An 88,251-nucleotide genomic window follows, 5' to 3' on the forward strand; every position below is an offset into this window, starting at 1 on the left:
CGGTAACGCCCTTGACAGTCAGGACGTGGCCAGAGTGATTGATGACGCAGACACGCAGGCGCGCGGGCTGGTGCTCAGCCTCGGGCTCTGCTTCTGGGTCAGGGTCGGACAGGGGAAGGCCCTCGGGTTGCTCCGTGCCTGCTTCGGTCGTGCCAGTGGAAAGCAGCTCTTGCGTGCCGCCCTCTGCACCGTCAGCGGGTGCGGCGCCGGTTGCGCCAGTAGCAGGCAGCTCCTGAGTGCCGGTTGTGGGTTCTTTCGCTGTATTGGCTTGGGGCCGCCCGGAGGCAGCCCCTGTAGCCACAGCATTTGCGCGTTTACCGCCCATTGCTGTGACTCCCCTTTAGGCCTTCTTCAAGCCCTTGATGCGAACCTTGGCGCAACCCATTGCGGAGGGCTTGTGCGGGTTCACGGAGGTGAAGTCGCGGGCGTACAGGGCCGCGCTGCGCTTCAAGTCGCTATTCATGTTCAGGTCGAGGAACATGGGCGCCACGGCATCACCCAGGATGATGACGTTACGGGCCACGTTGGAGCTGCGGCCCACGCACAGCAGGTCAGCTTCGGTGCCATCGGCAGCTTGGTAGACATGCTTGGGCGTGTAGTACAGCTCGTACTTGTCGAACACGCGGCCCACGCGGTACACGCCAGCGCGAGCGGCAACGCCGGACGGCTGGAAATGCTCTTCACCCATGGATGCGAACTGGGCGCACAGCGCTTCGCCTGCATACCAGTGGGTCGTGCCGTGATCCATCGTCACATTGGCCATCTGCTGATCGACCACGCCCATAGCCGCGCGGAAGTCGGGCCACATTTGGGCGCGAGTCATTTGCATGCTACGGTTGGAGTAGTCCAGGTCGAAAGCGTGCGGCTGGTTGTCGGCCAGCGCATTCATCATGCGAATGGCTTGGTAGTGGCGCTCTTGGGCGTTCTGCACGCGAATGGCCATCAGGGCCTGCTGATGCACGTCGATGCCCAGTTCGTTGCGCATCTGTGTCGAGCTGTCGATGGTCGCGGAGGTCATCACGCGCCAGGAATTGGCGTACAGCTTGTAGGTCTGGGCGGAAACCAGCACAGACGGAATCAGCGCGGGGGCCTTTTCGTAGTTGATGAAGCCTTGGGCATACACCATCACGTCAGCGGGCAGGGCCGGATTGATCGTGGAAATGGTGACAACGCCGTTATCGGGGTTCACAGAGCCCGCGATGGTGTGCTCAACGCCCTTGATCGTCACGCTACCGGCCAGAGCGGTAGAAGAGGCGCCGGGGTTTTCGTTATCCATGCCTGCGGGGATACCGCCCACATAGATGATGGTGCGGCCACGCAGCACGGGGACAGCAGGCCCAGCGGGGTTGCAGAAACCAACGTCACCGCCGCCCAGGTTGGTGCCGGTGAACTTGCCGACAAATGGGCCTGCGCCGCTTGTGTCGATTTTTGCGAAGCGGCTGGAAGAGGCGTACACGTCGCCGCCATTCACGCCGTCCAGCAGCTCGCCTTCGGTGTAGTCGCCGTAGCTAGAGCCTGCGATGTGATTGACGATGGCCAGGGTGCCTTGGTTGGACTTGATATCCACTGGCAGGTAGCCAGCGACAGGGATGCCCTCGGTCAGCGCGGAAACCACGGCCACCACGGCGCGGTCAGGCTGCAGAGAGGTCGAGGCAGAGGCCGAAGAATTGGAGCCGGTACCAGCTGCACTGTCCAGAATGTTGCCCTTATCGTCGTCGCCAAACAGGGCGGAGCGGCCTTGCTGCAGAGCGGCATCCACCAAGTCGGCGGTAGGTGCGGTGCCGTGCTGGGCGGTGAAGTAGGCTACGCCGCGTTCAACGGCATCCAGCAGGCGGGCGCCGTCCTTGGCAGGCACGGCGTCCAGAATCTTGCCCAGGTCTTCGGGAGCGTCAAACTCCTTATTCACCATGTTCGTCGCCAGTGTGGTGCTGCTTGCGCCATCAGCGCGGGCGCCTGCCACGTTGTCGAGGAACTTCGCTGTTTGGGCAGTCGAAGAGCGGGTATAGATATGGGTTGTCTTTTCGGGCAAGGTTTTCTCCAAAGTGCAGGTTGAGCAAGGCAACGCGCCTCTGCTTGGCCGGGACTTTGGAGCCCCCCATTTCATGCAATGGGGGCGTTTTTCCCAAAACGACTACAGCTGCTCTACCGGGGTTCCGGTCAGCTGGGAAAGCTCAGTTTTTGCCTCTTGAATTTGAGTCTTGAGGGTGTCGCGCTGGGATTGCTTGGCCGCGAGTTTCTGGGTTCGGGTCTGGCGCACGCCTGCGGGTGTGGGGGTCTTCACGCGGGCCAGGGACTTTTGGAATGCCGCGCGGCGGCGGCCCATCTGCGCGGCCAGCTCCTTGATGGTGCCCGCGTGGTCGTCTTGCTCTTTGAGCGGTACCACGCTGCCGTTTACCTTTGCTTCAAACACGTCGCCGGTGTCCTTGACGTTGAGCGTCACGGTCTGGCTGTCTGCAAAGGTGAAGTTGACCGCGCGAAAGTCGATGCCCGCGCGCTTACTGGTGGTGGCTGCCACCTCATGGCTGATGACCTGCACGCCATGCTTTGCAAACAGGCGGGTAATGTCATTGATGGCCTTTTTGTTGGCCGCGCCGTTGCTATCAAATTTGAAAATGATTTGTTTGTTGGACATGGTGATTCCTTAATGTGGTGTGGAGACTTCGTTGCCGTCGCCTCGTTCGGTGTGGGTGTGCTCTTTGTCAATTCGCACGCCGTCATGGGTGACAGAGCCGCCCGTCATTTCAACCTTGCCGCTCAACTTGACGCCAGAGCCTGTAGCGCCGCCAGCTGCCGACAGTGAGCCGACAACCGAGGTATTGGCCGTGATACCGTGGCTGGCTGCCTTTACCGTGCTGGTACCGGCTTCTAGCGAGCTGGCCCCGCCCACCTTGCGGGTTTCGGAGCCCGAGATATTCCAGACCACATCAGAAGCGTTGAATATCAGCTTGTTGTCTGCAGTTATCTCGATGTTTTCGTGCGCCCAGCGTCGCCAGCCCGTAGGGTTGCCCTCGCGTGGCGTGCGGTACCCGATGACGATGGGATAGCGCGGGTCGCCGCACTCAAACATCAGCCAAACTGGGTCGCCGGGTTTGATGCGGATTTCAGTCGTTTCCGCGTTGTCGCCCAGAGGGTTGTTGAAAACGGCCTCGGGCAAGACCTGAGAGCCGTCAGTGACGCCCGGAATCTTGACCCGCGCCGTCCGCTTGTCGCCGTCATAGCTCACAACTTCACCGGGCCATAACCCGCTTGGGCCGCTCATGAGGAAAGCTCCCCCAGCCAAAGTTGGGTGAACTCTCCACCGCCGCCGCTGGATTCGCCGCGCTGCTCAAAGACATGGGCCGCAGTGATGACGATGTGAGGCTTACCGGCCACGTCGATGCGCGCGCCTGCATTGAGCTGGGGCGACAGGCTCTCTCGGGCTTTGCGCCGCTGCACCAGCCCGCGCGAGATATTGGCCAGGACTCGGCGGTCAGCACGCGGCACATAGACCACGGCTCGGCCATCCTCCCGGCCCACCTGGACAATGGCGCCGGTCGCGTCTGTGCTGATCGCAGAGGGGAAGGCGTGGCGCTCCAGCAGCGCGCTTGCTTGCAGCTCGGTACGGTCGGCCTCCCATTTAAGGGGGGCTTTCTCGGCCATCAGCTCATAGATGCGCCGGAAATTGAGCTTGTTGTCCTTGCCCATGAACACGATGCCGCCCTCTTCCTGCAGCACCTGGGCGATCGCCCGAGTCGGGTAGTAGCCAGCATAGGCGCCAAAGCGCGGCACGGCGAAGTCAGATGCAACCACGACTTGCGCGCCAATGGAGCGATAGACCTCTGTAAAGGTCGTGCTCTCCCGGATGATGGAGCGCTGCAGGGGCAGAGCCAGGGGCGCGCAGCTGGCCAGGATGCCGGTAGCTTTCAGCGTGGCCAGATCGCGCCCGTTCTGTTGCCCCTCGGCCTCTCCCTGTCGCTCGGGCTTGATGATCTGGAACGGTATTTTGTCGGCGCCGATCATGACAATGCCGCCGTCCTTGACCAACTCACGGGTTTCGACCGCCGATTTCAGCTCCAGCTCCACCGTGGCCGGGATGGGGGTTAGGTCGGTGCGCAGCACTACGCGGTTCACCAAGTCGCCGCGTAGTGCCCTGCCGGACTCATTCAGAACATCCATTTGTACCCCCCGAACATGCCGCCAAGGCTTGAGGCGCCGCCCAGCCCGTCATCGCCTACCGTCATCACGTCTTCGCGGAAGCATTTGCGGGGAATCTCTTCGGACTCCATGCGGGTAATGTCCGCTGTGATTTCACTGGTCGCGCGCCCGTAAACGTCCGTGCCAAGGGAGCGCGAGGCCTCCAGGCGCATAGAGTTCTGCAGCTCCACGTACAGCACGAACAGGGGTTTGATCGTTGCCCACTCGCCATTGGTAATGGCGGTCGAGGGCAATATGTCTTCGGGCTTAGGAAGCGTGCCGTCGCCCTTGTCCAAGGACTCCAGCACGCTCCAGCCGCTCACGAATCGAGCCGCCTGCACAGCAAGCGGCACCACCTCGGTAGCATCCATCACCAGCCAAACGACTGTGCCAGCTGCTACCCATTCACCAGACAGCTTTTCGAGAGTCATTACATGGCCGTGGTGTTGCCCACCAGCTTGTCACCGAAGTAGTGGAAGTGCAGCGTGCCGCTGATCTGGGTGATCTGCGCGCGGTTTTCCCAGTCGCGGTCTGGGTTGTCCGGCACAAAGAAGCAGTCAACCAAGCGATAGCCGCGTGTGAAGGCCTGGGGTGTGCCTTCATAGGCCTTGGCCTGGAACTGGCCACCACCAGCAATCACTTCTTCCATGAAACGCATGACGCGGCCCGACTGGGTTTCGCTCAGGGTAACGGGGCCTTGCTGGTAGGTCTTCACCTGGGCCGGGATGGCCGACAGCGAGCCCATGGGGCCGGGCTGCTCAATTTCACCACTGGGGCCGAGCACGGGCCAGGGGAACTGCTTGCAGAGCACGGCCAGATCGGCGTGTCCCTCGATTTCAAAGTAGGCATCAGAGTTGATGGACTTCTTGCCCATCGCGCTGATCGTGTTGTGGAAGGCCTTGAGGGCTTCCGGTTTAGAGATGGCCATGGCATCACCTGCTGAGTTGAGACGCCGTGAGTCTCGGTAACAGGAATCCACTTTGTTAGGGCATCTTTCCAAAAATAGAAAACAATTGTTGCCTTGCAATTATTTCTGGATAGAATAGCGATAACGCAAAACCGTGCAAAACCACAGATATGCAGCCCTCTCAACACCTCCAAGGCAGTCTTAGGCAGCTGGCCGCGATTGAGCCGGAAACTATCATTTGGATAGCTGAGAACCACGCCAGCAATGAGTTTGCGGCGTCCTTGGCGGGCTACATGGAGCGCACTGGCGGCCTCACACCGCGCCAAATTGAGGCCGTCAAGGCCAAGCTGACGCCCTCCAACGGCGCCGCTGCGCTGGATGTGTCAGAGATTGTTACGCGCTTCATGGCTGCGATGGATAAGGGCATCAAGACCCCTCGCATGCGCCTGGATACCTTTGTCTTCAAACAGAGCAAGGGTGAGGCCATTTATGTGACAGAGGAAAGCGAATACCTGGGCAAAGTGATCGGCGGTAAGTTCCTGCCCACATTCGCATGCACCAACGATCAAAAGGAGCGAATCATTGCCGCCGCCAGCAATCCGGCTGAATCTGCAAAGGCTTACGGCCAGCGCACAGGCTGCTGCTCTATATGTGGGCGCGAGCTAACCGCAATCGAAAGTATTGAGCGGTTCATAGGCCCTATTTGCGCCGATAAGTACGGCATATGACAGGAGGGGGGTTCGCATTATTCGCGCGGAAAATGACACTTTTGTGACGTTACAAAAATGTAATGATTTTCAGTGCAAGAGGGAAACCGATGCATTTGTTTGTGGCTAAATAACGATAGTTATCAATCGCAAGCGTTTGTAACTGCGAATAATTGCCAATTGAAAACAAGAAATTCAGGTATCTGGGAACCCTTCAAATCCAGCAACAAGCGTAGTAACAAGTGGGTGGCGAGAGCCATGTAGAGAATGCAATTTGTGATTAAGTCAAAGGAAGATGAAAGCGCCGATGAAATCGGGACGCTGCTTTTTGATACTCCTGCTCCATCGAAGCTGCCCTGCGATGGCCAGCTTGTAGAAATTGACAAGGAAGAGCCTCTGTTTCAAGCAGTCGGCCACAAGTATTCGCCTGCACATAGCGCAGTGAAAATGGTTGATGGCATGCCGCAGGTTATTACCTCGGTTATCGCCCCGCCTGTCGGCTTCTTCTATTTGCCCCACATTCGGGAAATCTGAGCCGCCCAAGCGCCGCAAAGGACGCGGCGCTTTTTTTCGCCCATATAGGTAACAAGTGTTATCTAGTAACTCTCTAGGTTGGTAACAAATGACGAAACGCAAAGACAATATCTCTCTGACGCACACGGTTTCAGAGGACAAATGGACGGTCAAACAGATGAAGGAGCGCATTACCGCTTCTGAATCTGCTGAGCAGGAGCGCTTCACCTATGCGCATGCCCGTGGCAACTACTCCGGCGCCGAACTCAACCACCGCTCACGCCCCGCCCGATAAGCCATGACCACCACCACCACCACGACAGACAGCGAAGCCACGCTGGATATGTCCAGCTTGTGCATCAAGCTCATGAACGGATTTTTGAGCGGCAAGTACACCCTGCGCATCGGACAGTACGCGCCTAGATACTGCCTCTCTGGCGAGTGTCCGGTAACGGATGAATACCGCGATGACACAAACGAATGGATGGAGCAGTTTTTCGGCGTCACTGAGCTGGTAGACATGGGCATTGCCATCGTCAATGAAACGCTGGTCTGCATGAACCGCCAGACTGCGGCCATGATGCGCCCCCTGCTTGGTGATGCCTGCGGAGCCATATTCAATGCTGCAAACGTCCACTAAGTTGCATGCTGATTGCCTTATTGCTTCCTCCATCCAGCCTGTATTTCCTGCGGGGCACTGGGACATTGGCGGAACCCTCTTGGAAGTCAGAATCAAGGTCACGCCCGAGCAAATTGCGAACACAGAAGCCCTTTTGGGCTGGAAGTGGATTCCTTACAAGAAACCAGGGAGCGCCGCGCTATGAACCTGCTGCTTGAAACCCTGCGCCGGTCGGGCGTCGTGTCTGGCGAAGTCATCGCCTTGACCAGCGAAGACCAGTGCGCCAAGGTGATCGGCGTCATGAAAAAGGCCGCGCTCTTCCACATGGGGAATGAAGCGCGGCCAGGGCCCTACTGGGCAGTGTTTCAAAGCGCTGATGCCCAAGCGCTTGAGGGCAAGGGATACAAGCGTATCCCTACCCACTAGGCCCCAAGGCCGCCCGTCACGATATGGGCAATATTCCGGTCGCCCACGTTCTGCCCGATTCGTTCGGGCAGAGTCACATTTACGGGTACCGGCTCGCTCTTGGCCGTGTTGAGCTGGGTCACGGTCTGAGGCACCTCTGCAGGCGGTGGCAGTTTCGCCGGTACCGCAGGCGGCATGGCAGGTTGGGCCCGGAATGGCGCTGCTGCGCTGACGCCAGCTGAGATAGCCGGGGCAGTCGATATCGACCCCTGCGCCGCGCGGGCTTCCTTGGCGAAGACTTCGCCGCCCTTCATGGCATCACCCATGCGGCCATACGCTTGCTGTGCAGAGATAGAGCCGTCGCCATAAAGCGATTTGTTGCCCTTGATGACGGAATCAACGCGCGCTATTTCCTTGGCGTCTTGGGTACCGGCAAGCAGGGCGTCTCGCACGCTCATGCCGGGGGTGTCGCGCATTGCCTTGAGCAGCTTGGACGCATCGCCGCCGCCGAGGTTGTGAAATGCGTACACGTTCGCTGCGTCGTCCTTGCCGCCCAGTGCGCGGCCCTTCTCTATGTTTTCCTTGGTCAGCTCGCCCAGCATGAGGGCCTGCAGGCGCTTGTCGCCGCGCATGGCGTTGGCCTGATCTTTGGTCAGCTTGCCCGCCCCCTGCACACCGTACTTAGAGCCCCATTTGTTCAATGCGCCTTGCCAGGAACCATCAATGAACTGGCCATAGCCGTGCGCAGAGCTGATGGCCATGCGTCCGTCATGCTGGCGCACACGGTTCTTTGTTGCGTCCTTGGCGATCGGGGCAGCATCCGCGTTGAATCCGCTCTCAAAGTGCGCAATGCTGGCCAGCAGGCCCGCATCAACGCCGGTAGTGTTGGCCGCGTTCACAATGTCGTTTTTGGCGCCGCCGTTCCAGCGCTCGATCGCACTCTTGGCCACAGACTTGACCGCGCCCACGGCACCGCCGACAACCCGACCCGCCGCCTGGGGCAGACTGGCAGCCGGGGCCTGGGTCTGGCCAGACTTGCCCTGCTGGTAGCCCAAGCCCGCTTCGCTGGCGGTCGTGGCTGCTGCCTGCTTGACCTCTTTCACTGTCTCGACAGTGGCATCCTTGGCCCCCTTGAGGGCGTCGGCGGCCTTGGCGTACACATCGCCCACCACCGGCAGGCCGCGCATTGCGTCGTCCAGGCCGGTAAAGAAGCTCCCCAGCTTGTCGGGAATGCTCTTGATGCCGTCCACCACATCCCCGAGGCCCTTATTGAGCTTGTCCCAGCCGTTCTGGGCCGACTCAATGAAGCCATCCACCGCCCTGAATATCGGGTCAAAGATAGCGGGGCCTATGCCGGTTTTCTCAAGCCATTCGTAAATCTTGGTACCGAGCCATTGCCCCACATTCCATGCCGCGATGATGCCCGCGATAGGGGCAAAGATGCGGGTCAGGATGAAGCCCAGCGCAGCAGGAATCTTGGCCAGGAATGCGGCAATGGTCGCGCCGAAGCCACCGCCAGCCGCTCCCATGCCAAAAAGACGCATCAGCCCCATGGCGCCGAGGCCACCACCACCGCCACCGCCGCGCGGTGCGTTCGCCTGGGCCTTGTTGCCGTCTTTCAGCTCCTTCCAGATTCGTTTGTACCAGCGCTCCTTTTTGCGGTCGCTCTCGCCGCCGAAGAGAGTGGATAGGCCGCGCCCGATAGGTGCAACCGCCTCGCGCACCTCATTGGCGGCAGTCAGAGCCGGGTCAAGCTGGTTTGCATTGCTGCCAATGCTGGCCAGACCTTCCAGGCGTTTAAACAGGCCGCTGCTTTCGCGCAGGCCTGCGCCGCCGTCTTCTGAGTCATCCTTGCCGCCGCCCTTTGTAAAGCGGCCCTTGCCGTCTCGCTTGGCCTGCGCCGCCTGGGCCTTGGCCTGCTGCTGGGCCTGCAGGCGCGCGGTGCGCTCGATGGTGGCCGGGGCCTCTTTCTTGGCCGGGGGGGGTTCTGCCTTGGCGCGCGGTGCGGATTTTGAGCTGCGCTCGATGGCTTCCATCGCCTTGCGCGTGCCCTTCTCTACCGCCTGAGCCGTAGATTTTTCGGCCTCGCGCTGGGTCGCCGTGCTGCTCTTGTTTTTGAGGATGGAGCCGCTGCCACCATTGGCGCGGAGCCCGCCGCCGCCTGCGAGCTTGCGAATGTCGGCCCGGATGGCCCGCAGGTCTGCAGCCTGGGCGCGCTGTATGCGGCCCTGCTCGCTGCCGCTCTTGACCAGTTCGCCAAGCAGGAAACCGGCCTCGTCGTGTTTGAAGCTGGCCATTGTCAGACCCCCATGAAGTTGTCGAATTGGGTGAAGTTCAGCTGCACCTCTGCAAGCCCCTGGTCACGGCGCGAGAGGTCGATGCTGCGGGAGTTCGCCCGGTACCGCTTTGTGTAGCTGTAGGCCCGCAGGCTGTTGGCCACTTGCTCAGAAGCCACGGCATGCACCACCTCAATCGTCACAAGGTACTCGGCGGGCAGGCCCATCGTCCCGTCGATGTGGGCTACCTGGGCCTGCTTGCCGTCGAACCACCGTTTGATCGTCCCGGCTTGGTCGTCCATAGTGGTGATGGATAGCTCGGCGGGGCTGATGCCCGTGGGCTTGTCGATGAAGCCCGAGCCGATCTGCTGATGGTCGCCCTGCAGCGAAACGGAGTAGTTCACGTCCATGGCCAGCAGGTCAAACGCGCTCACGGCGATCTGAGAGATTGACTCGCCGGTGCTGCCAGTGCTCAGGCCAAGGCCGCCCACCACGCCGCCCAGCAGCCCTTTTGCGGCCATGCTGGCCTGCTTGCCCGCAATGTCGTTGACCGCCCCTGCAATGCCGTTGACCGCCGAGCCTGCGGCTGCGCCAATGCGTGAAATGCCGTTTTTGACCAGGCCCCCGAGGCTGTCATCAACGATGGAGCTTTTCGGCTGGTATTCCCCGATAGGCGGGTTTTCGTCAGTGATTCGGATGAAAAACAGGCTTTTGCGGGCCACGCGCATTTCCATCATCTGCGAGTGAATGGCCTTGGCCTGCTGCAGCGACAGGCCGCCCAGCAGCTCCAGGGGAATGCCATTGATAGGCATGTTGGTGCCCAGCAAGTCGCCAATGAGGCGGCTTGTGTCCAAGACGCGCTGCACGTCGCGCACAAACTTGGGGGATGCCGCCTGGGCGATGCTGGCCGCGATCTTGGCCCCGGCGGTGCGCCCGAGCATGTCGCCAATGGCCGTAGGATTGATTTTCAGGAGCGCCATTACTGCTGCTCCCCGTAGGCGTCACCCTTTTGGCCGCCGTCACTGCCGCCGCCGAAGCCTCCACCGCCGCCACCGCCGAAGCCGCCACCATCGCCACCATCGCCACCATCGCCACCGAAGCCGCCCTGCTGCTCTTGCTGGGCCTTCTTGGCGGCCTCTGCAATGTCCTTGGCGTAAATCTTGGCGTCTTCAACGTCCATGCGCAGCACCTTCTCCATGAAGTGCTGCATGGCCTCTTCCTGCAGGCCTGCGTCCTTGAGCATGGCGAAGAGCTGGGCGAGCACCATCCCGGTATTGGCCGCGTCCAGCTGGGTCTTTGTGCGCTCCGACTCCATGGCGCTGATCGTGCCGTAGAAGGAGATTTGCCAGGGACGCTCTGCCGGTAGGAACGTGCGGCCATACTTGACCATCAGATGCACGTCGATGATGTGATTGAAGAAGTCGGTCAGCGCTGCCCGAATCACGCGCGAGCGCTCGGCAGACTGCACCGAGTTGCGGAAAAAGCCGCCCTCACCCAGACCACCAGAGAGCACGTCAGCGAAGCCCAACTGGGAAATGTCGATGCCCAGCCCACCGCACAGCATCTTGGCGTGAAACATCACGTCTTCAATGGTGTAGTTGCCCGAGCGGCCCGCGCCGGTACCGCCGCCCGAGTTGAGGGCCTGAATCTGCATCGCCTGCTTGCCGTTGCTGAATGTGGGCAGGAAGTGGCGAATACGGCGCAGCAGCGGCGTTTGCTCGCGCGCCACCTTGTCCGCAATTTCCTTGCTGCGCTCCAGCATCTTTTTGATGTTGTCTTTGAAGCTCTTGCGCTGCTCGACCGTCATATCCCCCATGTCGGCGGTAAAGACGGTTTCATCAATCGAGTCCAGGGCGCGCTGGCCCACCAGCCCCACCAGGGCCAGCATGAATTTGTTGTACTGGTCTTCGGCGTCAGCCAGGAAGGAACCCCCCGCCAGGGAGGGCATGATCGGCATTTTGTCCGGGTCGTCTTCTTCCAGGGCGGTGCGCATGGCCTTCTCATTGGCCAAGGGCTGCGGCGTGTAGAGCAGGCGCTGCATCTTGAGGCGCGCGATCTGCAGCATGTTGAGCTGGGAGTGCTGATTCGGGCCGGTGGCCACCACGCATGCCACGGTCTTTTCCCCCTGCTCATAGGGAATGACCAAGGGAGGCAGCAGCATTTCGTCGCTCACGATGCTGATAACGCCTACGCCCTTCTTTGTGTATAGGCGGGCGTAGCCATCGCCATAGCCGACCGCGTGATAGGCCGTGCGCATGGCAATCCGGTTGAACATGGGCAGAAGATCGGCTGCAAGCTCCGTTACCAGCTTCTCCATACGGGCGTCTTTTTTCGCATCGGCCTTGGTTTCCAGGAAAACAAGGTCGCCCGTGGTTTCGTGGCCACCAAGGGCCGCCGTTACGTGCTGTCGCAGAGCGCCGGCCACGAGGGGCGTGGCCATCATCTGCTGATACTTGAGGTAGATCAGGGTACGGTTGCGAGCGCCGTCTATGCCGTTGCCACTGAGGGCCACGGTCGTAAGCGTTTCACCGTATTCAAAGGTCGATGTGGCAACCGACACGGCTTTGTCTTCTCCAAAGCCAAGCGCGTGCGCCATAGTTGCCAGCAGTTTTTTCTTGGGAGGTTCGATATTCGCCATGTCAGCTGCAGTTGGGGGGATGGTCAATCACCAAACTGTTAGCCGTGCGGCTCCCCTCACCTGGGGCGAATTTCCCAATACGCTTGTTTGACTACAATTGCGCCCCATGGGAAGACTCAAGACAGGCGAACTGCCACAAGACCCGAGCGCATTGCGCAAGAAGTACCGCGAAGACCTTCTGGCACGCGGCGGGTCACGCTTGAGCACCGATATTGAGGCAGACGCCACTCGGGCGCTGGCGAAAATAATGGCCCACAGCGAAGCGTTGGCCAATAAAAAAGAGGCGGTCAGCGCGGCCCTGATAGCCTTTGCTGCCCACCTCGACAAAGAAAAAGAGGCTAAGCCCCCAGCGGCTTAAACGGCCTGCGCGATCGTGCGCGATTGAAAGTCCACATAGAAGTCTGTGCCGGTGCCGGTCGAATCCAGCACCATAGCCCCTGCCTGCTTGCCGTTCTCCAGCATGTGCGCCAGTCGCCCTGTGCGCTCCAGCTGCTGCAGCGTCTGCCGTGCGGCCTCTTCATGGCCAGCGTAGATATGGGCGCTCCACAGCTGGGCCTCATGCTCAAACGACACGACAAAGGGCTCTACGGAGTCCAGTAGCGCGGTGGCTTCATCCTCCGTCAGCTCCAGGGGGTTCATGTCTGCAAGCACGCGCTCGATGTTGCTGGTGCTCAGGGCGCGAGCCTCCATGTCGTCGTCAAACAGCACATAAACGTCCTTGCCCTCGGCGTCCAGCACGAAAGAGCTGGTACCGACAAACCATTGCTGGTGATAGAGGTCACGGAATTGCTCGGCCACCACCAGGGCGGCATATTGCGGCAGGTCGCCGCCGTATTCCTTGGCCATGGCCTCGTCGGTGTTGCCGCCCAGGTCAACCCCGTGAGCTTTCAGCACAGCTTTGACCGTCCACCAATAAGGCCCGTAGGCCAGATAGGTGCGCGGATTGCTGCGCAGGCGGCCCGCAATGGTGCGGGCTGCGTACTCAACGGGATTGACCCCAGGCACGTTTTTGGCAAGCGCTGTAGCCGTCTCTTGAGCCATTTGGCTGGCGGCCATGGGCGATACCTTGTATTGCGTAAACATGGGGTCTGGTTCCTCTTAGATTTGGGCTGGGCGCATGTGTTTGGCGGCGTCCGGGTACGCGGTGCAGCAGCGCTCCCACACTGCCGCCGTTGTAACCCAGACTTGGTTTTCCTTGTCCCATTTGCATTCCTGGCCAATGTCCGAAGCGGCTTGTTTCAGGAAGTCTTTTGCCTGCAGCTGGTAGCCGCGAGCATTCTTACCGGGCATTTTGGTCAAGGTGTCGCCATTCACTCCGATTTTGCCCTGAGCATTGGGCAGCACGCCGCCCATATTCCCAATCACGGGGTTTGCGGCAGCTGGTGCCGTCTCCGTAGCGGGTTCGGGGGTTGGCTCTGGCTCTGGCTTGGGATTCTTGGCGGCCTCTTCTGCGGCCAGGGCAGCAGCGGCGGCGGCCTCTTCGGCAGCCTTGGCAGCCAGAATCTTGCTCTTGGCATTGTTGGCCAAGTTGCCCAGCGTCCAGCTCAGCCCTGCAGGCATGGCGCTACCGGCGTCAAAGTCGCCCTTGCCTTCGCCCCACTCCAGCCAGCCGGTGTAGAGCGCCTCCACGAATTCGCGCTGCTTGGCGTCGATAGCTTCGGCAGTGTCCAGGCCTGCGAACAGGTCAGTAGGCGGGTTCATGGTGCTGGCAAAGCCGGTAACGAGATACTTGGGCAGTGCTTTATCCATGCGTCCGTTTTCGGTCATCAGGTCGATAGCCCACAGTTTTGCGCCTTGGGCCTTGGCGTAGTTCACCAGGGCTTCGATACGCTTGGAGCCGCCAATATACAAGCCGGTTTGCACGTCACGGTTTGCCTCAAAGCGCACGCTATCGGATGCATCGGGCAGGAACTCCAGCCAGTCGGTGTCCTTTTGCTCCTGTAGCAGCTTGCGGTAAAGCGGGCTGCCCTTGTCGTCCATCGTGGGGTCAAGCGGATAGGGAAACAGGGGGCTTGGCAGGCCGATGCTGGTGCGGCTGGCCCGTGTCTTGGCCACCACCTTGCGCAGCGCCGCTACCTCGGGAATGAAGGCCGTCAGCATGCGGCTGCGCTCTTCTTTGCTCAAGCCGTTGGTGCTAGCCAGCTCTCGCGCGTCTTCAATTTCGGCGGCCTTGGCGGCCAGTTCGGCATAACCTGCTTGGCCAAGGACAACGCGGCGTTTGGTGTCACGGCTCATAAACGCCTGAATCGTGCCCGAATACTTGGCGCTGCCTGCTGCGCTGGCCAGCTGGGTACCTTGGGCTGTAACGCCCCAGACCATGCCTGCCGCGTCTTCAATCAGCATTCCCGTGACCAGGATTTCGCCACCGTAGGTAGAAAACTCGCCCGCTTTGATGCTGGCAGCCATGGCCACCGGCATTGCGCCCTTTTCCTCTTCGCCAATCTTGGTGAACAGGGCCAGGGCCTCATTCATGATGGCGTTAGCGGTGGCGGTTTCAACGTGCCAGTCTTCAAACAGCGCCGCGTCTTCATTGATGACCTTGAGGCCGCTTGTGGTCGATTCCCACTGCTTGCGGCGGGCCTGCTTGGTGTCCTTGAGGTAAGCCCATGGCAGCAGCTCTTCGGCCTTCATAGGGCTGCCGTAGCCGTACTTCTTGAACTCGCAGGCCTCGACCAGCGAGACGGACAGGCTCGACAGGCGCGAATCCAGCTCAGCAATGGTGGCCTGCAGGCGCAGTAGGCTATCAGGGCGCATCTTGCCGGTAGAGCGGTTGCGCAGGCTCATGACCTTTTCGGCAATTTCGTAGAACTCCATGGAGCGTGCCATAGCCCATTGCCGTGCGTTGGTGTTTTTGCGCAGGAACTCCTTTTGAGATTGCACGGTTTGCACGGCAACTGTCTGGCGTTGGCGGGCATTCTCGGCGCGCATCAAGGCTTCGCGCAGCTTGGCGCGCTCTTGAATCTGGCTCAGCATGCCCTCGTCGCCCATGGATTCGATCATCGCGTCCATTTGCTCGTCGGTAATGCCTTGCTCCACGCTCACTTCATTGGAGCCGTGCTCGCTCATGACCGCGCCAATCCAATCGGCCTTGGCGTTGGTGATGTTGCGCTTGTACTTGTCGAATGTGCCGTCTGCGTCGTACAGGTAAATGTTGACCAGGGCCGTTGTATTGCCTTGGCGAGCGCCGCGCCCGTTGCGCTGGTGCTGGCTGTCTGGCGTCCAGCCGATAGTCAAGTGGTGAATGGCTTGGGTGCCCTTCTGCAAGTTAATGCCCACCTCGGCCTTTTTGTTGGCCACGATCAGCTCATAGCGGTTGCCCTCGCCCTCTTCGTTGAAGCCGTCCTGAATGTCTTGCATCTGGGCCGGGTCGGTGATGGCCTTGGCATTGACAATGGCGATCTTGGCCAGGGGGATGCCGGTTTCTTTGGACAGGATGCGGCGCAGCTTCATGTGCGTGCCCAGCGTGTCGCAGAAGACGATTTGCTTGACCAAGCCGGACTTGCTGCGGGGCGCGGCGCGCTCTGCCTTGACGTTGGCCACCAGGGCTGCGATCTTGGCTGAGATACGGCACTCCAGGGGCACGCCCATCTTTTCGGCCAGGGCCTCAAAAGCGGCCTGAGCCTTGAAATCGGTCGTGTCCAGCACAATTCGGCCATCGGGGGCCAGCTTCGCTTTCACAGCGATGCGATACAGCACCTCGTCACCGTCTTGGCTCTTGACGGTAATGGTGCCCTTCACGTCTTCGGGTGCCGTCCAGGGGCCAGGGCGGGCGCGCTTTTCCTCGCGCTTGACCTTGTTGTAAGCGTCGATCAGCTTTTCTGCCTGCGCCTTATTGGGGGTGCTGTAGAAGCTCGCGCGCTCGTCCAGCTCTGGGTCAACGATGAGGTTGCTCATCTTGATGGACAGATTGAACGGGTGAGCGATCAGCTCGGGCGGCTCACCCAGGCGGGCTTGCACGCGGGCCAGAGCCTCCATTTCCTCTTCGGTCGGCTCTTCTGCGTTCTTGGCCGCCATGCCTGTCACAAACTTGGCCGCGCGGTAGGCCATCTTGTAGTCTTCCAGGCGGGCCAGCACATCAGCGGGCAGCTGCACTGCCGTGGGAATCTCCAGCTTGTCGGGCTGCTTGAAGCGATCGCCCTGCACGTCTTCTGCGGTCTTGATGGTGGCCACCGCAGAGATTGCCGATCGCAGCAGCGTGACGTTCTGCAGGCCGGTGAAAACGCGATAGTTCTTGTACTGGCCGTCAATGGTCACGTCTTCATATTCATCCATGACGCACATCGCATTCATGAATTCATCAGCGCCCTTGACGCCCAGGCAGATACCGTTGATGCGCTCTTCCCCTGCGGCCATGCACAGCATGGAGTAAATCTCCAGCGGGCTATTGGTCACGGGGGTGGCCGTGAGGGGCATCACACCGTCTTGGGCCTTGCTCAAGCCTCGGACGTACCAGGACTTCATTTGCATGTCCAAGCCGCGCGCCGAGGCCTCGCCAATGGACAGGAACCGGCCACCAGAGAAATCCATGGTGTTTTTGGAGTTCTTGTAGCCGTGGGCCTCGTCGGAAATGAGCGAGTCAATGCCCATGTCTTCAAAGAACGGGATGGCATTGCTCTTGGTGCTGGATGCCGTGGTCAGGTCGGCCAGACGGCCTTCGGCGCGCTCGCGGTCTTTCTTCTTGTCGCCCGCGCTGAATGCGCTATCTACCGTGGTCATGTGCCACTCATAGGCGTCAATGGTTGCGTCCTTGAGCGGGATTTGGCCAAAGGCTTCCATGGTGCAATAAATCTTGGAGTGCTTGCCCTCCAGAATGCGGGTGAAGTCGCTTGCGTACAGAGCTGGATTTACCGTGTCTTCGCCCTTGCGGTCTTGGGTCATGCCCACAAACAGGCATTGCGCCATAGTGGCTTCGTCGTAGGCGCGCATTGCTTCGCGCTTCCAGTTCGATAGCACCGTGTTGGGCAGCACGAACATGGTTTTCTTTTTCACGCCGATAGACTGGATGTGCTGGGCGACAGCCAGGGCCGTGAAGGTCTTGCCCAGGCCCACGTCAAAGCCCAGGATGCCGGACATTCGGCGGCCCATCTTGCGGGTGAAGGCGTTCTGATACCCGTGCAGCAGCAGCGGCTCGCCCGTTACCGGGTCAATGGTGCGCATGCCGGGGATATTCAGCGGCGCGTCATCGTCAACCTCGCGGAAATACAGCGATTCGGGCGCGTTGGCCTTGGCATTGAGGCGCTCCATGATGGCCGGGGAGGCCTTGGCGTAGGTGTCGAACTGGGTATTGAGGCGCGCTGCCAGCTTGCGCAGCTGCGATAGGGCTTCCTTGTCCGAGATAGGCAGCTGCTTGCCCTGCAGGGTCAGGGAGCGCACGCCTCGACCGCCAGCATCACCAGACACATAGGCCGCGATACGCGAGCACAAGGCCTCTTCAATCGTGTCCTGCTTGCCCTCATAGACGATGTACGGCTGGCCCTCGTTGTTGATGGATGCCGCAAAGCCGGGGTGCAGGAACCGGCGCAGGAACTCGGCTTTCTCTTCCATCGTCATGAACGGGGAAAAGAGGTTGTAGCGCATGGCCTTGGGGTCAACGCGCAGCACGCGGCCCATGGCGTTTTCACGGTCGCGCAGCATCTTGGCTTTGACCGCCTCGTCGGTTTCAGCCTGAATGCGCAGGTCAAGTGTCTGCAGGGCGTCGTCCAGGCGGCCTACAAAGAAGTCATCAGCGCGCATGGCCTTGTGGCCACCGGGAAGGATTACCCAGTCGTCAGACTCCAGGACGTTGAAGCCTTCGCCCATGATCTTTTGGACTTCGGCCACATCCATCTGCAGGCCTTGGCGGTACCGCAGGGCCAGAATCTGAGAGGCTTCGTCAGAGGCTGCCGCGTTAGTGGCTACTTCGCCCGTATTGCCAAGCCAGTAAGCCGCAAACCCGTTGCGCTTGTTATAGGTCAGGCGGGCTTTCTGGAATGCCGATTTCAGGTCGCCGGGGAAGTTGGACGGGGCCTTGCGGCAAGTCGTCCAGGTCTGCTCAAGCGCTTTGCTCAGGGCCGGATATTCAGCCTGATACTTGAATCCGGCAGTTTGTGCATGAGCGTTGGCTACGTCGATAGTGGCCAGACCTGCGCAGCAAGCGCTCCAGAGCAGGCCTTGAGCGCCATCCTCTTGCTTGCCGACAGCGGGCAGCACCTTGGCCAGCCAAATCGGCGTATCCAGCATGCGGCCTGTGTCCTGCAGCATCTTGGCGTAGGCCTGAGCACGATCCAGGGTGATGCCGTCATTGACGGCGGCCAGGGGCGTTGCCAGGGAGCTTGCCAGGGCTTCCAGGCCGGATGTGTCTTGGCCAGCGCCGACAGGAACCCAAACGCCGTCGCGCATTTCGAGTGTCTGGCCAGCGAGCACGATGGAGTCGCCGTTGTTGTACGCGATGGGCTCAGTCTCGGTCGCGTCCAGCAGCTTCCAATCCACGCGCGAGCCGGGGAACTTGCGCAGCAGCTTCGCAATGTTGGGGACGGACTGGTCAGAGATAACGCGGTCTACGTCGCGGTACTTGGTCGGGTCTTTCGCCTGGAACTCGCCCAGCACAAAGCGCTTGCCTTCGCCCTGGAAGTAATGGCCTTGGATGAATTCGCCCCACAGCACATTGGCCTGAATGAGCGTTTCCGGTGACTGGGCCATCAGCTCTTCAATCTTGGTCGTGGCGTCCGCGCCGTATTTGCGGAAGACCACCACGTCCGTGATGGTGTCAGCCTCGGCGTTCCCAAAAACGCTATTGGGCAGGCGGTACGCGCCCAGAAACTCGGCCATCTGGCTCAGGGCCATGCGCAGCTTTTCGGACTTGCCGCCCTTCTCGCTGACCACGCGCGGGGGCACGATGAATGCCGCGAGGCCGCCGTGCTTGAGCTTTTCCAGCGAGCGGCACATGAAATACCACTCCAGGGACTCGCCGCGATGCTTGGGGTCAAAGTTCTTGTTGCGGCCTCGGTCGGCGTTGGAGCCAAAGGGCACGTTGGTGACAACCGCGTCATAGGTGCCGTCTTCGGTGCGGCTGGCCACGGCCTCAAAGGGGCTGACGATGGCGTGATAGGCAGGGCCGCCGTTGACCAGCTGATTGATGCGGCCCGAAGTCTCATTCAGTTCAATGGACTCTACGGCGGTATTGCCGGGAGCGGTCGCGCCAAAGATGCCAGTACCGGCGCACGGGTCAAGCATCTTGCCGCCCTTGTAGCCCAGCTCGCCCAGCAGGCTCCACACGCCATCAGCGATAGGCTTGGGGGTGTAATACTCATAGGCGCTGCCCTGCAGGCCATCAGCGCCTGTCAGGTTGCCGCCAGTGCCAGAATAGGCGGCCAGCTCCGCTTTGAGTGCGGGCGTGAGGTTGGCGGCGTCCAGTTCGCCGCTGTCGATCTGGCGCAGTATTTCAAGGGCGCGAGCGTTGGCCTTCTTCCGCTGGCCGTGCGTCACCTTGTCGGCGTATTCGTAGTGCTGGCTGGTGTCGGCGCGCGGCTCTTCGGGCAGCTCCGGGGTCTGGCCAGCGTCAAACGCGGCAGCGGCCCGCTTTCCTGCGTCAATGTCGATGCCCAGTGCGCGCAAGGCCTGCATCATCTTGGCGGCCAAGCCCGCCAGCTTGACCACGTACAGCGGCACTCCCGGCTGCAAGCCGTTGAATTCCTTGACCAGTAGCGTCAACTGGGCCTGTGTTTTGAGGCGCTCCAAGAATGTGATGGGAGCGCTGGTTGGGGGGTTCTGCATTTGACCTTTCCGCAGTGGGTTTCACACGCGCGGAACTGTCGTGCGGCAGGGGTCGATGGAGAGGGGCGTTTTTCCCGATGCGGGTGTCGTTGGCGTCTTGTCGTTTGTCGTTTGTCGTTTGTCGTTTTTGTGTTGTCGCTCCTCGTTTGTCGTGGTACAATAAACGCATGCCAACAACAACGAAGGAGGTCTATGGCGATTCAGACATTCAAGTGCAAGGCGACAGCCGAACTGTTTCACACGGGCAAATCGGTAAAGTTTGCCGCGATAGCGAAGCCAGCGATGCTTCGCTTGGGGTTCCTCGATGGAGCGACAGCGCTCCATGATTTGAAGCTGCCACCCAGCAACAAATTGCACCCCATGACAAAAGAAAAAGAACGAATTGGTCAGCATGCAATTCGCATTAATGACAAATTCCGAATCTGCTTCATTTGGGGTGTCTCTGGCCCCGAAGAGGTAGAGATAGTGGACTACCACTAAGAAGAAAAAACCCCCCTCAGAAATGAGGGGGGGACAGAGATAGTTAGAAGTAATTTATATACGCTAGACCCATATCGGGAATCCGTAAGCTAAGTGCCGAATGCTCAATCGAGCTAGGCCGCGAAAAGGAGCTTATATGTCGAAAGAAAAGATGATTAAAGCAGGTCGCAATGGCATGCCGCCCATCCATCCGGGCGAAATATTGAAAGAGCTGTACCTAGAGCCATCCGGCTTGTCGGTTAACAAACTGGCTTTGCGCATGGGCGTGACAGCAACGCGCATGAATCAAGTGGTACGCGGCGAGCGCGGCATCACTGCTGATACCGCACTGCGTTTGGCAAAGGTTTTTGGCACAACTGCACAACTGTGGCTGAACCTGCAAAATACCTATGAAGTGCGTCTGATTGAAACATCGGATGATGAATCTATATCTCGCCTTCAACCGTTCACCGCGAAAGAGCTTCATATGGAGCTTGAGGAAGAATTCGCGTAATCCTTGCACTTTGAATCGCCATTTATAAGGCCCCAATTACTGGGGCCTTTTTTTATGCGCTCATTTCATTGGCCGCATATTGTTGCTGGCTGGTTGCACGAGACAGGCCCTCATAAAAGGCGCTGCGCTCAGCTTCAATGTCGCCGGTGGCGATCAGATAGTCCATGGGCAGCAGCACGGCGAACTGCTCGGCAGACTGGCAGCACTGCACCAGCTCGACCGGCTCAATGCCGCTCATGGTCAGCGGCAGGCCTCGGGCGTCGTCGGTAGCCTCGACCAGCTTGCGCAGGCAGGCAATAGCCGCATCAGCACCGCTCCACGTCGCGGCCTCGTCGTCAAAGTCCACCAGGACAACCCCGGCAGGCGTGGTCACTTCAAACACATCAGCCATTCAAGGCCTCCTTAAATTGGTTGACGCGGTTCACTTCATCAAAGTGCCATGCTCTCGCCTCAATGCCACGGCTGTGCAGATAGGCGATGGCCGACACAAGGCCCATGTCGCGGCTGGCCACGGGAGAGCACCATCCGTCCACGGCATCGACAAGGTAATGCCCAGCCTTGGAGCGGCCCGTAATAGGGTCGCGCACCTTCCCTGAAAACACCCAATGCCGAGTGCTCGGGATGTGGCCAATGAGCTTTTCCAGGCGCGAATCGCGCGCGCCGGTGAACTCGGGTACATCGGTCTTCTTGATGGCCGCGCGGGCCGCCAGGGCCTCGACCACGGCCCGAATCTGGCTCTCCAAGCTGGCTTCGCCCTCTTCGCTGGCCTGCACCAGCAGGCCTTGCAGGGCCACCATCTGCTTTTCAAGGTTAGACACGGGGCGGCTGACGTAGCCCGTCACCATGGCCAGGGTCTGGGGGTCTTTGTGCATGCGGTGGGCCAGCAGCACCGGGTTGGAGAAAGTCTCCAGGCCCATAGAAAACACTTCGGTGCAGGCGTCGTTGTAGAGCTTGCCGATGTAGGGGCTGAAAAAGCCGTTCTCCAAGGCGATTTCCTTGGAGCCATAGTTTTTGTTGCCCGTGATTCTGCGCAGCTTGCCAGGGGCCGCGGACTTGGCGCGGCGGCGAATCATCTGGCCCGCAACCATCTTTGCGGCTGGGTCGGCCTCGATGTGGTGCCCCAGCTCGTGCCAGAGGGTGCGCTTGCTGAAATTGGTATCGAGGTGAATGGTGCCAGGTTTGCCGTGCTCGCCAATGTCGGTTGCATTGGCGCGGCGGTCGCCCTTGGAGTGCAGGCGGGCGCGGGCAATGCGGCCACCCGTGAGGCGGTAGAACTCGGCCATGTCGGCGCGCACCTGGGCCACCGGGTAGCCGATCTTGGCCAAGCGGCGCACGGCGGCGTCCGTGATTTCCTGCGCGTCGGCCCATTGCTTGGCGGTCGCCGCGTCGATGGGGCTGGCGTCGATCACTTTGGCCAGGATTTTTTCGCCCACCTCGCGCACGCCGCCCGCGCCTTCATTGATGGCCACGCTGGCCGCCCGCACCTTGGCGTTGCCTCGCTCCATCAGGGGCACATAGACATTGCTGTAATGCTGCAGGTACTCGTCGTAGGCTGCCTTATAGGCATCCTGAGCCTCTGGCGTGCGCAGTCGGCGCAACGTCTGCTCCTTTGTGGACAGCAGCTGCATGTTGGCGTCGTTGGCCTGTGCGGCCTTGGCCACCTCCTGCGCCAAAGCTGGGTCAACCACTGCAAGGCTGATTGGACTTGTGGCCCCGCTCTCGCGCATGGCCCTGTCCAGCTCCGACGACAGCTCTGCCCCAATGGCCCCGGCTGCCACCAGCTCATTGACTTCGGGCTCATACAGGCCGTATTCCTTGAAGCGGGGCATGACCAGACCTATCGCCGGGTCGTTCTGAATGGCACGCAGCAGCAGATTTTGCTCGGGCGACTCCCAAATAATGTCGGGGCTGCGTCCAAAGGTCTGCTTGAGGCCGATAGACAGGGCGCTCAGGCGGCGCAAGTGGATTGCGCGCTGCGCTGGCTGCATGGCGTTGGCCTCGTTGATCTGCTCGCTGAAATAGGCCACGCGCTTTTCAAGCACCAAGAGGGCGTCCAGCTCCGCGCCTGGGGCGTCGGTACCGCGCCCCGTCAGCGTGCGGCGCAGGGCCATTGCACGGGCCCTCATGAGCGGCCCAGACTTGGCGCGGCTGATTGCTGGCAGGGTTTGGTAGCGCTGGCCGAGCTGCATCAGCTCCGAGCACAGCTTTGCTCTGTAGCGTGCATCAGGCATAGGTGTATTCCTTCTCTTCCAGGTCGGCCCAATGGTCAATGGCGTCATTGGCCGCCTTCTCAAAAATGGCGGGCAGCGGGCGGCTGCGGTCGGTCGTCACCATGGCCATAGAAATGACGGCCAGGATGGGATAGGCGCCCTCGTGGTCGTATTTGCCTGCGGCCACGTCGCGCAGCTCCTGCAGAGCCTCCCGTTGGTCGGGCGTCAGTTCGTCTGCAGCACTCAGCGGGCCGAGCTTGGCCAGGATGGCGCGAGCCTCGGCGGCAAGGCGCAGGCGATCAGGAATGCGCAGGCCTGGGGCCTTGAGTTGGGCCACCAGGGGCACAAGCTGACCGGCCAGGGTCGCGCGCATGATGGGGCTCACGCTGTCCAGCAGCTGCAGGCCGCTTTCGGCAAGGGCCGGGTCGGTCAGTGTGCGCACGAACAGCGGGAGCATCCATTCCGGCATGGGCGATGTGCTCTCACGCTGGCCACGGGCCGAGTACACCAGCCAAACACCCCCATTGGCGGGGGTGAAGCGGCCAGTAACGCGCCCATGTGCCGCGTCGTAGGTGATGGGCTGGCCAGCGGCCACGGCGGCCAGGAATGCCGCGTCCACGGGTACCACGCTGCGATGCCCAGTCCAGGGCTGCGCCGGTGGCTGGCCAGACAGTAGATCCTCCCCGTCGCGCGGCAGGGGCGCCCTGACAGGGCCTGCGGGCTGGCAGACAGCCACGCTATGCGCCCAGTCGTTGAAGCTGGCCAGGGCCATGCTGGTGACGGCGCCACGGCGTTTGGGGCCAGAGCCATCGGTAAACCCGGCGTCATAGACGCGCAAGGCCTCGGCCTCGCTGGCCGCGCCGAGCACGACTTTATGCTCGTCAAAAGCGCCGTCCAGGTCGTACTGGTCGATCACATAGGCAGGCTGGCCAGGGTCGCCACCGCCCACAAGGTACACGTCCACCGGGTCGCCGTCAGCGCCCGTGGTGCCCTCCAGCTCGCCATAGTGGGCGAGGTTCATAGGCGTTTCCCACCGCTCGCCGTTCAAGTCGTAGCCGGTGCGGGATGTGCCTATGGGGTTCTCGATGTTGAGGCGCAGGCCGCCGAAGTCCATAGGGCCAGCGGGCATGCTGGGCAGCGCGGCGTTTTGGGCCACGCTGCCCCCATCGTTTTCATGGGGGCTTGGCATGCTTACACCTTCGACAGCGCATCGACAGAGGCGGCAATAACGGCGTCTCCGTAGGCCTTGGCGGCCTGCTCGATCAGGGCCTGGGCCTCGTCGTGGCCCTCGTACTTGTGATACAGCTCTTCCAGGCGGGTGCTGTGGGTTTCGTCCATCAGCGGCACGCTGCCTTCAATCAAGGTCTGCAGGTAGTCGCGGTCTTCCTGGGCGAAAGCATTGGCGTTTTCGGTCACGGGTTCCTCGGTGGTGGTTGCGGGCTCGGGCGTGGGCTCGGGCTCCGGTGTGGGTTCTGGCGTTGGCTCGGGAGTGGGCTCGGGCTCAGGCGTGGGCTCCGGTGCGGGCTGGGGGTCGGCGGCAGGCTCGGGCTGGGCCGCGCTCATGGCTGCAAGCACCTCGTTGGCCAGTTTTTCGTCGTCAATGCCGAAGTCCACGCGGTTTCCGTACTGCTTGCGGCCAAAGTCTTCAATCAAGCCGATCAGCACCCCGAACGTGCTCATGACGCCGTGCTCAGCAGCGTACTCAACGTAGCGGGCGCGGTAGTCCGGCTCGATGCTGGCCACAAACGAGGCGACAGCGCCAGAACGGGCGTCATCTGTGTGCAGGAGCGGTATCAGCTCAAAGGCCTTCACGGCCTCGGGCGACAGGCGCTCGCCATAGGTCACGATGCCATGACGGGCCGAATCAGCGAAGCGCTCGCCGTCTGCAGGCGCTGGCATGGTCGATTTGAAGCCCTCGGGCACGGTACCAATGGAAAGGGGGCGCATGCGCATGCCGTACCAGAATGGGCCGTGGCTGGCATCCAGCGCGGCTTGTGCGGCCTCGGCATCCAGCTTTTTGCCCAGATAGCTCGCGTAGTCCATGCCGGTCTTGGTCAGCGTCTTTTCATCGTGGAAAGCGCCGCCCTCGCCCTGCTCGGCCAGGATTCGCGCGCCAGAGCCGTTTGTCTCAACGCGGCGGCCTTCATTGACCAGCAGGCGAATCATTGCCTTGCGGCTCATGACTTGGCCACGGTAGCGCACCTTGGCATCAAGGGTCACATACATGCGCTCGCGGCCCAGCGGCTTCATGTCTGCACCGAAGCCGTCAACGTCGATCAGCTCGCGGCGCTGCTCTTCCAGGCGCGCTTTTTCGGCGGCCTCCTGCTTGGCCAGCTCTTCGGCATAGGCCGCGCTGTCCTCGGCGTCCTTCAAGAGCTGGTCTGCGGTTTCCTTGGCAATGGCCAGGGTCGAAACCAGGGGATTGCCGCTGATTTCGCGCTCACCATTGGCCACGCGCTGCTTGTTCTCGGGCTTTTGCACCTCCCAGCCCTCGGCCTCTACGCCGCCGACACGCCATTTCGCGCGGCGCAGCTCCAGGCCTCGATAGAGCACCAATGTGGGCTCAGCCTTGGCCGGAATGCTGCGCAGTGCGGCTGTCACGTCATCAGCGGTCGTGGGCGTGGCCAGAACCTCGGAGCCGTGGGAGCCGGTTAGCAGCGTGATTTGGCCGGTGGCCGTGATGGAGGCTCTGGCCAGGATGACGCCGCCCTTGTGCAGCTGGGCAGTGATGCCGATCACCGTGGCCGAGCCGGACACGTCATCAAACAGGGCCGCACTGGTCGAATCGTTGAAGTCGCCATAGTGGACAGACACGCCAGCAGCTGTAGCGCCGGGCTCCAGCACCTTGATACAGGCCATGCCAAACGCCATTGCCTTACCGTCCAGGGCCGTGCCAAAGGTGCGCATGACTCGCTCGCCTTCATCGTCACGCTCAACGTGGGCCTGCTCAAAGTCAAATTGCGAGACGTAATCCGCGATTTCCTTATCCGTGCGAGAGGTCGTGTAGCGCTCGTATTCGGGCTCTTCCTCAAAGTCATCCAGGCCCACCATGAAGCCGTCTTTTGCTGCGCTGTCCAGCTCCAGGTAGACCAGCAGATCGGACAAAGGGCCGCGCAGTTCAAAGCCATCCTTGCGGTCGTTGATTTCGCCGGTGAAGCCGTGCTGCTGCAGCAGTTTTTTGATGGCCACCATGCGCTGTGCGGCGGGGCCGTTCTCAGGCGCTCCGGTGTCCATGTTCTCCAGGCCGGTAGGCTCGCCAGAGTCTTGCTGCTCAGGCTCGGGCTGGGGCTCGGGCACCGGGGGCACGTTGGCCGCGCGGCGCTCTTCGGCCCATGCCTCGGCTCGGCGGTTGAACTCCGTTGCGTATTCAACCGGGTCGGTACCGGGCGTCATGCGCATGGAAAAAACATTGTCCCAGCCCAGCTGCAGCGTCAGGCTTGCGCTATCGGCGCCCCAGCTCGCGTAGGTCACGCGGCTGCCGTCGCTCAGATCGCCGTCCGCTGCCAAGCCTTCAAAGGTGCGGCTCATAGTCACCAAGCCCTGCAGCTCAGGGCCTCGCGGATAGCTCCAGCCCATGCCAGCCAGGGCGCGATTGACCTTCTGGCCAGGGGACAACGCGGCCTCTGCAGCAGCAGCCCGCGCGGCTTCGGCTTCCTGGTCGGCCTTGCTTTGGCGAGCAACGTCCAGGCGGTCATGCAGGCTGGCCAGCTCGCTTGTCAGCTCAGAGATTTCGCCATCCAGAGCTGCTTCGATCGCGGCGCGTTCCGATGCGCGCTCGTTGGCCTTGGCGAAGGTGGCCGAGTTGCGGGCAACGAGGCGCATGATGCGGCGGGCGACTTCACGGGGCGCCAGCTCTTTACCGTTCTCGGGCGCAACAACGATTGTTACGTCCTTTTTGTTCAGGAGCCACTTCCAGGACACCAGCTCGTCCAGGGGCATGAGCTTGTTGGGTGTGGTATCCGGGTTGTGGAACCAGATCGTTACCGCTTGGCCATCATCCATGGCAAACAGCACGGGAACCTGCATGGTGCCGCGCAGCTTCACGGGGTCGCCAATGGTGAAGTCCGTTGGCTTGGGGCCGTCACCGGCTGCAGCTTCCATCACGCGCTGCAGCTTCTCCATGGTGATGCTCATGCGGTTGACCTCTACCACCATGGCATCGAGCATTGGCAAGGCTTCGGCCTCGCTGTCGATCAGGTCATACAGCATCACGCTATCCAGCATGGTGTTGTCAGGGTCGCCCAGTCGCAGGGCATACATCAGCTGCGCGAGATGCGTGTTTTCAGGCATCGCGTCATCCGACCATTTCACTTTTTCCATTGTTCGCCTTCCTTGAAAACCGAGGTGGGTTGCTTCGCGCAGGAGTGTGTTTGCTGCTGCGGCGGCCCCCTCCCCGACTTTCCAAAAGTGCTCTATGCGGTAACAAACGCATTTGCAAAATCATCTGGAAAGTGAAAATTCAAGAAATTGGCGTTATATTTCGGCCTCGTAGGTAACAATTGTTATTGCGATGCAGCTTATCAATCACTCCGTCGCCATGGCTCTTCTGAAACAAGGGCGCTGTGGGTCTTCAATTTCATTGGTTCGCCGCGTGGCGTCGGACAAGCAACGGGCAGCGATAGGCGCATGGGCGGGCAAGGTGCTACCTACTCCCTCGCTGGCCACGCTGCGCGATCTTGTGAAGCGCGCAGAGGCCAGCGCCTCTCTCACAGAGCCTTACACGGTCGTTGAGCTGTCCATCCCTTCTCATGAAACCCTCTCGGGCATGCGCGAGGTGCTGCAGCTTGAGGGCCGCGATTTTGGCTGGGGCGTTCTATGAAAACACTTCATCAAACCAATCGCGCAAAGACCTATGAGGCCTTCATGCTGGTGCATAGCGCGCCGGATACGTTGGCCACCATCTACATCGAGCGGGAAACCGAGCATTTCGTCTATTACGTGGGCGGCAAGGCTGATCGCAAGCGCAGCCCGTCAAGGACGATCAGCTCCGATCTGCAGGCGATCAAGGCCCTGCAGGCCGAGCACCAAAGCCGCATGGCCAACGTCCGCGCCTATGACCTCAAGCGCGCCCGTGGAACCCATCTTTTTGAGCTGCTGCTTGACGCGGCAGCTGACGCCATCAACCAGGACAAGCGCCCGCACTGGCTGGAAGAGTCCCTAAACCTTCTGGAAGGCGTGGCCAATCTTGAAGAGCTGCAGCGAGTGCGCGCCGTGCGCGCCGCTTCGGGTCTTGACCATCCCCCCCTCCAACCTCAACAGGAAACAGCACCATGCGACACACCTTCCGAATTTCCATCTTTGCGGCTGCGGCCATATCAGCAGCGGCAGCTTGTGCCCCAGCAGCCGCTGTCTCAGTTTCTGCGCGTGGCGCATCGGTGAGCGTGGCCCGCGCGGCCCCTGCGCCTGTGCGAGCTGCCCCCGCCCCAGTGCGCGCAGCTGCTCCTACCCCGGCGCCCAAGCCTGCGGTACCGGCGTCCAAGCCCGTGCCGGACAAGCCAGCCGCCCCGGCTTACCAGCCGCGCCCAGGCACCACCAGCCATGCAGCCAGCGACAGCAGCAGCCCCGCCACAAACATGATGGCGGGCTACATGGTGGGCTCTGCTGTGAGCCCCGGCGCCAAACCCGAATGCACGCCCGAGCGTGAGAAAGCCCGCCAATGCGAGCGCAACAAAGAAGGGAAGAAGTGATGCGATACCGTGATGCCCGAGCCCACCTTACCGAAGCCTTGGAGCTGATGCGCGGCGAGCGCGCCTATGCAGTGGCCCAGCGTGGCGCGGCAGCCCCAGGCTCTGCAGACGCCTTTGCCGAAAAGACCATTCGCGCGCTGGAAACCATTTTGGTTGATGCCAACGGCGCCCCCAGGCACTTCCCGGCCTCCGTGATGCCGTGCGCCCACCTGAGCAATGCCGACATTGCCGAGCTGTGCGAAATGCGCGGCATCGACCCGGCGCAGAGCGCCAATGAGGGCACCTACAACGTCTCGGCGGCACAGCTGCGCTCTCTGCTGACTGAGGCTCAAGTCGCCTCGGATGCCACGATGCACGCGCATATCAAGAACTTCCTGAATCGCCGCCAGCAAGGCATTGTGATGAATGCCTATCGTCGGTCTGCAGGTCTGCCGGTGCGCTTGCCACAGAGCGCGCGGAAGTCATAGGCCCCCAGGCCTCCACCCAGGCCCGCCCCAAGCGGGCTTTTTTAATGAAATATTCGTGACAGTTGCCCTATATCGTCTAAACGATATATACTCAGCCCCATACCGCAGCACGGCGGGGATTTTTCTGAGGCAAATCACCATGGCTACATCCACTACCTACACCGTTCCCGAAGTCCCCGGCAGCAAGCGCTCCAGCGCCCGCGCCTATACCCATGCCATCGTTGGCTGCGTCAATGCAGAGCAACGCCGCCTAGACGCCAAGAGCGAAGAGGCCCGCAAGAATCACGCTAAGCATTGGAGCTACCACGCCGAGGGAGCCCAGATGAAGGAAGGCGATTTGATTCACGTTCAGTCGTACAAGCCTTGGAGCTATCCAGTCACCCAAGAGCGCGTAGACCAGCATGTGGCCTTTATGAAAGAGAACCCCACGCAAGACGCCTATGTGCAGAAAAGCGTTGACGCTCAACTAAAGCGAATCAATGACGCCTACGGAGAAGGCCCTGCAGGCCCCCTGGACGTGCTGCAGTGGAGCCAGAGCGCGGCAAACGCTCAAAAGGGACTCTCCAGCTGGAAAGGCTTGTTGGGCGTTCGCGTCGTTGAGTGCGTGCCTGTCGTGAAGCCTGCACGCAAGAGCAAGCGTGTAGAGTCTTCGCCCCATGAAGCAAACAACATTTGAAAAGATCGCCAAGCGCCTGCGCATGCAGCCCGACTCCCCCAGCTACAAGGCCCTGTGCCTTGTGGTTGTCCACGGAATGAGCCAGCAGGACGCCTTCAAAGCCACGGGCTGCGCGCAGCCCAATATCTCCAGACAGTACCGCGCCTTCATGGACGCCATAGACGATTGGCGAACCATCCTGGCCGAGCTAGACAACCCGAAAGACTGAGCATGACAACCATCACCATGAGCCCCGAGGCCGTGAAAGTCACCATTCAAGGCTTTGACCTCAAGACCTTCCACGGCTGGACAAGGGCTGCAGAGGCCCTGCTGAAAGACAAGCCCGAGCGCACAGCGTTGAAACATTCCGACGACACGGGCTACATGGTGATGATTGAAGGCAGCCTGATTGCCGTGCCGGTGAACCCTGATGGCAGCCTGACCTTTGAAATGGAGGGCGATAACTTCCCTTCGGGCAGCTGTGACCCGGACATAAACGCATGGGATTCGGCGCGCGGCTGCTGGGATTGTGACGAGCCCCATGTGAGCTTGGCCACCATTGAAAGCCCCGTGTTTGTCACCCTGAACTTTGAAGACTGAGAGGGGCGGCGCCATGCAAAAAGCCTATGAAATTCACAACCCGTCATTCAATGATCTGACCTTGGAGCAGCAGATTGAACACGGCTGCAACGACTGGGCCGCAATGGGCCGAACTGGCCATGAGTACGTTGGCCGCACCAAGGCCGAAGCCGAAGCCGTCCGCGCCAACTACGAGGCCTGAACATGAGTAAGACCACTGTTACCGCCGTTCGCCCAGCTGGCGAGAATGAGCGCGGCGAGCTGCACCAAGTCTTGACGGTCGAGGGCGGTGGGGGCTCCTACCGCCGCAAGCCATGCCGTAACTGCCCCTGGCGCGTTGATGCCGTGGGCGAGTTCCCTGCAGAGGCATTCCGGCACTCTGCTCCGACTTCCTACGACATGGCCCAGAACACCTTCGCCTGCCACCAGTCCGGCAAGGACAAGCCCGCAACCTGCGCCGGGTTCCTGCTGCGCGGCGCTGACCACAATTTGGCCGTGCGCCTCAAGCGCATGAAGGGCCAGCGCTTTGATGACGTGACAGACGGCGGCCATGAGCTGCACGACAGCTACCGCGCCATGGCCATCGCCAACGGCGTGCCCGCAGATGACCCCGTTTTGGCCCCGTGCCGAGACTGAGCAGCAGCCCAGAGCGAAAAGGACAACCAGGAATGACCAACATCACGAACATGCGCGCCGCCCTGGCGCGGCTCAATCAGCTGGCCATGAGCCGCGACTGCCCCCAGCACATTGCCGAGGCCATCATTGACGGCTTGGGCGATCTTGAGCGCGGCATGGGCCATGTTTGCGAAATTTCGCAAACTGGCAATTTCGGCAAACAGCAGCCACCGGCCCCGACCACGTTTGAGAGCTATCAAGACTGGTTCTATGTCTGCCGACACCCGGCATGGCCAGACCCGCTCGGCTGCCTGAGCGCTGCAGATGCCGTGCGCTCGGCCAAGTCCCCGGCCTCGCGCGACACCTCAAACGTGATGATCGTCCACAAGCGCGAGTACCGGCAGGAATACCAAATCGCCCAGGTCGAGGCGCTGATAGCAGAAGGAAAAGCAAAGTGAGCACCGAAGCCATTGAAGAAGGCGGCCAAGAGCTGACCGGCACAGAGCGCGATCGCATCATTCGCAAAATCAAGCGCTGCCTCGCGCTCGGCGCGTCCTCAAACCCCAATGAGGCGGAAATGGCCATGCGGCAGGCCCAGGCGATGATGGCCAATTACCGGCTGTCCGAGGCTGATGTAAACGCCTCTGGCGTGGGCACCGACGAGCGCAACACCGGCATCAAGACCCTGCCGCGCTGGCATTCAGACTTGGTTTGCGCCGCTGCCGAGGCCTTCGGCTGCCGCGTGATCTTCAAGGGCCGCATGGCGAGCGAGCCCTTGTGCATACGCTTCATAGGCGTCATGCCTGCTGCCGAGCTGGCGGCCTACGCCTACGATTCTCTGCTGGCCCAGGCGAAGATCGCACGCCGGAAATTCTCTGCCGAGTTCGGCCCGGTCAGGCCGAGCACGCTCAACGATTTCAGCATGGGATGGGTTGCCGCGATCTTCCAGAAGCTGACCACGTTTGCAGAGTCCACTGGGCCCGCCAGCGCGAATGCCCTGATGGTGATTCGACAGAAGGATGATGCGGCGATCGCTGCATGGATGGAAGTAGAGCACGCGGGCATCAAGCAGAAGCGCAACAGCGCGCTTCGCCACAAGGTCAACGGCATGGCGGTGCTTGAGGGCGTCAAGTCCGGCAAGCTGGCCCAGATCAATCACGGCATTGGCCAAGCCGCCAATGGCCAGCTGGCCTTGGAGCATGCCGCATGAGCGACAAACTCAGCTGGGCCCAGCTCACCCTACTGACCGCCCTCAAGTCCGGGGGCGTGATGATCTTCATGTATGACGGCACGCGCGGCCTGTATCGACTGACCAAGGACGGCACGACACGCAGCCAGCACCCGGCCACGGTCAATTCGTTGCTGGCCCGTGGGCTGCTCGTGCAGCACGACGATGGGGCCGTAACGGTCGCGCCGCCGCCCAAGCGCCCCGAGGGCTGGGCAGACCTCCCAGGCTCCAAGCTAGAGCACTATTTCAGGGATGGCCAGTCTCTATGCGAAGACTTCACCACGCTCGATGACTTCTTGACCCCTGGCCCGCCGCGCTCGCCCTGCGCGGTCTGCCGCCGAGAGTTTGAGGCCCAGACGGCCCAATGAGAAAACCGCCCCGAGAGGCGGTTTTTTCTTGCCCTGGCCAGCCCTACAAACCGGCCCAAGGGTCGCTTGGAACATTTTGGGGCTCCGTTCCACCCGAGGATGTTCCAGAATCGCCACCATCTGGCGCGGGCTCCGGGGTTAGTGGTTCATCACCACTCGGCGGCGTGCCGTTTTCCGTTCCAGACCCTGCGCCACCGGCAGGCGGTTGGGCGGGCGCGCTGGGCAGCGGATACGGCGGGTTCTGATAGTCCAGGTCGTCGCGCAGGTTCACGATAACGATGCGGTTGTATGGCGGGATGTGGCAGCGGCTCGATAGCGTCACCACCTCATAGACCAGGGATGCGCCCATGCCCATGTCGATCACCAGCAGGTCGCCTTGCGCGGCCTCAAAGAATCCCGGCTCCGTCTGGTCAACCATGGATTCAATGCGGGCCATGCGACTACTGGCACCCAGCAGGCCCGCGTTTGCATCGTTCACGTCTGCGGGCTCGGGCACGCCGTCAACAAACAGCATGCGGCCCTCGCCCAGCTCCGAATAGGAAATGTCGGCTTCATCCTCGGCGCGCAAGACGGTCATACCGCCCAGCGTTGGGGAGCCGCCCGATTCATTGGGCTGGCCGGTGGCCGGGTCGATTTCCACCCGGTTGACCGTGCGCCGCAGGGCGTACAGCTTGAAGGCGTTGGGGTTGCGCAGCACGACTTGGCGCGCGGCGCGGTTGATGGCCATTGGCACTGAATGAAGCATGTTTCTCTCTCAGGTTTTGCGGGCGAACTGGCGCATGAGGGCAGCTGCAGCCGTGGAAGCGAGCCCACCCATGGCCTGCAGGCGCTTTACCGTCTGCTCCAGGCGGTTGAGTTCGCGCTGCATCGCTGCTGGGGTCGTGGCAATGGCTTTCTGCTGGGCCTTGAGGCGGGTCTGCACCGCGCCCACGGCCTTTCGTGCGGCCAGCCGCTCTGCGCGCTCTGTGCTGCTCTCCAGCTGGTTGCGCTGCCAGTGGGCGCGCTTATCCTGCTCTGCGGCCATAGCGCGGGCGTCGGCGGCCTTGGTGCGCACCACCTTGGCGCCCTTGCCCTTGCGGCCCAGCTCCACCATGCCCGCAACGCGCTTGAGCACCAGGGGGTCATTGAGCTTCTGCACTGTGCGCAGGATGTGCTTGCAGGCCACGCCGCTTAGGGTCGGGTTGCGAATCTTGGGGAAGCCGGTTTCTGGCAGGCCCGCGTTGAAGTTGCCCAGCGTGGCTACGTAGCGAAACCAGAAGGTTTGCCGCCCGCAGTCGCAGTCAATGGCGATCGGCTGGGCGACAAGGCTTTTCGCCGCGCTCTCGGCGGTCGTGGGCGATGACAGGGCCGCGTCGTAGCCCTTGAATTGGACGACAACGTGATGCCGGTTTACCTTGTGCTTGCCGCTCGCGCTGGTGACAAAGTGCAGCTTGTCTTGGTGCGACTGGGCCGGGATGGCCACGCGGATTTCCTCATTGCAGCGCTTGCGGTCGTCGGGCAAGGCGCGCTCAATGATCTGTTTGGCCGTGATGCCGCCCTTGAACTGCTTGCCCAGCAGCGTTGCCTTTTTGCGGAATTTCTCAAGGTCATCAGGCCGCAGCGGTCGCAGCTCGCCGCCCATGGTCGTGTAAAGCAGCCGCTCCATGTCGTAGTCGCCCGCAACCTCTGTAGGGTTGAGGATGCCGCTGGCAGTGGCGCGGCTCTGCGCCCGGTAGTTGTAGCGGTCGGACGCCTCGCGGTTCGCCCTCTGGATGTGCTTTACAACACCTTCAAATGATTTCGTAGCCATCGAATCCGGCCTCCCGTCGCAGCTCGCGCAGCTTGGCCGCCGTGGGCAGCACCAGGGTCTGCGCTTCAAGCGGGTATTCAGCAGAGTCCAGGCCTGCGGCGGCCTGAATGACAAGGTATTCCGCGCGCGTGCCATAGACGCGCTGGGAAACCAGCGTGAGGTCGAATCGCTCGTCCGGCTTCACGTAGTACCGTATTGCCTCCCCCCAGAGGGGGGTTTCCACGGCGAATTTGCGCACCGCCCGATAGAGGCGGTTGTAGGCCATGTCGTTATTGGCCATCGCTCAGCTGCTCAGCGGCTGCGGGGGTTGGCTCGGGCTCTACGTGCTCGCTGGGCGGCTCAATGCCCGGTGGCTTGGGCAAAGCAAAGATCATGTCCGACATGCTGGGCGGGTACACCGCCGCGTCGGCGCGCAGGCCTGCGGCGAGGTCAGAAACCGCGCCCAGGCACTCAACGCGCCAGTTCATGAAGCGATTTGCGCGCTCGGCCAGCTCCGAAGTGTTGCCGCTGGCGAACTGCTCGGCCAGCGCCTCCAGCTGGGCCAGATCGGTAAAGCCCGCATTCGCGCAGACGTAGTTACAGAAGCTGGTGCCCTCTGTGATGATCTTGGCGGGGCGCTTGGCAATCTCAACCATCCAGTTGCTTTGCGCGGGCAGCTGGGGGAGGATTGGCTGCTCAACCACCGGCGCGGGCGGCTCGGTCAGCTCAAACGCCTTTGTTTCCGGGTTGTAGCGGTTCACCAGCCCATCGCGCTCGGGCTGCAGGCTCTTCATGCTCGAAAACGCCGGTACCAGCCACCGATCGGGCTCCATGGGGTCTGGCTCCGCTTGGGTCGTGTGGGTGTAGAAATAGGTCGTTGGGTGATAGTGATTGACGTTGGCCATGGTGCGAACCTCAGTATTTCAAGCCCAGTTTCAGGGCCGTGTTGTAGGGGCGCGCTTCGGCGCCGCCATCGTTGCGGACGTAGATATTTGAGTTCGCGGCTGTGATGTAGGCCGCGTGGGAGTGGTCGCCCACGAATGGCAGAGGAACCACGGGCCAGTCTGGATTGCCCCGGCCTTCTTCAAACGCAACGGCCCATGAGCCGCCAAGGCGGTGCTGCGCCACGTTCGGACGCTGCCAGCCGCCGTCTGCCCAGTATTCGTGCGCGTGAGAGCCGGACATGCCGATGCTGACGCCGTGGGTATGGCCGTAGTCGTCCAGGCCGTGAAGGTGGCTCTTGTTGAGCGAGTCTTGCTCTTGGCCCCAGGCTCGCCCAGCGTCCAGGCCTCGGCCACTGTCCAGGGAGCGCAGGAACACGCCGCGCAGGTCAGGCGCTCGGAAATTGGTCGAATCGGTACCGGAAGAGAAGCGGCCCCGGAAGCTGGCCCAGGACGAGTCCGCAACAACGCCTTGGCGCTGGGCATAGGCCCACAGGCGCGCATACGCCGTGCGGCTCAGGAGCTGGCCCATCGGCTCAAACCAGCCTGCGGGCAGATTCAGGCCGATGAAGTAGGCCAGCTTGCCTGCGGGCTCTTGGGCGCCCTCTTGGCACACGTACCACATGCGCGCTTCATTGCGCACCAGCGTGACAAAGGAGCCCATCTGCATCGCCAAGGCCGTGTCATTCCCGCCAAGGGCAGACCCCAGCGTGGCCAGCAGATCGGAGCCCTGCACAACAATCTTTGCGTTGTTGGCCACGCAGCGAATCATCAGGGACGCGCCCACGGGGACAGTGCTGGTCAGTGGCAGCGTAATGACGGCGTTTTCCGTGGCCACGTTGACCACGCGGCCCACGTTGGCGACTGTCAGCTTTGTGGCCGCCTCTGTGCCCACGATGCCCGCGCGCGGAAATACCAGGCCCTGATCGCCAAAAAACTCCGTGGTGGCGAAGTTCTTGCTGTAGTCGCCGCGCTCCGGGGTGATGCCCTTGAGCGCACCCTGCATCGTGTCGCCCGAGCGCTTGATGTACTGGGGATGGGGGTCGGTGGCGGCCTCATGGTTGGCGATAAGCGCCATTGCAGAGGCTGCATTCTGGTCAATCGTGACGTTGATAACGCCAGGGGGAAGCCGCGACTGCTGAAAAATGAACGTGGACAGGTAGCGCAAGGCGTTTCGCAGCACCAGGGCTTCACTGGGGTGCGAGTACACGGCCACCAGGACGCCACCCTTGCCAGGAATGCCAGAGAAGAAGCCGATTTCACAGGCTTCATAGGGCGTGCCGGTGTAGCTGTCGAATTCCACGGTCGTGCTGAAACCGTGCTGGCCAGAGGTGCGGCCTGCAGCGATGGTCACGTATTCCTTCATGTTGGACAAGGCCGTCATGGCCGCGCCCAGCGTGTCGGAGTTGTATTTGCCCGTGCCGAGAGCTACGTGCGTGATGTAGAGCTGATAGCCGTTGCGCTCGGCCTTGTTGGCTTCGTCAAGGCCAACGTCTGTCAGCATGGGGTTGATGGTTTGAGGGGTTGCCATTGGTAGGGGGTTCCTTGCAATGGCGCCAATACTCAAAGGGGCAGCCGGTCAAGCTGCCCCCTTCTTTCCCAAAACGCCTCAGAAGAAGCTCATGAGTTCGTCGGCATCTTCCAGGATGGCTGCAACGGCGCGCTGCCGGGTCGTTGCGTAGGCAGCCAGGATGATTGCCACTTGCCCGTTTGAAATGTCCGGCGCTGTGCGGTACTTGATGCCGCTGTCGTCCATGCCGTCGCGCTCGATCTTGTTTGCCGGGTCAAAACGCACGGCCTTGGTGTCCAGGCGGATAAGGCCTTGCGTCTGCAGCATGAAAAAGGCCGTGATGGCCGCGCCAATGTCGCGCTCTTCAAAGAACGTGTCACAGACGGGCTGGCCGGGGATATTGGTGACGTGCAGAAACTTGGGCCGCGCCACCGTCTCCAGGGCGCGCGACTCCCGGATAAGCAGCATGTCGCTGCCGGGGTCATAGGCGCCCATCATTGAGACGGGTTCGCCCTTGAAACCGGCCACATTGATGCGCATGGGCACTGGTTGATGCTTCATGGACGCCCCCAGCCGGTTTCGATCGTGTAGGACGGGTCTATGAGCTTGGCGTCGGGGCGCTCCAGGCGGCGCACCTCGATACCGCCGACAGCAGGGAAGCCGCTCGGGTCATAGGTCGGGTCAAGGGGGTTGCCCTGCTGCACGCCGTTGCCCTTGCCGTCCGAGTCTTCGGGCTTGGTGGGAACGGTCAGAAACGGCAGCCACGCGCGCACGGTCATATCGACAACCAGGGCGGTCGCGTTCTTCACTTCGCCTTCCAGGGCGGTGCTGGCCGCTATAAGGTCGGGATTCTCCAGCTGGGCGCCCCAGCGCTGGGGGACGCCTGCAAGGGTGAAGTCCAGGTGCAGATTGCGGTTGGCCAGGGAAGACGTGTAGAGGTGCAGCTGCATGGCGATGGTGCGCGCCGTGGGCTCTTCGGGGGCCACCATGGCCAGCTGCGCCCGAAAGTCCATGCTCGCGCAACGCATCTTGAAAATGCGCTGTTTCGGGTCTTCGGGCATCTGCACAAACTGGGCGTCAGCAATGCCGCGCCCATACTCGGGCCCGGACGGCTGCATGTCCTTGCCCACGGCCACGATGATGATGGGCAGCTGGCTTTTCGTCTGGGCATTGCCGCTGTTGTCGTTCTTGCGGTAGGTGGCCAGCATGGCATCAACGCTGTCGATCATCCGGCCAGGGGCCAGCATGACAGCCTTGGAGAAGGGGCGCGCGGCGTATTCCGCCGTGGCCTTGGTGTCTGCAAGCAGCTGCTCATGGAAGCCCTTGAGATACCGCCCGAGGGCGGCTTTCACAATGTCGGAGTAGTTATCCATGGCTTACAGGCCCCATTGGCTCAGCAGAGGGTTAGGGTTGTGCTTGATCTTGGCGTGCTCGGGCTTGACCTCACCGGCGAAGCCTTCCAGCCGCGCCGTAGAGAAGCGCTCCAGGTCGGCTGCACTCTGGCCATTCATGGGGATGGCATCGAGCAGGGAAGCAGCCCGCACAGGAGCAGCCGCGCGCAGAGCTGCTTGCGTGGTCAACTGGTCGATTTCGCCCAAGGCGGCCTCATACGACTGCATCAGCTGGGAATACTGGCCCTGCAGAGAGTCAAACATGCGCGAGAGCATGGCCGCCGCGCCGTTGCCTTGGGATGAAACCGCGTCCAGCAGGGCCAGCATGCCGCCACCGCTGGCCAGGGCCTCTGCCATGTTCACGCCGTCCAGCATGGACGTGTAGCCGCGATTGGTGTGGTAGTTGGGCTCATAGACGTAATCGAAGCCGTACACGTCCAGGGGCTCATGCGGGAACGTGTTGGGAATGGCGTCGATGGCCGAGCTGAAACCGCCCGCCTTGCTCTCGTAGAGCTTCCAGGCCACGCCGCCATCGTCGGTTTCCAGAAACTCTTCCTGGTGGGTGATGTTGCCCTCGTCGTCGGCGTCCAGATAGATCGTGCGAATGGCTGGCTGCAAGGTGATGGCCTTGCCCTGGTGAATGCCGCCCTCCACCATGGCCATGCCGAAGACAAGGCGCGGCCAGTGGCCCAGGTAGCCCATCATGTCGCCCGAATGCACACGCTCTTGCACGTCGCCGCCGCGAATCATCTTGCCCAGCGCGGGCAGATTAAAGAGGCGGTCAACGCCGCGCGTCTGGCGGCCTCGCTCATGCACGTTGTAGGTGATCTTTTCAGTTTTCCTGGTCATTTGATGTTGCCTTCATAAACTTGGGTCACAAAGCCGCGCTCGACCACGCAGCCAACGGCGCGCTCTGTGTAAATGTCATCAGCCTTGATGGTCAGACTCAGCACCATCCGGGCCGGTACCGCTGCGCGCAGGCCGCTTTGCACAGAGGCAAGGTCGGCGCCCTTGGTCACGCGCGATGGCAGGGACACATCAACCCGGCTTGTCAGGTAGTGATTGCCGCCGTCCGTCTCGCTCAAGGCTGTCGGGTAGGGTTTGCCCTTTTCGTGCCATAGCTGGGTACACGTCCAGACGTTCGGCCACAGCATCTGCAGGTAGGTCTTGAGCAAGTGCAGGCCGCGCTTCGGGTTGTGAGAGCGCCAGGAGCGCAGCAGGTAGTTACCGGCGCCATTGGAGACGCCCGCGCCCTGGTAAATCTGCAGCCCGTCAGCAGCAAGCGACTGGTCAACCAGCTCACGATTGCCCAGGTGGGGATTGCCGAGGGAGTTGGCCTGCCGCTCGCTCTGGCGCAGATGCTTTTCAAAGGTGTGCATGAAGACGCCGCGCAGCTCGTCCTCTACGCGCGTTGCCGCGAAGCTGGCCGCCATGGGCTGCAGGGCGGGCTCTTCGGCCTCCACGATCGTGACGGGCTCGATTGGGGCGCCCGTCATCTGGCTTTGAGCCTCAAGCGGTGCCTCAATGGCGTAGGTCATGGCCACGGCCCCGGCCTTGCCGTCAACCACCGACTGCAGCGCGGCGGTAGCGTCTGCCGTGGTGATGGTCAGGCCCGCAAAGTCGAACTCCGCGCCCAGCTGGGCAGAGAAGGAGCCGTAAGCTGTAGCGAAGCCTTGCGCCTTCAAGCCGTCAGAACTGCTCAGGAGCAAGGCAAAGCTGCCGTTGCTCACCACGATAGTGCGGCAGGCCAGCTGCGCGGCCAGGGCCACTTCGGTAAGGGCCACGCCATAGAAGCCCGTGGGGGCCTTGTGCGTGGCCGAGAGCGTTGTAGCGAACTGGGCCGCAGTGATTGTCTGGCCGCCAAATCGTGAGGCGCCGTTGTCCATGCGAACATCGGCCTCCACCACGGCCCGCCAGCCTAGAAGGATGTGGCCAGAGAAAGCGGCGTCAGAGAAGGCAAGTCCAAACATTTACCGCCCTTCAATACTTGATGCAGACCATGCAGCCTTGGCGGGTGCTGGAAAACGTGGGTAGGTTGAAGGTCGTTGCGCCGTCGCCCGCGCCGTACTTGGTGCCAATTTCCACATACAGGCGCACGTCGCTGACGCGGTTGCGCTTGGAGCCGTCGCACTTGTAATAGCCCTTGGGCACAGAGTTGGAAGCCGTCTCAATGATGGTTCCAGGCCGCGTTTCAATGTCCAGGGCCTCGCGCCAGTCCGCCTGCACGGCAGGGTTGTTGGGGGCCACGCAAGCGAGCTGCACCAGCTTTCGGCCATCCGCAAAGGGAACGGCGCCGTTGTTGGCCACGCTTGAGCCCAAAACCATATCCCGGCCCAGCGTAGAGAAGCCATTGAGGCGGCGGTAGGTGCCGCGCCCCAGCTCCCAGGCGCCGGTCGGGCGGCCTGTCTGGTCAACCTCGCGCACCATGTAATGCACGGTATCGCCGTGCGCGCAGACCGCCGAGAAGGGCCGATATCCCGGCAGCGCGCCGTTGAGCTGCAAGGCAGCCCCGATAGGGGCCGACTCTTGGCTGCTCTCCAAAATCAGATCAGCAAAGACGTGCGCCATGGTGCTTAGCCCGCAGAGGTCACAAAGGTGATGGACGCGCCCTGCTTGATGGCGGGTACCACGCCCAGGCGGCATTGGATGGTGGGGCTCAGCTTGCCGCGCATCAGCAGGCGGCCAGCACCGGCGCCTGCGGTACCGATGCCTACATACATGGCCAGGGACTCGATACCGCCCGTCATTTCAGGGAACTCCACGCGGCCCACGGGGCTGACCTTGTTGGCGGCAATCACCCAGTCGTCGTCGTCGCGCTGCAGGTACACGCGCGAGTAGCCTGTGTAGTTCACTTCGCTGGTTTCTTGGGTGCCGTTCGCGCCGGGGTCGGACACATGCAGGCTCAGCCAATATTGCGTGGCCGGGGAAATACCGGCGTTGCTGGCAATGTTTGAAATGGGCAGGCCGTGAAACAAGAGTTTCAGCAGGTCATTGGCGAAGGTGTTGGTAAACATGCGGTTTCTCCGTTGGGTAAGGGGTTGGGGGTCAGTGGTTCCAGAGGTTTGAGCCGTACTCGCTTGAGCTGACGTTGACGGTCAGCGAGTCGGGGGCGATGTGCAGGAAGTGCTCGGGCTTGGGCGCGGCAGGCAGGGACACGGCCACGTCGAATTCGGCCTTTTCGTCGCGCAGGGCTGGGACGTTCTCGCGCAGCAGGCGGTTGATCTGCGCCTTGCGAATGGGGTTGCTCATGCCCTCGGAGACGTTGATGGAGCCGTCGCCGTAGAAGCCCAGGATGACGGCGCGAATCTGCGACTCAACAAGGGCTCTGTCCCAGGAAATGGCCACGGCAGCCGTCACAGTGACGGGCACGGCCTGCAGGCTGGTCGCCACAAACTTGTATTTGTAGGAGCCGTCAGCGCGATTCAGCAGCTCTGCCGCGCGCTTGTTGAACACGGATGCGCTCATGCCTTTGACAAGGCCAGAGACAAAAAGCGTGTTGATATTGCTCACGTTCGCGCCGCGCACGGCCTCTTCGACCTGCTCATTCCAGATGGACAGGAAGCGGAAGCCGCTGATGTAGCGGCGCAGCAGGAACGTGAATTCGCCCAGGTAAACCGCGTTGTGGTCGTAGACGGCGGGGTACTTGGCCATCACGCGCAGCTCTTCGATTGTGTGGGGGCTGGCCCCCTCGTCGTCAATGCCCTTGAGGGTCAGCGCCAGATTCGTTTCGGGCGCGTTGAATACGTATTCCAGGTTGAAGTTGTCGCCGGGTGCCAGGTCTGTGAGGCGGCCATTGCACTCGGTAATCTCCATCGTGAAGCCGTCGCCTTGGCTGACGCCGTAGCCGACCACGGTTGATTTGCCGAAGCGCACGTATAGCAGGCGCAGGTTATCGACCTCGACCTGATAGGCCTTTTCTCCGGGCTTCACGTTGAACCAGTCGGGGGCATAGCGAAAAACTTCCGCGCCCTTGGATACGGTCAGCGTGTTGAGGTACAGGCCGTCCGAGGCCTGCGGCACTTCCATGCTGTAGAAGTCGGCAGCCGTATCGACCTCGTGCGTCACAGTGCGGCGGCGAATCTGCTGGCCGGTGACGGTCGAAGTCATGCCCGCAGGGATGCTCACAGCCGCGTCCAGCTCGTACAAGCGGCCCTTGGCGTCCAATATGCGGCGCTGGCTGCCCAAGGTGACGGGCTCGGTGTCGTTATTCTTGATTTCCAGCGTGACGCGGCAGGCGCGGCCCAGCGGGAGAATGCCTTTCAAAGCAGCATCGGCCAATACCGTGCCGTCGCGCGACTTGTTGAAAGGCTCATATTTCGCAACTTCTACTTGCGCCGAGAGCATGGATAGCATCACGGATTGCGCGCTCAGCTGCATGAGGATGCGCGGGTCGCCTGCTTTGACCAGCTGGGCAACCGTGGGAAAGTTGCTCAGGTCGTCTTTTGCGGCGGTAAACAGTTCGGATGAAGTAAGGGCGGCCATGACCAGACTTTGGCCAGGGCCGCCCTTGGGGTTGGGGGCGTTTTTCCGTTTTAGATGTTTTGGACGTGGGCGCCGCGCCAGTCCACGTAATCCAGCAGCTTCTGGCGCAGTTTCAGAGCCATGTCGCCGCGCTGGCCGCTATCGGTGGCCACCAAGTCCGTGATACGGGCCGAAAAGGTGAATTTCCCCCACTTGGGCAGGCTGCGGAAGATCAGCGAGCCCGCCGTATGGTTGAAAAGCACATTGATGACGATGCCTACAACCCACACCGGCGCATAGAACACCCAGGCCCACCAGGACACATTGCCCAGGACGCGGCGGCGGTCAATGAACATCATGGCCGCGAAGTGCGCCCAGAGAATCACCGCGCCATAGATCAAGAGGCCTATAGCGCCCGTGGCGGCCTGCATCACGTCAGCAACGGTAGGGTTGGCCAAGTCGATCTTGGGCGGCTCGGTCAGCACCGATGGCGTGCCGAGCATCAGGGCCAAGCCCATCATCAGACCGGCTGCATAGGTCGCGCGGCCCGCTTGGGACACGTCAGCCATGCGCATGAGGGCCAGGACGACGACAAACACGGGATAAGCCACGGTTGCCGCGTTGAGGATGTGCGCGGCGGTCTGCGAGCCCACCAGCAGGGCGAGTCCATCACCCAGGCCCAGCAGCGTGAGGCCGATCAAAAAGACGCCCAAGGCCCCCAGGCCCAGCGCGAAGACGGAGAAGCCGAGGCGGCCAATCAGGGAGTTTTTCAAGTCCATTTTTCACCAACAAAAAAGCGGCCCGCGCCCACCATGGGCCCGGTACCGCTTAAAAGTTTGTGGACGCGATTGATGGCCGCAGGGGCCATCTTTCCCAACTGCCTATCGCCCGCTGTGATTGAGGTACAGCGCTTGTCGGCCCTTGGCCCCCTGCGCCGGGTTGTCTGTCCAGTAGGCGTTGAAACTGAGTTCTTCGGCTGCTGTTCGGTAGTAGTAGGTGCTTGGCCCACCGTTAGACAGCTGATACCACGTATTGGCTTGCAAGGGGGTGGTATCGCCAGACAGGTACATCCAGCCAATGTCAAACATGACCCAGATATTCGCCGGTCGCTCGCCCTCAAAGTATTTGAATGGAATGTCAAACCACGTCGCGGCGCCGTTTAGCTGCATGGTGAGCATGAAAGACATACTCGGGCCGCTAAAGAAGGCTTGAATGGGAATTGCCGAGTTGACCCAGCTGAATGACGACTTCCCGTAGAGGTCAGCAAACGATATGGAGCCAGAGGGGCGCTTGGCCAGATTGCGCACGCGGCTGTCCCCCAGGCTCAAGCCCGAAGCGCTGATGCCCAGCTCGGCGGCCACTTGGGCCATGGTGATAGGGCCACTGCTTTGCAGCATCAGGCGCTCCCTTCTGGCCACTTCACGGCGGCCACTTGGGCCAGGGACGCGGCCTGCTCGATCTGCTCGCGCATGTCGCGCCCCATCAGGTGCAGGTTGTTGGCATGCGTGGCCAGGGCTACCGGGAGCCCCAGAATGCCGTTGCGGTCAAGGGCAATCGTGCTGTTGTCAGCCGTCACCCAAGTGATTTCCATGGGCTGGTTCTGGATGACAGCCACCACGGCGGCCATGGCGGTCATGAGGATGCGCATCACGCTCAGGCTGTCGCTGTCGAAGGTCTTGCCCATGTAGGGGAAGCCGGAAACCTCCAGGCTATCGCGCTTGGCGATCATGTCGCGCAGCTTGGCGCGCTGGGCCTCTTCCAGCACAGTTTGGGTGGGCGGGTCGATCAGGCCGCGCTCATACAAACGCTGCTCGATCGCCGCGCGCATTTCTACGTTGAATTCGGTGAAGCGCTGATTGAGGCTGACGTGAGTGGTACCCATCACCGCGCAAACCTCGTTGCCGTCGATCTTGGACAGCTCCACTTGAACCCAGGTATGAGGCTCGGGCGCTTCGTCAGGGCTGTTGGAAAAATTAACTACTCGGTAGGTGTATTTCATGGGTTGCACCCCCCATCGCTGGGGGGCTTGGTCAGTGGTTATTGAAACTTCTTCGACTGGGCCTGCTTCAACTGGGCCACTTCGCGGCGCAGGGCCAGCAGCTGCTTTTCCAGTTCCTTGATGGCCTCGACATACAGACCAGAGAGCGCGCCGTAGTTGACGGCCAGCAACCGGCCATCAGGCAGCAACTCTTTCATGTGCTCTGGGGCTGGCAGCTCAGACACTGCCTCGGGGCAGGCAAGGCGCACTTGCTGGGCGCGCAGGCCCGCTTGGCGGCCCATCTGAATATCCAGGCGGTCGAACGTCATGCCCTCCAGCATTCGCACGCGGGTAAGGGGGTTGTCGATGCGCTTGAAATTGGCCTTGATACGGCTGTCCGAATAGGCGCCGTTGTTGCCGGTGGCCCAGAACTCGCCGCCCACGGTCACGCCGCCCGAGGTGGCCGTAATCAGCTGCGTTGCCGCGTTGGTGTTGGCGTTGATGTTGGCAGCCGTAGCAAAGGACAGAACCCACGATTCCCCGATCTGGCCAACTGCAAAGCCGTTGCCGCCAGCTGTGCGCTGGGCCATCCAGGCGTGGAAAGAGCCAGAGGTAGAGGCCCCGGTGAAGCCGATGCTGCAGCTGGTGCCACCAGTACCCGCAATCCACGAATTGCCGAAGGTCGGCAAATTGATGCGGCCTGTGAAGTTGCCGCCGTCCGTGGGCATGTAGTCGTGGCTATGGGTCGCCGGGGCCGCGCCGATTTCCCCGAGACTCCAAGAGACGTTGGCCGAGCCGTTGAACGTCTTGCCGGTACCGCCAATGGTCAGCGTGCGCGCTGTGGCCAGGGTCGTAGCCGTGCCCGCGTTGCCCGTGGTGCTTTGGTTGCCCGCCGTATTGACGCCAGGGAGGTTGATATTGGCAGTGCCGTCAAAGCTGACGCCGCCAATGGTGCGTGCAGTCGCGAGCTTTGCCACGCTTGGCTGAAGGTTGCCCTCGTGAAACAGGGCGTAGGAATTTGCGCCCATAGACCAGCCGCCGACCGACCACTTGTTATTCGTGTCAATGCCGAAGTAGCCCGCATACGAACCTGGGCGGTGAAAGGTCATGAATGCGGCATCACTTGCACCTCCGACTCCAATCACCTCCAAGTTGCTCACGCTGCCTGTAGCAGCGCCAATGGCGCCAGCAGATGCAGCAATGCCAAGTCTGCCGGTCATACGGACGCTTCCGTTGATAGGCAGGTAATCGCTATGCGTGTGGCCAGCATCAGCCGCGCCGATTTCCCCCAGCGTCCAGCTCAGAGCCGCCGTGCCGTCGAAGTTCTTGGCTGCTGCCGCGCCGATGGTCAGGGCGCGAGCTGTTGCCAGCTTGGTAGCCGTGCCCGCGTTGCCGGTGACGGACGTAGGCGCGTCAATGGTCGTGTAAATGCGAGCCCAGGCGCTCCAGGCGCTGCTATAGAAGGCGCGCTGATAGGTCTTGCGCGAGCCGGTGGCCAGATACTCGGTCAGCTCCTGAATGACGCCAGCGGCACGGTACACGCGCAAGCTGAAAGCGTTGGTCGTTGGGGAGTTGAGCAACGTAGCGGCAGAAGCGTTGGCCGACACGTAATAGACGCCCTCGGCCTGCACATTATTCAGGTCGGTCGCGTCGGCAATGACCTGAGCCTCCCACTGAATATCAATGTTGGCCGAGCCGTCGAAGTTCACGCCATTGATAAGGCGGGCCACTGCCAGGGCGGTAGCGGTCTGGGCGTTGCCGGTGGTGCTCACCGAAGCCGTGCCGCTCAGCTTGCTCGCGTCCAGGCTGGTGACGTTGAGCGCCACATTGCCCGAGCCGTTGAAGTTGACAGCAGCTGCCGTGGCCGCGCCAGTGAGCGAAAAGCTGCGAGCCGTGGCCAGGGCCGTAGCTGTCGAGGCATTTCCCACCAGGGCGCCGCGAAAGTTGGTCGCCCAAACGTCGCCGCTTACACCCAGGCCACCGGCAATGGTCTGGGCGCCCGTGGTCTTGCTGGTGGCTGGGGTCGTGTCCGTGATGTTCACGGAGCCGGTGATGTTGCCGCCTGCCTTGTCGAACTTGAGCGCCAGATTGTTTGTGACGGTCGCGGCAAAGTTGCCATCGCCGCCCAGCGCGGCTGCCAGCTCGGCCAGGGTATCCAGGGCCGCAGGGGTCGCGCCGCCCATCAGGCGGGAAATAGCGAGCTGGATTTCAGACTGCACAAAGGCCGCATTGGCGATTTGCGTGGTGCTGTTGCCCTCTGCAGGCGTGGGCGTCAGGGGTGTGCCGCTCAGCGAGGGGCTGGCCAAGGGCGCCTTGGTGGCGTCCACAATCGTGATGTTGGCCGAGCCGTCGAAGTTGACGCCGTTGATGGTGCGCGGCGTGGCCAGCTTGGTAGCGGTCGAGGCGTTGCCGGTCAGCGGGCCATTGAAGGAGCCCGCGTACACGGCTCCAGCCACGCCCAGGCCGCCAGACACGGTAAGCGCGCCGGTGGTGGTGCTGGTGCTCGCCGTGGTGTTGGTGACTTTGAGCGCGCCGCTGTGCGTCGTGGTGCCGGAAACCGTGTTGCTGCCGGTGTGCGTGTTGTTGCCCGAAAAGGTCTTGTTGCCGCCCACGGTCTGCGTGCCGGTCGTGTAGACGCCGTTAGTGACGGTCGCGGCATTGCCCGAGATATCAACCTGCGGATTGGAGCTGGTGTAGCTCTCGTCCCAGGCGCTCCAGACGGTACCGATCAGCACGCGGCTGTAAATGTGGCGGTTGGCCGAGCGCGACTCGATCAGCGTCTGGATGACGTTCGCGGCCACCGTTACCACGCTCAGCGAGAAAGCTACCGTTGTCGGGCTGCTTACGATCGTGGCCGCGTTGGAGTCGTTGAGCACGGCGAAAACGCCGGGGCTCTTGTAGTTGTTGAGGTCGGCATTGGACGGGATGGTGTCAACCGACCACTGCACGGAGATATCGGTAGAGCCATCAAAGGACGTGCCATTGATCTTGCGCGCGGTCTTGAGCTTGTTTGCGGTACCGGCATTGCCCACCGTGTCCAGGCTTGCCGTGCCGGTCAGCAGCGAAGCATCGACCGAGTTCACCTTAATGGTGATGTTCTTGGAGCCGTCAAAGTCGGCTGCCTCTGCCGTGATGCCGCCAGAAATGCCAATGGTGCGCGCCGTGGACAGGATATCTGCCTTGGCGGCGGTACCCAGAAAGCGGGAAGTCGTGTTGTTTTCGCTCTTCTTGGCCAGCTCTTCCGCGATCTTGCTGGAAGTCCAGGACAGCACATCGCTGGTGACGGTATTGTCAAAGACGCCATCGGTCAGCATCTTTTCGGCCACCATGGCCCAATGCTTCGCGCTGTACTTGCCCGCCTCTACGGCCACATTCCAGTCGCTGTCGGCCCATTTCTTGGCCGTGGCCTCGGAGTTGCTGGCCGCGTTGCGGCTGGCCAGGGCGCTCGATGCGTAGTTTGAGGCGTCGTTGGCCTTGGTGCTGGCCGTGTTGGCGTGCCCGCCCGCCGTGTCACGGTAGCCCATGGCGTTCGTCGCGCTGGCCGAGGCCTTGCCCGCCTCCGTGGCAGCCGTGGTGGCCGAGCCTGCGGCTGCAGTCGCGCTGGCCGCTGCTTCGCTGGCCTTGGTGGTCGCGGTCGTGCCCGAGTTCACCGCGCCCTGAGCATTGGTGTAGGCCGCAGAAGCGCTATTGGCCGCGTTTGTCTCGCTGGTCTTGGCGTTCGTCTCGCTGGTCTTGGCTTTTGTCTCGCTCGATGCCGCTGCTGTTGCGCTGGTGCCCGCTGCTGTTGCGCTGCCCGCCGCAGCCGTTGCGCTGGCAGCTGCAGCAGACGCCTTGGTGGTGGCCAAGTCGGCCTGCTGTTTGGCCGCGATCTGGCTGTTACCGGCCTCGGTCGCGCTCGTGGCCGACGACTGCACAGCGGCTGCAGCGGCCTTGGCCGAGTTGCTGGCCGCCGTCGCGCTGATTGCCGCCGCCTCTTCGGATGCCCCTGCAGCGTCGGCAGCCTCAATGGCTTGGGTCGCTTTGCCCACCGCCGTGCCCGCAGAGGTTGCCGCCTGCGTGGCCGAGGTATTGGCGCTGGTGGCGCTTGAGCCCGCGCTTGTCGCGCTGTTGGCCGCATTGGTTGCCGACTGGGCCGCCGCCGTTTTAGACGCGGCTGCATTGGTTTCAGAGGTCTTGGCGTTGGTTTCCGAGGTCTTGGCCGCCGTCTTTGCACTCTCTGCAGCAGTTTTGGCCGCCTCGGCTGCCGCTTGCGCCGCGCGCGCGTTGGCCAGGATGCCGTCTGCCAGGGTGTTGACCCGGTTATTCAGGTCGGCCAGCACCACATCGGCGCGACTGTTCACCGAAGTGGTCAGGTTGGCCAGCAGCGTATCGCCCTGCTTATTCAGGTTGGTGGTGATGGTGGCAATGATCTGGTTGGCAACCTCTTGGTTGCGGTCTTCCAGGTCACGAATCACCTTCGCCAGCGTCTTGACGCGCCCGCCGTCTGTTTGGACGGTCGCGTCAGGAGAGCCATGCACAATCAAATGCGCAATGGCCATATCGTCCGAAAACGTCTTGATCTTCGCGTTAATGGATGCAGAAGTCGCCATGGGTTCTTTCTCGGTTACAGATAACCCGGCGTTGGCAGCGTTACGTGCAGCAGGTAGTGCAAGCCGTTGGCGATATCGACATTCACAAGGTCGATAAGCTCGGGCTCGGGCGAAAGTGCAAGACCATCCTCAGAGCCTTCCGGCGCGTAGGAGTCTCCCCCGTTGTCCACTTCCACCAGCTCGCCTGAAATGTCGAACGCGATCACCTTGGTTTGGTGGTCGGCGTCGTATGCGTACACGTTGATTGCGTCTGACGATGCGCCCAAGAGGATTGGCACGTCTTGGCGGCACTTGGCCACCAGACCGTCAGCCAGACCCGCCGCCATGGGGGTTTGCAGCAGGCTCTTGGTATCTGACCCATAGCTAGAGCCAAGGTAGCCGTTAACGGGCGTACCTAGCCAGTGCTCAGTCATATTCGCTACATCGCGCGCAGTAATCCGGGTTGTCATGCGCGGGATAGTCCGAGCCCGCGTGGCCCCCTCTGGGGCCGTCTTTCCCGAATCGTTGAATTGCGGCAGTAGCTGGCGTCCCAGCGACATTACCGCCTATAGAAACCTCGTTCGCGGCCCTTCTGGTGCCCAAAGCGCGGCAGCTCCACCGGCTTTCAGTCCAGCCCCAAGGCGAAAGCACGCGCACGCACGCATGCGAGGCTGCCAGAATGTGCGATCGTCCCCTCCGTTCGCAAATCTGCCCATCTTTTCTCAAGAGTCCGGGGGTGAGAGTCCAGGGGCCCACTGCCTCTCAGCCTCTTGGCCCTCCCCGGCCTGCACGCCCTCTGCTGCTTCCAGCCATAAAAAAAGGGAGAGCATCAGCCCTCCCCTGTGTGGTGGTGGTCGCCTCTACTGCAGCAAGGCCCATTGCCCTATGGCCGCCTTCACGTCTTGGGGCTGGCCAGGGAACCTATCAAGCAGCTGGGCCCTCAGTTTGTCCAGCGTCTGCACTGGTTGGGTGTCTGCCAGATTGAGCGCCGCGTCCACGATTTCTTCCACTGTTGCCATTACTCCCCCCTGTGTCTCGCCCTCTACTGTCCCCTGTGTCATTGGATGCCTCCGTTGGAGTCAAGCGAGGCCGTCGCGGCGTTTCGTACCTGTGACTTTTGACCGCCAGGGGTTGGCCAGCCTTGCGGCGCGGCGCAGGCCTCCAGCTCATAGCGCCAAACCAGCTGCTCTTCGTCCCACTGGCCGCCAGTCATCAGCCATAGGCGCTTGAAGGCTTGCACCGGGTCAGCGTCCCAGTCTGCCCAGGCCCAGCCCAGGTTATCGGAGCCGGGCAGGCCGTCCAGGTCAGGCAGGCCGTGCTTGTAGGTTCGCCCGCCGTCCTTGGAGAGCATGGCCATGCCTTCCTTGGCAACCTCTTCGGGGGTGATGGCCGTCAGGTACTCAATGCGCACGCTCTTGACCATGAAGAAGAGGCGGCAGGCCTCCTTCGGCATATGGAGATTGGGTTTCCATTTCTCTCCCAGGCGGTTGCGGCCCTCCCAGTCGGCAGCGCGGTAGGTGAATGGGCCGTCCTTGTCGGTCGCGGCGCTCATTGCATGGGTATGGTGGGCCCATGTCTCGCGCACCCAGACAATGCCGCCGTCTGTGCCGTAGGGCGCGGGCGCGGCGAAAGACTCGTGCGATTCATCCAGGCGGTCGCGGCGCTTGTCCCACACGACAAAGGTATGGTCAGCCATCACACCTTGGCCAAGCTGCTCGATGGGGAAGCCACCGCCCAGCAGGCGATAGATGGTGTCCAAGGCCTTGCCCTGCACGGGGCGGCGCGTCACGGTCTTGTCTCCAGCGTCCAGGGCGAACACCATGGACGGATTGAAAAGAATGGGCTTTGCTTTTCTGGTCATTTCGGCGTCTCTCTCACTGTTTATCAGCGTCTAGCGCTATCAAGTTTTCATGGGTTATCAGCTGCTCGATGCAGATTCCCAGCAGCGGCGCCACCACGGCAGCCACCGCCAGGAACCCCCACAGATGGGGGTCCATGCTCACGCGCCCTTGATGTGGGCCAGGATGGCTGCGCGGGCGATATCGGCCACTCGATCACCATCCTCTGCAATGCCCCAGAAGTCTTCGCGGCCCATGGTGCCCACGTCCCAGGCGCTCCACACCCGCATGCAGTCGTAGGCGCCACTGCCCAAGGCCTCGGCCACGGCGTCAATGACCGGCTCGGGCAGTTCATCCCCAGGCGGCGCGATGATCTGGGCGCGCAGGATGCCCGCAGGCACGGGCATGCGCTCAAGGAACTCGCACCAGTCCTCGGCACTCCAGCCCTCCAGGTGCTGCAGGACGCGGCATTCAAAGTCCGCCTCATACCGTTCGGCGTTTTCTGCCTGCACCTTGGCGGCCTCCTTCGCGGCGTCGTCGTACAGCGCGTCGATTTCGTCGGTGATGCAGTCCAGGTGCGGCCTCACGACACGGCGCTCATGGTCGGCCTGCTCGGCGTAGCCACCGGCGCCGATGCTGTCTATCTGCTGCTGCACCGCTGCATGCAGGGCATCACGGCCTACCACGGGCTGCAGCACCACGCCGCCGCAGGTAATGGCGTTCGCCAGCGCATAGGCGTCTGCGGCCTTGTCACCGGCCACGAAAACCACGATGCGGCTTTGGCTCTCGTCATTACCACGGGTCAGGGTGAAACGGGATTCGCAGCCGTCAAGGTAGGTTGCGCTGATGCCGTCATTCATGCGCCAGGGCGTCTTGTCCTCCATCGCGGCCTTCACGGACTCCAGCTCAGCTTCGGCACGCATGGCGCGCAGCAGCGTTTCACTCAGCACATCGGCAGTGTCGCCAGGACATTCCCGAGATACGCCGATCTGCACGCCAGGAAAGACATTGACCATTCCGCTGTTTTGGCCTTGAAGATGGGCGATATGCGCCCGGACTTGCTCATTGCTGTAACTCATCGCCTCACCTCACACACACTCAAAATCAATACTCGGTCGGGGCTGACGCGGGTGGCATTGGCAACCCACTTTCCCAGGCCCATGAAACCGTCATAGCTCAGCCAGGGCGTGGCCCCAACAAGGTGACGGCTCAGCTGGTAATCGCCCTCGTCGTCCAGCAGCAAGGCAATCACGGCGTATTCACGCTTGACGCCCAGCGCGCGGGCCAGAGCCTTAATCAGCCGCTTCATGGGTCTGGCCCTCCTGCTGATTGGCCTTGGCCATGAAGTGATCGTGCAAATCCTTGCGGAAATGGAATACCCGGCGCACGCGGTTATGGCCACTGCCGTGCTCTGTGAGATAGCCATGGGTCGCGGCGCGGCGAAGCGTGGTCATGGCCGAGGTGTAGGGCATGCCCTTGAACATGGTGGCCGTCAGCTCCAAGCGGTTCTTGCTGGCCTGAATGGCGGCCTGCTGCTTGATGGCCAGGGGCAGCATCAGCAAGCCCCAGCCGGTACGGTCGCCCTTGGGCGGCAGGGGAATGAGGCTCATATCGTCCCGGCCTCAATCTTCTGTTTCAGGATGCGCACCTTCGCGCGCATGTCCTTGCGGCGCTGGTGAGAGTTGCCGGACGCATGAGTCCAGGTGTGGTACTCAATGAAGCCCTTGGGGTCACAGGCGGGGCAGGGAATGTCCCCGCCGCTGTGCAGCAAGGAACTTCCAGGCGTTGCGCAGCTGTCCAAGTCCCACAGCTCGCCGTCAATGCAGATGGCGTCGGGGTAGGTGGCGCCGAAGTGGCTGCCGGTGTATCCACAGCTCATGGCTTTCCCCCCTTGCGCTGCACGTCAGCCAGCTTCACGCGCGGCTTTTGCTTCACGTTGGTGCGGGCGGCCTGCAGGGTTTCGTGATAGTGGAAGTTGTCGCAGAACTCATGATTCCAGACCGATCGCTTGCGGATACCCAGGCCGCGCACCACTTCAAACACGTCCATTTGGTACTCACGCATTGGCTGGCTCCTGCTCTGCAGCTGCGATATCGCGGTCGAGCGCTTCCTTGTCGGCGGGCTCAAAGTACGTGCAATTCAGGTAGCCCGCGTGCGCGGCGCGCATCAGCAGCGCATAAGGCACGTCTGTTTCGTTGCAGTCGTCAAATTCCGCGATGGCGCGCTTTACTTCCAGCAGCTCGGCATGCGTCAGCGCGTCCCGCCCAGCCAGATAGCCATTTGCCGCATTGGCCACTGCATCACGAATGCGCGTCAGCTTCTTCATGAGCGCATCGGGGCGGCCAATGGCGGTATCAACTGCATTGGCTTCGCGCCACACGTCCTCCAGGTCTTCATAAAGCTGCGACACGCTGTACGCCTGATCTGCGCGCACATAGCCTACTGGCGGCATATGCAGCATGGCCATGGCGGCCACAGCGTCCAGGTCAGAGCGATAAGCCACCATGAGACTGAAAACCGGCTGCTCTCCGCTGTCGTCTTGCATAACGGTCGCCAAGAGGGCGCGGGGCGGCTGATGCGGCATGGCCGAGTTTGTCAGGCACTGCACCGCACGCAGGCCGGACAAGGCGCGCTCAAACTGGTTGCCATGGGCGCCCAGGCTCACATGCGCCATGACTGTGCTCATGGCTTGGGCTGCCGCGTCGATGCGGTCGCTGACGGGGCTGGGGATAGGAATGCCCAGGCGGGCAGATTGATTACTCATGGCTTGCTGCCTCCTGTGCTGCTTCGCGGGCCATGGCTGCCTTTTCGGCGGCAATCTTGGCGTCGATGGATTTGGTGAGGTGCTCGGCCACGCTGCCGCGCATGAGGTTTTCAGGCATTTCCACGTTCTTGCCGGTAATCGCGTAGATGGGATTGCCCAGCACCGTGAGGCCGCAGACAACCTGCTCAACCATGCGCCAGCGCTCGGCATCGCGCACTTGCTTGACGCGCTCGCCCAGCTCGGCAGGCTTGCTCTCCAGCAAGGGCAGGCCCTTGGCTGTGCGGTAGCAGTTTTCAGAGCAATAGGCTTTGTCTGACGACTGGATGTTGCCGGGGCGGCCACAGGGGCAAGCGGGGGCGGGGTTGGAGCGGTTGGCGTCAAACCATGCCTGCGCCTCTTTACCCCAGGGCTCGTCTTCATCAGGGATGTGGCCAGGGCCGCAGAGGGTGTTGTGAATCCAGCCCATAGCCTCTTCTGCGCCCGCGCCATGCTGCCACTCAATCCAGGCGGCCTGCATTGCCGTCACCGTGTCATGGTGGTACGTGCCCATTTCGTCCAGCAGCTTTTTCAGGCCAAAAGAGACAGTGCCCTCAAATGGCTTGCTGGCCAGCGCAGCGCGCACCAGCTCCAGGCCCAGCGTTTCAGAGCTTTTGAACTGGCCAAAGGGTTTGGGGTGGCCATCGCGGCCCGTGGCCACTTCCAGGGCGGCTTCGGCCTCCAGCAGCGCGGCGCGGCTCTGTTCCTCAAGTTGGGAATAGCAGCGCTCGCAGGCCTTGCAACCCGAGCCCAGGCGGATATCGCCCTTGCACATGACTTTGTTCATTTGGTGTCCTTCTTCGCTGCTTCCAGGTAGCGCAGCTTCCATCGGGGGTGAAACGGGTGTGAATGCTTGTGGCCGTCCAGGCGTATGCGCAAACGCGCGCCATCGCTGCCGGTGATAACGCCCTGCTCGGGCTGGCCGCAGCCGGTGTACTCAACGCGCCCGCCTCTCATGGCAGGCACGCCGTACATGCGCCGTACTTGGGCCATGCTCATGAGCCGACCTCGCCCATGCTGTCGAGGGGGCCCGTGCAACCTTCCTCGGGCGCATCGACTTCATAGAGGTAGAGGCCGGTTCGGCCATCCTCTGCAATGTCTCCAGGCAGGCGCACAAGGCCGATTTCTGGCCAGCTTTCAGGCTCGCCCATGTCCTTGAGCACAGCAAACAGGCCGCGCAGCTCGCCAGGGGTCAGGATGGTTTCGGGCTCGATGCGCTTATTCATCGTCGGCCTCGCTCTTGTGCAGAGTGGGGCAGCAGGGGTGGTGCTGGGCATCAGTGCAGAGAGGCATACCGCAGCGGGCCATGCCCATTTGCTGCGCGCTCTTGGCCACGCTGACGGCCATCACATCAGTGCCGTAGCGGCCCGCCTGCTCGCTGCCATCAGCCCAGCGCACAAAATGGCGGCTGTACTTGGGCGCAAAGACCACATAGGCGCCCTGCTCGGCCAGCCATTCAGCATCGGGCACGGCCTTTTCCGTCTCGGCGGCGTTGAGAGCATTGGCCACTGCAAAAATCACCGAATCCGGCAGCTTGTTCGCCACGCGGTAATCCCCCAGCTTTGCGATGCTCCTGCGAGCGCTGCGCAGCTCCATTGCATATTGGGCGTCTGCAGTGAAGGGCTGAATGCTGCGAGAGCTGTAGTAATAGCCGCTACTGGCGCCCACCGCAGCGCCGGTATCGCGGCGATAGCGCGTATTGCTGCCCTGCAGAACAATTTGCGTCTTGGTCAAGCGCTCCACAACGGAAACCGAGCCGACCTCTCCGTCCCAGGAACTGCTGTTCATTGGGACGAATACCCTGTCGCCTACTTTGAGCGCTTCCAGCCAGTCTGCGCGCGTCTTCTTTTCGCGCTCTTCGCGCTTCCAATGGTCACTCATGCTGCTTCTCCGTGTCTGTGTTTGAAGGGGGCTCTAGGCCGGTGTTGTCGCAGTGCTCGCAGTAGTCGGCAGGCTCTATATCGTTGATTCGCCTGCTATAACATTCAGAGCATTCGTGCTCTGTGTAGCATTCGTAGAGCGTCGTCAGCTGGCCCAGAAGGAAGTCGATAAGCCGCAGCTGCGCGCTCATGCGCTCGTTACGCTGCGGTTGGTGCTGGTGTCTTCGGCTGCCAGCGGCATCAAGACGGCCCGGTATTCCTCGGGGGTCTTGCAGTGGGCGATCAGCTTGGCCAAGCGGGCTGGGTTGAATGAGGCCTCACGAATCCAGAAGCGAAAGCAGGCGCCGTCTTCTGAGTCGTCCTTGGCAAAGCCGCTCTTGTAGGCATCCTGCGCGGCCAGTACCACGGCATGAGAGCTGACGCCGGTACCGAACACCGTGGCACCCACGCGGGCGTTCTTCTCCAGCTTGGGATACTGCGCACGCTCCAGCTCGGCGGCGGTCTTGGGCCTTGTCCACTGAAAGAAGCGCTCAGGCCACTTGCGGTAGGGCTGGGGAACGGGCAGCACGGGGCTACAGGTATAGCGCTTCATTTCGCGCCACACGCCAATCGAATTGGGCACGACAAGGCCAGGACTAGAGAAAATCCGCTCGCCGGTCTTGAAGTAGGGTTGCTCGATGCCGAAGGAATCGGCAACCTCCAGGGGAATCGCCACCGTTGTCACGCCGTCATTGAGGCCGTTGGCCATCATGTCGGACGTGGAGTAACGGCCTGCTTGACCCAGCACACGGGTGTAGCCGCGCTGCTCAGGCATCCACCAGACGATAAATTCCTCGTCCTTGCTGGTGTGGCTCAGACTTGCCACATAAAAAACTTCTTCTTTCGCTTGATCGGTCATGGTCTTTAGCTCTTGTATTGATAGCGGTTAATTGAAAGAAATTCGCCCGTCCATGAGGGCGTTTTTCACGGCGTTGAACTCTTCGCAATAGGCTTGGCTGAACACGTACACGCGCAGGGGCTCGTCAAAGCCAAACTTGTTTTTGTCAATGAAGAGCTGCGCGGCCTCGGGCGTGAAATGCGCGCTCACGAATGACCAGCTGTAGCGGTACCCCACTACCTCCACTTCGCGGCGCTCCAGCAGGTCGGCGGCGGATTCGTGATCGAGGTCGATGAAGGCCTTGCCGTGCAGGTTGCGGGCCGAGCTGTCCAGCAGGCGGCGGCGCTCTTCGTCGCAGCTCTCATAGAACTGGGCAATGGAGTCGTAGGCCTTGCCGCTGGCCACAACGCCCCAATGCTGGGCGTAGCCTTCTGTGAGGCCCCAGGTCGTTACCCGGCGCTGCACCAGAAACAAGGCATTGGCGGTGCAGTGGGCAGCAACACCAGAGCCCTCGCAGCTCTCCCAAAGGCGGTTTTTGAAGTCGGCAAAGTTTTGCTTTGTGAGGTGGCCAGTGCGGGCCAGCTCGGGGGCGGGGGTGGCAAATGTGCTCATGTGGCTTTCTCCATGCAGACAAACCAAGCGATGGGCGAGCCGAGGCAGCCGTTCACGGCTTGCACGCCCTTGATGCGAACGGGATAGGGCTTTCCGTCCGGGGTGACAGCCTCGCGGCGATCGCCACGGCGATAGCTCTTGGGCTCAATACGGCAAGCTGCAGATTCAGGGCCGCTCTTAAACGAGGGCAGCAGCTTGTATGCGCGCCCCATGTAGACAAAATCGGCGGTCTGCTCATTGGCGGCAAAGGGCATGCGCATAGACACGTAACCGCCCGCGTCCATGGCCATCGCATGCATGTTTTTCAGTTGAATCGTCATCACTCTTGCCCTCCGATGGGCTCTAGTCCGGCCTCAATGGCGCGGCATGCAAGCCCAAGCAAGCGCGTCAGGCGCACGGGCTGCTTTGTGTTTCGGGTCAAACCGCTTTCCCACTCGCAGTAGGTGCGGCGGCTCACGCCCAGCTCTTCGGCGGCCCGCGTCAGCGAGAGGCCCTGTGCCATGCGCCAGCGGCGCAGGCGGGAAGGCGTCATGCAATGGCTTGCGCCAGCTGTGCGAACGGCCACCAGGGCGGCCAATGCCGCCGTCGCCTTGCCCTGCCCCGCTGCCTCGGACGCAAGCGCATTCAGCTCTTGCATCCAGCTCGACAGCGACAGGCTGGATGTGCGCGCGATTCGCAGCTCAGGCAGCACCAGGGCGCGCATATCGCCATGGAAGACAAAGGCATGAACCTTGCGCCCATCGTTGCGCTGCAGGCGGGCCGAAATGCCCCGGCGCTGCAGCTCACGATTGACGGCGCGCACAGTGGTGGTGCTCACGCAATGGCCTCAGTCTCAGCAGATTCAGGTTTGCACTTTCCGCAGCCCTTGCATCCTTGGTGGCCAAGGTTGGCTTGGCTGGCTTGCTGACCTTGGTGGGCTTGGTCGCCTTGGCCATCCGTAGACGATTGATTTTCTTGAGAATTCATCGACTCGGCGGCGCGCTTCAAAGTGCATTTAATGCATTCGCACTGGCGATTTTTTGCCTCTTCTTGCTCTTGCTTAATGGCAGCAAAAACGTCCGGGTGATGTGTCTTGACGTACTCCCTTGCGCGGGAGCGGAAACCATCAATGGAGCGCAGCGCTTGCTCCAGCTGGTTGCTGGCACTGCGCACCAGTTCAAGAGATTGGTCAATGGTCTGGCTCAGGTCTGCATTCAGCGCTTCATCGCCGTATTCAGGCTCTGCGCCCTTGCTGGCCAGGAGAGCACTACGGGCCAGGAGGACTTCGCGGAAGCTGCTATCCGCCATCTTTGCCGCCTGCACCAACAAATGACGGCGCACAGTCGCCTCGGGCGACTTCAAGACTTCGGCCAGGGAGGTGAGCAGCATTCCGCTCAGTCGGCCTTCTACGGCATCACCCATGAAGCCGTTTTGGGGGGTGTTGATGGTTTCGGAGGTTTGCATGGTCATTTGTTACCTTGGGTTCATCCCGTGTCACTGCGACACCAGGAATGGGAACAAATGTAGCATCTTTGTTACCGCACTAATTATCTCCAGGTGATTTTAAATATGCATTGACGCGAGAGAGATAGGCGATCTACAGGGGTAAGCCTATAGAAAACAATGGGATAGGTAACAAATGCGCCGTAACAATTGAGATAACAAAATATAACAATAACCTTCTGCGGCGCTAGGATTTGTTTCTGTCTTTTTGTGCGCCGTCAAAGCTCCGCAATTGCAGCGGATTTGGCGTTGAGGCTGCGCGCAGGCCTCGCAAGTGTTTGATTTTCAAGAGCAAGCAGCCCTTATCATTCGCCCTGCAACTGGTTTGTGAGAGAGTTTGCGAAGTGTCAGAAAAAGGGGGCGGCTTAAAAACCGCTCCCTTTTTTTATGCCTCGGCCTCTACCGCGTCCAGGTCGCCAAGCGCATCATCCAGCGAGTCGGAGAGCCCTTTCAGCGTCTCTTCCTTGGCCTTGGCGTTCGTGCCTGTGTTGCGGTCTGCCGGGATGTAGTTGCAGCCCTCAAGGAAAGCGAAGCTCAAGCAGTCGATCAAGTCTGGCGATTTCAGACCTTCTTCGCGCATCTTTTCCTTGGCCATCATCACGTAGCGCAGGCCGCCCGACTCTGTGAAGTGATAGGGCAAGCGAGAGCCCTGAGACAGAATCTCTTCCTTCACCTTCTTTTCCAGGCCCTGCGGCAGCAGCACGCGGCCTTGGCGCACCGCGTCACGGAATCGCACCATCGCACAGGCGCGCAGATTGAAATAGCGCTCCTTGAATTCCTTCTTGAAGCAAGGTTGGCCCCAGTTGATGCGCTCGACCTGCCCGCCCGCCTTTTCGATCAGCTTGCAGACCGAGTGGCCAACGCCGCCCGCGTCAACGTACAGCGTGGCATTGCTCAACTTCCCAACGATGCTCTGCAGGTCGCCCGCAAAATCAATCTCGTCCTTGGCATTGCTCTTGATCGGGATTTCCAGGAACTCGACCCGGCGCGCATCCTCGCCCTGGTCTTCATTGCCGATGATCTTGGCCACGATGCACACAGAGTCATCGCGGTATTCGCCCATGGCCACGTCAGCCAAAACAACCAGGCCGTAAGGCTCGTCATCGTCAATGAGTTTGCGGGGCTTGAATGCCCTCTCCAGCTCGTCACGATTCAGCAGGTTATTGGCGCTGTTGTCTGCGAACTGGCCACGGCAGCGAATGCGGTATTCAATACTGTCTCGACCGCCTGATTCAAAGGCTCGGGCCTTCAACCATGCCGTTGTCGTGAACGGGCTTGCCTCGCTGGAAAAGCAGAGGTTGGCCCACTGCCCGCCTGCCGCGCGGCGCAGCGAGTGATGCGAGTCATAGAAGCGGCCCGAATTGCGGGCGCCCTGAGAGGCCATCAGCGTGCGGTTCCCGGCCTGGGTCTGGGTGCCGTCGATCACGTTGAAATGGTCGTCCGGCACGCCTGCGGCTTCGTCAATGATGACCAGCTGCCAATAGCGGTGCTTACCGGCCACGCCGATAGCCTGCCCCTTGGCCAAGGCGATCTGACTGATAAACCATTGGTTTTCGTAGCCCAGTACGTAAACCTTGGTCTTGGTGATCTTGAAATACTGGCATATCCAGGCGTACTCGCCATTCTGGATAGCCTGCAGCGTGTCGCTCATTTCTTTCCACACGCCGTCCGCCACCTGGGATACCAAGGGCGCCCCAATGTAGGTGTTGGAGCCTATCTCTACCTTGTTGTCATAGACGGCCAGAGGAAAGCAGAGCAAGTGCCACAAGGCAATGCGCCCAAAGGTGGCCGTCTTGCCCGTGCCGGTACCGGAAACCACGGAGACGCGGGCCACCGGGTCGGTGATTTCCTCCAGCAGTAGCACTTGGTCTTCACTGGGCACCATGCCGCAAACCTGCACGGCAAAGCGCAAGGCGCTGCCAGAGAATTGCTCGACAAACTGCTCATAGCGCGGGTCTTGGAAGATGTTTTTAGGCATCAGTCACCAGTCATGCCCAATGCCTCGCGCTCGGCCTTCACGGCGGCTTGTCGGGCGAGCGATTGCTGCATGCGCTCGAAGAAGCGGGCATTTGCCGTCTCCACGTCCATCGCGGTCGCCTCTACCGTGACCTCTACCTTTGCCTTCCACTGATCGGGGCGGCGGTTGTTGAGCCAATACTGCTGCGCGAACGTGTCCGGCTCGACAAACTTCTCATAGGGCGTCTGCACAATGTCGCTAAGGCCCTTGCCCACGCCCACAGTGCGAATGTCCAGGGCCTCATAGCGAAAGCCCACGGCGTTATTGAATAGGGCATTGACCACGCGGTTATCTGCGCGCTGCTTGCCCAGCATCAGGGCTTCCCTGAATTCCGGGTGAGCCTGCTTCCATCGGTTGATCGTGCGCACCGACACGTCAAACTCGCGCGCAAGGTCTTCATCGGTAAGACCAGCAACGCCGCACACCAGCTCTGCAGTCTTGGCAAAGATTGGGTCATACAAGGACGGGCGGCCCGCCTTCACGCCCTTCTCTTCCCGGTCAAGCTCTTCAACGGGCGCAGCTTGGGCCTTGGCGGTCGTTGCCGCCCTCTGTACGGGCTGGCGCACCGATTTGGCAGCAGGCTTGCGCGCTGGCTTGGTGGCGGGCTTGGTGGCGGGCTTGGCGGCAGGCTTGGGGGCCTTCCTGGTCGTGGCGGTCTTGGCGGGTCGCGGCGGCGCCTTGGCGGCGGCCTGCTTGGTAGGCTTTGCAGCTTTGTCGTTCATGGTGGCGCTCTCTTGAGCCCGACCATGCACGCCCGTGGCCGCCCCCATCGGCCCTTCTTTCCCAAAAAGAAGCCACCGGCCATTTCTGGCGCGGTGGCAAATATTGCGTCTGGGCAAGCGGGCTGTTCCGTCAAGCAGCCCGCAAGTGCTATTTGACAGGGGGCGGTAGGGCCTTGCTCGGGTGTTTTTCCAAAAACGGAGCGCCTTTGCGCTTTTCGACCAGGACAGCCAATCTGGCCAGCCCTCGCGGGGTCAGTTTCACGCTGCTGACGTGCTTTTCCCGGCTCTCCAGGTAGCGCAGCTCATGGATGACGTGTCCGCTCTCCAGGCGATGCGCGTAGCCCTGCAGGCGGCGCTTGCCGTCCCTGTAGAGCCAGCGCATGCCATCGCTCAGCAGCCAGTCGATCAATGCCCGCTCGCTGACCCCCAGCAGCTTTGCGGCGTCACGCAAGGTATGCGCCCCACCCTCCCCGGCCAGTCTGGCCAAGGCCTGCGCCTGGGGCTTGACCTGCAGCAGCTCGCACTTGGCCAGCTGCTCTGCCTCCTTCGCGTTGGCCCATGCCCGCGCGGCGGCCACCGGGTCGGAAAAGTCCGGCAGCTGGGGGGCGGCCTGGGCGAGCTGCCCCTGCTCCAGCTCGGCCCAGCGCTTGACCACTGCATGCCGCAGAGGCACGTTGTAGCCGGTGATAAGCGTCATCGTCAGCTCGCGCGTAAGGGCGAACTCTTCATAGCTGCGGGAGTTTTGGGGGTCTATCCATTCTTGGATATACCCCCCGGCCTCAATGCCCAGCGCCCCAAACATCATTCGGCAGTCGCGCATGACGTGCATGTGCTTTTTGCCGGTCAACCCCGCAATCTCTCGGCTGGTCATTGTGGTGGCCACAGTGGCCACAGTTGCTGCGCTCATGCTCTTCGCTTGGCCCTCGCTGCAAAGACAGAACCAACGGCCTCCAGGGCGTAGACGGCGCCGATGAAGCAGAAGCCGGACACCGAGAGCGCGAGCATCACCACGGCCACAATCAGCATCAGGACGCCCCAGACCATGGCCACCACCCCGAGCACCAGGGCGATGGCCAGAAGGCCTGCTGCCACCGGGCCATGGGAGCCCAGCACCGGGCCCGCCACAAAGTCATAGACTGCATTTAGGAGATCCATCACTTCACCTCTTCCAGATATGCCCGACCTGCGGGCGTACCTTCCAGTCCATCCAGAGCCCAGCGCGCCGCCAAACGAAACTTGGGGGGCTCTTTCGGGTCGTTAGAAATGCGGCGCCACTCCGCTATCTGCTTGCGCATCGCGCTATCAAAAACGGGGCGCTTGTGGGCTCCAGGCGCCGAGCCTTGGTCTAGCCATGTGTGGCAGGCGCTGCAGCCCCACACTGAGAAAAAGTCGTGAGCCTTGAGCCCGGCCCCTTTGCCGTGAACTGACCAGTTGGAATGGCAGGCCACAGTCGTGCTGCTGTCGTGGGGGTCGAACTTCTCCAGGTCAAGCAGGCAAGGGCGGCCCTTGGCCATGTCCAGCAGAGCCCGGTTGCGCTGCTCGCCGTCCTTCTTCACTGCAGCATTTGCCGCATCACAGCGGGCATATACAGCTGGCTTGGCCAGGGGCTTGATCTCCTTCGGCGGCTTTTCGCCCCTTAACTGCTCCTGATTTGGTAGCGTTTTTCGCTTGAAGCCCGTTCGCTTGAGGGCTGTTTTGCGTGCAAGGGTGCTCATTCCCCCATCTCCCCCAGAAGCTGATTCATGTAGTTCATTGCCTCCAAGGGCGTCATGTTTGGCCACAGCACGGGGGCGCCACGGTCGCTGCGCAGGAACTCCAGCGCGCGGTCGTGAAACTCGCGCATTTCCACCTCTTCGGTTTCCTTGAAGCTGGTGCTGCGCGTTATCAGGGTCAGGCGGCCATTCGCATCGTTGCCCCAGTCGCACCAGCCCGCGCCCACCTTGAGCCATTCCCGAAAGCCCAGCTCAAAATCGGTGAAGTTCTCCTGCGCCTCATAAATCAGCCGCTCAATGCGCATGTGGCGGCAGTGAAAGGCTGGAATGCGCTCGATGCGGGGTTTGACCTTGGCTATCTCGCCTGGGGCCATTTCCAGCAGCAGGCGCCACATCCGGCGCCACGCCTTCTGATCGGCCTCATTGAGCCCGTCCACCATTTCAAAAATCATGCGGCGAGCCCCGGCCAGCTCCACTTCGGTCAGCGCGCGGCATTCACGGCGCACAAGGGTTATGTCAGTCATGGACAACCCCGCTGAATCGGGCCAGTAGCGCGGCATCGGCGTAGGCTTGGCCATGAACTTTGGTCAAGCGAAGCTCTTTCCACTGCGGCCACAGCTCGATAGCACGGCCCCGGCTCACGTCCTTGGCGTCTCGTGCCGCCTTGGCCAAGCGTGCCCTGTACGCGGCAAGCTCGGCCTCTGTTGCGTCAACACGCACGCCCTCGATCGCCTTCCTTACCATGGTGCGAGCGCCCTTCTTCCAGGCCATGGGCGACACCTCAGTAAGAGGCATGCTCAGGGTCTGCACTACGCCTTGCACTACGCCGACCGCCCGCCCAAAGGTATGCGCTGCCACGGCGCCGTCTTTGTTGGTCGCGTGAACTTCCTCCAGCACAACATGCGCGTCATCCCAGCAGCGCAGGCGCTCGGCCAGCGCCGCGCCGTCAACGCGATTGCCTAAGCGGTGCTTGAACACCGGCATAACGAAAGCGTCCAGGACAACCCAGCCCTTACCCAAAACCACAATGGCGCCGGTCAGGCCTGGGTCAATGCCAATGATGATGCTGCTCATGCTGCGGCTCCTCCTGCCTGCATGGCTGCCTCACGGGCCTGGGCGTTTTGCTCCAGCTCCTGCGCAAGCTGCTTGATCTGCGGGCGCGTCCACTGACGGCGGGTATTCATCAGCAGCTGATTGCCTGCAACGCCGAGATTGGCGAATTCGCGCTCTGTCAGCTCACAAGCAAAATCGGCAAAGTCATTGACGCATTCACGCATGCTGCCGATGTATTTGGGGTCAGGCGTGTAAGGCTGGCCAGCATTCATCGCCTCCGAAATGCGCATGCACTCCACGCCGGAATTAGCGATCTTGTCGTCCTCATCCTCGGCCCAAGACTTGCGCACCATCATGTGCAGGCTCAGAAGAAAGTTATTGACCACGCCCAAGTCGGCAAAGCTGCAGCACTTGCCTTCAATGCGGGCAATGGCGGCAAACAGCGCGTCTTGCAGGTTCTTGACCTGCTGCGTATCAATCTTGCGAGTGGGCGATGCCAGCAGCGCATGCGTGGTGGTCGCCGCGTACTGAATGGGGCTCATGACGGCGCGCGTGCGCCGACCCGGCTGACGACTGGCCTTCTTCTTGGCGGCCTTTTGCTGGGCTTTGGTCTGGGTTCCTTTTTTGTTGGCCATGTCTTACTCGCTATCGTTTGCTGCAGGAAATCGGGTCAATGCCGCTTGGGTGAGGGCAAGGTCTGAGGCCAGCACGGCACGCTGGGCTCTGGCTTGTCGGGCGGTCGCTGTGTCGCGGCCCGCGATCGCGCGGTGCTCTACCGCGCAGAGGTACTGGGTCTGCTGCTGCAGCTGGCCCATCACCTCGCAGATTTGGCTCAAGGGGTTCATTGCTTTTTGGGGGGAAGAGCTGGCAGGGCGTCAATGACGCGGTTCTGAGCGCCTTGCTTCATGAGGCGCAGGACGTTGGATGCAGAGAGCAGGCGCGGGCCATGGCCATCAGCGGCGATACCGTTGGCAATCACCAGCTGGCAGGCCTGGGGGTTGCCCACCAGCTCCACGGGCGGCGGTTTCAGCCCGCGCATCGCATAGCTGTCGTCAGAAGAGCGCTCGCCCCCCAGCAATGGGGGGTAGTTGAAAGTCTTCACGGCGCAGTAGGCCGAATAGGTCTTGGTGAAGCGGGCCTGCACCATGCCCAGCTCATTCAAGGGCGTGCGGCACACCTTTGGCCAGCCTCCCATGTCGCTGATAACGGCGTGAATCACGGCGTCGTCAAAGGCAACATCCTTCCAGGCGCCGATATGGCGCATGGCGGTGGCCACCTTGCCCCATGCAACCGCGCTGCGGTCGCTGGCCGTGCCTTCCAGCAGGCGCACTATGTCGGACAGTCGGGGCTCAAACTTGCCGCCTTCTGGGTCTTTCATGTGGCGCAAGAAGGCCTCTTTCACCTCGGCAAAGCCGTACTCGGCCAGACCATCCCAGAAGACTTCCTGCAGGAATTCGCTGGTGTCCTTGCGGTAGTAGTCCATGACGCCATTCAGCAGCTTGGCGAATGGGCGAATGTCTTGTGCGTTCATGCTTCGTCTCCCCAACGGCCTTGTTCCATGGCCCTCATTTCCGCCTCTTTCCGGGCTGCCCAGTCTTCCGAAACGGAGTCGTTGTGCGCCTCCAGCTGGGCTTGACGCTGCGTGACGGGCGTATAGCCAGAAAAGCCCTGTTGTGTGCGGCTGCTGGTCAGCAGGTTCTTGCAAACCTGGGTCATGTAGCTGCGCGCCTCGGCGGGCTGCTCCACCAGACAGGCGCCGATCGCCTGAGCAACGATGGGCTTGCCGTACTTGCGGCACAGGCTGCCGATGTACGCCCCAGCCGTCGAAACCGTCATGCCGTTTTGGGCGAGATAGTCCTTGCCGCTGCGCCACATTTCCGTCATCTGCTCTTCGGTCATCACACCGGCAGGCGTAACAGTCGTTACCGCTACAGGCGCGACTAAAGCAACTGGGGCGATCAGCTCAGCTCCTGTTACTGGTGGCGTTATCGGGTCTGTCGGTAGTGCGTCTGGTGCGCCACTTGTGGCCGTATCTTTAGATACGGAATCTTTTTGGTTTTGGTTATTGGTTCTTGGTTGGTTGCTCGCTTGTTGCTCGCCCGTTGCACGAATGTCAGGCGCCTGTTGCTCGTCCGTTGAGCGCTTGTCTATCGGCGGCTGCTCGTCCGTGCTACGTCCGTTTAACGGCTGTTGAACGCCCGTTGAATTCCTTGGTTTTGCCGCAGGTTTGGCTTGTCGTTTCTCAGCCTTTTCCTTGCGCGACTTGGCAGACGCTAGGCCAGCAGCAGCGCACTTTTCGATCTTTGCGCGGTACTCGGCCAGGACAGCTTCGCAGCGCTCGTGCCTCCAGCCCGCCTCTGTCTTGATAAAGAACTCGCTCAGCACTTGGCGCAGTGCCGCAATTTCCTCTTCTGTGCGCGCGATCACCTTGCGCGCCAAGTCATGCTCAACAAGCGTTAGCGGGGCCTCTGTGTCGTAGTAAATGTCCAGCAAGTCTCGATAGATGCTGCGCTCTACCCGGTTCAAATGCCGCGTGGCATTGTTGAAATCGGCAATGTGGTGAGGGTAGTAGTTCACTGCTTTTTCTCGCTGCGCCATGTAGCGCTGCGCTTCACAAAATCCAAGAATTCATCGTGGGAGTAGCCAGACTCCAAGCTGCTGCCCCACGGCTTGCACAGCACGCCGCTGGTGCGGCCTTGTTCAATGTCGCGCTTGGCCAGCTTGCGCATGAAGGTCAAGCTAGTGCGCGTGGTCTGGTCGCTGCGAGCAAGCGACTTGAGCACTTGGCTAGGTTTGCCAAGGGCCCATGGAGAGTTTTCGGACATGCTCAGACCGTTTCATCAAACAGGTCTGAATTGGCTGCCTGGGCCTTGGCTCGATCGCGCATGCGTATGCCCGCCTCGCGGGCTGCGAGCTGGTGCCGGTTGTCCAGCTTGCGGGCCGGGACAATGGCATTCGATTCAAACGACTTTAGGACGCGCAGCAGTCGGGCGCCGCCCTTCATTTCTTGGAACTGGTCGCCAGACAAGCGCAGAAACTCATTCAAGGCGTTCACCAGTTCTTCGCCTTCATTCAGCACGCTCCGGGCAATGGCATATGCGGGCCCCTCGGCCTCCATCTGCGCCTGCAGAAAATCAATCAGCCCTTGTGTTTGGGCGCGAATCATCCCCTCGGCAGAACGGATGATGTGCAGGTTTACTTCGCTGGCCGGGTCGCGGTCTGGCTCTTCGGTGAGGCCGCACAGATAATCAAGCGAGACACGATAGACCTGCGCTGCGCGGACAAGTGTTACCAAAGGTGGCAACCGGCGTTTCAGCTCGCACAGTGACAATTGTGTGCTTGTCTTCTTGCGATATCCAAGCAGGTCGCTGGCTTCGGTCTGGGTGTACCCATTCATACTGCGAGCAGCAAGCATGCGGGCTCCGACTGTTTTTGTCAGGTCGGCGCGCACCATTCGATGCGCCAAAGTATTTGTGCCTTTGTCACGCTCCAGGTTTGCACCTGTCACCAAAGAATCCATGGAAATAACGGTCATTGTGATGTTTTGTTAATTAAATTAACGCAACATTTGTTGCGCGCGGCCCTTATTCAATTCATACTCGGGAGGCCTTCAAATAACTTTCGTTGTTCGCTGGTAAAGCCTTTACGTCAACTCCCGCCATATGTTTGTTAACTTCTTTGTTCACAGGGCCAGACGTGCCGCGCAGCACATCCCAGCGCACGTAGTCGCAAAGCTCTTCACACTTGACGCCGGAAACGGCCTCAATGCTTGGGCACACGGCAGCAGGAGCGCCCCCATCACGAACGAGCCAGTTGCGAATGCGAGAGCGCGTAATCGCCTTTTCCGGCATCAAGTGCTCATTCAAGGCGTCAATGAAGGCCGCCTGTGTTTCAAACTGACCCATCGCTTTTTGCAGCGCAATAACATTTGTTTCTGAACTCATAACGCGATAGTAACATTTGTTATCATCACAGCAACAAACTTCTAAAAACATTCTTGGAGAGGTCTTTCACATGAAGCTCGGCAAACGTCTGGCACATGCATTCACTCTTTGCGGCACGTCAGCGCCACAAGTCTCTAGGGCTACAGGCGTCCCACTTCCAACGATCAACGCCCTGCTGCGCCGCGACAGCGATAGATCGGCCTACGTACAGCAGCTGGTTGACGCGCTCAACCCGCGCCGGGTCAACATTGATTGGGTCTTGACTGGCCGAGGCGAGCCCGAGCCCGAGCCACAGCACCGCACAGGCGCTCACAACGATCTGCCCGTGAAAATGCCCGCGCAGCCAGCAATCAATAGCGCCGCCCCAGTTCAAAGCGCAGCAATGCTGCATCTGCCACGCTTGGCCGTAGCGGCCATCGGCTCGGGCGAGCGCCGCCAGTACGTCGCCGCTGCCATCGACACGCAAACCCTTGAGCTGCCCGCGTCTTGGGCCGAGTCTGTCCACGGCGCAGCTGGCCTGTGCTGGTCGCAGATGGAAGACGACAGCATGACCGGCGCTATCCCTCTGGGCGCTCGCTATGTGGTCGATACCAAGGAAAAGGCTGGAGCAGTTGGCCAGCCCAAGGCCTTGTATTCCATCGTCATGCGCAACACCGGCGTTGAGCAGGTTCGGTTCCTGCAGTGGAATGAGGACGGCACGGTAACAATCAGCGCTACAAGCGACAACGAGCGCGCCTACCGCGCACCGTCTCACGACTATCTGATGCTAGGCCGGGTGATTCTCTTTATCGCCTTCCCGGCCCTCCCTAGTAAGAGCTAACTAGGCCCACCCCCACTCACCAAACCCGCCGCCCTGGCGGGTTTTTTTTTGCCTGCTCTGTTGCTGCTATTTCACCTGGGTGAATTATTTATTGCCACAATTGTTCTGTGTTTGTTATCATTCGATAACAGCGAACCCCGTGCAATTGCACAGATTTCAAAGGCATCCAATGACAGCAAACCACCCCGCCGAATCCACAGCCGTGCAGACCGCCCATATCGGTGCGGTGGCCAACACCTACGAGCACGCTCTAGCCGCGCAGGCGAAAGCCATGGTCGAGGCGCGCTACGTCATGGCCATGAAGCGCCCCCGCAACATGCGCGCCGTGCGTGACCATGTGCTGAGCGAATGCGGCCGCCCGTCCTTCGCCAACGGCAAGAGCACGCTCTATTCCCGAAAGATCGGCACTCAGATGATTGAGGGCCTGGGGATTCGCTTTGTCGAAATGGCTGTGCGCGCAATGACCAACATCCTGATTGAAACCATCATGGTTTTTGAGGATGAAACCCGCGAGCTGCACCGCGTCACCGTCACTGACCTGGAAAGCAATGTGACCTACCCCATGGACGTGCGCATTGATAAGACCGTAGAGCGCCGATATCCGGCTGACGATGGCTCTTACATCAGCTTTCGCAAGAACTCTTACGGCAAGCTGGTGTATCGCGTGCCCGCAAACGAGGATGACTTGCACAACAAGCGCGGCGCGCTCATTTCCAAGGCCACCCGCACGCTCGGCCTGCGCGTGCTGCCTGGGGACTTGTGCGACGAAGCCGAGGCCATCATTCGCAAGACCCGCAAGGCCTCCATCGTCAACGATGCAGACGCCGTGGCCAACATCATCAAGTCGTTTGCCGAGCTGGACGTGTCTGAGCGCGACTTGGCCAACTTCCTGCAAAAGCAAGTCAAGGACGCCACCAACGACGATGTTCTGCTGCTGCGCTCGATCTACAGCACCGTGCGCGATGGCGAGTCCACTTGGAGTAGCTACGTGACCAAGGAACCCCAGCACGGCGAGCCCGCACGTCAGCAAGAGGCCGCGAGCCAATACGTGGCCAGCACGCCTGCGCCGACTCCCGCACCAACGCCTGCAGCCCCTGCACCAGCCCCAACACCCGCACCGGCGCCAGTCTCCACCCTCGATTCAAGCCAAGGCTTTGATATGGACGCGGCCAACGCTGCCGCGCAGCTGGCCAGCAGCAACGCCAACGATTTCCGCGAGCACCACACGCCCGCGCCCCCTCCCTCTACCGCCGCAACACCGGCACCCGCCCCGGCCCCCGTGGCCACGACCGCAAAGCCTGCGAACGGCAAGCCCCTCCTTTCTGCAACCCAGTTCAAGCAAAAAGCTGCCGCCTGGAAAGCGCATCTGAATATGGGTCGCACTGTCGATCAGCTGCTGGCCATCATCACCAGCCGCAACACCATGACCGAGCAGCAAGAGGCCGAAGTTCGCAGCTGGTCGCCCTCTAAGTAACCTTTACGAAAGATCAAACCATGACCGCCGTTATCGACGTTGAAGCCCGAGAGATTGTGGACACCCCGGCATCCTCCTATGAGCTGCTGGAGCCCCTGGAAGTGCAGGAGCTGGAGCAAGGCTCTGCTGAATGGCTGGCCTACCGCCTGAGCCACCGCAACGCCTCCGATACCCCGATGGTGATGGGCGTTTCTCACTCGCTGAGCCGCACGGAGCTGATGCATGCCCAAGTCACCGGCCTGGGCCGTGAGTTTGACGAGTGGATGCAGCGCATTCTGGACAAGGGCCATGCCTATGAAGCAAAGGCCCGTGCAGTCCTTGAAGAGCGCCTGGGCGACGAGCTTTACACCCTGGTCATTTCCCGTGGCATCTGGTCGGCCAGCATGGACGGCCTGACCATGGATTTTGAGACGGCCTTTGAACACAAGACCGTCAACCAGATTCTGCGCGACGCCTTCGCCATGCACCCCGTCATGCTGGGCAAGTACCTGCCGATGGAATACCGCGTGCAAATGGAGCATCAGCTGATGGTCAGCGGAGCCGCCCGCGTGATTTTCGTGGCAAGCACCTGGGAATGGTCGCACCACGACCAGGACTACAAGTGCAGCGAATGGCTGGAATGCGAGTACCTGCCAGACGTTGAGCTGCGCCGCCAGATCGTCAACGCATGGACAGTGTTTGAACGCGACAAGCAGGTCTATGTGCCCGCTGCGATCAAGGCCGAGATTGTGCCGGTGGCAAAGCCCCACATGCTCATGCCGCAGGTTCAAATTGAAGGCCGCGTGGTGGCCTCCAACATGCGCGCCGTCAAAGAGCAGCTGGAGGTCTATCTGCAGGGCATGAATGAAAAGCCCAGCAATGACCAAGAGTTTGCCGACGCCAAGGTGTACGCCGATCACTGCGCCGAGCTGAAAGACCGTTTCCTGCATGTACGCACGCAAGTGACCGAGGGCACCAGCTCAATTGCCGAGCTGGTCGAAGTCATCGACGCCTGCGTGAACGCCTTGGACACCAAGCGCATCACCCTCAACAACGCCAATAAGGCGGGCAAGGACGCCAAGCGCCTCGCCATCGTGACCGACAACCAAACGGCCTTGGACGCCTTTATCAAGGAAGTCAACGCGGGCCTGCCTCACCCCTGGATTGAGGCCGTCAAGGGCGCTTTCGGGGAAGTCATCAAGGGCAAGCGCAGCTTTGCAGCCATGGAAGAAGCGGCAGCCGCCGAGCTGGCCAGCTGCAAGACTCGCGCTCTGGAGCTGTCCACGCGCTACGCCGCGAACCATGCGGCCCTGCTGGCCCATGGAGCCAACGACCTGAGCGCCGAACATGAAGCCTTTGCCGTCAAGGCCAAGGCCCTGCCCGAAGACTACCTGCAGCACCTCGATAACGCCCTGGTGCTGGCCGAAGCCGAAGCAAAGCGCATCGCAGAAAAGCGCGATGCTGATGCCGCAGCCGCAGTTGCTGCATCAGCCGCGCGAGCAAACGCCGCCGCCACTGCTGCCGCCCGATCTGAGGAAGCCACTCGCAAAGTTGCAGCTGCGCACGCCTTAAATCAGCCCGTGGCCAAGACCCAAGAGCCGGACGGCGAGAGCCAAACGCAAATGCAGCTGGACGCTGTAGATGCAACGCCGGTAACAGGAACTCAGGCAAGCAGCGAGCAAGGCTCTTTTGCGCCCATTGCGGTAACAGTTGATACCGAAACCGTTTCCAGGTTCATCGCTTCGCAGACTTGGCCAAGCCGTATGGCCGAACGGAAAGCCCGCTCCATGCTTGAGCAGTTCTTGGCCTTCGCCCAGCAAGGTAACGAGTGATAACAAAATCCGGAGCTAAATCAGTGAAATTGCACCAGCTTTGCACTTTTTTTGCCCCGGACAGTAACAATTGTTATTTTTCTGATTAGAATAATAACAAACAGCGACAATTTCACCGGATTTGATAACAGGAGTTACCGCCATGACCGCAAGCAATCGCAATCTCCGCGCTCCCCGCTCCATGTCTGAGGCCTGGGGCGAGGGTGCAATCCTGCACGTCAGTGCAGCTCCCAGCTTGGCCAAGCGCATCGCCCGCGTCGTGCTGACTCTCTCTGCCGCTGCAGCTGTCGTTGTCCTTCTCTCTGGCTGCACCGACGACCTGGAAATGCAGGCCGCCGTTGACGCCGACAAAGCGCAAGCCGTGCTTGATGCCCGCGCCATTGAGGCCGAGCGCAAGCACGAAGAACGCGGCGAGCAAGTCGCAGCTTCCTATGAGCTGCACCGCAAAGCCATCCTCACCATGAACGCAAGCCTCTCTCAAGACTCCGCAAAGTAAGCCATGCAATTTTTCAAAGCCGTCTCCTTCTACACGCTCCAAAATCTGCCCACCTTCGCTGAATTGGAAGAGTCCCTGCAGACCCGCCAATTCGTCCCGGCCACACCCACCCAAGAGGCCTCAAGCGGCTTCATGCCCCCTCGCGGCGAAGAGCATGGCGCCATGCTTGAGTCTGTTTCTGGCTGGTGGCATGGCTCTTTCTTCATCGAGCGCCGCTCTGTGCCGACTGCCGAGGTTTCCAAGGAGGTGAATAAGGAAATCAAGCGCATCAAGGATGAAGAAGGGCGCACCGTGGGCCGCAAGGAAAAGCGCACGCTCAAGGATGAAGCGATCAAGACTCTGCTGCCGCGTGCCTTCTCGCGCACCAGCCGCATCGACTTTGCCATTGACCCGGCCCGAGGCCTGATTGCGATGGATACGACCTCGCAAGGCTCCCTGGACGTATTCATGAGCGAGCTGGTGACTGCCGCAAAGTCATTGGCCGCAGGCAACATCACGCCCGCCTACGGCAGCGCAGGCACGCTCAGCCAATGGCTTCTGAGCCAGCAGCCGCCCGAGAAATTCAGCCTCGGTCGCGCCTGCCAGCTGGACTCGATTGATACGAAAGCCAAGGTCGCCTACCGTCACATCAGCCTCGATACCGATGGGCTGCGCGATCAAATCCGGGCGGGCATGGCCGTTGACTGGGTGCGAGTCACCTATGACGACCGCATGAGCTTCGACCTGGACAGCACCATGCGCCTGAGCAGCCTTGAACTGCTGGACGTGACCAGCTCCAAGGAACCAGCAGACGACAAGGACGATGGCGGCGTGGATGCATTCGACACCAATTGCACGATCTTCACCGGCGAACTGGGCCGCATGCTGCCTGATCTGTTTGCCGCCTTCGGCCTGAATGAGCGCGGCACCGACCCCAAACACGGCGCCTTCCTGACCGCCTTCGGCAGCGATGCCAAGCGCCCCGAAGAGGTGCAGTCATGAGCAGCGCAAAGCGCATCAAAATGGGCCGCGCAAACTACGGCCATACCGATATCGCCCGCCTCATGGCCAGCGCTACGGGGCGCAGCCAGACTGAATGCCAAGGCATGCTGGGTGCGGCCTTCCAGGCGATACAAGACGCCCTTGAAAAAGGCAACGTCATCAATATCCACGGCTTCGGTAAATTCGCCATCGTTGAGCGCAAATCCACCATGGCCCGCCACTGGGGCACCAATGAAGAGCTGCGAGTCCCCCCGCGCAGGGTAGTGAAGTTCAAGGCCAGCACGACCACGCGCCACACCATTGACGCGAAAGCGGAAAGCGCCTCCCTCCCCATCACGGACTGAGGCCCAGCATCACCAATAGGCGGCAATCTTGCCGCCTTTTTTGACCCTTGCCGGGATGGCTGGCAAGGAAACAGGAGCACCCCAATGGCATCAGTGAACAAAGTAATCATCGTCGGCAACGTGGGCCGCGACCCAGAAATTCGCACCTTCCCCAGTGGCGACAAGGTGGCTAACGTCTCCATTGCCACAACCGACCGCTGGCGCGACAAGAACACCGGCGAAAACCGCGAATCGACTGAATGGCATCGCGTGATCTTCAATGGCAAGGTGGCCGATATCGTTGAGCAGTTCGTGCGCAAAGGCTCCCAGCTCTACGTTGAGGGCAGCTTGCGCACGCGCAAATGGACAGATCAAGCAAGCGGCCAGGAACGCTACGCCACCGAGATTCGCGCAGACACCATGCAGATGCTCGGCAACCGTCAAGGCTCTGGCCAGGACGGCGGATACGGCAATGAGGGCTACGGGGAGTATCAAGACCCCCAGCGTCAGCAGCAGCCGCGCCAGGGCCAGCAGCAGCCCCGGCAAGGCGGCCAACAACCCCGCCAAGGTAGCCAGCAGCAGCACCCCCAGCAGGGGCGAAGCGCCTACGCTGACGCGCGCGATGGCTACCGGCCAGCCCCTCAACGCGGGCCCGTTGACGACTCAGACATACCATTCTGAAAGCTATCATTAAAATAGCAAAGGCCGCTTATATTGCGGCCTTTTTTAATGGTTTTGAGCGAAAAAACAGAGCGTCAAAGTTATCCACGAAGTTATCCCGCTGGATAAAAAAGCACCCCCGTTTTTGGGGGGCATGTTGATAACTTCCCCCCCGCCAATGGGGGGATTAAGGCCTTGAACCCCCCCACCCATGGGGGACTAATAAAAGGAAACTTAATACCATTAAGAAAAAGGGATAACTCGCCCTTTGCCGCCCGCTCAAAAAATGAGCACCGATCACCAAGCGCTGTTGACCTTACCGCGCTTTCGCACACGCTCGGCCCTGGTCTTGCTCGCCTGAATCAACGTCTGATTGCCCACGGCGTTGAATGTGGAGTTGTCACCCTGCTTCACGGAGTAATGCTGATGCGTGACATTGATATTCACCGTCAGGCCTTGGGCACCAGCACCAGATACAACCCCTGTTTGCAGAGCCTGGATGATTGCCTGCTTCAAACCGGCCACATCACGGAAATCCTGGGGCGAGTAATCCTTTTCTGCCACGGCCAGGACAACCCCGTCCTTATGCACCGGCATGGGCTCAACAACGGTATAGGTCATGCTTCGCCGCCCTTCTACCTTTTCCTTTTTCAGCAAGCCCATGGTTGACAGCTTCTTAATCGCCGCGTCCACGGTCTTGATGTTGAGCCCGGTCAGCTCACAGATGCGCGCCCGAGAGGGGAAAGCCTCTCCAGTCACAAATTCAGCATGGCACTTGATGACAGTCAGCACGGCGAAAGCCTGGGCGCCCATCGTGGCCACATAGCCATCCCACACAAGGGACTTGAGCATGTGGACAAACGAGACTTCCAGGTCAATCACATTGCCGTCAATGCCACCAGCCCAAGGCTCCCCGTTCTGCAAGCCATCGCTGTGCATTTCGTGAATGTCTTGAAAGTCATCCCCCGAAGTGTTGGGCGCTTTCCTTGGTGGCGGCGTCTTCTCGCTCATTTCTTGGCCTTGAAGCTGGGCACCTTGTAACCCTGCTCGCGCAACATCGCATCCAACTGGGGCTCAAGCAAGCTCAGCAAAATGCTCTTCTTGTTCATGCCGAAGGTGGTACCGGCCAGCCAGTTGAGCTTTTCATGCACATTCAACGGCAGGTCAATCGTCATGGCCTTGAAAATCTTGTCACCCTCGGCGGATAGCTTCACCAGCTCAGGCAGAGGGCGCAGGCGAGGGCGGCCACGCTGGGGCGCCGTATCCTCGTCTTCTTCCTCTTCGCCATCAGCTGGCGATGCGGGCTCCTGCGCGGGCGCAGACGCTGTACTTGTCACCAGATCGGCTGCTTCCCCTGCGGGATTCGGCTGGGGCGCGATCGCCACCGGCGCGGCTTCGACCGTGGCCGGGGCCTGGTTCTCGGGCTGCACTTCCGCGCCAGATTGAGTATTCAGAGGCGCATTGCCGCCAGAAGCCTCTAAATGGCCTTCTGCGCGCTTTTCGCCCTCCGCACTGGCAACCGCATTGCCACCATCCTGATTCCCGTCTGTGTGCCCATCCTTGGCGCCGTTGAAGTCATCGACGGCGCGCTCCAGCGGCTCAGACGACCATCCATCGAGTGCTCTTAGGCGGCGATCACGGGCGGCGATGCGCTCAGCAACTGCAGGCGGCATCACGTCTGCCTTGCTTCCATGAAGGCTCATGCGGGGCTTAGCCGCTTTCCCTTGGGGGGGAGATTGCTGCTCAGATTGGGTAGTCATAGCCAAAAACCTCTTTGAAAACGCCGCACATTTCCTCGCAAGCCTTCGCGTCCACGCGGTCGAGTTCAAAAATCGTGCTGCCGCGTGTGGCGGCATGGGCAAAGGCCGCGCGATCGACAACCATCTGGTCAATTGCGCGGAAACGCTGCAAGCCACGCATTGCGTCCATCGTTTCGCTGTTGAGCGTGGAGTTGGGCGCGGACTGGGCCATATTCAGGAAGGTGATGCCTGCAGACAGGCTTTCGCCGGTGCGCTGCTCCACGTCCATGACGGCGGTATCCATCGTGCCAAGGCTCCAAATGTCGTACTGGCCAGCCTGCACAGGCAGCAGCATTACGTCTGCGGCGCCGATCGCTTGGCGCATTTCCAGGCTGTCCCGGCCACCGGAATCCACAATCACCACGTCAAAGCGCGCGGCCATGGCTGCGATATCGGCGCCCACCTTGCCCGTGCGGCCCACGCACGGAATCATGGGCTGTAGGCCGTAGTCGTTGCGCACGTTGGCCCACTTGGTCGAGCTGCCTTGAATGTCCACGTCCATAAGCAGCGTGTCCCAGCCGATCGCGGCACACATCCATGCGAGGTGCGTGCTCATGGTGGTTTTGCCCACGCCGCCCTTTTCATTCATCACAGCCACGACAAAGCCGCCAGGACTATCCAGCAGCGCCCCATCGCCCGCGCGCTCCAGCATCGCGGCAATGCTGGCCTTGGTGATGACCTTTGGCTTTGCTGCGGCGGCCTTCTTGGTCGCGGTTTTCGATGGTGTTGGGCTCATGGGCAACTCCTGGGCAATGGTGGTGGCGGGCGCGGCGCGGTGGCGGTGGCTTGGCGCGCGCGTGCGTGTCTTGGACTAGAGCGTAACAAATGTGCCCTGCCCAAGCAAGCCAGGATGCGCAGTCTGGCTTACCAGACCAGCCAATGCAGGCAATGCAACCAGTGCAGGTAAGCCAACTTGGCCAGCCAATGCAACCCTGCTTATCTGGCTTAGTTTGATTGGCTGGCTTGTATGTCTTGGTCAGCTTGCAAAGGTTGCCTGCCTTGTATTGCTTGGCTGCCTTGGCTTGTTTGGTTGCCTTGTCTGCCTTTGCTGCATTGGCTGCCTTGCATGGCTTACCTGCCTTGGCTGCATTTGCTTGCTTGATTGCCTTGTCTGCCTTGGTAGGCTTGGCTGGCTTGGCAACCAAGGTTTTATTTTTATAAATAGTCTTAATTCATTGATATAACTGCATTGTCTGCTATCAATTTAGGACTACTTTCGTTTTTGGATTCCATTTAATTAATCTTGATTCTGTTTTGAAAGTAGCTTTGTCAGTCTCTTTAATCTCTCGCTGTTGTGAGTGAAATATCTTTCCGTGGTGCTTATTGAGCTGTGGCCCATGAGAGTTTTAATGCTGTAAATATCAGCACCATTTTCAATAAGCCTAGTTGCATATGAGCGCCTTCCGCTGTGAGAGCTTGCCTTTATCTGCGCTGATTTGTAGCAGTTTGCAATCAGCTTCTGCATAGTATTTGGCGTGAAAAAGCCGTGACGCTGAGATTTAAATAGGCTACATAATGGATCGCCTGGGTTCTCAAGCGTGTAGTTTTTTAGCTCCATTCGGGTGCGTTCATCCATCAGAAAGACCTCTCTAAACTTGCGGCCTTTCGTCATTTCCTCCGTCAGCTGGATAGCTTGCTTGACCTCTCCTTTGCGGTCGATCACGTCGCCGCGTGTGAGGTTGGCCAGCTCCATAGCTCGCAGCCCGCAGAAATGGGACATGAGCAATATCACCCTGTTGCGCTGACCGTGCCGCCCTGTTTGGGCCAAAAGCACGGTTTCAAGGGTTTCCAGACTGATATATGGAGCTTTTGTAGAGCGCATTTTCTGGATATGTCCTAAAAGATATGTTTTAGGACATTCTGGGGCACATTTGTGCCGGTAATCGAACGGGCATAAAAAAGCCCCCCAATTACGGGGGGCGTGAAGCCTTGGAAACTGTTTATCGCTACTTATTTTTGGAGCCCCAGAGCCACGCGGCGCGGGCCGTGGATTCCAGCTCAATGATGCGCGCGGCGAGGGTGCAGATTCCAGTCTTACTTGGTCGCCCGTTCCAGTGCTCGTGGACAGTAGTCCAAAAATAAATGGACACCTAGCTGCGTAACGTGGACGGCAGCAAACGACCCAAAGCGGGCCTTGACGATTTAGTGAGCGCCTGACTTAGAAAAGATGTTGATGACCAGCACACCGCTAACGATCAAACTCATGCCGAGAAGTGCAGGGAGGTCTAGGGTCTGCTTGTGAATGATCCACCCCACGAGTGTGATGAGCACAATCCCCGCGCCTGCCCAAATTGCGTAGGCGATGCCGGTCGGCAATGTCCTGAGGGTCATCGAGAGGAAATAGAACGCAACCATGTATCCGGCCACGACGATCAGGCTTGGCCAAAGCCGGGTAAATCCGTCTGACGACTTCATGGCAGTGGTGGCAACGACTTCTGCAACGATGGCAACAGAGAGGGGCAGATAGGGGGACATTCAAGTTCCTTCGGCTAGTTGATGAATCAAACGTTTGAGTGCTTCGCGCTCCCCTGAGGACAGGTCATAGATGCCCAAAACTTCAGAAAGCCAAAGTCCATCTGCGGCGAGACGGGCCAGTAGCTTGTTTATGTCGGTTCCGTCATGCACGCGGTCCCCGCGCACCCAATCAACCCACTTCGAATTCACTGTCCGTTCAGAGACGCATGCCGCAAGGAGAGCCTTGCCTCTCTTAGCCGAATCAGCGCAGGGACCTTGAAGGGCTATTCGGGCATACCGCCACGCAGCCGAAGCGCCGGAACCGTCGTCTGCAACTTGCGCTTGAAACTCCTCAGCCAAATGGTCGTAGAGGGCGTGCACCAGGTCTTCACGTGTCGGAAAGTGGTGTTGAACAGCGCCCTTGGTGACACCGGCAATATCGGCGACCACACCGATGGAAAGCGGGCCTCCGCTTAGAAGTTGCTGCGCGCATGCGTCGAGCAGAAGCGCTTTGACGAGTTCGGGCCGCTTCGGCCGATGGACACCTTGAGACATGGGATAATCATAACATTACGAACGTAATGTTTAGGGTATGCCCTTGCATGAGACATAGGGCAACGTCAGGTGCGCGTGACGGTTTCTTCTTTTCGTGAGCAAGAACGCTGAGGTGTTCGCAGTGCGCCAAGGACCGCTTGTGGCCGGTAGCCGAAGTAGCCAGGTGTCCAAGTGGAGTGGTGAGCTGTCCACGAAATACTGGAACAGGTGTCCATTTAGAGTGGAATCTGCAGAGGGCAACGCCTTGCGCATCAAGTGCGAGGTATTCGGATGATGTGTCGCCGTGCTCTTCAATGGCCTTCATCGCCTTTTCAAAGACGGCTTTGTGCTCGGCCTGGGCCTGCCTCCAGGCGCGAAACTCCACCGGCGCGTCCCGCTCGCCTTCGATCAGAAAGAGGTCAACGGCCATAGCGCTTCAACACCTCTTCGTCTGGGCCCATCAAAATGCTCACTGAAAAGCCGTTGCTCAGACTCCCATCGAGCGGGTGCAGCTCGTCCACGCGAGGATGTGCCAGCAAGTGTCTGGCCAGCTCTACGGCGGCCTCGATCGTGGCCGCTTGGCCCTTCCAGGTCGATCTATCCCAAGCGCCGCCGTCCAGGCAGCGCACGTCATACCGGCCCGCACCATTGCTTACGATGTACGGCATGCCCCACATGGCCATTTGCTCAGGGGGCCTGTCATCGTTGGGGGTACTGTCGAAATCGGCTGGTAACTGCGGGTCAATCAGGATGCCTTGCACGCAGTCAGCAGCGGAATAGCGGAGCTGGTTTATGAGGAAATGGCGCATCCCCACATCCTACGTCAAGGAATGAAAAAAAAGTGACGCGCCAAAATCGCTGCAGCCTGACAGCCATCAAAGCCGGTGCAATCGCCGCGTTTTGGAGCTGCACACAACCCCCCAAAAACGGGGGGGTTTGTTACCTGTCGTCAACAAAACGCAACAAACACCCCCCAAAAACGGGGGGTCTGTTCCACTTGGGTAACAAAAAAGCGGCCAGGGCCGCCGACAGTGACAAAACTTTTAGTTTTTGGGTGTTAGTATCTGCCCACGGCATCGGATAGTGCGCCCAAAAAGCGAAAAGCCAAGTGGCTGGAATCACTTGGCTTTTCTGGCAGCTATCCACCTACCGCAATGGATGCTACCTTGAGGAAAATTATATCAATTTCCTCAAGAAACTCCCTTGCGCGCCAAAATTTAAGCGTCATTTGACGCGGCTTTGTTGCGCCCTAACAAATGCGTAAGGGGTAACTGCGTCCACGGGGGTCGGCCCCCACGGGCAGAGCTGCGCCATATCTCGATTCGGTTTTGGTGAGCCTACGCGCAAGAATGGGAACCCTGTCACAGCGCGAAGCCAGAGCGAAAGCCACACGGCGATAGGGGCGGCCATCGGGGCCGTGAAGTGGTGAGCGCGAGCGCCCGAATGCGTCTCGCGTGCCCAGTGACGTACTGCGACCGACTGACGGTGAAAGTTCGATTGGGCGAAGCACCGAAAGGCTATCTTTTGTGGCCTTTAGGGTGAGCTTTGCCCAATTTCCCCCAGCTCCCTCCTTCTGATGAATAGAGGTCAGTCACCATGAAAAGCAAGGGACTTGAGCAAAAAAAAAGGACTTGATATACTTTCGATTGTTATAACTTAGTTCTAACAAGGTGAGGATATGGAACTAGCTATTCGTGACATTGGAAACAGCAAGGGAGTTGTCATCCCAAAAACGATGCTGCTCCAGGCTGGCTTGCAAGGCGCAGCCATTGCAGAGGCGTTCATCGAAGGCGGCCACCTTGTCTTGCGCAAGGTTGAAAAGCCCGTTCGTTCCGGCTGGGAAGCTGCCGCCGCCGAGATCGCCGCTCGTGGCGAAGATGCCCTGGTGCTGGGTGAGTTTGGCAATGCCGAGGATGAAAAGCTTGTATGGTGACTTCCAGAGCGGCGAAGCGTGGTGAGGTTTGGCTCGTAAACCTTGACCCGACAGTGGGCGCAGAAATTCAGAAAGCGCGGCCTTGCTTGATCGTCTCACCTGATGAGCTGAATAGACAGTTGAGGACGGTCATCATTGTGCCAATGACGACAGAAGGATTTGAGGCCCCATTCCGCGTGCCCGTCACTTTTCAGACAAAGCATGGCCTGTTTTTGGCTGACCAGATTCGCGCCGTTGATAAAGCCCGATTGCTGGAATACAAAGGAGCTGTCAAAACGGTGGTGCTTCACAAAGTTCTTGCCGTGTTGCAGCAAATGTTTACCCCATAGAAAAAGCCCGGTTGTCCGGGCTTTTTTCATTCTGCGGCCTTCCTGGTAGCTGCCAGAGTTTCGCTGGCCAGCCTCAGAAGCCGTTCACGTTCTCCAAGAGCATTTTGGAGTTCGACAACCAGCTCTCGGCCCTCTGACAAACTGGCGTCCATTTCTGCCAGTCGATCTGCGAGAGTTCGGGCGGCAGCGGCTCCAGCTTCGGCCTGCTGGCGATATAGACGGGCTCGCTCTTCGGTGCTTGAGCGCAGCCGGTGAGCATCAGAAAGCTGGCCACGCAGGCGCTCAAGCTCAGCTTTTTCAGTGGCCCGATAAGCCTCTTGTGCGCTGCTGGTGTCTTCACGATAGGTTTCCTCTCGTTGGCTGTTGTCTTGCTGGATTTCTTGATTGGCCTGCAGCTGGCCAGCCTTGCGGGTTTGCTCGGCCAGCTCCAGGCGTGCCACGTCCCGAGTGGCCCCGTGGTAGAGAAAGGCCAGGGCTGCCGCCAGGACTACGGCAACCAATGAGACGGCCCGATCAAACGTCATGGATGGCATCAATGGCCTGGAAGAAGAGCTGTTGGCGGTGGTCTTCGCCGTTGGTGCCGCCGTTGATCTTGCTCGTCATCTTGGTAAATTCCCCCCGGTCGGCCAGTGCGTTGAGGTTGCGGCTGTCCCAGAAGTCACCGGCAGATAGGGCGGCCCACTGGGGCAGCTCCAAATCCTCGGGCTTCATCACAAAGTTGGGCACGCCCTGGTAGATGCGGCTCATGCGCTTGTAGGCCTCGGCATAGTTGCCGCGCCCGGTCACTTGGATAAGCCCCCGGCCCATGTAGCGTTTGCCGTCGCCAGCAAAGGCATTGCCCAGCGTGAAGGCCTTTTTGTTGCGGGCATTGGTGGCGCTCCAGGCTTGGCCAGGGTCACGCTCATAGGTCTTCTGGGCAGGGGTCGGGCCCCACAGCTCGCGGGTATAGACGAGACTGCCGGACTCATGGCCGATTTGCGCCAGGAACATCGCCACGCGCTTTTCAGTGTCGATGCCGTAGGTCTGGCAGGTGATGGCCAGCACATCGACCCATGAGGCAGCCAGCCGCAGGCTTGAGCCCGTGCCTGCCGCCACGATTTCTGCAGTGAGCTTTTTCATGTCAGCCTTCCTTCACGCGGGTGCGCACGATCAGCACGGCAAAGGCGCACATGAGCATGTATTCGCGGAAATTCACGGGCGGGGCGCCATCCAGAAAAAGGCCGATCAGGTAGCCGCCAGAGGCGAAAGCGAAGAGCACCCAGGCGATGCACTTGAGGACGAGAGCGGCCTTGCCGCGCAGGTCGAGATTGGGCAGCTGCTTGGCGTTGCAGCGCTCAATCTTGTTGAGGGATTCGGCCAGGACGATGACGGTGGCCAGCAGGTAAATGGCGTGAAGGGAATTCATGCTTGACCCCCGTTTTTGGTGGGCTTGGCGAACTTACGCATGAACATGGCCAAGAGCTTTTGAGCACCGCAACCCACGACAAACGCAGAGGCAAGCACCAGCTCTTTTTTCTCCATGGGAATGCTGGCCGAGAGCATCATCAACGGCGTGATGTAGCCAGCGGTCAAGCTCGATGTGGCCACCACTGCCATGCGCCGCGTCGTGGTCTTCACCAGCTCGCGCCAGGAGTCGGTCGAGCCGGGGACACTGTTGAGCAGGATGATGGCCGCCAGGGCGCCCGAGAAGCCCGCGCAGAGCACGTCTGCATGCAGGCCCAAGGGCACACCGAAGGCCGTCACCGCAGTGGACGACAGGCCGGTCGCAACCAGGGTTGAGAGGCCTACTGATGTAGAGGTTGGCTCAGGCATGGCCACCTCCTTTTTTGGGGGGGTTGAGGTAAGTCATGCCCGCCAATGTGAAAGGCCCAAGTCGTGGTGCTTGGGCCTTCTTTCCGATTTCGCTACCTGCGCCGCCCGCCGCCGAGCGCGTTGATCGCCTTCACGATGTTGTTGAGGCGGTCAAACAAGGTGCTGATGGTCTTGCTGCGGTTCTCTTGCTGCTTGGTGTAGTCCTTGAAGGCCTTGGACTCAAAAAAAATGCGTACATCACTGAGCGGCGTAGCGTTGGCCAGCGGCAGCGGCGTATTGCCGTGCAAGGCCAGCATGGCCGCCTGCTCAGTCAGCGAGTCCATATAGTCGCTTCGTGACTCCAGAGACAGCGGAAATGGCGCGAAACCGGGCGGGTGCAAGTTGCCCCACCTCGCTTTCCTTGATCGGCCAGAAGCAGATGCCCTTATCGTCAAAGGACAGGTCGAAGAAGTGACGTAGGTTCTGTTGGCCACCCTCCCAGGCCAGGTAGAAGGCCTCGGCTTCGCTCTCGGGCCTGTCATCCATGGCAACGGTCTTTGCTTCAATCCAGGCCTGCACTTGGGACTCGCTCATTGCCCCCCAATCAGGGGGGGCCTCATTGGCGGCAAAGACTGTGCAGGCCATGGCGCCAAGCAGCCACTCCCCCCGGTTGGATACCATCGTCTCCAGGGCTTGCGCATGCACCCCCAGCAGCGGATAGACCGTGAAAGGCTGCCCCTTGGTGGTCACTAAGGTGCTGGTCTGGCGCAGATCCGCTTCATAGTCCAGGTAGTGGCTCAGCTTGGCCTCGCCCGCGATCGTGAAGTCCGGCCCATCGGACATGATCTGAGCGAGATACATGGCCAGGAGGTAATTGCGCTCCTGCACCGTCCAAAGCAGGGGGTCTGTCACATAGCGCGGCGTAGGCGCGATGGCCGAGCTGGCCACGGCACGTAGCATGCTGGTGGTGGTCAGCTCTTGGCGGTCGGGCGCCTCGCGGCACAGGGCCCCGGCTTGGCCAAGCGTCAGCTCCTGCAGCTGAACACAAATGCGCTCGGTGCGCAGCTTCTGGAAAATTATCACGATCAGTACCCAAAATTCTTGTTGGTTGACCCATTGCTGTAGCTGGCCCAGTCGTCCTTGTCGATGGCGCTCAGCGATGCAATCTCCATCTGCAGAGAGGCATGCGTGAGGTGGCCTGTCGAGTCGCGGGGGCCTTCCAGCGGATAGGGCATGTTCTCAATCACCAGGGGGGCAAGAATCATCCCGGCGAACTTCATGCCAATGATCTGAGGCACTTTCGACGGGAATAGCTCGGGGCGCCCCTGCAGTGCCGTGTTGACAATGCCGTCAGCGGCGATCTTTTGCGGCAGTGCCCACTCCATGAGCTTGTTCATGGGGGCCGTAACTTCCTGCTTAGCATTCTTGAAAGCGCGAAAGTGGGCAGTCAGGGGAATTCGCATCGGGGGCATGCCGTTGAAGACCTGCGAAGAGTTGAGCTTTGTCAGGTTGCTTCGGCCTTCCAGGCTTGCCGCAGTGTCGCGGGCTCCCTCTGCTGCACCCTGCATGAACTGGGGCACAAGGGCCTGAATCTGGGACAGCAGCGATGTGAAGCCGCCCGCCTGCAGCATGGCCGAGAGCGTAGAAAACTGCTGGTCAGGGCCCATGTTTTCAAAGGGGCTCTGCCAGTTGAGGGTTATCTGAATGTTGGAGTCTGTGATGGGAGCAATCACCTCGGGCTGCTCCATGACTCGCTCCCAGCGAATCACCTTTTTGTCATCAGACGTGGCCTTTTTCACGGCGAAGAAGGTGGCCAGAAGGTGTTTAGACAGCCCGCCCCAGTCCGAAGACAGGGCGGGCTGGCTGCCGTTTTTGGTTGCATCAGCCACGGCAGCCTATCCCTTACTTGATGCCCATGTTGCGGCGCACCTTCATGGACTTGAGGCGGCGCACCTTGGCGATGGAGCTGCGGGACTTCATGACGGCCTTTTTGATGGCCACCTTCTGAGCCGCGCTCAGGCGCACGGTACCGCTGACACGCTTGTTGATGCGCACCTTCTTACCGTGGCGAATGGCGATCTTCTTTTTGTAGACCGCATCGAGCACGCTATCGAGCACCGATTCAGACGATTCCTGGTCGAACACGAAAGCGTCAACCTCGGCCATTTGCTCGTCGTCGCCGGTGGGCAGCAGGTCGGACAGCAGCTCATGCACACGGTCGCCTGCTTCGGCGCTGTCATCTTCCAGCAGGGCCAGCACATCGGCGTCGGACACGCCACGGCTGACCAGGAAGTCTGCGACAGCTTGAGCGGCGATCTGGATAACGTCTGCCTCGTCGTCGGAGATATCGCCGTCCTTGTTGGCATCGGCCACGCCGACCAGCATTGCATTCAGGCGTGCCGTGAAGGTTTCGCCTTCGGCCAGATCGGAGCTGGGGGCGGAGCCCCAGGCGATGACCATGGCCACAGCCTCGCCGCGAATGTCGGCGGACGTGTAGCTTGCAGCTGCTGCACCGGCAGCATCGAGCAGCTGCTGCTTATGCGTGGCCAGCTGCTCAGCGTTGGGCTTGGGGGTGAAAACGCCCAGGCCGTCCAGGATGGAAGCGGCGCCGTGGGTAGTGACTACAGAAGACATGAGATTCCTTATTTGACGAGGGTTTGTTGCAGGAACACTTGGCGGGCCACACCGTCATAGGAGGTGTAGTAATTGACCATCACCGTGTCGGCGGGCTTGGCTTCGCTGGGGGCCACTTCAAAGGCGAATGCAGCGTTACCGGGGAGGCCTTCGGAGGGAACCAGCCATTCGGAGGCTTGTGCGCCTTCAAACAACTTGGTCATGAAGTCGCTCATTTCCTTGATGAAGGAAGCCATCGGGCGTTGGCTGTATTCCTTGGCGGCCAGAGCGATCGCGTTATCAATGGACGCGGCCATTTCGGCCACGTTCTGCAGGCGGCGGAAAGAAACCAGACTCTTCGCAGCGGTCAGGCAGTCGGTAAAGACAACCTTGGTACCGCCGTTGTAGGTTTCGTACAGGACGGGATTGATCTGAGCACGCGCCAAGTCGGACAGCTCAGCCTCAGAGGGCGTGTAGAGCTGACGCATGTTTGCGCGCTGCACGGGCCACAGGGCGCCGCTGATGGGCCAATTCTTGGGAGCGAAGCCTTTGCCATTGACGCGCGCATTGCGTGCGCAGGACAGGCCCACTTGCAAGCCACCGGCACCCCAGACAGCGCGGCCACCGTTGAGCGGGTCGTCGGCTTCGATAGGCATCCAGTTGAAATGCACCAGCTGGCTTTCGGCAGCAATGGCGTTGCGGGTCTTGATGACGGTTTCGGGGTTGTCCTTGCCGTTTAAATCCACCTTGAGGGGGATGTTGATTTCGTCGGCCAGGGCTGCCCACTTGTTCAAAAACTGGGTGTTTTGGTTGCCGCCGGTGAACATATAGCCGAATGGGATTCGGGTATTGCGCAGGGCATTCAGCCATCGGTCTTGGTCTGCGACAGAGTAAGTCGTGCCGCCTTCCTGGAAGCAAACCAGCGTTTCGGAGCTGGCCCAGTTTTCCTTGCCGGTGATCGAGCGGCCATAGGCATTGCTGTTGACGTTGACCTTAGCGCCGTCAGCCACGACAAGCGTTAGCGCTTGGGTCTGGCCAGCAATGATGTCAGGCAAGAAGTTGCTCATGCCATAGTCATTGACCGCATTCTTGTCCAGAGAGCCTGTGAACTGATGCAAGAGAATGCCGGTCGGGTCGGTAACGCGCAGGGTGATGACCGGATTCGGCTCAGGAGTACCGCCTACGGGCGTTGCATCGGCATGAACCAGGATGCGAATGCCATCGTTGAAGCAGTCGTGGTGCATGAGGTACATGCTGTAGTTCGCGGTCGGGGCCTGCTCGGACACTGAGTAGTCAACAATGTCCGCAGTCTCCGAGGTCGCGCCGTTGAGGCGCACCACGGCATACAGCTTGCGGGCATTCTCGGAAACCATGCGCTGCACCACGCAAGCGGACATGCCTTTGCCCAAGCCTTCATAGGCGCTCAGCTTGGACTCATTCAGAGCGTTGACGCGCAGCGCCTCTGCTTTGCCGGTCTTCTGCACCAAGTTGCCCTTGGTCGTGGGAAACGGCTGGTCGATGCGGCCACGGGTCAGGCGCGCGATAGTCGCGCCCACTTGGTCGGAGTTATCGGGTACAACGCCGTCCGTCTGGTCAGCCAGCGGATTGAGTTGAACACCGGGCTGCGCGCCGAGCTGGCGCGTAAAGGGGCGAAAGCCGCTCATTTGATAGCCTTTTCAATATGCAGCTGCAGCGCGCCGGGGCGCTGGTAGTTGCTCGTTTGTGCAAAGCTCACGGCCTCTTCCAAGTCGGGCAGCTCTTGCTCAGCGATCTCGAAAGAGTCGCTTTTGCCGCAGGGAGGCAAGGTGAGCTGCAGGCCTGCCAGGGCCTCGGTAACGCCCTTGACAGTCAGGACGTGGCCAGAGTGATTGATGACGCAGACACGCAGGCGCGCGGGCTGGTGCTCA

Annotated in this window: 111 protein-coding genes and 1 pseudogene; 29 read left to right on the top strand and 83 right to left on the bottom strand. The window is 60.7% G+C overall.

Annotated features, from left to right (window positions below):
• From ACWGXF_RS18655 to ACWGXF_RS18685, 7 genes and pseudogenes are all read right to left on the bottom strand, one after another.
• Positions 1-325, bottom strand: a pseudogene (locus tag ACWGXF_RS18655) (hypothetical protein); the annotation flags it as partial.
• Between the two features lie 15 nt (positions 326-340).
• A complete protein-coding gene (locus tag ACWGXF_RS18660) occupies positions 341-2,029 on the bottom strand; it encodes a hypothetical protein (RefSeq protein WP_452102252.1) in 1,689 nt (562 codons plus the stop codon).
• Positions 2,030-2,131: 102 nt separating this feature from the next.
• Entirely contained in the window at positions 2,132-2,632 is a 501-nt protein-coding gene (locus ACWGXF_RS18665) for a defense against restriction DarA-related protein (RefSeq protein ID WP_452102253.1), read from the bottom strand.
• Positions 2,633-2,641: 9 nt separating this feature from the next.
• Positions 2,642-3,259 (bottom strand): DUF6484 domain-containing protein, encoded by a 618-nt coding sequence (locus tag ACWGXF_RS18670; protein ID WP_452102254.1) that lies wholly within the window; start codon positions 3,257-3,259, stop codon positions 2,642-2,644.
• Complete coding sequence (locus tag ACWGXF_RS18675; RefSeq protein ID WP_452102255.1) at positions 3,256-4,155, bottom strand: hypothetical protein; 900 nt, start codon at positions 4,153-4,155, stop codon at positions 3,256-3,258. The genes ACWGXF_RS18670 and ACWGXF_RS18675 overlap by 4 nt, the downstream gene beginning before the upstream one ends.
• Positions 4,143-4,604, bottom strand: coding sequence for a hypothetical protein (locus ACWGXF_RS18680; RefSeq protein ID WP_452102256.1), 462 nt, complete (start codon positions 4,602-4,604; stop codon positions 4,143-4,145). Before ACWGXF_RS18680 ends, ACWGXF_RS18675 begins: the two co-directional genes overlap by 13 nt.
• Positions 4,604-5,101: a hypothetical protein gene (locus tag ACWGXF_RS18685; protein ID WP_452102257.1), complete on the bottom strand. Its 498-nt coding sequence runs from the start codon at positions 5,099-5,101 to the stop codon at positions 4,604-4,606. Before ACWGXF_RS18685 ends, ACWGXF_RS18680 begins: the two co-directional genes overlap by 1 nt.
• A 149-nt stretch (positions 5,102-5,250) precedes the next feature.
• On the opposite strand from ACWGXF_RS18685, the gene ACWGXF_RS18690 reads away from it, so the two are divergent.
• The 5 genes from ACWGXF_RS18690 to ACWGXF_RS18710 all read left to right on the top strand — a co-directional run bounded on the left by ACWGXF_RS18690 (position 5,251) and on the right by ACWGXF_RS18710 (position 7,345).
• Positions 5,251-5,808: a DUF6011 domain-containing protein gene (locus tag ACWGXF_RS18690; RefSeq protein WP_452102258.1), complete on the top strand. Its 558-nt coding sequence runs from the start codon at positions 5,251-5,253 to the stop codon at positions 5,806-5,808.
• Positions 5,809-6,054: 246 nt separating this feature from the next.
• Positions 6,055-6,321: a hypothetical protein gene (locus tag ACWGXF_RS18695; RefSeq protein WP_452102259.1), complete on the top strand. Its 267-nt coding sequence runs from the start codon at positions 6,055-6,057 to the stop codon at positions 6,319-6,321.
• Between the two features lie 88 nt (positions 6,322-6,409).
• On the top strand, positions 6,410-6,595 hold the full coding sequence (locus ACWGXF_RS18700) for a hypothetical protein (RefSeq protein WP_452102260.1): 186 nt from the start codon (positions 6,410-6,412) through the stop codon (positions 6,593-6,595).
• 3 nt (positions 6,596-6,598) lie between these two features.
• A complete protein-coding gene (locus tag ACWGXF_RS18705; protein WP_452102261.1) occupies positions 6,599-6,940 on the top strand; it encodes a hypothetical protein in 342 nt (113 codons plus the stop codon).
• 180 nt (positions 6,941-7,120) lie between these two features.
• The gene (locus tag ACWGXF_RS18710; protein WP_452102262.1) at positions 7,121-7,345 is read left to right on the top strand and encodes a hypothetical protein; all 225 of its coding nucleotides are present in this window, start codon (positions 7,121-7,123) and stop codon (positions 7,343-7,345) included.
• On the opposite strand, the gene ACWGXF_RS18715 is transcribed toward ACWGXF_RS18710, so the two are convergent.
• The 3 genes from ACWGXF_RS18715 to ACWGXF_RS18725 are packed head-to-tail and all read right to left on the bottom strand — an operon-like array spanning position 7,342 to position 12,238.
• Positions 7,342-9,621, bottom strand: a complete 2,280-nt coding sequence (locus ACWGXF_RS18715; RefSeq protein ID WP_452102263.1) for a hypothetical protein — start codon at positions 9,619-9,621, stop codon at positions 7,342-7,344. The two genes, ACWGXF_RS18710 and ACWGXF_RS18715, sit on opposite strands and share 4 nt — an antisense overlap.
• 2 nt (positions 9,622-9,623) lie before the next feature.
• Positions 9,624-10,580 carry a hypothetical protein gene (locus ACWGXF_RS18720; protein WP_452102264.1) on the bottom strand — a complete coding sequence of 319 codons (957 nt, stop codon included), beginning with the start codon at positions 10,578-10,580 and terminating at the stop codon, positions 9,624-9,626.
• Positions 10,580-12,238, bottom strand: coding sequence for a hypothetical protein (locus ACWGXF_RS18725; RefSeq protein ID WP_452102265.1), 1,659 nt, complete (start codon positions 12,236-12,238; stop codon positions 10,580-10,582). The genes ACWGXF_RS18720 and ACWGXF_RS18725 overlap by 1 nt, the downstream gene beginning before the upstream one ends.
• Positions 12,239-12,344: 106 nt before the next feature.
• Here ACWGXF_RS18725 and ACWGXF_RS18730 point away from each other — a divergent pair, with 106 nt between their 5' ends.
• Positions 12,345-12,596 carry a hypothetical protein gene (locus ACWGXF_RS18730; protein WP_452102266.1) on the top strand — a complete coding sequence of 84 codons (252 nt, stop codon included), beginning with the start codon at positions 12,345-12,347 and terminating at the stop codon, positions 12,594-12,596.
• Here the strand turns inward: ACWGXF_RS18730 and ACWGXF_RS18735 are convergent.
• Together ACWGXF_RS18735 and ACWGXF_RS18740 are read right to left on the bottom strand one after the other, a co-directional pair.
• Positions 12,593-13,321 carry a hypothetical protein gene (locus ACWGXF_RS18735; RefSeq protein ID WP_452102267.1) on the bottom strand — a complete coding sequence of 243 codons (729 nt, stop codon included), beginning with the start codon at positions 13,319-13,321 and terminating at the stop codon, positions 12,593-12,595. The two genes, ACWGXF_RS18730 and ACWGXF_RS18735, sit on opposite strands and share 4 nt — an antisense overlap.
• Before the next feature lie 15 nt (positions 13,322-13,336).
• Positions 13,337-19,990 (bottom strand): N-6 DNA methylase, encoded by a 6,654-nt coding sequence (locus ACWGXF_RS18740; protein WP_452102268.1) that lies wholly within the window; start codon positions 19,988-19,990, stop codon positions 13,337-13,339.
• Positions 19,991-20,182: 192 nt separating this feature from the next.
• On the opposite strand from ACWGXF_RS18740, the gene ACWGXF_RS18745 reads away from it, so the two are divergent.
• Entirely contained in the window at positions 20,183-20,470 is a 288-nt protein-coding gene (locus ACWGXF_RS18745) for a type II toxin-antitoxin system RelE/ParE family toxin (RefSeq protein ID WP_452102269.1), read from the top strand.
• 136 nt (positions 20,471-20,606) lie between these two features.
• The gene (locus ACWGXF_RS18750; RefSeq protein WP_452102270.1) at positions 20,607-20,963 is read left to right on the top strand and encodes a HigA family addiction module antitoxin; all 357 of its coding nucleotides are present in this window, start codon (positions 20,607-20,609) and stop codon (positions 20,961-20,963) included.
• Between the two features lie 52 nt (positions 20,964-21,015).
• On the opposite strand, the gene ACWGXF_RS18755 is transcribed toward ACWGXF_RS18750, so the two are convergent.
• Genes ACWGXF_RS18755 through ACWGXF_RS18770 form a run of 4 tightly spaced genes read right to left on the bottom strand, consistent with a single transcriptional unit; the run spans position 21,016 to position 27,493 of the window.
• A complete protein-coding gene (locus ACWGXF_RS18755; protein WP_452102271.1) occupies positions 21,016-21,354 on the bottom strand; it encodes a hypothetical protein in 339 nt (112 codons plus the stop codon).
• Positions 21,347-23,194, bottom strand: coding sequence for a hypothetical protein (locus tag ACWGXF_RS18760; RefSeq protein WP_452102272.1), 1,848 nt, complete (start codon positions 23,192-23,194; stop codon positions 21,347-21,349). Before ACWGXF_RS18760 ends, ACWGXF_RS18755 begins: the two co-directional genes overlap by 8 nt.
• On the bottom strand, positions 23,187-24,362 hold the full coding sequence (locus ACWGXF_RS18765) for a hypothetical protein (RefSeq protein WP_452102273.1): 1,176 nt from the start codon (positions 24,360-24,362) through the stop codon (positions 23,187-23,189). Before ACWGXF_RS18765 ends, ACWGXF_RS18760 begins: the two co-directional genes overlap by 8 nt.
• A 2-nt stretch (positions 24,363-24,364) precedes the next feature.
• Entirely contained in the window at positions 24,365-27,493 is a 3,129-nt protein-coding gene (locus ACWGXF_RS18770; RefSeq protein ID WP_452102274.1) for a defense against restriction DarA-related protein, read from the bottom strand.
• A gap of 217 nt (positions 27,494-27,710) precedes the next feature.
• Between ACWGXF_RS18770 and ACWGXF_RS18775 the strand changes: the two genes are divergently transcribed.
• From ACWGXF_RS18775 to ACWGXF_RS18830, 12 genes are all read left to right on the top strand, one after another.
• Positions 27,711-27,992: a hypothetical protein gene (locus tag ACWGXF_RS18775; RefSeq protein ID WP_452102275.1), complete on the top strand. Its 282-nt coding sequence runs from the start codon at positions 27,711-27,713 to the stop codon at positions 27,990-27,992.
• Positions 27,993-28,036: 44 nt separating this feature from the next.
• Complete coding sequence (locus tag ACWGXF_RS18780) at positions 28,037-28,552, top strand: hypothetical protein (protein ID WP_452102276.1); 516 nt, start codon at positions 28,037-28,039, stop codon at positions 28,550-28,552.
• A complete protein-coding gene (locus ACWGXF_RS18785) occupies positions 28,549-28,860 on the top strand; it encodes a hypothetical protein (protein ID WP_452102277.1) in 312 nt (103 codons plus the stop codon). The genes ACWGXF_RS18780 and ACWGXF_RS18785 overlap by 4 nt, the downstream gene beginning before the upstream one ends.
• Complete coding sequence (locus tag ACWGXF_RS18790) at positions 28,860-29,327, top strand: hypothetical protein (protein ID WP_452102278.1); 468 nt, start codon at positions 28,860-28,862, stop codon at positions 29,325-29,327. Before ACWGXF_RS18785 ends, ACWGXF_RS18790 begins: the two co-directional genes overlap by 1 nt.
• Positions 29,328-29,466: 139 nt before the next feature.
• The gene (locus ACWGXF_RS18795; RefSeq protein WP_452102279.1) at positions 29,467-30,003 is read left to right on the top strand and encodes a hypothetical protein; all 537 of its coding nucleotides are present in this window, start codon (positions 29,467-29,469) and stop codon (positions 30,001-30,003) included.
• Positions 29,984-30,211, top strand: a complete 228-nt coding sequence (locus ACWGXF_RS18800) for a hypothetical protein (protein ID WP_452102280.1) — start codon at positions 29,984-29,986, stop codon at positions 30,209-30,211. The genes ACWGXF_RS18795 and ACWGXF_RS18800 overlap by 20 nt, the downstream gene beginning before the upstream one ends.
• 17 nt (positions 30,212-30,228) lie before the next feature.
• Positions 30,229-30,582, top strand: coding sequence for a hypothetical protein (locus ACWGXF_RS18805; protein ID WP_452102281.1), 354 nt, complete (start codon positions 30,229-30,231; stop codon positions 30,580-30,582).
• A gap of 13 nt (positions 30,583-30,595) precedes the next feature.
• On the top strand, positions 30,596-30,763 hold the full coding sequence (locus tag ACWGXF_RS18810; protein ID WP_452102282.1) for a hypothetical protein: 168 nt from the start codon (positions 30,596-30,598) through the stop codon (positions 30,761-30,763).
• Between the two features lie 2 nt (positions 30,764-30,765).
• Positions 30,766-31,197, top strand: a complete 432-nt coding sequence (locus ACWGXF_RS18815; RefSeq protein ID WP_452102283.1) for a DUF6283 family protein — start codon at positions 30,766-30,768, stop codon at positions 31,195-31,197.
• Positions 31,198-31,229: 32 nt separating this feature from the next.
• Positions 31,230-31,634 (top strand): hypothetical protein, encoded by a 405-nt coding sequence (locus ACWGXF_RS18820; RefSeq protein WP_452102284.1) that lies wholly within the window; start codon positions 31,230-31,232, stop codon positions 31,632-31,634.
• The gene (locus tag ACWGXF_RS18825; RefSeq protein WP_452102285.1) at positions 31,631-32,386 is read left to right on the top strand and encodes a DUF2786 domain-containing protein; all 756 of its coding nucleotides are present in this window, start codon (positions 31,631-31,633) and stop codon (positions 32,384-32,386) included. Before ACWGXF_RS18820 ends, ACWGXF_RS18825 begins: the two co-directional genes overlap by 4 nt.
• Positions 32,383-32,772, top strand: coding sequence for a hypothetical protein (locus ACWGXF_RS18830; RefSeq protein WP_452102286.1), 390 nt, complete (start codon positions 32,383-32,385; stop codon positions 32,770-32,772). Before ACWGXF_RS18825 ends, ACWGXF_RS18830 begins: the two co-directional genes overlap by 4 nt.
• A 43-nt stretch (positions 32,773-32,815) precedes the next feature.
• Here the strand turns inward: ACWGXF_RS18830 and ACWGXF_RS18835 are convergent, their stop codons facing one another.
• From ACWGXF_RS18835 to ACWGXF_RS19075, 49 genes are all read right to left on the bottom strand, one after another.
• Positions 32,816-33,517: a hypothetical protein gene (locus ACWGXF_RS18835; RefSeq protein WP_452102287.1), complete on the bottom strand. Its 702-nt coding sequence runs from the start codon at positions 33,515-33,517 to the stop codon at positions 32,816-32,818.
• Positions 33,518-33,526: 9 nt separating this feature from the next.
• Entirely contained in the window at positions 33,527-34,561 is a 1,035-nt protein-coding gene (locus ACWGXF_RS18840; protein WP_452102288.1) for a hypothetical protein, read from the bottom strand.
• Positions 34,542-34,841 carry a hypothetical protein gene (locus ACWGXF_RS18845; RefSeq protein WP_452102289.1) on the bottom strand — a complete coding sequence of 100 codons (300 nt, stop codon included), beginning with the start codon at positions 34,839-34,841 and terminating at the stop codon, positions 34,542-34,544. Before ACWGXF_RS18845 ends, ACWGXF_RS18840 begins: the two co-directional genes overlap by 20 nt.
• On the bottom strand, positions 34,831-35,445 hold the full coding sequence (locus ACWGXF_RS18850) for a hypothetical protein (protein ID WP_452102290.1): 615 nt from the start codon (positions 35,443-35,445) through the stop codon (positions 34,831-34,833). Before ACWGXF_RS18850 ends, ACWGXF_RS18845 begins: the two co-directional genes overlap by 11 nt.
• 10 nt (positions 35,446-35,455) lie before the next feature.
• Positions 35,456-37,012 carry a phage tail protein gene (locus ACWGXF_RS18855; RefSeq protein WP_452102291.1) on the bottom strand — a complete coding sequence of 519 codons (1,557 nt, stop codon included), beginning with the start codon at positions 37,010-37,012 and terminating at the stop codon, positions 35,456-35,458.
• Between the two features lie 78 nt (positions 37,013-37,090).
• Complete coding sequence (locus tag ACWGXF_RS18860) at positions 37,091-37,552, bottom strand: hypothetical protein (RefSeq protein WP_452102292.1); 462 nt, start codon at positions 37,550-37,552, stop codon at positions 37,091-37,093.
• On the bottom strand, positions 37,549-38,364 hold the full coding sequence (locus tag ACWGXF_RS18865; RefSeq protein WP_452102293.1) for a hypothetical protein: 816 nt from the start codon (positions 38,362-38,364) through the stop codon (positions 37,549-37,551). Before ACWGXF_RS18865 ends, ACWGXF_RS18860 begins: the two co-directional genes overlap by 4 nt.
• 3 nt (positions 38,365-38,367) lie before the next feature.
• Positions 38,368-39,231 (bottom strand): hypothetical protein, encoded by an 864-nt coding sequence (locus ACWGXF_RS18870; protein ID WP_452102294.1) that lies wholly within the window; start codon positions 39,229-39,231, stop codon positions 38,368-38,370.
• Positions 39,228-40,352 (bottom strand): hypothetical protein, encoded by a 1,125-nt coding sequence (locus ACWGXF_RS18875; RefSeq protein ID WP_452102295.1) that lies wholly within the window; start codon positions 40,350-40,352, stop codon positions 39,228-39,230. The genes ACWGXF_RS18870 and ACWGXF_RS18875 overlap by 4 nt, the downstream gene beginning before the upstream one ends.
• A gap of 10 nt (positions 40,353-40,362) precedes the next feature.
• A complete protein-coding gene (locus ACWGXF_RS18880) occupies positions 40,363-40,950 on the bottom strand; it encodes a phage tail protein (protein WP_452102296.1) in 588 nt (195 codons plus the stop codon).
• A 5-nt stretch (positions 40,951-40,955) separates the two neighbouring features.
• On the bottom strand, positions 40,956-41,396 hold the full coding sequence (locus tag ACWGXF_RS18885) for a phage tail fiber protein (protein WP_452102297.1): 441 nt from the start codon (positions 41,394-41,396) through the stop codon (positions 40,956-40,958).
• A 31-nt stretch (positions 41,397-41,427) separates the two neighbouring features.
• Positions 41,428-42,864, bottom strand: coding sequence for a hypothetical protein (locus ACWGXF_RS18890; protein ID WP_452102298.1), 1,437 nt, complete (start codon positions 42,862-42,864; stop codon positions 41,428-41,430).
• Positions 42,865-42,914: 50 nt separating this feature from the next.
• Entirely contained in the window at positions 42,915-43,622 is a 708-nt protein-coding gene (locus tag ACWGXF_RS18895; RefSeq protein ID WP_452102299.1) for a hypothetical protein, read from the bottom strand.
• 102 nt (positions 43,623-43,724) lie between these two features.
• A complete protein-coding gene (locus tag ACWGXF_RS18900) occupies positions 43,725-44,240 on the bottom strand; it encodes a hypothetical protein (RefSeq protein WP_452102300.1) in 516 nt (171 codons plus the stop codon).
• Entirely contained in the window at positions 44,240-44,842 is a 603-nt protein-coding gene (locus tag ACWGXF_RS18905) for a DUF4376 domain-containing protein (RefSeq protein ID WP_452102301.1), read from the bottom strand. The genes ACWGXF_RS18900 and ACWGXF_RS18905 overlap by 1 nt, the downstream gene beginning before the upstream one ends.
• Positions 44,843-44,880: 38 nt before the next feature.
• Positions 44,881-49,410 carry a pyocin knob domain-containing S74 family peptidase gene (locus ACWGXF_RS18910; RefSeq protein ID WP_452102302.1) on the bottom strand — a complete coding sequence of 1,510 codons (4,530 nt, stop codon included), beginning with the start codon at positions 49,408-49,410 and terminating at the stop codon, positions 44,881-44,883.
• Between the two features lie 14 nt (positions 49,411-49,424).
• A complete protein-coding gene (locus tag ACWGXF_RS18915) occupies positions 49,425-49,859 on the bottom strand; it encodes a hypothetical protein (RefSeq protein ID WP_452102303.1) in 435 nt (144 codons plus the stop codon).
• A 390-nt stretch (positions 49,860-50,249) separates the two neighbouring features.
• Positions 50,250-50,408: a hypothetical protein gene (locus ACWGXF_RS18920; RefSeq protein WP_452102304.1), complete on the bottom strand. Its 159-nt coding sequence runs from the start codon at positions 50,406-50,408 to the stop codon at positions 50,250-50,252.
• Between the two features lie 38 nt (positions 50,409-50,446).
• On the bottom strand, positions 50,447-51,250 hold the full coding sequence (locus ACWGXF_RS18925) for a hypothetical protein (RefSeq protein ID WP_452102305.1): 804 nt from the start codon (positions 51,248-51,250) through the stop codon (positions 50,447-50,449).
• A 13-nt stretch (positions 51,251-51,263) separates the two neighbouring features.
• Positions 51,264-51,386, bottom strand: coding sequence for a hypothetical protein (locus tag ACWGXF_RS18930; protein WP_452102306.1), 123 nt, complete (start codon positions 51,384-51,386; stop codon positions 51,264-51,266).
• Positions 51,387-51,388: 2 nt separating this feature from the next.
• Positions 51,389-52,306: a hypothetical protein gene (locus ACWGXF_RS18935; protein ID WP_452102307.1), complete on the bottom strand. Its 918-nt coding sequence runs from the start codon at positions 52,304-52,306 to the stop codon at positions 51,389-51,391.
• On the bottom strand, positions 52,303-52,536 hold the full coding sequence (locus ACWGXF_RS18940; protein ID WP_452102308.1) for a hypothetical protein: 234 nt from the start codon (positions 52,534-52,536) through the stop codon (positions 52,303-52,305). Before ACWGXF_RS18940 ends, ACWGXF_RS18935 begins: the two co-directional genes overlap by 4 nt.
• Positions 52,520-52,837 carry a hypothetical protein gene (locus tag ACWGXF_RS18945; protein WP_452102309.1) on the bottom strand — a complete coding sequence of 106 codons (318 nt, stop codon included), beginning with the start codon at positions 52,835-52,837 and terminating at the stop codon, positions 52,520-52,522. The genes ACWGXF_RS18940 and ACWGXF_RS18945 overlap by 17 nt, the downstream gene beginning before the upstream one ends.
• Entirely contained in the window at positions 52,834-53,106 is a 273-nt protein-coding gene (locus ACWGXF_RS18950; RefSeq protein WP_452102310.1) for a hypothetical protein, read from the bottom strand. Before ACWGXF_RS18950 ends, ACWGXF_RS18945 begins: the two co-directional genes overlap by 4 nt.
• Entirely contained in the window at positions 53,103-53,291 is a 189-nt protein-coding gene (locus ACWGXF_RS18955) for a hypothetical protein (RefSeq protein WP_452102311.1), read from the bottom strand. The genes ACWGXF_RS18950 and ACWGXF_RS18955 overlap by 4 nt, the downstream gene beginning before the upstream one ends.
• Positions 53,284-53,991, bottom strand: coding sequence for a hypothetical protein (locus ACWGXF_RS18960; RefSeq protein WP_452102312.1), 708 nt, complete (start codon positions 53,989-53,991; stop codon positions 53,284-53,286). Before ACWGXF_RS18960 ends, ACWGXF_RS18955 begins: the two co-directional genes overlap by 8 nt.
• Positions 53,984-54,814, bottom strand: coding sequence for a hypothetical protein (locus ACWGXF_RS18965; protein ID WP_452102313.1), 831 nt, complete (start codon positions 54,812-54,814; stop codon positions 53,984-53,986). Before ACWGXF_RS18965 ends, ACWGXF_RS18960 begins: the two co-directional genes overlap by 8 nt.
• Positions 54,811-55,026 (bottom strand): hypothetical protein, encoded by a 216-nt coding sequence (locus ACWGXF_RS18970; RefSeq protein ID WP_452102314.1) that lies wholly within the window; start codon positions 55,024-55,026, stop codon positions 54,811-54,813. Before ACWGXF_RS18970 ends, ACWGXF_RS18965 begins: the two co-directional genes overlap by 4 nt.
• On the bottom strand, positions 55,023-55,253 hold the full coding sequence (locus ACWGXF_RS18975) for a hypothetical protein (protein WP_452102315.1): 231 nt from the start codon (positions 55,251-55,253) through the stop codon (positions 55,023-55,025). The genes ACWGXF_RS18970 and ACWGXF_RS18975 overlap by 4 nt, the downstream gene beginning before the upstream one ends.
• Complete coding sequence (locus tag ACWGXF_RS18980) at positions 55,246-55,908, bottom strand: hypothetical protein (RefSeq protein ID WP_452102316.1); 663 nt, start codon at positions 55,906-55,908, stop codon at positions 55,246-55,248. The genes ACWGXF_RS18975 and ACWGXF_RS18980 overlap by 8 nt, the downstream gene beginning before the upstream one ends.
• Positions 55,909-56,094: 186 nt before the next feature.
• Positions 56,095-56,805 carry a hypothetical protein gene (locus ACWGXF_RS18985; protein ID WP_452102317.1) on the bottom strand — a complete coding sequence of 237 codons (711 nt, stop codon included), beginning with the start codon at positions 56,803-56,805 and terminating at the stop codon, positions 56,095-56,097.
• Between the two features lie 27 nt (positions 56,806-56,832).
• Positions 56,833-57,396 (bottom strand): hypothetical protein, encoded by a 564-nt coding sequence (locus tag ACWGXF_RS18990; protein ID WP_452102318.1) that lies wholly within the window; start codon positions 57,394-57,396, stop codon positions 56,833-56,835.
• Positions 57,393-57,716 carry a hypothetical protein gene (locus ACWGXF_RS18995; protein WP_452102319.1) on the bottom strand — a complete coding sequence of 108 codons (324 nt, stop codon included), beginning with the start codon at positions 57,714-57,716 and terminating at the stop codon, positions 57,393-57,395. The genes ACWGXF_RS18990 and ACWGXF_RS18995 overlap by 4 nt, the downstream gene beginning before the upstream one ends.
• Positions 57,716-58,213: a helix-turn-helix domain-containing protein gene (locus ACWGXF_RS19000; protein ID WP_452102320.1), complete on the bottom strand. Its 498-nt coding sequence runs from the start codon at positions 58,211-58,213 to the stop codon at positions 57,716-57,718. Before ACWGXF_RS19000 ends, ACWGXF_RS18995 begins: the two co-directional genes overlap by 1 nt.
• Complete coding sequence (locus ACWGXF_RS19005) at positions 58,210-58,839, bottom strand: hypothetical protein (RefSeq protein ID WP_452102321.1); 630 nt, start codon at positions 58,837-58,839, stop codon at positions 58,210-58,212. The genes ACWGXF_RS19000 and ACWGXF_RS19005 overlap by 4 nt, the downstream gene beginning before the upstream one ends.
• Positions 58,840-59,263: 424 nt before the next feature.
• Positions 59,264-60,856: a hypothetical protein gene (locus tag ACWGXF_RS19010; RefSeq protein ID WP_452102322.1), complete on the bottom strand. Its 1,593-nt coding sequence runs from the start codon at positions 60,854-60,856 to the stop codon at positions 59,264-59,266.
• On the bottom strand, positions 60,856-61,617 hold the full coding sequence (locus ACWGXF_RS19015) for a hypothetical protein (RefSeq protein WP_452102323.1): 762 nt from the start codon (positions 61,615-61,617) through the stop codon (positions 60,856-60,858). Before ACWGXF_RS19015 ends, ACWGXF_RS19010 begins: the two co-directional genes overlap by 1 nt.
• 148 nt (positions 61,618-61,765) lie before the next feature.
• Positions 61,766-62,524 carry a Rha family transcriptional regulator gene (locus tag ACWGXF_RS19020; RefSeq protein WP_452102324.1) on the bottom strand — a complete coding sequence of 253 codons (759 nt, stop codon included), beginning with the start codon at positions 62,522-62,524 and terminating at the stop codon, positions 61,766-61,768.
• A complete protein-coding gene (locus ACWGXF_RS19025; RefSeq protein WP_452102325.1) occupies positions 62,521-62,772 on the bottom strand; it encodes a hypothetical protein in 252 nt (83 codons plus the stop codon). The genes ACWGXF_RS19020 and ACWGXF_RS19025 overlap by 4 nt, the downstream gene beginning before the upstream one ends.
• Complete coding sequence (locus ACWGXF_RS19030) at positions 62,772-63,332, bottom strand: nuclease domain-containing protein (RefSeq protein WP_452102326.1); 561 nt, start codon at positions 63,330-63,332, stop codon at positions 62,772-62,774. The genes ACWGXF_RS19025 and ACWGXF_RS19030 overlap by 1 nt, the downstream gene beginning before the upstream one ends.
• Positions 63,329-63,907: a hypothetical protein gene (locus ACWGXF_RS19035; protein ID WP_452102327.1), complete on the bottom strand. Its 579-nt coding sequence runs from the start codon at positions 63,905-63,907 to the stop codon at positions 63,329-63,331. Before ACWGXF_RS19035 ends, ACWGXF_RS19030 begins: the two co-directional genes overlap by 4 nt.
• Positions 63,846-64,403, bottom strand: coding sequence for a hypothetical protein (locus tag ACWGXF_RS19040; RefSeq protein WP_452102328.1), 558 nt, complete (start codon positions 64,401-64,403; stop codon positions 63,846-63,848). The genes ACWGXF_RS19035 and ACWGXF_RS19040 overlap by 62 nt, the downstream gene beginning before the upstream one ends.
• Entirely contained in the window at positions 64,400-65,017 is a 618-nt protein-coding gene (locus ACWGXF_RS19045; RefSeq protein WP_452102329.1) for a hypothetical protein, read from the bottom strand. The genes ACWGXF_RS19040 and ACWGXF_RS19045 overlap by 4 nt, the downstream gene beginning before the upstream one ends.
• A gap of 3 nt (positions 65,018-65,020) precedes the next feature.
• The gene (locus tag ACWGXF_RS19050; RefSeq protein WP_452102330.1) at positions 65,021-65,218 is read right to left on the bottom strand and encodes a hypothetical protein; all 198 of its coding nucleotides are present in this window, start codon (positions 65,216-65,218) and stop codon (positions 65,021-65,023) included.
• A 5-nt stretch (positions 65,219-65,223) separates the two neighbouring features.
• Entirely contained in the window at positions 65,224-65,913 is a 690-nt protein-coding gene (locus ACWGXF_RS19055) for a DUF6475 domain-containing protein (protein WP_452102331.1), read from the bottom strand.
• A complete protein-coding gene (locus ACWGXF_RS19060) occupies positions 65,910-66,980 on the bottom strand; it encodes a YdaU family protein (RefSeq protein WP_452102332.1) in 1,071 nt (356 codons plus the stop codon). Before ACWGXF_RS19060 ends, ACWGXF_RS19055 begins: the two co-directional genes overlap by 4 nt.
• The gene (locus ACWGXF_RS19065; RefSeq protein ID WP_452102333.1) at positions 66,956-67,111 is read right to left on the bottom strand and encodes a hypothetical protein; all 156 of its coding nucleotides are present in this window, start codon (positions 67,109-67,111) and stop codon (positions 66,956-66,958) included. Before ACWGXF_RS19065 ends, ACWGXF_RS19060 begins: the two co-directional genes overlap by 25 nt.
• A 98-nt stretch (positions 67,112-67,209) precedes the next feature.
• Positions 67,210-67,917, bottom strand: a complete 708-nt coding sequence (locus ACWGXF_RS19070) for a helix-turn-helix domain-containing protein (RefSeq protein WP_452102334.1) — start codon at positions 67,915-67,917, stop codon at positions 67,210-67,212.
• A 58-nt stretch (positions 67,918-67,975) separates the two neighbouring features.
• On the bottom strand, positions 67,976-68,377 hold the full coding sequence (locus tag ACWGXF_RS19075; protein ID WP_452102335.1) for a hypothetical protein: 402 nt from the start codon (positions 68,375-68,377) through the stop codon (positions 67,976-67,978).
• Between the two features lie 19 nt (positions 68,378-68,396).
• Between ACWGXF_RS19075 and ACWGXF_RS19080 the strand changes: the two genes are divergently transcribed.
• The 7 genes from ACWGXF_RS19080 to ssb all read left to right on the top strand — a co-directional run bounded on the left by ACWGXF_RS19080 (position 68,397) and on the right by ssb (position 74,912).
• Entirely contained in the window at positions 68,397-69,146 is a 750-nt protein-coding gene (locus ACWGXF_RS19080; RefSeq protein ID WP_452102336.1) for a hypothetical protein, read from the top strand.
• Between the two features lie 169 nt (positions 69,147-69,315).
• Positions 69,316-70,620, top strand: a complete 1,305-nt coding sequence (locus ACWGXF_RS19085) for a hypothetical protein (RefSeq protein WP_452102337.1) — start codon at positions 69,316-69,318, stop codon at positions 70,618-70,620.
• A 20-nt stretch (positions 70,621-70,640) separates the two neighbouring features.
• Entirely contained in the window at positions 70,641-72,431 is a 1,791-nt protein-coding gene (locus ACWGXF_RS19090; protein ID WP_452102338.1) for a YqaJ viral recombinase family protein, read from the top strand.
• A 142-nt stretch (positions 72,432-72,573) separates the two neighbouring features.
• On the top strand, positions 72,574-72,927 hold the full coding sequence (locus ACWGXF_RS19095) for a hypothetical protein (RefSeq protein WP_452102339.1): 354 nt from the start codon (positions 72,574-72,576) through the stop codon (positions 72,925-72,927).
• Positions 72,928-72,930: 3 nt separating this feature from the next.
• Entirely contained in the window at positions 72,931-73,908 is a 978-nt protein-coding gene (locus tag ACWGXF_RS19100) for a recombination-associated protein RdgC (RefSeq protein WP_452102340.1), read from the top strand.
• Positions 73,905-74,252, top strand: a complete 348-nt coding sequence (locus ACWGXF_RS19105) for an HU family DNA-binding protein (protein WP_452102341.1) — start codon at positions 73,905-73,907, stop codon at positions 74,250-74,252. Before ACWGXF_RS19100 ends, ACWGXF_RS19105 begins: the two co-directional genes overlap by 4 nt.
• An 84-nt stretch (positions 74,253-74,336) precedes the next feature.
• Positions 74,337-74,912, top strand: a complete 576-nt coding sequence (gene ssb / locus ACWGXF_RS19110; RefSeq protein WP_452102342.1) for a single-stranded DNA-binding protein — start codon at positions 74,337-74,339, stop codon at positions 74,910-74,912.
• A gap of 276 nt (positions 74,913-75,188) precedes the next feature.
• On the opposite strand, the gene ACWGXF_RS19115 is transcribed toward ssb, so the two are convergent.
• The 8 genes from ACWGXF_RS19115 to ACWGXF_RS19150 all read right to left on the bottom strand — a co-directional run bounded on the left by ACWGXF_RS19115 (position 75,189) and on the right by ACWGXF_RS19150 (position 80,487).
• The gene (locus ACWGXF_RS19115) at positions 75,189-75,902 is read right to left on the bottom strand and encodes a helix-turn-helix domain-containing protein (RefSeq protein WP_452102343.1); all 714 of its coding nucleotides are present in this window, start codon (positions 75,900-75,902) and stop codon (positions 75,189-75,191) included.
• A complete protein-coding gene (locus ACWGXF_RS19120; protein ID WP_452102344.1) occupies positions 75,899-76,594 on the bottom strand; it encodes a hypothetical protein in 696 nt (231 codons plus the stop codon). The genes ACWGXF_RS19115 and ACWGXF_RS19120 overlap by 4 nt, the downstream gene beginning before the upstream one ends.
• Before the next feature lie 40 nt (positions 76,595-76,634).
• Positions 76,635-77,426 carry an AAA family ATPase gene (locus tag ACWGXF_RS19125; protein ID WP_452102345.1) on the bottom strand — a complete coding sequence of 264 codons (792 nt, stop codon included), beginning with the start codon at positions 77,424-77,426 and terminating at the stop codon, positions 76,635-76,637.
• 501 nt (positions 77,427-77,927) lie between these two features.
• Positions 77,928-78,512 (bottom strand): tyrosine-type recombinase/integrase, encoded by a 585-nt coding sequence (locus tag ACWGXF_RS19130; RefSeq protein WP_452102346.1) that lies wholly within the window; start codon positions 78,510-78,512, stop codon positions 77,928-77,930.
• A 320-nt stretch (positions 78,513-78,832) separates the two neighbouring features.
• A complete protein-coding gene (gene qac / locus ACWGXF_RS19135) occupies positions 78,833-79,165 on the bottom strand; it encodes a Qac-pB8 family quaternary ammonium compound efflux SMR transporter (RefSeq protein WP_043008326.1) in 333 nt (110 codons plus the stop codon).
• On the bottom strand, positions 79,166-79,699 hold the full coding sequence (locus tag ACWGXF_RS19140; RefSeq protein WP_043008328.1) for a TetR/AcrR family transcriptional regulator: 534 nt from the start codon (positions 79,697-79,699) through the stop codon (positions 79,166-79,168). It lies immediately after the preceding gene.
• Positions 79,700-79,706: 7 nt separating this feature from the next.
• The gene (locus ACWGXF_RS19145; protein WP_452102347.1) at positions 79,707-80,108 is read right to left on the bottom strand and encodes a hypothetical protein; all 402 of its coding nucleotides are present in this window, start codon (positions 80,106-80,108) and stop codon (positions 79,707-79,709) included.
• Positions 80,098-80,487, bottom strand: coding sequence for a hypothetical protein (locus ACWGXF_RS19150; protein ID WP_452102348.1), 390 nt, complete (start codon positions 80,485-80,487; stop codon positions 80,098-80,100). Before ACWGXF_RS19150 ends, ACWGXF_RS19145 begins: the two co-directional genes overlap by 11 nt.
• Before the next feature lie 869 nt (positions 80,488-81,356).
• Here ACWGXF_RS19150 and ACWGXF_RS19155 point away from each other — a divergent pair.
• Positions 81,357-81,611, top strand: coding sequence for an AbrB/MazE/SpoVT family DNA-binding domain-containing protein (locus ACWGXF_RS19155; protein WP_452102349.1), 255 nt, complete (start codon positions 81,357-81,359; stop codon positions 81,609-81,611).
• Positions 81,605-81,940 carry a type II toxin-antitoxin system PemK/MazF family toxin gene (locus ACWGXF_RS19160; protein ID WP_452102350.1) on the top strand — a complete coding sequence of 112 codons (336 nt, stop codon included), beginning with the start codon at positions 81,605-81,607 and terminating at the stop codon, positions 81,938-81,940. The genes ACWGXF_RS19155 and ACWGXF_RS19160 overlap by 7 nt, the downstream gene beginning before the upstream one ends.
• A 26-nt stretch (positions 81,941-81,966) precedes the next feature.
• Here the strand turns inward: ACWGXF_RS19160 and ACWGXF_RS19165 are convergent, their stop codons facing one another.
• From ACWGXF_RS19165 to ACWGXF_RS19210, 10 genes are all read right to left on the bottom strand, one after another.
• Positions 81,967-82,473 (bottom strand): hypothetical protein, encoded by a 507-nt coding sequence (locus tag ACWGXF_RS19165; RefSeq protein ID WP_452102351.1) that lies wholly within the window; start codon positions 82,471-82,473, stop codon positions 81,967-81,969.
• On the bottom strand, positions 82,454-83,059 hold the full coding sequence (locus ACWGXF_RS19170; protein ID WP_452102352.1) for a glycoside hydrolase family 19 protein: 606 nt from the start codon (positions 83,057-83,059) through the stop codon (positions 82,454-82,456). Before ACWGXF_RS19170 ends, ACWGXF_RS19165 begins: the two co-directional genes overlap by 20 nt.
• Before the next feature lies 1 nt (position 83,060).
• Positions 83,061-83,345 carry a hypothetical protein gene (locus tag ACWGXF_RS19175; protein ID WP_452102353.1) on the bottom strand — a complete coding sequence of 95 codons (285 nt, stop codon included), beginning with the start codon at positions 83,343-83,345 and terminating at the stop codon, positions 83,061-83,063.
• Positions 83,342-83,752 (bottom strand): hypothetical protein, encoded by a 411-nt coding sequence (locus ACWGXF_RS19180; RefSeq protein WP_452102354.1) that lies wholly within the window; start codon positions 83,750-83,752, stop codon positions 83,342-83,344. Before ACWGXF_RS19180 ends, ACWGXF_RS19175 begins: the two co-directional genes overlap by 4 nt.
• Positions 83,753-83,844: 92 nt before the next feature.
• Positions 83,845-84,075 (bottom strand): hypothetical protein, encoded by a 231-nt coding sequence (locus tag ACWGXF_RS19185; protein WP_452102355.1) that lies wholly within the window; start codon positions 84,073-84,075, stop codon positions 83,845-83,847.
• Entirely contained in the window at positions 84,059-84,814 is a 756-nt protein-coding gene (locus ACWGXF_RS19190) for a hypothetical protein (RefSeq protein WP_452102356.1), read from the bottom strand. Before ACWGXF_RS19190 ends, ACWGXF_RS19185 begins: the two co-directional genes overlap by 17 nt.
• Positions 84,815-84,816: 2 nt before the next feature.
• Positions 84,817-85,620 (bottom strand): hypothetical protein, encoded by an 804-nt coding sequence (locus tag ACWGXF_RS19195; RefSeq protein WP_452102357.1) that lies wholly within the window; start codon positions 85,618-85,620, stop codon positions 84,817-84,819.
• A gap of 13 nt (positions 85,621-85,633) precedes the next feature.
• The gene (locus ACWGXF_RS19200; protein WP_452102358.1) at positions 85,634-86,365 is read right to left on the bottom strand and encodes a hypothetical protein; all 732 of its coding nucleotides are present in this window, start codon (positions 86,363-86,365) and stop codon (positions 85,634-85,636) included.
• Between the two features lie 8 nt (positions 86,366-86,373).
• Positions 86,374-88,008 (bottom strand): hypothetical protein, encoded by a 1,635-nt coding sequence (locus ACWGXF_RS19205; RefSeq protein ID WP_452102359.1) that lies wholly within the window; start codon positions 88,006-88,008, stop codon positions 86,374-86,376.
• A partial coding sequence (locus ACWGXF_RS19210; RefSeq protein WP_452102360.1) for a hypothetical protein occupies positions 88,005-88,251 on the bottom strand: 247 nt, incomplete at its 5' end. The genes ACWGXF_RS19205 and ACWGXF_RS19210, both read right to left, overlap by 4 nt.

The sequence above is a fragment of the Comamonas sp. HJ-2 genome (assembly GCF_053615495.1).

Bases quoted from the DNA above. Each gene is read 5' to 3' on its own strand.
- ACWGXF_RS18990 (WP_452102318.1), bottom strand. From the start codon at position 57,396: ATGAGCACATTTGCCACCCCCGCCCCCGAGCTGGCCCGCACTGGCCAC.
- ACWGXF_RS19060 (WP_452102332.1), bottom strand. From the start codon at position 66,980: ATGGCGCAGCGAGAAAAAGCAGTGAACTACTACCCTCACCACATTGCC.
- ACWGXF_RS18850 (WP_452102290.1), bottom strand. From the start codon at position 35,445: ATGGCCAACGTCAATCACTATCACCCAACGACCTATTTCTACACCCAC.
- ACWGXF_RS18730 (WP_452102266.1), top strand. From the start codon at position 12,345: ATGGGAAGACTCAAGACAGGCGAACTGCCACAAGACCCGAGCGCATTG.
- ACWGXF_RS18745 (WP_452102269.1), top strand. From the start codon at position 20,183: ATGGCGATTCAGACATTCAAGTGCAAGGCGACAGCCGAACTGTTTCAC.
- ACWGXF_RS18975 (WP_452102315.1), bottom strand. From the start codon at position 55,253: ATGAATAAGCGCATCGAGCCCGAAACCATCCTGACCCCTGGCGAGCTG.
- ACWGXF_RS18675 (WP_452102255.1), bottom strand. From the start codon at position 4,155: ATGGATGTTCTGAATGAGTCCGGCAGGGCACTACGCGGCGACTTGGTG.
- ACWGXF_RS18680 (WP_452102256.1), bottom strand. From the start codon at position 4,604: ATGACTCTCGAAAAGCTGTCTGGTGAATGGGTAGCAGCTGGCACAGTC.
- ACWGXF_RS18890 (WP_452102298.1), bottom strand. From the start codon at position 42,864: ATGGCCGCCCTTACTTCATCCGAACTGTTTACCGCCGCAAAAGACGAC.
- ACWGXF_RS19075 (WP_452102335.1), bottom strand. From the start codon at position 68,377: ATGTTTTTAGAAGTTTGTTGCTGTGATGATAACAAATGTTACTATCGC.
- ACWGXF_RS18960 (WP_452102312.1), bottom strand. From the start codon at position 53,991: ATGAGTAATCAATCTGCCCGCCTGGGCATTCCTATCCCCAGCCCCGTC.
- ACWGXF_RS18995 (WP_452102319.1), bottom strand. From the start codon at position 57,716: ATGACGATTCAACTGAAAAACATGCATGCGATGGCCATGGACGCGGGC.
- ACWGXF_RS19120 (WP_452102344.1), bottom strand. From the start codon at position 76,594: ATGAGCCTTCATGGAAGCAAGGCAGACGTGATGCCGCCTGCAGTTGCT.
- ACWGXF_RS18900 (WP_452102300.1), bottom strand. From the start codon at position 44,240: ATGCTGCAAAGCAGTGGCCCTATCACCATGGCCCAAGTGGCCGCCGAG.
- ACWGXF_RS19010 (WP_452102322.1), bottom strand. From the start codon at position 60,856: ATGCCTAAAAACATCTTCCAAGACCCGCGCTATGAGCAGTTTGTCGAG.
- ACWGXF_RS19030 (WP_452102326.1), bottom strand. From the start codon at position 63,332: ATGAGCACCCTTGCACGCAAAACAGCCCTCAAGCGAACGGGCTTCAAG.
- ACWGXF_RS19150 (WP_452102348.1), bottom strand. From the start codon at position 80,487: ATGCGCCATTTCCTCATAAACCAGCTCCGCTATTCCGCTGCTGACTGC.
- ACWGXF_RS19105 (WP_452102341.1), top strand. From the start codon at position 73,905: ATGAGCAGCGCAAAGCGCATCAAAATGGGCCGCGCAAACTACGGCCAT.
- ACWGXF_RS18920 (WP_452102304.1), bottom strand. From the start codon at position 50,408: ATGGCAACAGTGGAAGAAATCGTGGACGCGGCGCTCAATCTGGCAGAC.
- ACWGXF_RS18725 (WP_452102265.1), bottom strand. From the start codon at position 12,238: ATGGCGAATATCGAACCTCCCAAGAAAAAACTGCTGGCAACTATGGCG.
- ACWGXF_RS18840 (WP_452102288.1), bottom strand. From the start codon at position 34,561: ATGGCTACGAAATCATTTGAAGGTGTTGTAAAGCACATCCAGAGGGCG.
- ACWGXF_RS19175 (WP_452102353.1), bottom strand. From the start codon at position 83,345: ATGAATTCCCTTCACGCCATTTACCTGCTGGCCACCGTCATCGTCCTG.
- ACWGXF_RS18750 (WP_452102270.1), top strand. From the start codon at position 20,607: ATGTCGAAAGAAAAGATGATTAAAGCAGGTCGCAATGGCATGCCGCCC.
- ACWGXF_RS18690 (WP_452102258.1), top strand. From the start codon at position 5,251: ATGCAGCCCTCTCAACACCTCCAAGGCAGTCTTAGGCAGCTGGCCGCG.
- ACWGXF_RS18820 (WP_452102284.1), top strand. From the start codon at position 31,230: ATGACCAACATCACGAACATGCGCGCCGCCCTGGCGCGGCTCAATCAG.
- ACWGXF_RS18885 (WP_452102297.1), bottom strand. From the start codon at position 41,396: ATGTTTACCAACACCTTCGCCAATGACCTGCTGAAACTCTTGTTTCAC.
- ACWGXF_RS18755 (WP_452102271.1), bottom strand. From the start codon at position 21,354: ATGGCTGATGTGTTTGAAGTGACCACGCCTGCCGGGGTTGTCCTGGTG.
- ssb (WP_452102342.1), top strand. From the start codon at position 74,337: ATGGCATCAGTGAACAAAGTAATCATCGTCGGCAACGTGGGCCGCGAC.
- ACWGXF_RS19155 (WP_452102349.1), top strand. From the start codon at position 81,357: ATGGAACTAGCTATTCGTGACATTGGAAACAGCAAGGGAGTTGTCATC.
- ACWGXF_RS18700 (WP_452102260.1), top strand. From the start codon at position 6,410: ATGACGAAACGCAAAGACAATATCTCTCTGACGCACACGGTTTCAGAG.
- ACWGXF_RS18965 (WP_452102313.1), bottom strand. From the start codon at position 54,814: ATGAACAAAGTCATGTGCAAGGGCGATATCCGCCTGGGCTCGGGTTGC.
- ACWGXF_RS19020 (WP_452102324.1), bottom strand. From the start codon at position 62,524: ATGAGCGCAGCAACTGTGGCCACTGTGGCCACCACAATGACCAGCCGA.
- ACWGXF_RS19015 (WP_452102323.1), bottom strand. From the start codon at position 61,617: ATGAACGACAAAGCTGCAAAGCCTACCAAGCAGGCCGCCGCCAAGGCG.
- ACWGXF_RS19070 (WP_452102334.1), bottom strand. From the start codon at position 67,917: ATGACCGTTATTTCCATGGATTCTTTGGTGACAGGTGCAAACCTGGAG.
- ACWGXF_RS18665 (WP_452102253.1), bottom strand. From the start codon at position 2,632: ATGTCCAACAAACAAATCATTTTCAAATTTGATAGCAACGGCGCGGCC.
- ACWGXF_RS18865 (WP_452102293.1), bottom strand. From the start codon at position 38,364: ATGGATAACTACTCCGACATTGTGAAAGCCGCCCTCGGGCGGTATCTC.
- ACWGXF_RS19130 (WP_452102346.1), bottom strand. From the start codon at position 78,512: ATGCGCTCTACAAAAGCTCCATATATCAGTCTGGAAACCCTTGAAACC.
- ACWGXF_RS19090 (WP_452102338.1), top strand. From the start codon at position 70,641: ATGACCGCCGTTATCGACGTTGAAGCCCGAGAGATTGTGGACACCCCG.
- ACWGXF_RS18845 (WP_452102289.1), bottom strand. From the start codon at position 34,841: ATGGCCAATAACGACATGGCCTACAACCGCCTCTATCGGGCGGTGCGC.
- ACWGXF_RS18775 (WP_452102275.1), top strand. From the start codon at position 27,711: ATGGCTCTTCTGAAACAAGGGCGCTGTGGGTCTTCAATTTCATTGGTT.
- ACWGXF_RS18950 (WP_452102310.1), bottom strand. From the start codon at position 53,106: ATGAGCTGTGGATACACCGGCAGCCACTTCGGCGCCACCTACCCCGAC.
- ACWGXF_RS18720 (WP_452102264.1), bottom strand. From the start codon at position 10,580: ATGGCGCTCCTGAAAATCAATCCTACGGCCATTGGCGACATGCTCGGG.
- ACWGXF_RS18930 (WP_452102306.1), bottom strand. From the start codon at position 51,386: ATGGACCCCCATCTGTGGGGGTTCCTGGCGGTGGCTGCCGTGGTGGCG.
- ACWGXF_RS18705 (WP_452102261.1), top strand. From the start codon at position 6,599: ATGACCACCACCACCACCACGACAGACAGCGAAGCCACGCTGGATATG.
- ACWGXF_RS18810 (WP_452102282.1), top strand. From the start codon at position 30,596: ATGCAAAAAGCCTATGAAATTCACAACCCGTCATTCAATGATCTGACC.
- ACWGXF_RS18895 (WP_452102299.1), bottom strand. From the start codon at position 43,622: ATGGACTTGAAAAACTCCCTGATTGGCCGCCTCGGCTTCTCCGTCTTC.
- ACWGXF_RS18715 (WP_452102263.1), bottom strand. From the start codon at position 9,621: ATGGCCAGCTTCAAACACGACGAGGCCGGTTTCCTGCTTGGCGAACTG.
- ACWGXF_RS18805 (WP_452102281.1), top strand. From the start codon at position 30,229: ATGAGCCCCGAGGCCGTGAAAGTCACCATTCAAGGCTTTGACCTCAAG.
- ACWGXF_RS18760 (WP_452102272.1), bottom strand. From the start codon at position 23,194: ATGCCTGATGCACGCTACAGAGCAAAGCTGTGCTCGGAGCTGATGCAG.
- ACWGXF_RS18830 (WP_452102286.1), top strand. From the start codon at position 32,383: ATGAGCGACAAACTCAGCTGGGCCCAGCTCACCCTACTGACCGCCCTC.
- ACWGXF_RS19080 (WP_452102336.1), top strand. From the start codon at position 68,397: ATGAAGCTCGGCAAACGTCTGGCACATGCATTCACTCTTTGCGGCACG.
- ACWGXF_RS18735 (WP_452102267.1), bottom strand. From the start codon at position 13,321: ATGTTTACGCAATACAAGGTATCGCCCATGGCCGCCAGCCAAATGGCT.
- ACWGXF_RS19160 (WP_452102350.1), top strand. From the start codon at position 81,605: ATGGTGACTTCCAGAGCGGCGAAGCGTGGTGAGGTTTGGCTCGTAAAC.
- ACWGXF_RS18770 (WP_452102274.1), bottom strand. From the start codon at position 27,493: ATGGAAAAAGTGAAATGGTCGGATGACGCGATGCCTGAAAACACGCAT.
- ACWGXF_RS19140 (WP_043008328.1), bottom strand. From the start codon at position 79,699: ATGTCTCAAGGTGTCCATCGGCCGAAGCGGCCCGAACTCGTCAAAGCG.
- ACWGXF_RS19185 (WP_452102355.1), bottom strand. From the start codon at position 84,075: ATGGACTCGCTGACTGAGCAGGCGGCCATGCTGGCCTTGCACGGCAAT.
- ACWGXF_RS18765 (WP_452102273.1), bottom strand. From the start codon at position 24,362: ATGCCAAGCCCCCATGAAAACGATGGGGGCAGCGTGGCCCAAAACGCC.
- ACWGXF_RS18860 (WP_452102292.1), bottom strand. From the start codon at position 37,552: ATGAAGCATCAACCAGTGCCCATGCGCATCAATGTGGCCGGTTTCAAG.
- ACWGXF_RS19005 (WP_452102321.1), bottom strand. From the start codon at position 58,839: ATGCAAACCTCCGAAACCATCAACACCCCCCAAAACGGCTTCATGGGT.
- ACWGXF_RS19045 (WP_452102329.1), bottom strand. From the start codon at position 65,017: ATGGCCAACAAAAAAGGAACCCAGACCAAAGCCCAGCAAAAGGCCGCC.
- ACWGXF_RS19200 (WP_452102358.1), bottom strand. From the start codon at position 86,365: ATGTCTTCTGTAGTCACTACCCACGGCGCCGCTTCCATCCTGGACGGC.
- ACWGXF_RS18945 (WP_452102309.1), bottom strand. From the start codon at position 52,837: ATGAGCCTCATTCCCCTGCCGCCCAAGGGCGACCGTACCGGCTGGGGC.
- ACWGXF_RS19165 (WP_452102351.1), bottom strand. From the start codon at position 82,473: ATGCCATCCATGACGTTTGATCGGGCCGTCTCATTGGTTGCCGTAGTC.
- ACWGXF_RS19100 (WP_452102340.1), top strand. From the start codon at position 72,931: ATGCAATTTTTCAAAGCCGTCTCCTTCTACACGCTCCAAAATCTGCCC.
- ACWGXF_RS18795 (WP_452102279.1), top strand. From the start codon at position 29,467: ATGGCTACATCCACTACCTACACCGTTCCCGAAGTCCCCGGCAGCAAG.
- ACWGXF_RS18875 (WP_452102295.1), bottom strand. From the start codon at position 40,352: ATGTTTGGACTTGCCTTCTCTGACGCCGCTTTCTCTGGCCACATCCTT.
- ACWGXF_RS18935 (WP_452102307.1), bottom strand. From the start codon at position 52,306: ATGAGTTACAGCAATGAGCAAGTCCGGGCGCATATCGCCCATCTTCAA.
- ACWGXF_RS19085 (WP_452102337.1), top strand. From the start codon at position 69,316: ATGACAGCAAACCACCCCGCCGAATCCACAGCCGTGCAGACCGCCCAT.
- ACWGXF_RS18925 (WP_452102305.1), bottom strand. From the start codon at position 51,250: ATGACCAGAAAAGCAAAGCCCATTCTTTTCAATCCGTCCATGGTGTTC.
- ACWGXF_RS19040 (WP_452102328.1), bottom strand. From the start codon at position 64,403: ATGAGCAGCATCATCATTGGCATTGACCCAGGCCTGACCGGCGCCATT.
- ACWGXF_RS19170 (WP_452102352.1), bottom strand. From the start codon at position 83,059: ATGAAAAAGCTCACTGCAGAAATCGTGGCGGCAGGCACGGGCTCAAGC.
- ACWGXF_RS19180 (WP_452102354.1), bottom strand. From the start codon at position 83,752: ATGCCTGAGCCAACCTCTACATCAGTAGGCCTCTCAACCCTGGTTGCG.
- ACWGXF_RS18780 (WP_452102276.1), top strand. From the start codon at position 28,037: ATGCTGGTGCATAGCGCGCCGGATACGTTGGCCACCATCTACATCGAG.
- ACWGXF_RS18910 (WP_452102302.1), bottom strand. From the start codon at position 49,410: ATGGCGACTTCTGCATCCATTAACGCGAAGATCAAGACGTTTTCGGAC.
- ACWGXF_RS18940 (WP_452102308.1), bottom strand. From the start codon at position 52,536: ATGAAGCGGCTGATTAAGGCTCTGGCCCGCGCGCTGGGCGTCAAGCGT.
- ACWGXF_RS18695 (WP_452102259.1), top strand. From the start codon at position 6,055: ATGCAATTTGTGATTAAGTCAAAGGAAGATGAAAGCGCCGATGAAATC.
- ACWGXF_RS19035 (WP_452102327.1), bottom strand. From the start codon at position 63,907: ATGGCCAAGCCTACGCCGATGCCGCGCTACTGGCCCGATTCAGCGGGG.
- ACWGXF_RS19115 (WP_452102343.1), bottom strand. From the start codon at position 75,902: ATGAGCGAGAAGACGCCGCCACCAAGGAAAGCGCCCAACACTTCGGGG.
- ACWGXF_RS18815 (WP_452102283.1), top strand. From the start codon at position 30,766: ATGAGTAAGACCACTGTTACCGCCGTTCGCCCAGCTGGCGAGAATGAG.
- ACWGXF_RS19205 (WP_452102359.1), bottom strand. From the start codon at position 88,008: ATGAGCGGCTTTCGCCCCTTTACGCGCCAGCTCGGCGCGCAGCCCGGT.
- ACWGXF_RS18905 (WP_452102301.1), bottom strand. From the start codon at position 44,842: ATGAAATACACCTACCGAGTAGTTAATTTTTCCAACAGCCCTGACGAA.
- ACWGXF_RS19145 (WP_452102347.1), bottom strand. From the start codon at position 80,108: ATGGCCGTTGACCTCTTTCTGATCGAAGGCGAGCGGGACGCGCCGGTG.
- ACWGXF_RS19025 (WP_452102325.1), bottom strand. From the start codon at position 62,772: ATGGATCTCCTAAATGCAGTCTATGACTTTGTGGCGGGCCCGGTGCTG.
- ACWGXF_RS18670 (WP_452102254.1), bottom strand. From the start codon at position 3,259: ATGAGCGGCCCAAGCGGGTTATGGCCCGGTGAAGTTGTGAGCTATGAC.
- ACWGXF_RS19125 (WP_452102345.1), bottom strand. From the start codon at position 77,426: ATGAGCCCAACACCATCGAAAACCGCGACCAAGAAGGCCGCCGCAGCA.
- ACWGXF_RS18915 (WP_452102303.1), bottom strand. From the start codon at position 49,859: ATGACAACCCGGATTACTGCGCGCGATGTAGCGAATATGACTGAGCAC.
- ACWGXF_RS18740 (WP_452102268.1), bottom strand. From the start codon at position 19,990: ATGCAGAACCCCCCAACCAGCGCTCCCATCACATTCTTGGAGCGCCTC.
- ACWGXF_RS18870 (WP_452102294.1), bottom strand. From the start codon at position 39,231: ATGACCAGGAAAACTGAAAAGATCACCTACAACGTGCATGAGCGAGGC.
- ACWGXF_RS19055 (WP_452102331.1), bottom strand. From the start codon at position 65,913: ATGAACGCACAAGACATTCGCCCATTCGCCAAGCTGCTGAATGGCGTC.
- ACWGXF_RS18980 (WP_452102316.1), bottom strand. From the start codon at position 55,908: ATGAGTGACCATTGGAAGCGCGAAGAGCGCGAAAAGAAGACGCGCGCA.
- qac (WP_043008326.1), bottom strand. From the start codon at position 79,165: ATGTCCCCCTATCTGCCCCTCTCTGTTGCCATCGTTGCAGAAGTCGTT.
- ACWGXF_RS18710 (WP_452102262.1), top strand. From the start codon at position 7,121: ATGAACCTGCTGCTTGAAACCCTGCGCCGGTCGGGCGTCGTGTCTGGC.
- ACWGXF_RS18855 (WP_452102291.1), bottom strand. From the start codon at position 37,012: ATGGCAACCCCTCAAACCATCAACCCCATGCTGACAGACGTTGGCCTT.
- ACWGXF_RS19095 (WP_452102339.1), top strand. From the start codon at position 72,574: ATGACCGCAAGCAATCGCAATCTCCGCGCTCCCCGCTCCATGTCTGAG.
- ACWGXF_RS18790 (WP_452102278.1), top strand. From the start codon at position 28,860: ATGCGATACCGTGATGCCCGAGCCCACCTTACCGAAGCCTTGGAGCTG.
- ACWGXF_RS19065 (WP_452102333.1), bottom strand. From the start codon at position 67,111: ATGCGCAAGCTGGCCAAGCGCGACATTGAACAAGGCCGCACCAGCGGC.
- ACWGXF_RS18800 (WP_452102280.1), top strand. From the start codon at position 29,984: ATGAAGCAAACAACATTTGAAAAGATCGCCAAGCGCCTGCGCATGCAG.
- ACWGXF_RS18955 (WP_452102311.1), bottom strand. From the start codon at position 53,291: ATGCGTGAGTACCAAATGGACGTGTTTGAAGTGGTGCGCGGCCTGGGT.
- ACWGXF_RS18835 (WP_452102287.1), bottom strand. From the start codon at position 33,517: ATGCTTCATTCAGTGCCAATGGCCATCAACCGCGCCGCGCGCCAAGTC.
- ACWGXF_RS18970 (WP_452102314.1), bottom strand. From the start codon at position 55,026: ATGAGCATGGCCCAAGTACGGCGCATGTACGGCGTGCCTGCCATGAGA.
- ACWGXF_RS18685 (WP_452102257.1), bottom strand. From the start codon at position 5,101: ATGGCCATCTCTAAACCGGAAGCCCTCAAGGCCTTCCACAACACGATC.
- ACWGXF_RS18985 (WP_452102317.1), bottom strand. From the start codon at position 56,805: ATGACCGATCAAGCGAAAGAAGAAGTTTTTTATGTGGCAAGTCTGAGC.
- ACWGXF_RS18880 (WP_452102296.1), bottom strand. From the start codon at position 40,950: ATGGCGCACGTCTTTGCTGATCTGATTTTGGAGAGCAGCCAAGAGTCG.